Raw genomic sequence first — 113,185 nt, forward strand, 5'->3', positions numbered from 1 at the left:
CCCGGCAATCCAGCCTTCGCCGGACCGGGGAGGACGCGACGAAAGAAAGTCTGGATTGCCGGGTCAAGCCCGGCAATGACAGGAAGCGGAGCCGTACTCACAGCGCCTCCAGGAACGCCCGCGAGGCCGCATGATGCTCGTGGCGGAGCTTCGCGAGATCGACGCCAACCGGCGCGCCATCCTCGATCCGCCATTCGCCCTTGACCATGACGCGATCGGCCGCATGGGCGCCGCAGAGCACGAGGGCGGCGATCGGATCGCCGGCGCCTGAGAAGCGGAGTTCGTCCAGCGACCAGAAGGCGAGGTCGGCCTGCTTGCCGACCGCGATGGCGCCGATATCGTCACGGCCGAGACAGCGGGCGGAGCCTTCGGTCGCCCAGCGCAGGGCGTCGCGATGCGTGACCGTTTCGGCGTCGTAGCGGAGGCGCCCGATCATCAGCGCGTGGCGAACCGCTTCCATCAGGTTGGAATTGTCGTTCGAGGCAGAGCCGTCGACGCCGAGGCCGATGGGGCTGCCCGCCGCTTCCAGTTCCTTGGTGCGGCAGATGCCGGAGGATAGCACCATGTTGGAGGTCGGGCAGTGGCAGACGCCGACGCGGTGACGACCGAGCTTCTCGACCTCGGCATCGTCGAAATAGATGCCATGCGCCAGCCAGACGCGGTCATTGAGCCAACCGACCTCTTCGAGATAGTCCGCGGCGGTCATGCCATGTGTCTCGCGCGCAAAGGCGGCCTCGCGCGCCGTTTCGACGAGATGCGTGTGCAGGCGGCAGTCATGCTTCTCGGCGAGCACCGCCGTCTCGCGCATCAGCCGCTTGGTGACGTCGAAGGGCGCATTGGGGGCGAGGGCGACGCGCGTCATGGCGCCGTCCGAGGCATCGTGATAGCGGGCGATGACGCGTTCGCAATCGGCGAGGATGACGTCGTCATCCTGTACGGCGCCATCAGGCGCAATCGCCTGGCTGTCCTCGCCGCCGGTCAGGTCGAGTGCGCCGCGCGTCAGCGTCATGCGCATGCCGATCGCCGCCGCTTCCTCGGCCTCGATATCCATCGCGTGCTCAAGGCCGCGCGGGAAGAGGTAGTGATGGTCGGAGGCCGTCGTGCAGCCCGACATCATCAGTTCGGTCATCGAAAGCCGCGCCGCGAGGCGGAAATTCTCCGCGTTCACGTGCTTCGTCCAGACCGGATAGATCGAGGCGATCCAGGGCCAGAGCGACTTGTTGATTGCGAGCGGGTGCGCCCGCGTCATCGTCTGGAACATATGGTGATGCGTGTTGATGAGGCCGGGTGTCACGACATGGCGGCTGGCGTCGAACACGCGGTGCACCGGATGGATCGGCTCGGCGCCCTTCGGCACCAGCTCGGTGATCCGCCCATCCGCCACGACGACGCCACGCTCGGCGCCTTCTGCGAGCGTCGCGATCGGGTCCTTGATCCAGAGATGTTCGCTCATATCCGCCCCGCCGCCAGCCCGCATCCACGAGACAATGCGCCGCGCCTGCGGGCAAGGCCATATGTGCGCCAAGATCGCTGGCGATGTGCTGGCGGGGATCGCGAGTGCGTGCGGATGGGCGAGGAAGGCCCTCACCCCCCGAGGTCAGAAACCGCTCAGACGCTTTCGAGAAACGCCTTGGCGACGCGGCCATGCTCATAGCGCAGTTCGGCAAGGTCGACGCCGACAGGCGCGCCGCCCTCGATCTTCCAGCCGCCCTTGACCATGACGCGATCAGCCTTGTAGGCGCCGCAGAGCACGAGCGCGGCGAGCGGATCGCCGGCGCCGGAGAAGCGCAGTTCGTCGAGCGTGTAGAACGACATGTCGGCCTGCTTGCCGACGGCGATCGTGCCGATGTCCTTGCGGCCGAGACAGGCGGCGGAGCCGGATGTGCCCCAGCGGAAGGCATCGAGATGGGTGACGCTCTCGGCATTGTAGGTCAGGCGGCCAATCATCAGCGCGTGGCGCACAGCCTCGATGAGATTGGAATTGTCGTTCGAGGCCGAGCCGTCGACGCCAAGGCCGACAGGCGAGCCGGCCGCCTCCAGCTCCTTGGTCCGGCACTGGCCGGAAGCGAGCACCATGTTCGAGGTCGGGCAATGCGAGACGCCGACGCCAGCCTTGCCGAGGCGCGCGACTTCGTCGTCGTTGAAATGGATGCCGTGGGCCAGCCAGACCCGGTCATTCATCCAGCCGACTTCCTCGAGATAGTCGACGGGCCGATAGCCGAAATGCGCCATGCAGTAATCGATCTCGTCGCGTGTCTCGGCGAGATGGGTGTGCATGTGGCAGTTGCAGCGCTCGGCGAGCGCGGCGGTTTCGACCATCAGTCGCTTGGTGACGTTGAAAGGTGCGCAGGGCGCGAGCGCCACCTGCAGCATGGCGCCTTCCGAGGCGTCGTGATAGCGGCCGATGACCCGCTCGCAATCGGCGAGGATCGTGTCGGTGTCCTGCACGGCGCCGGAATTGGCATTGCCGCCTTCTTCCTCGGTCAGGTTCAGCGAGCCGCGCGTCAGCGTCATACGGATGCCGAGCTTGCCGGCCTCTTCGGCCTGGATGTCCATCGCCTCGTCGAGACCCGGCGGATAGAGATACTGATGGTCGGAGGCCGTCGTGCAGCCGGACATCATCAGTTCGGTCAGCGCCAGGCGCGTCGCGAGGCGGAAATTCTCCGGATTGACGTTCTTGGCCCAGATCGGGAAGAGCGCCTGCAGCCAGGGGAACAGTTCCTTGTTGATCGCGGCCGGGTGTGCGCGCGTCAGCGTCTGGAACATGTGGTGATGGGTGTTGATGAGGCCGGGCGTCACGACATGGCGCGCGGCGTCGAAAACCGTGTGCACAGGATGAACGGGTTCGGCGCCCTTGCCGACGAGCTCGGCGATCTTGCCGTCCTCGACGACCACGCCGCGCTCGGCACCATCAGCCAGCACCGCGATCGGATCCTTGATCCACACCCTGTCGCCCATCGTCCGGTCGCTCCCCGTCGCAAATCGTTCCGGCTGATACGATCATGCCGGCTGCTGCGACGCAACATGATGCGGATGTCAGGCCGCGAGAAGCGTCGGCTTGCCGTCATAGGCGGCATCGAGGCAGGGCGAGACGAACAGCCGGCCTTCCCATGCGCCGCGCGCCGTGCGGATCGCAACGATCGTCCAGAGGATCGCGAGCGCCACCACCAGGACACCGCCGACCACGGCGAACAGGCCGAAGCCGGTCGCCCGCGCGAGGGCCAGCGTCGCCAGCGCATAGACGGCGACGGGGAAGGTCAGCGCCCACCAGCCGAGATTGAACGGGAAGCCCTCGCGGACATATTGTGCCGTCTTCAAGATGGCGAGCACCAGCCACCAGACGCCATAGCCCCAGAGCACCACCGCGCCGAGAATACCGGCACCGAAGGCAACGTCGCCGACGGATGCGAGGCCCCTTGCGGCGAACAGCGTCGGCGCGTTGTTGCCGAGAAGGACGAGTGCGAGTGCGCCGGTTCCAAGCGGCCCGAGCGCCAGCCAGCAGGAGGCTGCCATGTCGCTGGGTGGCAGCCGATGCAGCACCAGGCGCAGCAGCAGAAGCACGAGGATCCCGAGCGCCGGCAGCACCGAATAGGCCCAGAGCGCGTAGCTGATGATCTCGACCGTGAAGCCCTCCGCGGGCGCGAGATGCGGCACCAGCAAGCCGCCGCTTGCGGCCGCGACCTCCGCGGCGACGATCGGCAGCAGCCAGACGGCCGTCATGCGGTCGAGGCTGTGCTGTTGCTGCGTGAACATCAGGAACGGGATCACCGTGCCACAGGCGAGCGCGAGGGCGATATCGATCCACCAGAGTGCCGCCGCGATATCGATCGCAGCCTGGCCCCAGAGCGGGATGCCGAAGGCGAGAAAGCCGTTGATGATCGTGGCGAGGCCCATGGGGATCGCGCCGAGGAACATCGACATCACCGGATGGCGGAAAATCCGCTTCGCCTCGTCGAAGTAGAGCAGCCAACGCGCTGCATACATGCCTGAAAAGAGGACGAAGAGCGCGATGTTGGCCAGCCAGAGCGCGCGGCCGATCTCGGCAAGGCCGGGAATATCAAGAGGGAACTGGTTGAGCGCCAGCGCGAGCCCGCCGGTGCCCATCGTCACGGCGAACCAGTTGGGCGTGAAATGGCGAACGCGCCAAAGTCCAGCATCGGCCCGAAGCGCGCCGGGCAAAGGTGTGGCATTCATGGCCGTGAAAAGGGAGCGCTCGATCATCGTCATACTCCACGCCGCAGTGTTCCGCGGTTTCGTCCTGGCCGGCAGGCTTGATGCGGCCGGTGACGGGCACGGTGATGCCATATGGATTTCGTGCAATCCATCGCGAAATTTCGTACTTATCATTCGCTAAAATCGAATGGAGGCCGGCATGACCTTCGAACAATTGCGGATCTTTCTCGCCGTCGCCGAGCGCGAACACCTGACACGCGCGGCCGAAGCGCTGCACCTGACGCCTTCGGCGGTCAGCGCATCGATCCGCGCGCTCGAAAGCTCCTATGGCGTCCAGTTGTTCGACCGTGTCGGCCGGCGGATCGAACTCAGCGATGCGGGGCGGCTGTTCCTGCCGGAGGCGCGGGCCGTCCTCGCCCGCGTCGGGGCGGCCGAGGCGTTGATCTCCGATCTCGGCGGGCTGAAGCGCGGAAGGCTGGCTCTGCAGGCCAGCCAGACCATCGCCAGTCACTTCCTGCCGCCGTTCATGGTCGCTTTTCGCGCGGCGCATCCCGGCGTCGAACTCAGCCTCGTGATCGGCAATACCGAGACGGTGGCGGAAGCCGTTATCGGCGGCGAGGCCGAGCTTGGCTTCGTCGAAGGGCGGATCGCCTCGCCGCTGCTGTCCATCCGCGAAGTCGCTGCAGACCGGCTGATCATCGTGGTGCCGCCCGGTCATCCCTGGAGCGACGGGGCGCCCGTGCCGATTTCAGCGCTCGGTGAGACGCGATGGGTGCTGCGCGAGAGCGGCTCCGGCACACGCTCGTCCTTCGCCGAGGCGCTTGCCGCCGCCGGCCTTGCCGTCGAGGATCTCGACGTAGCGCTGGAGCTTCCCTCCAATGAGGCCGTGCTCGCTGCCGTGGCGTCGGCGCCATCGGCCGCCGTCGTCTCCGAAGCGGTGGCGTCCGCCATGATTGCTGCGGGACGGCTTGTGAGAGTCGATTGCGCCTTGCCGCCACGGGCCTTTTCGATGCTGCGTCACAGAGAGCGGCATCAGACGACGGCGGCGCTGGCCTTCGCCACCCTCGTCATGGCGGGGATCAATCCGCCCGCGCCGCGACCGCCTCGATCTCGACCAGAAATTCCGGCCGCGTGAAGCCCGAGACGATATAGAGCGTCGAGGCGGGCGGCGGATGACTCACATAGCGGTCGCGGACGCTCATATAGCGGCGCATGTCCTCGCGCCGCGTGACGAAAGCCGAGAGACGGACGATATCGTTAAGGTCCATGCCGCCCTCCGCGAGAATGGCCCGGATCGCCTCGAAGCAGATTTCCGCCTGTTCCTCGATGGTCTCCGGCACGCTGTCGTCGGGACGCACGCCGAGTTGGCCGGAGGTGAAGATGAAGCGGCTGCCGGAGGGAACGGCAACGCCGTGATGATAGCGGCCGAAGGGTGGCCGAATCGAGGGCGGGGTCAGGGGTGTGTTCAACCAAGGCTCCTTTTGCGCTCGCGCCAGCTTGCGTCGCAACACCGAGGCCCGCAAGTCGACTTTCGCACAGCGATTGGGCAGAGCCGCCGAGGAGCGGCCCCCGACAGGCGATATGCCGCTATGCTGTGCAACAATCCTGCCTTAGGATCGCTGAAGGCACCATCGGGGAAGCGAAGGCTTCCGGCTGGTGCTCCGCGATGGCATGCCTCTTGCGAGGAATTTGGCATTGCGCCGGCCGTCCCCCATCGGACGCGCAGATCGTTTATCGGAGTGGTCGGTGAGTTTGTCGGCGCCGGTCGGACGCCGCGGGGAAGAGGGAAGGCTGAGAGCATGAGATCGTTCAAGAACGGCGTTGCAGGCGCATTGGCCGGGCTGGCGGCGCTCGTCGCGGCGGGCCAGGCGTTTGCACTCGACGAAGTCAGTTTCGGCACCAACTGGCTCGCCCAGGCCGAGCATGGCGGCTTCTATCAGGCTGTCGCCGACGGCACCTATGAGAAATACGGGCTCAAGGTGAAGATCCTGCAGGGTGGTCCGCAGGCTGCGAACCGGGCGCTGCTTCTCGCCGGCAAGGCCAATTTCTACATGGCCGGCAATCTGCTGGAGCCATTCTCCTCCGTCGAGCAGGGCGTGCCGCTGGTCGAGGTCGCGGCGATCTTCCAGAAGGAGCCGCAAGTCCTGATCGCGCATCCCGATATCGGGATCGATACGTTCGAGGACCTCGCCAAGCTGCCGACCATCTTCATGGGCAAGGACGGTTTCTCGTCCTATTTCCAGTGGATGAAGTCGGCTTTTCCGGGCTTCAAGGACGAGCAGTACAAGCCCTACACCTTCAATCCGGCGCCGTTCCTCGCCGACAAGAATTCGGCGCAGCAGGGCTACATCACCTCCGAGCCGTTCGAGATCGAACGCCAGGGCGGTTTCAAGCCGAAGCTGTTCCTCCTGGCGGACAGCGGGTTCGACACCTATTCGACCATGATCGAGACGACCCAGGATTATCTGGCCGCCAATCCTGACGTCGTGAAACGCTTCGTCGAGGCGTCGATCGTCGGCTGGTACAATTATCTCTACGGTAACAACAAGGCTGCCAACGACGCGATCAAGGCCGACAATCCCGAGATGACCGACGACCAGATCGCCTTTTCGATCAAGACGATGAAGGACTATGGCATCGTCGATTCCGGCGAGGCGATCGAGAACGGCATCGGCTGCATGACCGCCGATCACATCAAGTCGTTCTACGACAAGATGGTGAAGGCCGGCGTCGTGAAGGCGGATATCGACATCACCAAGTCCTACGACACCCAGTTCGTCTGCAAGGGCGTCGGCAAGGACCTCAAGAAATAAGCCGTTCCGCCCGGGCAGCCGGCTCGCTTACGCGCCGGCTGCCTTTCCCCGTTTCCAAGCGAAGATGCCCGTGTCCTCAGCAATCAGTATCGCGCCGCAGGCGGTGCCCGGCCGGCCGATCGTCCGGCTCGAACATGTCTCGAAGACGTTCTCGAATGGAACCGTCGCGCTGAAGGACATGTCGCTCTCGATCGGCGAGGGCGAGTTCGTCAGCCTGCTCGGCCCTTCGGGCTGCGGCAAGTCGACGGCGCTTCGGATCATCGCCGGGCTCGGCGAAGCGACCACGGGCCGTGTCGACTGGCCGACCATGGCGCATGACGCGGCCGGCAAGGTTGAGCGCGAGATCGGCTTCGTGTTCCAGGAGCCGACCCTGATGCCCTGGGCCACGGTGTTCAAGAATGTCTGGCTGCCGCTGCGCCTTGCCGGCATCTCGAAGCAGGCGGCGCGGGCGCGGGTCATGGAAGCGCTCGACATGGTCGGGCTCGCGAGCTTCGCCGACGCCTATCCGCGCGAGCTGTCCGGCGGCATGAAGATGCGCGTGTCGATCGCCCGCGCGCTGGTGACGCGGCCGCGCGTTCTGCTGATGGACGAGCCGTTCGCAGCGCTCGATGAGATCACGCGGCAGAAGCTGAATGACGATCTGCTGCGCCTTTGGGCACAGTTCGGCTGGACCGTGGTGTTCGTGACGCATTCGGTGTTCGAATCCGTCTATCTGTCGACGCGGATCGTGGTGATGGCGCCGCGGCCCGGCCGCGTCATCGACGAGATCGCCGTCGTGGCGCCATCGCCGCGTGACCTCGCCTTCCGCACATCGCCCGAATACAGCGAACTGACACGGCGAACCTCGCAATCCCTCCATTCGGCGCTCGGCGCCAATGATCATCTATGACCGAGCTGCAGCAAAGCGTGGTTGCCAGCGAGACCGGCGAGCCGCAGACGCAGGCCGAGAGCGGGCCTCCCCCTCATGAACGTATCCTGAGGGTCATCATTCCGCTCGTCATGCTCGGCGGGCTGATTGCGCTCTGGGCCTGGTACGTCAAGGCCTACAATGTGCCGCACTACATCCTGCCGGGACCCGATCTCGTCGCGCAGGCGATGGTCAGGGACTGGGGCGTGCTCGGGCCGGCGCTCCTGGTGACGCTGACCATCACCTTCGAGGCGCTTGCGATCGCGCTGGTCGGCGGCGTCCTGATCGCGATCCTGTTCGCCTCATCGCGCTGGGTCGAGATCGCGCTGTCGCCCTATATGGTCATCCTGCAGGTGACGCCGATCATCGCCATCGCGCCGTTGATCCTGATCTACACCTCGACGACGCAGCAGGCGCTGCTGATCTGCGCCTGGATCGTCGCCTTCTTCCCGGTGCTCTCCAACACGACGCAGGGCCTCAAGAGCACGGACCACAATCTGCTCAATCTCTACGAGCTCTATGGCGCCTCCCGCTGGCAGACGCTGTTTCTCCTGAAGCTTCCGGCGGCCCTGCCTTATTTCCTGACAGGGCTTCGCATCGCGGGCGGCCTCGCGCTGATCGCGGCCGTCGTCGCGGAGTTTGCCGCCGGTTCGGCCGGCGCTGGCTCGGGCCTCGCGTTCCGCCTGCTCGAATCGCAATACCGCCTCAACATCCCCCGCCTGTTCGCTGCCCTGATCCTTTTGTGCGCCACCGGCGTCGCGATCTTCGGGGCGACGAGCCTCCTCTCGCATCTGCTGCTGCGGCGCTGGCACGAAAGCGCCATCCGCAGGGAGAACTGACGTGACCTTCGGCTTTGCCAACCTGCCCGACGCCGGGCGCTATGTGCTCTCCAACGCCACCGTGCCAGCCGCAACCTTGGTCGGCGATGATGGCATCGACGCCGGCGAGGGGCTCTCGCGCGTCGATCTCGTCATCGAGGACGGGCGCATCGCCGCGATCGCCAGTGCAGGCAGCATTGACGGCCTGCCCTCCTTCGATCTCGATCACGGCCAGGTCTGGCCGGCATTCGTCGACATGCATACGCATCTCGACAAGGGCCATATCCTGCCGCGTAATTCCAATCCCGACGGGACATTCGCCGGCGCTCTCGCCGCGGTCGAGCTCGATCGAGACGCTTACTGGACGACGGCCGATGTTCGCGCCCGCATGGAATTCTCGCTGAAATCCGCCTACGCGCATGGAACCCGGCTCATCCGGACGCATATCGATTCCGTGCAGCCGCAGTTTCCGGCCTCCTGGCCGGCCTTCATGGACGCGCGCGAGGCCTGGGCGGGCCGTATCGACCTGCAAGGCGTTGCGCTGACGCCGATCGACAATTTCCTCAACGACACATTTGCGGCGCAGCTTTTCGACACGGTCACGGCCGCCGGCGGCATCATCGGCGGTGTTACCTTCATGATCCCGGCGCTCGAGACCGCGCTCGACCGGCTGTTCTTTCAAGCGTCCGAGCGCGGTCTCGACATCGACCTGCATGTCGACGAGACCGCCGATCCGAACGCACGCTCGCTCCGCGCCATTGCGGAAGCCGCGCTGAGGATCGGCTTCGAAGGCCAGGTGACCGTCGGTCATTGCTGCTCGCTGGCAAGGCAGGGGGAGAGCGAGGCGGACCGGACGATGGACCTCGTCGCGGAAGCCGGCCTTGCGATCGTCTCCCTGCCGATGTGCAACATGTATCTGCAGGATCGCAGTCCCGGCCGCACGCCGCGCTGGCGCGGCGTCACGCTCCTGCATGAGATGCGCGCGCGAGGCATCAAGGTGGCCGTGGCCTCCGACAACACGCGCGATCCCTTCTATGCCTATGGCGACCTCGACGCTGTCGAGGTTCTGCGCGAGGCTGTGCGCATCCTCCAGCTTGATCACCCGCTCTACGACGCACCCCATGTCGTCACGACGACGCCCGCCGATATCCTGCGGCGCCCCGATGTCGGACGCATCGCGGTCGGTGGCACTGCCGATCTCGTGCTCTTCCGCGCGCGGACCTGGACCGAATTCCTGTCGCGTCCACAGTCCGACCGCACCGTATTGCGCGCCGGCAAGGCGATCGACCGCACGCTGCCCGATTATCGTGAACTCGACGCTCTCTTTGGAGGCTGACCGTGGCCCGCACCTTCTCCTTCGACATCGAGGCGCTCAAGCGAGACCTTGACGGTATCGCGCTTGAGGACAATCCGGCGCTGGTGAAGCAGAAGAGCCGCGACTTCTTCTGGTACTCGCCGGTTTTAAAGGGTCAGCTCGACGATGTGACGGGCGATCTCGTCGCGACGCCGAATGACGAGGCCGAGGTGATCCGCATCCTCGCCGCCGCCTTCAAGCACGACGTGCCTGTCACGCCGCGCGGCGCCGGCACCGGCAATTACGGCCAGGCGATGCCGCTTTCGGGCGGCCTGATCCTCAATCTCGCGGCCATGAACAAGGTCAAGGCGATCCTGCCCGGCCGCGTCATCGCCGAGCCCGGCGTCATCATGGCGCAGCTCGATCGCGAGGCGCGCGCCCATTCCGGCCAGGAACTGCGACTGCATCCCTCGACGGCGAATACCGCGACCATCGGCGGCTTCATCGCCGGCGGCTCGGGCGGCGTCGGCTCGATCCGATGGGGCGGCCTCCGCGATCTCGGCAATGTCATTCGCCTGCGCGTCGTCACCATGGAGGCCGCGCCGCGCGTGCTCGAGCTCAGCGGCTGGGAACTGCACAAGGTGATGCACGCCTATGGCACCAACGGCATCATCACCGAAGTCGAGATGCCGCTGACCGCGGCCTATGACTGGGTCGACGTCCTGGTCGGCTTCGACGACTACATGGACAGCGTCCGCTATGCCGATCTGCTCGGCAATTCCGACGGGCTGCTGCTGAAAGAGATCGCCACGGTCGCGGCGCCCGTGCCCGAGACCTATTTCCTGCGCCACCAGAAGTTCATTCGGAAGGGCCAGTCTCTCGCGATCCTGATGGTGGCGCCGCAGTCGCTCGACGCCTTCCTGGCGCTCACCGAACGCGAGAAGGGCGAGGTGATCTTCCGCTCGGACACGGCCGACGACTTGAAGGGCATTCCGCCGAATTTCGAGCTCGCCTGGAACCACACGACGCTGCGGGCGCTCCGCGTCGATCCGGCGATTACGTATCTGCAGACGATGTATGCGCCGCCGGATCATATCGAGAAGATCGCGCGCATGACGGCGCTGCTCGGCGACGAGGTGCCGGGTCATCTCGAATTCGTCCGCTTCGACGGCAAGATCACGCCGATGGGTCTGCCGATGCTGCGCTATTCAACCGAGGCCCGGCTCGACGAGATCGTTCGCCTGCATGAGGCCAATGGCTGCCCGGTGTTCAATCCGCATCGCTACACGCTGGAGGAGGGCGGCATGAAGCAGACTGACGCGATCCAGCTGGCCTTCAAGCACGAGGCCGATCCGAAGGGCCTGCTCAATCCCGGCAAGATGATCGCCTTCGAGGATCCAAGCTTCGATTTCGCGGCGCAGAAGACCTATCTCTTCCCCGGCCTCAAGGCCGCGTCCTGACAGGAAGCAGTTCCAATGCGCGTCCTCGTCGTCTTCGCCCATCCGGTCGAGACCAGTTTTCAGGCGGCCTTGCATCGGACGGTCGTTGCCGCGTTGAAGAAGGCCGGCCACGAGGTCGATGATTGCGATCTCTATGCCGAGGGCTTCAATCCTGTCCTCTCGCGCGAGGAGCGGCTGCATTACCACGACATCCCGGCCAACCGGGTCAATGTCGAGCCCTATGTCCAGCGCCTGCTGGCGGCCGAGGCGCTGGTCTTCGTCCATCCCGTCTGGAATTTCGGCCTGCCGGCGATCCTCAAGGGCTTCTTCGATCGCGTCTTCCTGCCGGGGGTCTCATTCCGGATGGAAAACGGCAAGGTGAAGCCGAACCTTCATCACATCACCAAGCTGACGGCGGTCGTTACCTATGGCGGTGCGCGGTGGCGGGCGCTCGGCGTCGGCGATCCGCCACGGAAGATCGTCAAACGGGTGCTCCGCGCGCAGATCAAGCCGATGGCGCCGGTCGGCTATCTCGCCCATTACGACATGAACCGCTCGACCGATGCTACCCGATCGGCTTTCCTCGCCAAGGTCACGGCGGAGATGGAGCGGTTCTGATGCGTGCGCTGGTCGTCTACGCCCATCCGGTTCCGGAAAGTTTCGGCGCGGCACTGCGCGACACCGTCGTCGAAGCGCTGACGGCAGGCGGACATGAAGTCCGCCTCGTCGATCTCAACGCGATCGGCTTCAATCCGGTCATGAGCGCGGATGAGCGCCGGCACTATCACGATGCCGGCGTGAACGAGATTCCGGTCGCCGACCAGCTCGAGCATATCAAATGGTGCGAGATGCTGGTCTTCGTCTACCCGACCTGGTGGTACGGGGTGCCGGCGATCCTGAAGGGTTGGCTCGACCGCGTCTGGGTGCCGCATGTTGCCTTCCTCATGCCGACGGAGACAGAAGGCATCCGACCCAATATGCGGCATATCCGGTCGATCGTCGCGGTGACCAGCTGCGGGGCGACCTGGTGGCTCTCGAAATGGGTCGGCGAGCCGGGCAAGCGAACGCTGCTGCGCGGCATCCGCACGCTCTGCCACCCGCTCTGCCGCACCACCTATATGGCGCTCTACCGGATGGATACGGTCAGCGCCGAAAGTCGGGCACGCTATCTGGAAAAGGTCCGCCGCAGGATCGGCCGTCTCTGAGAGGCCGGCGGCCCCGCTTGTTGTTCGAAGCGGAGCCGCGCGTAAACATCATGGGCCGGGCGGCCGACGCCTCAGGCCTTCGGACCCATCAGGCGCTCGATCTCGGGACGGAACTCCTCGGCGATGTCGGGGCGGGACAGGGCGAAGGCGACATTGGCGGCCAGGAAGCCGACCTTGTTGCCGCAGTCATAGACCTCGCCGTCGAAGCGGCAGCCGTAGAAATACTGCTTCTCCATCAGCCTCAGCATGGCGTCGGTGAGCTGGATCTCGTTGCCGGCGCCCTTTTCCTGCTTCGACAGGAGGTCGAAGATCTGCGGCTGCAGGATATAGCGGCCGTTGATGTAGAGATTGGACGGCGCGACTTCCGGCTTCGGCTTCTCGACCATCGCATTGATGCGGAAAGCCGCGTTGGTCAGCTCCGCGCCGATGCCGACGACGCCGTACTGGTTCGTCTCTGCCGGATCGCATTCGCTGACCGCGAGCACATTGCCGCCGGTCTCGTTATAGGCCTCGACCATCTGGCGCAGGCAGCTCGGCTCGCCCTTCATCACCATGTCGGGCAGGAGGACGGCGAAAGGCTCGTTGCCCACCAGCTCGCGCGCGCACCACACGGCGTGGCCGAGGCCGAGCGGCACCTGCTGACGGGTAAAGCTGGTCGAGCCGGGCTTCGGCAGATCCTTGGCAAGCAGCGCTAGGGCCTCGCTTTTGCCTCTTCCGGACAGTGTCGCCTCAAGTTCATACTGAACGTCAAAATGGTCCTCGATCACCGCCTTGTTGCGGCCGGTGACGAAGATGAAATGCTCGATGCCGGCCTCGCGTGCCTCATCCACCGCATATTGGATGAGCGGGCGGTCGACGACGGTCAGCATTTCCTTCGGCATGGCCTTCGTGGCCGGCAGGAAACGCGTACCGAGGCCCGCCACGGGGAACACGGCCTTGCGAATGGGAGCGCTCATAAACACCTCTCGGTCGAAAATTGCTGGGGACAGTATCGCCCCAATCCTAAGAACAACGCTAACGAAAACCGGAGGATGCACGACAATCCAACCGGCGGCGCGGACCTTCCTTTACCCCCTATTAATGATGAACATTGCATGAGGATCATATGACGGTTCTGGTCACAGGCGGCGCTGGCTATATCGGCAGCCACATGGTGTGGCGGCTCGTCGATGCCGGCGAGCGCGTTGTCGTGCTCGATCGGCTTTCGACGGGCTTTGCCTGGGCGGTGGCGCCGGAGGCCAAGCTGGTCGTCGGCGATATCGGCGACGAAGCGTTGGTCGAGCAGCTCATTCTCGACAACGACATCGACGCCGTCATTCATTTCGCCGGGTCGATCGTGGTGCCTGAATCGGTCGCCGATCCGCTCGGCTACTATCTCAACAACACCGTCAAATCGCGCACCCTGATCGCAACCGCGATCAAATGCGGCATCAAGAACTTCATCTTTTCCTCGACCGCCGCCGTCTATGGCGATGCCGGCACGGAGCCGGTGGTCGAGAGTGCGGCGACTGCCCCGCTCTCGCCCTATGGCCGTTCCAAGCTGATGACGGAGTGGATGCTCGACGACGCGTCGCGCGCGCATGACTTCCGCTATGTCGCGCTGCGCTATTTCAACGTTGCCGGCGCCGATCCGAAGGGCCGCACCGGGCAATCGACCAAGGGCGCCACGCATCTCATCAAGGTCGCCTGCGAAACCGCGCTCGGCAAGCGGCCGAAGATCGAGATCCTCGGCACGGATTACGACACGCCCGATGGCACCTGTGTGCGCGACTATATCCATGTCAGCGACCTCGCCAACGCCCATGCCGATGCGCTCGCCTATCTCAGGAGCGGCGGTGCCAGTCTCATCGCCAATTGCGGCTACAGCCGGGGCTTTTCGGTGCGTGAGGTGATCGAATCCGTGCGCCGTGTCTCCGGCGTCGATTTCACCGTGGTCGAAGGGCCGCGCCGGGCCGGCGATGTGCCGGCGGTGGTCGCCAATGCGTCGGTGGCGCGCGCCACGCTTGGCTGGACGCCGCAGCATGACGATCTCGACACCTGCGTCAGCACTGCGCTGGCCTGGGAGGAGGCGCTTTCGCGCCGCAATAACGTGGACTAGTGCCGTTGCCTAAGCGGCGGCACCGACTGGGAGAAGACGATGCCGATCCGGACCGGACTGACGCCTGCCAATGCCCTCGCGCGCCTTGCCGGGATCGTCATGCTCGGCCTTGTGCTCATCGCTTTCGCGGTGCCCGCGGCCTTCGCGGATGCCGCGGGCCAGCGCTGGGTGGCGCAGTTCTGGCCGACGGCGCAGAAGGCCGGCATCTCGCGCGCCGTCTACATGAACGCGCTCGGCAATTTCACGCCCGACCCTGACGTTCTCGCCAAGGCTAGTAACCAGGCGGAGTTCGTGAAGCCGCTCTGGGACTATCTCGACGGCGCGGTTTCGCAGAAGCGGATGGAGAATGGCAAGGCCGCACTTCGCCAGTATGGCCGCCAGCTCGCCAGCATCGAGGCGACCTATGGTGTCGATCGGTCCGTCGTGGTCGCGATCTGGGGGATGGAGTCATCCTATGGCGCGGTGCTTCAGAACGAGAAGATCGTCAAGGGGACGATCCGCTCGCTAGCGACGCTCGCCTATCAGGGCGGTAGCCGCGCCAAATATGGCCGCACGCAGCTGATCGCGGCGTTGAAAATCCTGCAGCGCGGCGATATCGGCGCACGCGGCATGACCGGCTCCTGGGCAGGCGCCATGGGCCACACGCAGTTCATCCCGACTACCTATCAAGCCTATGCGGTGGATTTCGACGGCGACGGACGGCGGGATATCTGGAACTCCGAGGTCGACGCGCTTGCTTCGACGGCAAACTATCTCTCCAAGATGGGCTGGCGGAGGGGCGAGACCTGGGGTTACGAGGTCGTGCTGCCGCGCGGAATCGACTGGCGGCTGGCGGATGCCGGCAAGAGCGCGCCGCTTTCGGCCTGGCGCAAGATCGGTGTCCAGCGCGTCGCCGGCCGTTCGTTCCCGGCGAGCGACGAGGTGGCGCGGCTCTATGCCCCTGCCGGAGCGAACGGGCCAGCTTTCCTGCTGCTGCCGAATTTCCGCGTCATCAAGCGCTACAACAATGCCGACGCCTATGCGCTCGCGGTCGGCCATCTCGCTGATCGGCTGGTGGGCTCGGGCGAATTCGTCGCCGGATGGCCGCGCGGCGTGCGGCCGCTCACCAGCGATGAGCGCGTCGAGGTGCAGTCGCTGCTTGCCCGGCATGGCTTCTATGGCGGCGCGCTCGACGGCAAGTTCGGTGCCGGTACCCGCGAGGCGATCCGCTCCTACCAGCGCCGGGTCGGCCAGGTTCCGGACGGCTACGCCTCGACCGGCCTCTTGCAGCAATTGCGCGGCGGATAGGCCGCCAACGCAGAGCGGCGAGGGGAGGCGAGGCTTCGCAATTCAACCCGGCGCTGAAATGGTCTAGCATTGGCGAACATGGCGGGGGCGTCGCGGCGCCCTTCGCCATTCGGCCGCAATGGCGGCGGAAGGATGCCCGATGCGCCAGAGCCTCGTTCGTCTTGCCCTTCTCCTGCTCGTTGCCTTCGCCCTCCCGGCGGGCGATGCGTTTGCACAGACGCGCGGCGGCTTCTTCGAGCGGCTGTTCGGCGGCGATCGCGAGGTGGCGCCGCCGCCCGGCGCCATCCCGGGCCAGCCGAGATCAGGCCAGTCCGGGCGCGCAGCTCCGTCCCAGCAGCGCAAGAAGCAGGCGACGACCGCCGCGCCGGCTGAGCCCGTGTTTCCTGTTGCCGATATCGAGCCAAAGGATGCCGACGCGCGCAAGGTCCTGGTCATTGGAGACTTCGTGGCCGGCGGCCTTGCCTGGGGGCTCGACCAGGCCTTTGCCGACGATCCAAAGCTTGCCGTCCTCGATAACACTGATGGCTCGTCCGGCCTCGTGCGCGATGATCACTACGACTGGACGGCAAGCCTGCCCGACCTCCTCGCCGAAACGAGGCCGGATGCGATCGTCGTGATGATCGGCATCAATGACCGGCAGCCGATCCGCACGGGGGACGGCAATCTTGCCGTGCGGTCGGATGGCTGGGACGCTGCCTATGCGGCGCGGGTCGAGCGGTTCGTCACTGCGCTGAAAGCTGCCGGCAAGCCGGTGTTCTGGGTTGGCGAGCCTCCTTTGCGGTCCACCGATGGCTCGGCCGACATGGCTTTCATCAATACGGTGTTCAAGGAAAAGGCCGAGGCGGCGGGCATGCGCTTTGTCGATATCTGGGATGGCTTTGCCGATGAGGACGGGAAGTTTGTCTCGCGCGGCCCGGACATGGATGGCCAGGTGCGGCAACTGCGCTCCGGCGATGGCATCAATTTCACCAAATCCGGCCGCCGCAAGCTCGCCTTCTATGTCGAGCGGGAACTCGATTCGGCTGGCAGCGGCGCTGCAGCCGGGACCGCCGCGCTGCTCAACCCGAACGAGACGATCGAGATTGGCGCCGATGGCAAGCCGCGCACCGTCGGCCCCGTCGTCTCGCTCACTGATCCGCCGCCGGCTGCTGCCGATACGGCCCTTGCCGGGGCCGCTCCGGCGGTTGAACCGACCAATGCGGCCGACCCCGTCTACAAACTGACGGTCGAGGGGGTCGCAGCGCCGGCACCGCCGGGCCGCGCCGATGACTTTACTTGGAAGGCGCCGCGGCCGAGCACGGAGCCTGTCACCGGCAGCGTCGTCGACGGCGTCATCATCCTGCCGGTTGCGGCCGCTGGCGGCGGCGACGCCCCAGTCAAGTGACCGGGCTCTTTGCCTGCCATGGGGCGCAGCGGCGCGATCAGCGATATCACGGTTGCTGCAGCTGCTGCACAAGACGGGCGAGATTGGCGTCGTCGGGCGATACCGCCGAAAGGGTCCTGGCAAGCGGCGCTGCCAGCGCGGCGTCTCGTGCCTTGAGCGCATTATTGAGCGCGAAACGGAGCAATTCAGCGTCGTAAGGCAGCCGTGCCAGCGCCATGCCGATTTCGGCCTTGGCAGCGTCCGCCTGGCCGGTGGACTGCAGCGCGACGGCGTAGACATAGGCGTAGTGCGCGTCGCTCGGCTCCAGCCGCGTCGCGCGTTCCAGCTCGGCCACGGCTTCGGGATAGCGCTTCTGGCGGATGAGGCCGAGGCCGAGCGCGAAATGCGGCGCGGCACTGTCCGGCGACACCGTGATCGCTTCGCGGAGGACTCGCTCGGCATCCGCCTCCCGGCCCTCGGCGCGGTAGAGATCTGCAAGGTTGACCGAAAGCGGCGCGGCAGCCGGCTCAAGCTTGAGGCCGGCGAGAAGCTCCGTCTGCGCGGCATCCGGCTGCCCACGCCGCATCAGGAACGTCGCCAGATTGGCACGCCCGTCTGGCCGATCGGCGTTCAGCCGCTGCGTCATCTCATAGTCTTTGAAGGCGGCTTCGGCGCGCGCCCGATCGTCAGGTGAAAGCCCGTCGAGCGGCTGATCGGCGAGCAATGATGCAGCCTCGATGCGCACGGAGAGGCTGGGATCGGCAAGAAGAGGACTGCCGAGGCGCCAGCGCGCCTCAAGGGGCGCGTCACCAAGATTGCGGAGCGCGGCGGCCCGCACCAGAGGATCGGGATCGGCCAGTGCCGATAGTGTCGCGGCTGCCGTGGCCGACGAGGGGAAGTGCTGCAGTTCCGAAATGGCCGTCGCCCGAGCGATCGCGGGGACCACCGGCTGCCCCGCGAGTTCGATGAGAAGGGCGCGCGCCGCGGGATCGCCGGATCGGCTGCGATGGAAGGCTTCGGTCCAGGTCTGGTGGCCCTTGCGGTCCGGCCCATGCCAGCGCGTCACGGCGTCGACCGCCCATTGCGCCGTCTTGTCGGCATGGCAATCGTTACAGGCGTTCGGCGTCCCAAAGGCCACTGAGAGGTCGGGGCGCGGGATGCGGAACGAATGATCGTGGCGACGGTCGACGACCATATAGGTGCGCGCCGGCATATGGCAGGAAATGCAGTTCGGCGCTGTCGGGCCCGGCGCGTGGCCGGTGTGTTCGCGCGTCGCGAGTCTTTCCGGCATGTGGCACTGGCTGCAAATCGCCGACCCCTCGGCCTTCAGTTGGTCACTATGCGGATCGTGGCAGTCGTTGCAGGTGACGCCGCGGGCAAACATCAGGCTCTGCTTGAACGACTGGTCGTTGAAGACCTCGTCCTTCATCTGGCCGTCATCCTCGAAGAGGCCGGCGGCGAGCAGGGATTCCATATGGGTGTCGGAGAGCGGCCGGCCGGGATGCCAGTCTTCCGAGAGCGTGCCGCGGCGCGAATGGCATCGTGCGCAGGTCTCGACCACGTCGCCGGCTGGCCGGGAGACGCCATGCGCCGGGCTGCCCGTCTTCGGATCCGGCGTCCAGTCGGCGGGCGGGCGAACAGCTGCGACACTGGCAAAGCCCTGGTTCGGTGTGGTCTTGTCGGCGCCCGAACGCGCCCAGGCGACATGAGCCGCGCCGGCGCCATGGCAGCTCTCGCAGCCGACGCTGATTTCGGAATAGGTGGTGTGGAAGGTGTTCGCCGGCGCGTCATAACCCTTCTTCAGCGCGGTCGAATGGCATTCGGCGCACATGAAGTTCCAGTTCTGCTGCCCCCGCGTCCAGTGCAACGGGTCCGAGGCCGGCATCGGCTGGTTCTGGTAGAGGTGGAACCAGCGCTGACCGCCCTCGGCCTTTGGCCTCGTGTCCCAGGCGAAGGGCAGCGCCTGCAAGCGGCCATCCGGAAACGTGACGAGATATTGCTGCAGCGGATAGACGCCGAAGGTGTGGCTGACGGCGAAGTTCTGTGTCCTGCCATCCCGGCCGTCGGTCTCGACCATGAAGCGGTCGCCGTCGCGGTAGAAACGCGCCTTCGAACCGAGATGCTCGATGGTGAAATTGCCAAAATCGCCGGCGACCGTTGCCGGCGTCGCGACCATCATCGCCTTGGCGTGATCGGAGGTCTTCCAGGCGGCAAACTCCGCCTCGTGGCAGCCTGCGCAGGCCTTGGAGCCGACAAAGCCAGCCGGCGCAAAGGCTTGCAAGGCGCCGACTGTGCCGGCGTCGAGGACGTTGTCCGCCTGCTGCGCATGACCTGTCGCCGCGACGACGAGCAGGAACCCCGCCGCCAGCACCGCCGTCAGCGCGAGGCCGCGACTGGCGAGAAGAAAAGCGATGGCGCGGATCAAGCGGATGATCGCCGTTCCCCGATGGCGTGAACCGATCGGTGGAGTCTAGAGCTTTTCCAGGCGCGGTGTCATCCGTTTCCGCCGGGCGTCTCCCTCTCCCGCGATAGCGGGGGAGGGGTAATTGGCCGGGATCGCTCGTCCGCGGTTACCAGGCGAGGCTGGTCGCGCCCATCAGATCCTTGTCGATGGCATGGGCGGCCTGGCGGCCTTCGCGGATCGCCCAGACGACCAGCGACTGGCCGCGACGCATGTCACCGGCGACATAGACCTTGTCGACGGAGGTCGCGTAGCGCTCGGTATCGGCCTTCACATTGCCGCGGCGGTCGAGCTCGGGGCCGAGTTCGGCGACGAGGCCTTCTTTCTTCGGGCCGGCAAAGCCGATCGCGACGAAGACGAGATCGGCGCGGATGATGAACTCCGTGCCTTCGATCGGCCGGCGCTTCTCATCGACCCGGGCGCATTCGACGCCTGTGACCTTGCCGTTCTTGCCCACGACACGAAGCGTGGCACACGCGAATTCGCGCTCGGCGCCTTCGGCCTGCGAGGAGGAGGTGCGGAACTTGGTCGGCCAGTACGGCCAGACATTCAGCTTGTCCTCGCGCAGCGGCGGCATCGGGCGGATATCGAGCTGCGTCACGGCCAGCGCGCCCTGGCGGAAGGCCGTGCCGACGCAATCGGATGCCGTGTCGCCGCCGCCGATGACGACGATGCGCCGGCCGGTGGCGATGATCGGCTCTTCCGTGACCTCTTCGCGCCCGACCCGGCGGTTCTGCTGGACGAGGAAGGGCATCGCGTAGTGCACGCCCTCGAGCTCGACGCCCGGCAGCTTCGGATCGCGCGGATCCTCGGCGCCGGCGGTGAGCAGCACCGCGTCATGGCCGGCGATCAGTTCGTCGACTGGCAGCGTGCGGCCGATATCGACGCCATAATGGAAGGTCGCGCCCTCGGCCTCGATCTGCGCGACGCGCCGATCGATGAGGTGCTTCTCCATCTTGAAGTCCGGAATGCCGTAGCGGAGCAGGCCGCCGGCCTTCGGCTCGCGCTCATAGACATGGACGTCATGGCCGGCGCGGGCGAGCTGCTGCGCGGCCGCAAGGCCGGCCGGGCCCGAACCGACCACGGCGACCTTCTTGCCCGTCTTGACGGTGGGGACTTCCGGCTTGATCCAGCCGTTTTCCCAGCCCTTGTCGGCGATGGTCTGCTCGACCGACTTGATCGCAACCGGCACGTTCTCGAGGTTCAGCGTGCAGGCTTCCTCGCAGGGCGCGGGGCAGATGCGACCGGTGAACTCCGGGAAGTTGTTGGTCGAATGCAGGTTGCGCGAAGCTTCCTGCCAGTCGCTGGAATAGACGAGGTCATTCCAGTCCGGAATCTGGTTGTGCACCGGACAGCCCGTATCGCCGTGGCAATAAGGGATGCCGCAGTCCATGCAGCGCGCCGCCTGCTGCTTCACCTCGTGATCGGTGAGCCGCAGGGTGAATTCCCGGAAGTGCCGGATCCGGTCTGAAGCCGGCTGGTACTTCTGGTCCTGGCGGTCGATCTCGAGGAAGCCTGTAACCTTTCCCATGCCCGTCCCCTACTCGGCCGCCACGCCATAGCGGGCGCGTTCCATTTCGATGAGTGCGCGCCGATATTCGACCGGCATGACCTTCCTGAACTTCGGCCGATAGGCGGCCCAGTTGTCGAGGATCGTCCGGGCGCGCTCGGAGCCCGTATAGTGCAGATGCTGCGAGATCAGGCGGTGCAGCCGCTCGTCATCGAAGCGGTTCATGTTCGACGAGATATCGATCCTGCCCTTGTGCTCGATGTCGCCGCCATGATGGTGCAGCTTCTCGAGCAGGTCGTCCTCTTCCTGGACAGGCTGGATCTCGACCATCGACAGGTTGCAGCGCGCCGCGAAGCTGTCGTCCTCGTCGAGCACATAGGCGATGCCGCCGGACATGCCGGCCGCGAAGTTGCGCCCGGTCTGGCCGATGACGACCACGATACCGCCCGTCATGTATTCGCAGCCATGATCGCCGCAGCCCTCGACCACCGCGATGGCGCCCGAGTTGCGCACGGAGAAGCGCTCGCCGGCGACACCGCGGAAATAGGCTTCGCCCTCGGTAGCGCCGTAGAGCACCGTGTTGCCGACGATGATCGACTGTTCGGGCACGACGCGGCTTTCCGGCGCCGGACGCACGACCAGGCGGCCGCCCGAAAGGCCCTTGCCGACATAGTCGTTGCCTTCGCCGATGAGGTCGATCGAGACGCCGCGCGCCAGGAATGCGCCGAAGCTCTGGCCGGCGGTGCCGGTCAGCGTCACGGCGATCGTGTCGTCGGGCAGGCCATCGCCGCCATAACGCTTCGCCACCTCGCCGGAGAGCATCGCGCCCGCCGATCGATCGGTGTTCCTGATGACGGCGCTGATCTGCACCGGCGTGCCGTTTTCGAGCGCCGGCATCGCTTCCGCGATCAGGCGCCGGTCGAGAACCGCGTCGATCGGGTGCTTCTGCAACTCGGTGTGGCGGATCGCCTCGCGTGGCGCGTCGGGCTTGAAGAACAGCTTGGTGAAGTCGATGCCGTTGGCCTTCCAATGCTCGATGGCGCGCTTCTTCTCCAGCCGGTCGGACTGGCCGATCAACTCGTCGAAGCGGCTGATGCCCATGGCGGCCATCAACTGACGCACTTCCTCGGCGACGAAGAAGAAGAAGTTGATGACATCCTCCGGCGTGCCCTTGAAGCGCTTCCGGAGCACCGGATCCTGCGTCGCGATGCCGACCGGGCAGGTGTTCAGATGGCACTTGCGCATCATCACGCAGCCGGCCGCGATCAGCGGCGCGGTCGAGAAGGCGAATTCGTCGGCGCCGAGCAGCGCGCCGATGACGACGTCGCGGCCGGTGCGGAAGCCGCCATCGACCTGCAGCGCGACACGCGAGCGGAGCCCGTTGAGGACGAGCGTCTGCTGCGTCTCGGCAAGGCCGATTTCCCAGGGGCTGCCGGCATGCTTCAGCGAGGTCAGCGGCGATGCGCCGGTGCCGCCCTCGAAGCCCGAGACCGTGATGTGGTCGGCGCGCGCCTTGGCGACGCCGGCGGCAACAGTGCCGACGCCGACTTCCGAGACGAGCTTCACCGAGACGTCAGCCGCGGGATTGACGTTCTTCAGATCGAAGATGAGCTGAGCCAGATCCTCGATCGAATAGATGTCGTGATGCGGCGGCGGCGAGATCAGGCCAACGCCCGGCGTCGAGTGACGGACCTTGGCGATGGTCGCGTCGACCTTGTGGCCGGGCAGCTGTCCGCCTTCGCCGGGCTTCGCACCCTGCGCGACCTTGATCTGCATCATGTCGGAATTGACGAGATATTCCGTGGTGACGCCGAAGCGGCCCGAGGCGACCTGCTTGATCGCCGAGCGCATGGTGTCGCCGTTCGGCAGCGGCAGGAAACGCTCCGCCTCCTCGCCGCCTTCGCCGGTGTTCGACTTGCCGCCGATCCGGTTCATGGCGATCGCGAGCGTGGTGTGCGCCTCGCGTGAGATCGAGCCGAAGCTCATCGCTCCGGTGACGAAACGCTTGACGATCTCGGCGGCGGGCTCGACCGCGTCGAGCGGGACGGGCGCTGCGCCGACATCCTCGGCCAGCTTGATGTCGAACAGGCCGCGAATGGTGAGCAGCGCCTTCGACTGCTCGTTCATCTCGCGGGCATAGTCTTCGTAGCGCGACCACGAGCCGACACGGACCGCATGCTGCAGGTTCGCGACCGAATCGGGCGTCCAGGCATGCCGCTCGCCGCGCTTGCGGAAATTGTACTCGCCGCCGATGTCGAGCGCCGAGCGCAGCACAGCGACATTGCCGAACGCCTCGGCGTGGCGCCGCACTGTCTCGGCCGCGATCTCGGCAAGGCCGACGCCCTCGATGGTGGTGGCGGTGCCGAAGAAGTAGCGGTCGACGAAGTCCGACGAGAGCCCGATCGCGTCGAAGATCTGCGCGCCGCAATAGGACTGATAGGTCGAGATGCCCATCTTGGACATGACCTTCAGGATGCCCTTGTCGATCGACTTGACGTAGCGGTGGACGAGCTCCTCCGAATCGACTTCCTCGGGGAAGTCCTTCTTCATGTCGGTCAGCGTCTCGAAGGCGAGATAGGGGTTGATCGCCTCGGCGCCATAGCCGGCCAGCACGCAGAAATGATGCACCTCGCGCGCCTCGCCGGTCTCGACGACGAGGCCGACCGAGGTCCTGAGGCCCTTGCGGATCAGGTGATGATGCACGCCGGCTGTGGCGAGCAGTGCCGGAATCGGGATCCGCTCCGGGCCGACCATGCGGTCCGAGAGGATGATGATGTTGTAGCCGCCATGGACGGCCGCCTCGGCGCGCTCACAGAGCCGCTCCAGCGCGTCGACCATGCCGTCGGCGCCCTTGTCGGCCGCATAGGTGATGTCGAGCGTCTTCGACTGGAACGGGTTGTCGTCCAGCTCGCCGATGGCGCGGATCTTCTCGAGATCGCCGTTTTCGAGGATCGGCTGGCGCACTTCGAGCCGCTTGCGGCGGCCGGCGCCCTGCAGGTCGAAGAGGTTCGGCCGCGGCCCGATGAACGAGACGAGGCTCATGACGAGCTCTTCACGGATCGGGTCGATCGGCGGGTTGGTGACCTGCGCGAAGTTCTGCTTGAAATAGGTGTAGAGCAGCTTCGACTTGTCCGAGAGGACAGAGATCGGCGTATCCGTGCCCATCGAGCCGACCGCTTCCTGGCCGGTGGTCGCCATCGGCGCCATCAGAAGGCGAAGATCCTCGGTCGTGTAGCCGAAGGCCTGCTGGCGGTCGAGCAGGCTCACATCCGTGCGCGGGGCGCGCGGCGGCACAGGCGGCAGGTCTTCGAGCACGATCTGGGTGCGCGAGAGCCAGGCCTGATAGGGCAGCTTCGAGGCGAGCTGGTGCTTGATCTCCTCGTCGGAGACGATGCGGCCTTCCTCGAGATCGATCAGCAGCATCTTGCCGGGCTGCAGCCGCCACTTGGTGATGATCTTCTCTTCGGGAATCGGCAGAACGCCGGCTTCCGAGGAAAGGACGACGTCGCCGTCCTCGGTCACCAGATAGCGCGCGGGCCTGAGGCCGTTGCGGTCGAGCGTCGCGCCGATGCGGATGCCGTCGGTGAAGGCGACCGCGGCCGGCCCGTCCCACGGCTCCATCAGGGCGGCATGGTATTCGTAGAAGGCACGCCGCTCTTCGTCCATGAGCGGGTTGCCCGCCCAGGCCTCGGGGATGAGCATCATCGCGGCATGCGGCAGCGAATAGCCGCCCTGCACCAGGAATTCGAGCGCGTTGTCGAAGCAGGCGGTGTCCGACTGCCCCTCATAGGAGATCGGCCACAGCTTCGAGATGTCGTTGCCGTAGAGCTCGCTGTCGACCGAGGCCTGCCGCGCCGCCATCCAGTTGACGTTGCCGCGGACGGTGTTGATCTCGCCGTTATGCGCCACCATCCGGTAGGGATGGGCGAGGCGCCAGGACGGGAAGGTGTTGGTCGAGAAACGCTGATGCACGAGCGCGAGCGCGCTCTCGAAGCGTTCGTCGTGGAAGTCGAGATAGTAGTCGCCGAGCTGATAGGCGAGGAACATGCCCTTGTAGACAATGGTCCGCGCCGACAGCGACACGACGTAGAAATCGTTGTCGAGGCCGGAATAGGCCGAGTAGATGCGGTTGGAGATCACCTTGCGGATGATGAACAGCCGCCGCTCGAATTCGGCCTCGCTCTCGATCAGCTTGCCGCGGCCGATGAAGACCTGGCGGTGGAACGGCTCGGTCGCCGCGATGTCGGGCGCCTTGGACAGCGAGGAGTTGTCGACCGGCACGTCGCGCCAGCCGAGCAGGACCTGACCCTCCTCATGCACGACTTCCTCGACCAGCTTCGCCATTCCGGCGCGCACTTCGGGGTCCTGCGGCAGGAACAGGAAGCCGACGGCATAGGTGCCGGGCTCGCCAAGCGCGAAGCCGAGGCGTTCCGCTTCCTCGGAGAAGAAGCGATGCGGAATCTGCACGAGCATGCCCGCGCCGTCGCCCATCAGCGGATCTGCGCCGACGGCGCCGCGATGGGTGAGGTTCTGCACGATCTCGAGCCCGCTCCGGACGATGCGGTGCGACTTCTCGTTCTTCAGATTGGCGATGAAGCCGACGCCGCAGGCATCGTGCTCGTTGCGCGGGTCGTAAAGTCCCTGCTTTCCGGGCGCGCGCGGCATGCTCGGCGGAGCGATATCGGCGCGAGCGACCGTGCTTTTGGTCGCGCGGACCGACGCCGCTTCAGCCAGCCGCATTTCTGTCTCGCTCTTCGCCATCGGCATCTCGATGCCCTCGCTCGTTCTCGCGTGAATCGTCCGGTCGCGACGCGTGTCGCCGCATGCCGGCCTTCCCCCTCCGCCGGATGCTGCGCAGACGCGCCGGCCCCGGAATTCCTCTAGCAAGTTCCGTTCCCGGAAGCTTGCATGGCTGCGCGACGCATGCCACGCAGCGTCGTGTCGCAGTTTACAAATGGGACAGCAATCCTGTCCTATTAAAGCGCGCCAAAATGCCAGACTTCACTGCGCGGCGCAAGCGCTGGACAAGGCAATCCATTATGTTTGTTTCGGCGGCGCCGAGGCAATCGATCTTTCCGAACCAAGGTGGCAGGGTCGGCGCAGTTTTCTTGCGTGGCCGAGCCGGCTGATCGTGCGGCGGCTGCCCCATTAAGCACAGGATGAGCATGATCTTCGCAAGCGACAATTGGACTGGCGCCTCGCTTCAGGTGGCCGAAGCGCTGCTCGTGGCGGCCGGAGGACATGCGCCGGCCTATGGCGGCGATCCGCTCTCGGCGGAAGTCGGCGCCGCCATGTCGAGGCTTTTCGAGCGCGAGGTCGCCGTCTTCTTCGTCGGCACCGGCACGGCGGCCAATGCGCTGGCGCTCGCTCATGTGGCGCGGCCTGCAGGCGTCTTCTTCTGTCATCGCATGGCGCATATCGCGGCGGACGAAGCGGGCGCGCCCGAATTCCTGTCGGGCGGAAGCCGCCTGCATGGGATCGAGGGAGCGAAGGGCAAGCTGACGCCCGACGCGCTTGAGACCGCGATTCGGCTCTACCCGCCCGAGGCCGTCTTTCACGGCCAGCCGGCCGCCGTTTCGATCAGCCAGCTGACCGAAGCCGGCACGGCCTATACGGCATCGGAAGTCGCGGCCATTGCCGACGTCGCCAAGGCTGCGGGACTGCCGCTGCACATGGATGGAGCGCGGTTTGCCAATGCCGTGGTCGGGCTCGACGTTGCGCCGGCCGACATCACGTGGCGCGCCGGCGTCGACATGCTCTCCTTCGGCGGCTCGAAGAATGGCTGCTTCGCGGCGGAAGCGGTGGTCTTCTTCGATCCGGAGAAGGCGCGAGGTTTTGATTTCCAGCGCAAGCGCGCCGGACATGTCTTTTCGAAGAGCCGCTTCATCGCGGCGCAGTTCGCCGCCTATCTCGCCCGCGATCACTGGCTCGATCTCGCCCGGCATGCCAACGCGATGGCGCGGCAGCTGGCGGACGGCGTCGAGGCGGCGACGGATGCCCGCCTCGCTCTGTCCCCGGACGGCAACGAGGTGTTCGCCTTCCTGTCGCGCGCCGCCGACCAGCGGCTGAAGTCGGCGGGCGCTCTTTATTATCCTTGGACGGCGAGCGGGCTTGGCGTCGCCGAGCCTGGTGAAGACGACATACTTGTGCGGCTCGTGACCAGCTTTCGGACCACGCCCGGCGAGATCGACCAGTTCATCGGCCTCATCGACTGACGACCCACAAAAAAGCGCCCCGCCGCGTGGCGGGGCGCCCGTAGTCTCACTCGGTCAGACGTGGCCTTCAGGCGGCCTGCTGCTCGATCTGCTTGCCAGCCTCATTGGCGTTGGCAATAGCGATCTGCCGGGGCTTCATCGCCTCGGGAATCTCGCGGACGAGATCGACATGGAGCAAGCCGTTCTCAAGGCTCGCGCCGCGTACCTCGACATGGTCGGCCAGCTGGAATCGGCGCTCGAAGCTGCGGCCGGCAATGCCGCGATAGAGCACTTCAGCGTTCTGGCCTTCCTCGGCCTTCTTCTCGCCCTTGACGGTCAGCGCGTTCTGGCGCGACTCGATCGAGAGCTCCTTATCGCTGAAACCGGCGACAGCCATGGTGATGCGATAGGCGTTTTCGCCCGTCCGCTCGATATTGTAGGGCGGATAGCCGGGGACGCCATTCTCGACACCAGCGGTCTGGTCGAGCAGCGAGAAGAGACGGTCAAAGCCGACGGTGGAGCGATAGAGGGGGGTGAGATCAAACGTGCGCATAACAAGTCCTCCTGGGAGCGACATGGGTTTCGAACATCGCTTCGAAATCGGCCGTAGGGCCCGGTTTCTGGCGTCCTTCGGCGGGCCCTGATGGCGCCCGCAACATCGATATGGTGAGCCCTTGGCGGGCTTCAAGAGGGCTGATCCCCGACCTGAACGGCGGATGAACGACCGGTTCGGATCCGGTTCAGCGGCGCGGCGATAGGGTTCGATCATTCCGGCGGCGATCATCGTCCGCCAGCTTGGGAGACCCGGTCATGTTCAAGGCTCTTGTCGCGTCCAGTCTCGTTCTCGGCGCCCTGATCCTGCCCGCCGCTGCCGGCGGCCTCGACTACCGCACTGTCGGCGGAGAGGCCTACGGCTATCAGGAAGAAGGCCCGGGCGGCTGGCGCGGCGATGATGGCGGCCAGTTTTCGCCGCCGCCTCCACCCGGCAGGTTCGGAGCCCCGCCCGCCTATGCACCTCAGCCCGACTGGCGCATGCCGCCGTGGCAGCTCGTCCGGACCCTCCGCCATCGCGGTTATTACAATGTCGAGATCCTCCGCGAACGGCGCGACGTCACCATCGTCCGCGCGGCGGCTCGCGGACGGGATGTGATCCTCGTCGTCGATGCCCGTTCGGGCGACGTGCTGCGTCAGCGCAGCGCCGACGATTGGGGGCAGGGCCGTGGCTGGGGCCAGGACTGGCGCCGCTGGTAGATCTCCCGCCGGTCGCTATCCGCCCGCCCGCGACCGGAGGTGCGGGGCCGGCGGCATCCTGATCGATGCCGCCGGTCTCGGCCCGAACAGTCTTTGAGCGACGAGGCCAGGCTTGTCAGCCTAGCCATCCTGCGGCCGCCCCGTTATCGTGCGGCCGGGCAATCCCGCCCTAGCCGCTGCGCCCGCCGCGTTCCGGCCGGATGCGTTCGTATTGTCCTCTATTCGGCCGATGAGCTTCATTTCCCTGCCAGACAATCCGTTGCCGGAAGGTGTCCGCGAGGTGGTCCTGGCGACGCCGGATGGCGTGCGCCTCCGTGCCGCATGCTGGCGGCCGGCTGGCGCGGTAAAGGGCACGGTGTCGCTGCTGCATGGGCGGGCCGAGACGATCGAGAAATATTTCGAGGTCATCGGCGAACTGCTCGAGCGAGGCTTTGCGGTCGCGACGATGGATTGGCGCGGCCAGGGGGGATCCGATCGACCGCTGCGCGACCCACGCAAGGGCCATGTCGAGGATTTCGCCGATTACGACCGTGACCTCGAGACCTTCCTGCGCGATCTCGTGCTCCCGGATTGCCCCGCGCCGCATTTCGCGCTCGCCCATTCGACGGGCGGGCTGATTCTTCTCCGCCACGCCCGGCGCTCGGGTCTCACCTTTTCGCGCATCGTGCTGACTTCGCCGCTGCTCGAACTCGGCGCGATGAACCCGCCACACTGGTTCGTCCGCTCGGCATCCGCGACGCTCACCTCGCTTGGCCTCGGCGATTTCTATCCGCCTGGCTCCGGCCTCGTCAGGCTCGAGGAGCGTAGCTTCTATACCAATCCGCTCACCGGTGATGCACGGCGCTTTGCGCGCATGCGGGCGATCGCGGCCGGCCGGCCGGAACTCTGCATCGGTCCTCCGACCATCGGCTGGCTCAACGCTGCCTGCCACGCCATGCGCGAGGCGGCCGACCCGGCCTTTGCGGCGGTCATCGCGGTGCCGACCCTCATCGTCACGGCCGGCGCCGACAAGGTGGTGCGGCCGCTGGCGGCGGAGCGGTTCGTGCGCAATATGCGCCTCGGTCGCGAGATCGTCCTCCCCGGCGCCCGCCACGAGATCCTGATGGAGCGCGATGCGATCCGCGCAGCCTTCTGGGCCGCGTTTGATGCATTCATTCCAGGGACCGACGGCTGATCTTTCCGTATTGCTCCTCTTTATGGTATACTCGGCTATCGTTGCGGGCAGCTCCTCCTTGGAAGCGTTCGTCACGTCGATGGTCGCGAATGGCCTTCGGGTCTAGTGCGGGTTCAAACAGTCCCGTTGGTGTCAATTCAAGCTGAAGATTCAGCGGATTGTCGGTGCCGGGCAGTAATGCGATGCGATTTCGCGGCGATTTGGCCGCTATTGTTGCAATACAGCATTGCGTTTGCGTCGCGGTAGATTAGTCTGCAAAGGGGGAATGGTGACAGCCAGTCGCGTGGGGCGGCCGGCTGCCAACAATGGAGCGATCAATGATTCGTCTCATGGCGAGTACGATTCTTGCCGTCGGCCTTGTGTCGGCGGCCTCGGCGGCAACGCTCTCTGGCGTCTCGGGGCCCGTCCTCGTCGACAGCGGCAAGGGCTTTGTCAAGGTTTCGGCCGCTGCCGAAGTTGCACCCGGCGCTCGGGTGATGATTTCGAAGGGCGGCCAGGCCGTTCTGGCTTACGCTGACGGCTGCTCGAAGGCGCTTGGCCAGAACACCGTCACCACTGTGGTGGCGTCTGGTGCCTGCAACGCACCGGCGCAGGTTGCCGGCCAGGCTCCTGCGGCCTCGTTCATCGTTCCCGCGGTCGTCATCGGCGGCACGGCAACGGCGATCACCATCGCGGCCTTCGCGACGCAGGACAGCGCAACCGGCGACAACGGCGGTCCGCCTTCGACGGTGCCGCCGCCGATCAGCCGCTAACGGTTGATTACATCAAGGATCTCCGCGTGTAAGCGGGGATCCCCCGCCGCGACCACGCGGCCCCCGGCCGAGGCTGGCCCGCCTTCCCAGTTGGTGACGCGGCCGCCGGCGCCTTCGATCACCGGTATCAGCGCCACGATGTCGTAGGCGTGCAATCCGGTTTCGATCACGGCATCCATGAAGCCGGCCGCCACCATGCAATAGGCATAGCAATCATAGCCGTAGCGCACGAGGCGCACTTGGTCCTCGACGCGGAGATAAGCCTCGCGCTCGGCGTCCTTGAACAGGGCCGGCGTCGTCGTCGACAGGACAGCGCTCGCAATCCCGTCGCAGCCGCGCGTCTTCAAGACGCGCGGGCCGCCGGGCCCGGTATAGCGGGCCGTCTTGCCGTCACCGGAAAAGCGCTCCCCGGTAAAAGGCTGCGCCATCATGCCCAGCGCCGGCCTTCCGGCCGACATGAGGCCGATCAACGTTCCCCAGACCGGCAGACCTGAGATGAAGGCGCGGGTGCCGTCGATCGGATCGAGCACCCAGACGTTTTCCGCGTCGAGATTTTCATCTCCATATTCCTCGCCCATGATGCCATGGGCGGGATAGGTCTCATTGATCAGACGCCGCAATGCGGCTTCCGCGGCCCGGTCTCCGGCCGTCACGGGATCGAACCCCGATGCGGCCTTGTTGTCGACCTGACCCGATGCGCGGAAATGCGGCATGATCGCTTCGGTGGCAGTATCGGCGAGACGATCGAGGAAAGGAAGCAGTGCGGCATCGGTCATCAAGGGGTTCTCCAGCGGCCGTCCCGACGATCTCCGCCTTGCAGGCAACACGCGGGACGGATCATCAAAGCATTGATTGGCTTCATCTTTATGACCGGATGGGCTGCCGGTTCCATGGGGTAGAGCGTGTTTCGACCGTCCCTGCAAGAAAGTTGAAAATGCCTCTTGATCTTTTTGCAGTGCACGGGCAAATTATTGCAATGCGGTAGTTCGATTGGCGTCGAACTTCCGCTGCCCTCCTTGGGCGTTTCCTCCCTAGACTTGGGCCGCATCGCCTCGCGAGCGGCCCTTTTTCTTGCCGTTTTTCCTGCTCGAGTTTGGCGCCCGGAATGGAGCGCCGCAGCGTCGCGTTATTCCGCTGCAAGTCCGACCGGCCAAAGTCCTCCGTCCGGCAGTTCCGACAATTGCCGCACGAAGGCGACGATGTCGGCGGCAACGCGGATGAACTCACCCGTCGGCTGGAAATTGCGCTCGTTCATGTAGAGCCCGCGATTGATCTCGACCTGCAAGGCATGCAGCCCTTCGGCGGGACGGCCATAATGCTCGGTGATATAGCCGCCGGCATAGGGCTTGTTCCGCGCGACCGTATAGCCGAGCCCCGTCAGGATGCTCGCCGCCGTTTCGGCGATCTCCGGCGCGCAGCTGGCGCCATAACGGTCGCCGAGCACGAAATCGGCCCGGATGCGGCCGGGCGCCGTCCGCACCGAGGACGGCATCGAATGGCAGTCGACGAGAACGGCGAAGCCGAAGCGCTGCCGCGTCGTCTGGAGCAGGGCATCGAGCGCCGCATGATAGGGCTTGTAGACCCCCTCGATTCTGTCGAGCGCCTCGGCCACCTGCAGGGGCTGCGCATAGATCTCGACATTCTCCGAGACGACGCGGGCGATCGTGCCGAGCCCGCCGGCGACGCGCATGGAGCGGATATTGGCATAGGGCGGCAGTTCGCCGTCGAACATGCCCGGATCGAGCTCGTAGGGCTCGCGGTTGACGTCCAGCCAGGCGCGCGGGAAATGCGCCCGCATCAGCGGCGCTCCGAGCGGCACCACCGACAGGAAGAGTTCATCGACATAGGTATCCTCCGACCGGCGGATGGCCCGTTCGTCAAGACGCGAGGCGGCGAGGAAATCGGCCGGATAGGCGCGGCCGCTATGCGGGGAATTGAACACAAACGGAAGCCGCTGGTCGGCGGGTGCGACGACCTCGAACGGGGGCTGGGCGGCATCGGAAGGGATCGGACTGCTCCGGACAAGGGGCTGTGGGTCGGGCTGCCGGCCATGTTGCCAATATGGTACGGTGAAGTCCACAACCGAACCCGCCCAGCGGCTTCGTGCCGCCATTCATTCGATCTTTACCGCATCGGAGCCAAAGATTCGCACGTGGCGCCAACTGCCCGACCGCCGACCGACCGGATCGCCCGCCTGCCATGGATTTCCGATGAACCGCATCCTTCTCGCCGAAGACGACAATGACATGCGCCGCTTCCTGGCCAAGGCGCTGCAAAACGCGGGCTACGACGTGGTGTCGTTCGACAATGGCCGCAGCGCCTATGAGCGGATCCGCGAGGAACCCTTCACGCTGCTGCTGACCGATATCGTGATGCCGGAAATGGACGGCATCGAGCTGGCGCGCCGCGCCACCGAACTCGATCCCGACCTGAAGGTCATGTTCATCACGGGCTTTGCCGCCGTTGCGCTCAATCCCGATTCGAACGCGCCGCGCGACGCCAAGGTGCTGTCGAAGCCGTTCCACCTGCGCGAACTCGTGACCGAAGTCGAGCGCCTGCTCGCCGCCTGACGCCGAGCTTGTCAACAGGCCCCCAAAAGGCACGCACAGACGGGCTTGAACGCGGCGAACCGATCCTCTATACCCTCGCCACGCAGCCGGTCCCGCCGGCACGGAACAGGATGGGCGTGTAGCTCAGCGGGAGAGCACTACGTTGACATCGTAGGGGTCACAGGTTCAATCCCTGTCACGCCCACCATCCTTCCAAAGCACAACTACATGACAGCGTCGTGGCCGCCGCAGCTTCTGGCTGCAGAGCGCCTGATGCCGAGTGGCGTTTGCCGGCTGAAGGATGTCGCGGGAGAGTGGGCCTCCAAATGATCGAGCCGGATGCGGATCCCGGGTCTCGCGCGTCGGAAGTCTGAGGCTTCTGACGGCTAGGTGGCGGCGCGACGTTGCTGATAGGCCGAGCGGGCGGCGTCCATGCGGGTCGAATTCGCGACAACCCACTCGGCCAGCGCCTGCACGGGCATCAGGAACTCCCGCCCCAGTTCGGTCAGCGCATACTCGACCTGCGGCGGATTGACCGGCGTAACAGTGCGGGAAACGAAGCCGTTTTCTTCCAGCTCGCGCAGCGTCGATGCCAGCACCTTCTGGCTGATCTCGCCGACCTCACGCCTTAAGGCGTTGAAGCGGCAGGGCCCTTGCCCGAGCACGCGAACCACCAGAAGCGTCCACTTGTCGCTGATCCGCGCCAGCATCCTGCTGATGTGTTCGCAGTGGGCGGTATCCTGATGGTCATCTGGTTTCGAAAAGGTGCCTGCTTGTCCGATCATAATAACCCTTTGTAATCTGGTTACTGCGTGACACCAGCTTATAAGAGGATAGCATGAATTCCAGGCCCCGGATTGCCGTGATCGTCGGCTCTACCCGCCCCACGAGGTTTGCCGACATACCGGCTCGATGGATCCTGAAGCAAGCCGAGGCGCGCGGCGACATGGATGTGGAACTGGTCGATCTGCGCGATCACCCGCTGCCCTTCTTTGACGAGATCGCCTCCAATCTCTGGATGCCCAGCCAGAATCCCGAGGCGATCCGTTGGCAGGAAACGATCGCTCGTTTCGATGGCTTCATCTTCGTGACCGCAGAATACAATCACTCGATCACGGGCGTCCTGAAGAATGCGCTCGACCAGGCCTACAAGGAGTGGGTGCGCAAGCCGTTCACGGCGATCGGCTATGGTGGCACCGGCGCAGTGCGCGCGATCGAGCATCTCCGCATGATCGCCATCGAACTGCAGATGGTCTCGACCCATGCCGCAGTCCATATCGGCGGCGGCGACTTCATGGCGGTGCATCCCGCCTTCGGCAACAAGCCGATCGAAGAGATCGAGGCCAATCTGCTTCCCTCGACCAAGACTGCGCTCGACGAGCTGGTTTGGTGGGCCAAGGCCACCATGGCGGCGAAGGCAGCGGGCGGCTGACGCCGCGAACAATCCGTCCTTAGCAACGAAAAAGCTCGCTGACGGGGCGCCGCCAGCGAGCATTCATGTCATGGAATTCCGGCGGAACAGGCTTCCCCGCGGCGCTCCGGCGACGGGTTCAGCCGACATGTCTGGCGAGGAAATCGCGCATCGCGGCGCCGATCTCGACCGCATGGGTTTCGAGCGCGAAGTGCCCGCTGTCGACGAAGCGGATCTCCGCCTTCGGAACGTCGCGCTTGAAGGCCTCGGCGCCCGGCGGAATGAAGAACGGATCGTTCTTGCCCCATATTGCCAGAACCGGCGGCTGATGTTCGCGGAGATAGGCCTGGATGGTGTCGTAAAGTGCGACATTGGTCTGGTAATCGAGCAGCAGGTCGAGCTGGATTTCGTCATTGCCGGGACGCGCCAGATAGAAATCGTCGAGATTGCGCCCGTCCGGCGAGACCTGGTTCGGATCGTCGACGCCGTGCGTATATTGGAACAGCGTCGTCTCAGGTGTCAGGAGGCCGCGCAGCGCGTCGCGGTTCGCTTGGCTGGGGTCCTTCCAATAGGCCATCACAGGCGCGAAGGCGTCCGACACTCCTTCGAGATAGGTGTTGCCGTTCTGGCTCACGATCGCGGTGATCCGCTCAGGATGCTTGACCGCCAGGCGGAGGCCGACAGGCGCGCCATAGTCGAAGATGTAGATGGCGAACCTGTCGAGACCCAGCACCTCGGTAAAGCGGTCGATGACGTTGGTGATATTCTCGAAGTTATAGCCGAACTGGTCGCGGGCCGGTTGCTCGGTCATGCCGAAGCCGGGCAGGTCCGGGGCGATGACATGATAGCGCTCGGCGAGTTCCGGGATCAGGTCGCGGAACATGTGGCTCGCGGTCGGGAAGCCGTGCAGCAGCAGAACGGTCGGGCGGCTCGCATCGCCAGCCTCGCGGTAGAACAGCTTGAGGCCATCGACATCGACGGTGGAAAAACGAAGGGACATGGTCGGCTTCCTTGGTTCAGGGCATGAGAAGAGGAAAGATTTGCCGATGCGATGTCGCGTCGGCGTCTGGTGGCTCGGCTGGTCCGAAATCAGGCGGTCCTCATTCGGTCGTTCGCTCAGCGGGCGATCCCCCCGCGTCGGACTTTGAATACAGCCTTCCAATTTTTGCCATCAGACGCTAAATTCGAGACCCTTCCTTCCGTAGAACGAGAGGGTCGATGGACAGGTTCGAAGCCATGCGCACGCTGGTCGCTGCGGTGGATGGCGGAAGCCTCTCCGCGGCTTCAAGATCGCTGAACGTTCCGCTGCCCACGGTCAGCCGCCGCGTTTCCGATCTTGAAAACCTGCTCGGTTCGCAACTGGTGGTTCGAACCAGCCGCAAGCTCCTGCTGACCGAGGCCGGCGCGGCCTATGTCGCCTCGGCACGGCGGGTGCTCGAGGAACTGGCGGAAGCGGAGCGGGCGGCTTCGGGCGAGTATCGGGCGCCTCGCGGCGAGTTGCTCGTGACAGCGCCGATCGCCTTCGGTGCGCTCAACGTCGCTCCGATCGTTCACGCCTTTCTCGCCGCCTATCCCGACGTGACGGTCAGGCTGGTCCTGTCGGATAGCGTCATCGACCTCGTTGAAAGCCATGTCGATGTCGCGATCAGGATCGGCCGCCTGCCCGACAGCGCCCTGGTGGCGCGCTGGGTGGGCGAGATCGGCTGGGTGGTCTGCGCGAGCCCGGACTATCTTGAACGACGCGGCGCGCCGAAAACGCCAGCGGCGCTGGCCGATCACGACTGCATCGCGTTCGAAGGGCTGTATCGATACCGGGAATGGCCCTTCATCAAGGGGTCCGTGACACAACAGGTGACGATCACTCCACGCTTCTCGATCAACACCGCCGAAGGCGTGGTCGGCGGCGCGGTCGCGGGTGTCGGGATCGCGCGGGTGCTGTCCTATCAGGCGGCGGCCAGCATCAGGGCAGGCGCCTTGATGCCGCTTCTGGCGGATCACGCGCCGCCGCCGATGCCGGTGCATCTGGTCCATGCCGCGCACCAGCAGCAGCCGCTGAAACTGCGGGCCTTTCTCGATTTCGTCGCGCCGCGGCTGCAGCAACGCCTGCAAGCCATCGCGCATGACGTTGCCAGCGCCGGGCACGTCTCCCCGCCCGCGAGGCCCGCCTAGATATCGATCCTCAGGCGATAGCGGTCGCCGCGATACGTCATCTGGGCATATTCGACCGGCATGCGATCGGTGCTCTCTGACAGCCTGGAAACGACAAGCGCCGCGGTGCCCTCGTCGACGCCGAGGCTCTTGGCCGTCTGGAGGTCGAGCGCGCGTGCCTCGATCACTTCGTGCCCGGACAGGATGCGGACGCCGCAGACAGATTCGAGCCACTGATACAGCGATCCGGCATCGAGCTCGCGGACCGTGGGCGGCTTGTGTCCGGCAAGGACGCGCGGCGCGATCCACGAAATGGATACCGCGATGGGCTTGGCATCGGCCAGCAGCAGGCGGTGGATGCGAAAGCCCTGCTTGGCCATCGGCGCGCGCAGGATGTGGCGCACCTCGAGCGGGATCGCGGCAAGGCCGGCGCTCAGTGTCTGGTAGGTGGGCGCATGTCCGCGGCGGCGCATGTCCTCCGAGAAACTGGCCATCACATTGGCGGGCAACTCGACCACCGGCTCGACGACGACCGACCCGACACCAGAGCGGCGAACGATCAGGCCTTCCCGCTCCAGCGTGTCGAGCGAGCCCCGCGCCGTCGTGCGGCTGACGCCGAAGACACGGTTCAGCTCCGCCTCGGACGGCAGCAGATCACCCGGCTTGAAATGGCCGGCGATGATGGCGCTGCGCAGCCGCTCGGCGATCTGATGCCACAGCGGCGCGCCCCCCGAAGTCAGAGACGAATCATTCCAAGCCATGCCCACCCTGTATCAATGTCATGACAGATTTTCCATGACCTCGTGCTTCGAAGCGGGCAGGGGAATGCCCGTTGCCGATGCAGGCTGCCCTTATATCGGGCATGGGGGCGGTGTCGCATTAAATTCGTGCATCGGATGAATGTGGCCGGTTGACCAAATGTCATTACGTTCGTACGTTTTGTCATTCTTCGGTCCAACTGGAAGCCGCTCGTGGCCGCGTCAACTCTCCTCTTCGTCGGCGACGTGAGCCTCGATCTGACGATGGCCGTTTCGCACGTGCCGCAGCCGGACGAGAAGGTCCATGCCGATCGCACGGTCGAAGGGCCGGGCGGCGTGGTCGCCAATGCAGCCGCGGCAGCTGCTGCCAGTGGTGCGGCAGTGCGGCTCTCTGTCCGGCTCGGCAATGACACCGCGTCCGAGGTGCTGCTTGCCGGCCTTCGGGCGGCTGGCCTCGCGGTCGAGGTCGAGCATGGCGACAGTTCGGTCTACCGCGTGGTCGTGCTGATCGAGCCGCATGGTGAAAAGCGGCTGATGCTGGACCCCAACCCGACCCTGTTTCCGACCCTCGACGCCATCGAGCGGCTGTCGCTGGACGGCGTCAGCCATGTGCACACTGCGCTGTACGGGCCGGCCGCGCCGCGGCTGGTCGAGCGCTGCCGCGAAGCGGACGTGCCGTGGTCGCTCGACCTCGAGCCTGCAACGTTCAAGGACGGCTTCGACACGATCGCCCCTCTGGTCGCGGGCGCGAGCGTCGTTTTCGTCAATGAGCGCTCCGCCCGCGCGATCGGCGACGGCTTCGAGCGGATCCTGCTGCGGACGGGCGCGAAAAGCGTTGTCCACACGATGGGTGCCGAGGGCGCGCGCTACGGCTCCGAGGTGGACACGTTCACCGTCGCGCCACCATCAGGCCTCGCCGTCATTGACACCACCGGCGCTGGCGATTGCCTCGCCGGATGGTTCGTGGCCGGGGTGGCTGCCGGCCTGCCGCCGCAGGAGAACCTTCGCCGTGCCGTCGTCGCTGCCAGCCTCTCCTGTGGCCGGCTCGGCGGGCAGATGTCCTTTCCCGACCGCGCTGCGGTCCTGTCCCTTTTACAGATCGTCGAAAGCGCCGCATGACCGCTCCCCAGGTTCTCCCGCAAAAGCCCGATGCGCTGAAGGCGCTGTTTCCGGTGTCGAAGCCGGTCATTGGCGTCGTTCACCTGAAACCTCTGCCCGGTGCGCCGCGCTATGACGGCCAGCCCGTGCGCGAGGTCTATGAAGCTGCCGCGGCGGACGCCCGGACGCTGGCCGCCGGCGGCATCGACGGCATCATCGTCGAGAACGCCAGCGACATGCCGTTCTCGCGCCCCGATCAGATCGGTCACGAAACCGTCGCCGGACTGACGGCAGCGTGCCTCGCGGTGCGCGCGGTCGTCGACACGCCGATCGGCATTACCTGCGTTGCCAATGGCGCGCTCGCGGCGCTGGCGGTGGCCAAGGCCGTCGGCGCGCGCTGGGTGCGCGTCAACCAGTGGGTCAACGCCTATGTCGCCAACGAAGGCTTCCTGAATGGCCCGGCGCCGGAGGCGATGCGCTACCGGTCCCACATTCACGCCCGCGACGTCGCCATCTTCGCCGATGTGCATGTGAAGTTCGGCGCCCACGCAATCACCTCCGACCGTTCGATCGCCGAACAGGCGACGGACGCCGAATGGTTCGATGCCGATGTGCTGATTGCCACGGGCACGCGCACGGGATCACCGACCGAGCCGCGCGAAGTCGACGAGGTACGGTCCGGCACGAACCTGCCGGTGATCGTCGGTTCCGGCCTGTCGCCCGAGCAGGTGCCGGCGCTGTTCCTGTCGGCTGACGGCGCGATCATCGGCCAGTGGCTGAAGGTCGACGGCAAGTGGTGGAATCCGGTCGATCCGCGCCGCGTCGAACGCCTGATGGAAGCGGTGGCGAAGGTCCGCACTTGATGGGAGCGCCGATCGCCATGGCCGAACCCTTCCTCGTCGCCAAGGGCATCACGAAGCGCTTCGGCGCGCTGACGGCCCTTGCCGGTGTCGATCTGGAAATCCGCAGCGGCGAGGTGCTCGCCCTGCTCGGCGACAATGGCGCCGGCAAGTCGACCTTCATCAAGGTTCTCGCCGGCGCGCATGCGCCGAGCGATGGCGAGCTTCTTGTCGAGGGCCGCCCCGTGCATTTCGCCTCGCCGAAGGACGCCGCCGCCTCCGGCATAGCGACCATCTTCCAGGAACTGGCGCTGTCTGAGAACCTGTCGATCGCGGAGAACGTGTTTCTCGGCCGCGAGCTGAAGCGCTCGGTGCTCGGCGTGCCGTTCCTGCGCCGCGCCGAGATGAAGAAGCGCGTCGAAGACCTCCTGGTCGAGCTCGACGCCCATATTTCCGACCCCACAGCGGCCGTGGGCAGCCTGTCAGGCGGCCAGCGCCAGGCCGTCGCCATCTGCCGGGCGCTGAACCTGAACGCGAGGATGGTGATCATGGATGAGCCGACCGCAGCGCTTGCGGTCGCCGAAACCCGCAAGGTGCTCGAACTCACCCGCCGCCTCGCGGCCCGGGGCTGCGCGGTCGTGCTGATCAGCCACAACATTGCCGACGTGTTCGAGGTTGCCGATCGCATGGTCGTGTTCCGGCGAGGCCGAAAGGTCGGCGAGCGGCTGCGCAGCGAGACGACGCCCGAAGAAATCGTCGCGTTCATCACGGGGGCCCATGCGGATGTCCGGGCGCTCGAAAAAACCAAATAACGACATCCAGCAATAACGACATCCAGAAAGAGGGAAATCGAATGAAAGACCTGATCAGAACGTTCGCCACCGCCGCGGCAATCGCCGCAATGGGCGTTGGCGCCGCCTTCGCGCAGGACAAGCCGAAGGTGGCTTTCGTGCCGCAGATCGTCGGCATCCCCTATTTCAACGCCATGGAAGCCGGCGGCAAGAAGGCCGCGGCGGACCTCGGCGTCGATTTCATCTATTCCGGGCCCGTCGATGGCAATCCGGTCGACCAGCTCCAGATCGTTCAGAACCTGATCGATCAGGGCGTCAACGCGCTCGCCGTCAGCGTCCTCGACGCTTCGGCCATCGCGCCGGTCGTGGAAGCCGCCAAGGCCAAGGGCACGAAGCTCTTCACGAGCGATAGCGACGCCCCCGACAGCGGCCGTCTCGTCTATGTCGCGCAGGCGACCGACGAAGGCCTCGGAAACGCGATCATCGACGAGCTGGTCAAGCGGGTTGGCGAGGATGCCAAGGTCGGTATCGTCTCCGGCGAGGCAACCGCTTCGAACCTCAATGCCTGGATCGGCTTCATGCAGAAGCGGGCAGCCGCGAAATATCCGAAGCTGAAGCTGCTCGATCCGCAATATGCCGGCAGCACCGCGCAGCGCGCAGCGCAGGTCAGCTCCGACCTGATGGCTGCCAATCCGGACCTGAAGGGCATCATCGCCGTCGCTTCGAGCACCTGCCCGGGCGTGGCGCAGGCGATCGAGACCGCCGGCAAGATCGGCCAGATCACCGCCACCGGCTATTGCAGCCCGAACACCGCGCGCGCTTACCTCAAGAGCGGTGCGTTCGGCTTCACCGTGCTGTGGGATCCGGCCCAGCTCGGCTACCTGACCGTCTGGGCTGGCAAGCAGCTGATCGACGGCAAGCCGTTCGAGGCGAGCAACACCATTCCCGGCATGACCAGCCCGGCCACCTATGACGCCACGACCGGCATCCTGCTGCTCGGGCCGCCGGCGATCTTCACGGCCGAGAACGTCGACAAGTACGACTTCTGAGCGGATACGGCGCCCGATCATGATCAAAGTCCTGCCTCGTGGCGCCGTGCCCGAAAACCGCGAACTGCTCCTGCTCGGGGCCTGTGTCCTGGCGATCGTGCTGTTCGCGGTCTCCTCCCCCTTCTTCGCGACCGCGGATAACGCGGTCACGATCCTCCGCAACAGCGTCGAGCTGCTGCTGATCAGCCTCGGCATGTCGCTGCTGCTCGCCATGGGCGGTGTCGACGTGTCGATCGGCACGGTGATGGGCCTCGCTGCCTTCGTCATCGGAAGGCTCCTCATCGCGACAGTCGATCCGGTGCTGGCCGCCATTGCCGGCATTCTGGCCGGTGCGGCGCTCGGCATGGTGACCGGCGCGGTCGTCGTGTTTGGCCGCATCCCGGCCATCGTCGCCACGCTCGGCCTGTTGGGTGTCTACAAGGCGGCCATCTATCTGGCGCTCGGCGGCGCCTGGCTCTCGGGCCTGCCGCCGACATTGACCGCGATGCTGCAGGTCCGGCTCGTCGGCGTGCCGATCGCGGTCATCGTCATCGCGCTCTCCTATGGCGCGATCTGGCTGGCGATGCGGCGCACCCCGTTCGGGCTGCATCTGCTCGCCGTCGGCAATTCCGAGGAAAAGGCGCGCCTGCAGGGCGTCAATACCAAGCTCATCCAGTTTTCCACCTTCGTCATCAGCGGCACCCTGGCTGGCGTGGCGGCGGTGTTCTACATCGGCACCTACCGCAATGTGGAAATGACCATCGGCAGCACGCTGGCGCTCGACGCGATCGCCGCCGTCGTGCTCGGCGGCACCAGCATCCTTGGCGGCAAGTGCAGCCTCCTCGGCACCGTTCTCGGCGTGCTGCTGCTGCGCATCCTGCAGAACGGCCTGCTACTCATCGGCGTGCCATCGCTGTGGCAGACGGTGGTGACCGGCGCCCTGCTGATCGGAGTGCTCAGCATCGAGGGCCTTTCGGGCCGGCTCCAGCTCAAATTTGCGGGCGCCACGCAATGATCGCGCTCGGCAAAATGCGCGGCCAGAACCTTATCCTGGCGATCCTCGCGGCACTCTGGGTGGCGACAATCATCGGATTGTCGGTGCTGAGCCCGGCGATGTTCAACGCCGGCACGGTGACCAACATCCTGCAATTCTCCACCATCCTGTCGCTGGTGGCGCTTGGCCAGACGTTGGTGATCCTGTCCGGCGGGGCCGGCATCGACCTGTCGATCGGCGGGACCGTCTCGCTGTCGGCGATGCTGGCCATGCTCGCGTTCAAGGCGGGAATGCCGATCGTCCTGGTGCCGCCGGCCTGCATCCTGATCGGACTCGCGCTTGGCGCGATCAACGGCCTGCTCGTCACCAAGCTCCGCATCCTGCCGCTCATCGCCACGCTCGGCACGCTGTTCATCTATTCCGGCACGGCACTCGCAGTGACCGGGGGCGCGGCTATGTCCGGCGTGCCGGCCTGGATGCTGGCCTGGGGCCGCGGCTCGATCTCGTCGCTGCCGCTGCCCTTCATCACCATCGCGCTGCCCGCCTTCGGCATCGCCGGCATCGTGCTCCTTTGGACCGCGTGGGGTCGCTGGATCTACGCGATGGGCTTCAACGAGCGCTCGGCGCGGCTGGTCGGCATCCCGGTCGATCGCGTCCGCCTGCTGATCTACATGATCAGCGGCGGGCTGGGCGGGCTCGGCGGCCTCATTTCCCTGGCGTGGCTTGGAAGCGGTCGTCCCAATATCGGGCAGAACCTCGAGCTGGAATCCCTGACGGCGGCGATGCTCGGCGGCGTCGCCATTGTCGGCGGACGCGGCGGCGTCGGCGGCGTGCTCGCCGCGGTGCTGCTGCTGGTGACGCTCAAGACAGGCTTGCTGCGCCTCAACGTCAACACCGTCTGGCAGGTGGGCGTCGTCGGCGTCCTGCTGATCGCCGTGCTGATTGCCGACCGCCTGACGACACATCGGAGATGAGAATGGACAGCCTCGAGCAGAACATCGCCAAGCGGGTCGAGGAGCGCGCCGACCGTATCGTCGAGACGCTGAGCGATCTCGTCAGCTTCCCGTCGATTGTCCTTTCGGACCCGACCAAGGCAGGCCCCGGCGAGCGCGACTGCCAGCTCTATCTCCAGAAACGCATCGAGGCGCTCGGCTTCACCACCGATCTTTGGGAGCCGGACGGCCCGGCGCTTTATGAAAAATACAAAGGCCGCCCCGGCGCCAACAAGGGTCGCACCTTTGTCGGCCGTCCCAATCTTGGTGGCGTGCTGCGCGGCAATGGCGGCGGCCGCTCGATCATGCTGAACGGCCATATCGATGTGGTGCCGCCCGGCGCGGCCGAGCATTGGAAGACCGATCCGTTCACGCCGGTGCTTCAGGACGGCAAGCTCTATGGGCGCGGTTCGGTCGACATGAAGGGCGGCGTCACCTGCATGCTGATGGCGGTCGAGGTCCTGAAGGAACTCGGTGTATCGCTGTCCGGCGACGTGGTGTTCACGACGGTGGTCGATGAAGAGATCGGCGGCATGGGCTCGCTCGCCATGGTCGATCGCGGCTTCAAGGCCGATGCCGGCATCATGACCGAGCCGACGGCGAACCGGATCGCGCCGCTCTGCCATGGCGTCGTCTGGGGCCGGATCATCGTCGACGGCATCGGCGGTCATGCCGAACTGACGCCGCAGGCCTGGTACGCGGCGGGGCCCGTCGATGCTATCCAGCTCTGCCGCCAGATGCTCGACGGCATCGACATTCTCAACCGGCGCTGGATGACCGATCCGAAGAAGATGCATCCGCTGATGGATATGCCGAACCAGATCATGGTGACGCAGATGCAGGCCGGCGAGCATCCGGCCTCGACCGCAGGCCGGGCCGAGATCGTCATCGACGCGCAATACCTGCCGAGCGAGAAGGACGAGTTCGGGCTCGGCGGCCACGTCAAGCGCGAGATCGAGGAGCATATCGCCTTCGTCTGTCAGGCCGATCCCTATCTCCGCGCCCATCCGGCTCGCATCGAATGGATCCTCGACGCCGACTGCGCCGAAGTGCCGGCCGAGCACCCGTTCGTGCAGACGATGCAGGGCGCCTGCGCGGCCACTGGGCTGTCGCCGGTACTGGCGGGCTTCGGTCCTCATTCAGATATCGGGCTGCCGGGCGGACTTGGGCAGACGCCGACGATCAATTTCGGGCCGGGCGATCCGACCCAGGCCCATCAGGCGAACGAGCATCTCGCGGTCAGCGATCTGGTCGAGTGCACCAAGGCCATCGCCATCGCCGTCGCGCGCTGGTGCGCCTAGCGCCTGAGGCATTCCAGTCGCCGAAGCCGCTTGCTTCGGCGATTAAGCGCTTAACCGGGTTCAACTCTTGGGCGATACGCACGAGAATTGAACAGATGCTGCTCTATTCTTCATCATAGACTTCGCGAAGCGCAAGAATCTCTCGAAAATCCTGACAACGCGCTTGTCTTTGGTCGCGACGATGTTAGCGTGAGGCTCTTGTAAACCGGTTACGTAGGACTGGCTGTTTATGAGCACCAAGGTCGCCCGATTATCCGATGTCGCCCGCACCGCTGAGGTGTCGGTTGCTACGGTGTCGCGCTTCCTCAACAACCGCCTGCAGCTTCCGGCAGAAACCGCGGCGCGGATCCGGCGGGCGGTCGCCGAGCACGAGTACACGCCCAACCCGCATGCGCGGAACCTGTCGCTCGGCCGCTCCGAGACGCTGGCGCTCGTCGTGCCGGATATCGCGAACCCGTATTTCGCCAGGCTCGCCGCGGCGGTCGAGCGCGAGGCGGCCCAGCAGGGTTACGCGTTGACGCTGTGCGCGTCGCTGAACACATTGCAGCGCGAGCGCGAGTATATCGCCAGGCTCAGCGGCAGCGCCGTCGATGGCATCATCTTCGTCAGCAACCATGCCGACGACGGCAGCCTGCGCGATCCGATCAATGCGAGCAGTCGCGGCGTCGTTATCCTCGACGAGGACGTGGCTGGCGTCATCGGCCCTCGGGTCTTCAGCGATAATGAGCAGGGCGGCTATCTCGCCGGCCGCCATCTGATCGAGATGGGGCATCGCTCGATCTCGTTCTTCGGCGGGCCGCAGGCGATGCGCAGCACGGAGGCCCGTCTGGCCGGTATTCGCCGGGCAATTGCCGAGTCTGGCCAGGATGTCGCCATTCGCGATGCTTTCTTCGGTGCCTATTCGCCCGAGCATGGCCGCGCCTGTGCCGCGCGATTCCTGTCCTCGGGCAGCGAGGCGACCGCCGTGCTCGTGTCCAGCGACGAGATCATGATCGGCGCGCTGGAAATCTTTCGGCGCGACGGAATTCGCGTGCCCGACCGCCTTTCCGTGATCGGCTTCGACGATATCGCGCCCTTCGTCCTGTTCGATCCGCCACTGACGTCGATCCGGCAGCCGGTGGAGATGATGGGGCGGCGCGCCGTCGACCTCCTGATCCGCGGCCTCAAGGGCGAGGATATCGACAGCGTCATCGAGTACCTGCCCGTCGAACTGATCCTGCGGGGATCGGTGGCCCATCCGGCGGGCAGAAAAGCAGCTGCCACCAAGCGCAGATCACCTAACAGAGGGGAATAACATCATGAAGTCGAAACTCAGAGCTCTCGCGGCCTCGACGATCCTCGTCGCCCTGACGGCAACCGGCGCCAGTGCCGCCGGCAAGACCTTCGCGCTCATCCAGTATAACCAGCAGGTGTCGTTTTTCACCGACATCACCCGTGGCGCCCAGGAAGCGGCCAAGGCTGCGGGCGATGAACTGCTGGTGTTCGACGCCAACAATTCGGCGCAGGCGCAGGACAGCGCCTTCGATACCTATATCCAGCAGAAGGTCGACGGCATCATCATCGTTTCGGTCGACCAGAACGGCGTCATGCCCGCCGTCCGCTCTGCCTCCGAGGCCGGCATTCCGGTCGTGGCGGTGGACGGCGTGCTTCCGGAAGGTCCTCAGAAGACGCAGATCTCGGTCGACAGCTACACCGCCGGCAAGATGATCGGCGAGTTCTATGTCGACTACGTCAAGAAGAACATGGGCGGCAAGGCGACGCTCGGCAGTGTCGGCGCCCTGAACTCGGACCTCCAGAACCTGCGCCAGAAGGGCTTCGACGAGGTCGTGAACGCAGCCGGCGTCGCCACCAGCGTCGGTGTCGTCGACGGCCGCAACATCCAGGATCAGGCGCTGGCCGCCGCCGAGAACCTCCTGACGGGCAATCCTGATCTGCAGACCCTCTACGCGACCGGTGAGCCTGCCTTGGTGGGCGCGGTCGCCGCTGCCGAAAGCCAGGGCCGCACCGACAAGATCAAGCTGTTCGGCTGGGACCTGAGCGCCCAGGCGATCGCGGCGATCGACCAGGGTTTCCTCGTCGGCGTGGTGCAGCAGGATCCCTTCCTCGAAGGCAAGAAGGCCGTCGAGGCGCTGGTGACGCTTGCCGGCGGCGGCACCGTGGAGAAGGAAATCAAGGTGCCCGTGACGATCGTCACGAAGGAGAATGTCGACGCCTTCCGCGCGCAGTTCAAATGAGCGCGCTCAACGTCACGGAGGCGGCTTCGGCCGCCTCCGGTACCCCTCCGGTCCGACCTCGGATGCGCGTCCGCGGCATCCGCAAGAGCTTCGGTTCGATCGAGGCGCTGCGCGGCGTCGATCTCGATCTGTGGCCGGGTGAATGCCTCGGCCTCGTCGGCGACAATGCCGCCGGCAAGTCGACCTTCACCAAGATCCTCGCCGGAACCTATCTGCCGGATGCCGGGACGATCGAGCTCGACGGCAAGGCGATCAGCTATTCCGGCCCGGCCGAGGCGCGCGGCTACGGCGTCGAGATGGTCTATCAGGACCTCAGCCTCTGCGACACGATCGATGTCGCCGGCAATCTCTATCTCGGCCGCGAGATCAGGAAGGGTCCGTTCCTCGACAAGCAGGCGATGCAGCGTGGCGCGCAGGAGATGCTGCGCAAGCTCGAGATCCGAATTCCGAACACCGCAATGAAAGTCGCGCAGCTCTCGGGCGGTCAGCGCCAGTCCATCGCCATTGCGCGCTCGGCATCGTTCGATCCGAATATCCTCATTCTCGACGAGCCGACATCGGCGCTCGCCGTGGCCGAGGTCGAGGCCGTGCTGGCCCTGATCGGCCGGCTGAAGGCCAAGGGCGTCGCCGTCGTTCTGATCACGCACCGGCTGCAGGACCTCTTCCGCGTCTGCGACCGCATCGCCGTCATGTACGAGGGCACCAAGGTCGCGGAGCGCGCGATCGCCGAGACCAATCTCGAAGACATCGTCCGCCTGATCGTTGGAGAGGGGCACCGCTGATGACGCTCTATACCGAACGCCAGCGGGGCTCGCATCTGCGGGACTTCTTCGAGAACCACGCGCATGTGCTGTCGATCGCGGTCTTCCTGATCGCCTGCTGCGCACTCTTCACCTCGATCAACGACGTGTTCCTGTCGCCCGGCAATTTGCTCAATCTGCTGCGCCAGGCCGCGCCGACGCTGATCGTCGCCGTGGCGATGACCTTCGTGATCACCACCGGCGGCATCGATCTTTCGGTCGGCTCGATCATTGCCCTCGTCAACGCGTCCGCAGCGCTACTACTGCGCGCCGGCTGGGACTGGCCGGTGGTCTCCGTGCTGATGCTGGGGCTCGGCGCGGTGATTGGCCTCTTCCAGGGCTATTTCGTCGCCTATCAGCGCATACCGGCCTTCATCGTCACCCTGGCCGGGCTCTCGGCCATCCGCGGCATCGCGCTGGTGCTGACCGGCGGCTTCTCGATCCTCATTCCGCCGGGCGTGTTTCTTAGCATCGGGCGCGGCACGCTGTTCGGCATCCCTTCGCCTGCGCTGATGGGGCTGGCGGTGGCGCTGCTCGGCTTCATCGTGCTGAACTTCACGGTCTATGGCCGCCATGTCTGCGCCGTCGGCGCCAATGCCGAGGCGGCGCGCCGCGTCGGCATTCCAGCGCGTCGCGTCGTCGCGTCGGTCTATGTCTGGAGCGGTGTCGCCGCGGCGCTGGCCGCGCTCGTGGTGGCGGCGCGGTTGGGCTCCGGCTCGTCCAACGCGGCCGTTGGCACCGAGCTTGACGTGATCGCGGCGGTGGTGCTCGGCGGCACGTCGCTGATGGGCGGCCGCGGGACGATCGTCGGCACCGTCATGGGCGCGCTGACCATCTCGGTCATCAGCAACGGCCTGATCCTCTCGAAGATCGACGCCTTCTACACGCAGATTGTGACCGGCGCGATCATCCTGATCGCCATCTGGGTGAACACCCGCATCTTCGACCAGGTCGGCAGCGTCCGGCGCAAGAGCTGAGGGTTCTTCGCAATGAGCGAGCTTTCTGTCGCGCATATCGGGTCCGGTCAGGTCATGACCGTGACCGGGCCCATTTCCGCGGATGCGCTTGGCGTCACACTGATGCATGAGCACATCCTCAATGACTGCTCATGCTGGTGGCATGCGCCGAAGACGCCGGAGCGGGAGCATCTGGCAACCCGTTTCGTCTGCATCGAGATTCTGAGCGAGCTACGACAGGACCCGTTCGTCAACAAGGACAATATCCGGCTCGACGACGAGCCGCTGGCGATCGTCGAACTCAAGGATTTCGCGAGCCAAGGCGGGCGCACGGTTGTCGAGCCGACCTGTCAGGGCATCGGCCGCGACCCGCTGGCGCTCAGGCGTATCTCCGAGGCGTCCGGTCTCAATGTCGTCATGGGCGCGGGCTTCTACCTCGCCGGGTCGCATCCGGCGAAGGTCGCGGCCATGTCTGTCGACGAGATCGCAGACGAGATCGTGCGCGAGGCGACGGTCGGTGCTGAGGGAACCGACGTCAAAATCGGCATCATCGGCGAGATCGGCGTGTCGGCGGCCTTCACTGCCGACGAGGAGAAATCGCTGCGCGGCGCCGCCCGCGCCCAGACACGGACCGGGTTGCCGTTGATGGTGCATCTGCCGGGCTGGCTGCGGTTTGGCCACAAGGTGCTGGACATCGTTGCGGCCGAGGGCGGCGACTTGAGGCACACGGTGCTCTGCCACATGAACCCGTCGCATGACGACATCGGCTATCAGAGCGAGATCGCGGCGCGCGGCGCCTTCGTCGAATACGACATGATCGGCATGGACTATTTCTATGCCGACCAGCAGGTGCAGTGCCCGAGCGACGATCAGGCGAGCGAGGCGATAGTCAAGCTGATCGCGCGCGGCTATGGCGACCGCGTGCTGCTGTCGCATGACGTGTTCATCAAGATGATGCTGACCCGTTACGGCGGCAACGGCTATGGCTACATCCTGCGCCATTTCGTGCCGCGATTGCGCCGCCATGGTGTCTCGGAAGACGCCATCCGCACGCTGCTGGTGGACAATCCCCGCAGCGTCTTCTCATCGCGGTAATGGCTTGATGCTGTCATGACCGCTGATCGTCGCCTCGGAGGGCTCTCCACTGTCGTTGCGGGACTGTCGCGCGTGGCGATGAGGAGTGACGGTCGATCCGCCCTAGGCCGGCGCAACCGTCTTGAGGATGGCTTCGATCTCACTTCGGGACGGGAAGGACGACAGCGTACCCGCGCGCTGCACCGTGATCGCCGCCGCGCGTCCGGCTGCCTCGAGGGCGTCGATGGCGTCGAGCCGGTGCGCGAACAGCGCCGCCGCCAGAACACCCATGAACGTATCGCCTGCGCCCGTCGTGTCGACGACTTCGACCGCGTTGGCGGATACGTGATGCAGGCCGCTGGCGTCGCACAGCAGGGCCCCGCGACCGCCAAGCGTGACGATGACCGAGCCGACGCCGGCGTTGCGCAACGCCTGCGCCGAGGTCTCGGCCGACGTCTCCTGGCTGAGCGACCGAGCCTCGCCCTCATTGACGACAAGCATGTCGACCATCGGCAGCAACTGGGCATGGCCGGCATGCAGAGGCGACGGATTGAACAGACTGCTGATGCCGGCGCGGTGCGCAGCGGCGAAGCCTGCCCGGGTGGCGTCGAGCGACAGGTTGCCCTGCATCAGCATCTGGTCGCCGGGGCGCAGGCTCGCCACCAGCGCTTCGGCTGTCGTGGCTTTGATGGAGCGGCTCGCATCAACGGTGCTGACGATGGCGTTCTCGCCGGCAGGATCGATGAAGATCATCGAACGGTCCGTCGCGGTGGCGACCGTCAGGAGATCATCGACATCAAGCCCTTCAGCAGACAGCGCATCAGCCACCCAGCGGCCGTCGGCATCATCGCCGATGGCAGCCACGAAGCGGACATCGGCACCGGCACGCGCCGCAACGATCGCCTGGTTGGCGCCCTTGCCTCCGAGGTCGCGCTGCGGAGCGCCGGCGATGATCGTCTGGCCCGGCGCCGGCCAGACCTCGACCTTCATGGCCTCGTCGACCGTTGCGTTGCCCAACACCAAAAGCATGAGATGACACCTCGAAGAGAATGCAATGTCCAAGATATCTAGCAAAGAAAAAAATGTCATCAACAAGATTTTTGGACGCACACAAGTTATAATTGGTGTTGTGCATTGTCCGCCTATGCCTGGATCTCCGCGATACAAGCGTGATGATTTCAAGTATAGTATAGATGCCGCTGTTACCGACGCGATGAATTACATCGATGGCGGTGTCGATGGCTTGATCATCGAGAATCACGGCGATATCCCGTTCGTGAAACCGGGCGATATTGGCTATGAAGTGGCTGCCGGTCTTGCTGTCATCACAGACCGAATCCGGCAGCGCACGGATGTCCCGCTCGGCATCAACGTCCTTGCCAATGCGGCGCGCCCGGCTCTGGCGATCGCCAAGACGGCCGGTGCCGCCTTCGTCCGCGTCAATCAGTGGGCCAATGCCTATGTCGCCAATGAGGGCTTCGTCGAGGGGGAAGCTGCGTCGGCGCTTCGTTATCGCGCCGCGATCGCTGCCGAGGATGTGGCGATCTTCGCCGACGCTCATGTGAAGCACGGCTCGCACGCGATCGTTGCCGACCGGTCGGTGACGGAACTGGTGCGCGATGTCGCGTTCTTCGACGCCGACGCCGTGATCTGCACCGGTCAGCGGACCGGCGACGCCGCAGCGCTCGACGAGATCCAGACGATGCGCGATGCGACAAGCCTGCCGCTTCTGGTCGGCAGCGGCGTCACGCCCGACAATGTCGGCACGATGCTGCCGCTGCTGGATGGCCTGATCATCGCCAGCGCATTGAAGGTCGATGGCGTCTGGTGGAATCCGGTCGAGCGAGACCGCGTCGAAGCCTTCATGAACAAGGTCCACGCCATCCGGCCGGCCGCCTGAGGAATTGTCCGTGACCCCAGTGAATCCCCCGCTTTCAGACCGCATCCGCAGCGCAGGCCAGGTTGCCTGGGACGCCATGCAGGCGCACCCGTTCGTCGCCGCGATCGAGGCCGACAGCCTCTCCGACGAGGAGTTCCGCGCCTATCTGATCTACGAATGCGACTTCGTCGAAACGGCGATGCTGATCTTCGGTCACATGCTGGTGAAGGCTCCGGGCCTTGAGGAGCGGCGCTGGCTGGCCGGCGTGCTTCAGGCCTTGGCCGTCGAGCAGATCGGCTATTTCGAGGCGACCTTCGACCAGTTGGGCATCACGGCCGGAGAGCGCGCCAAGGCGATGCCGCCCTCGGTTCTCACCTTCCGCAATGGCATGCTGAAGATCGCGGCCGAAGGCAATTATCTCGATGGTGTCGCCATCATGCTGGCGGCCGAATGGATGTACGCGACCTGGTGCAGCCGCGCTGCAAAATGCAAGATTTCCAACCTCGTGCTGAGGCGCTGGGTCGATCTCCATGCGGAGCCCGAATTCCTGGCGCAGGCCGACTGGCTGCGCCGGCAGATCGACGCCGCCGACCCGGCGCTGGAGCCGCAGCTAGCGGCGAGCTTTCGCCATGCGCTGAAGCTTGAAATCGACTTCCACACCGCCCCGCTGGAAAGGACCGCGTGATGCAGGACGACTATGATCTGGTGATCCGCGGCGGCACCGTCGTCACCGCGACGCAAACCTTCCGCGCCGATGTGGCGATCCGCGGTGAGACCATCGCGGCCGTCGGCGACGGCCTGCGCGCGCCAAAGGAAATCGATGCCGGCGGCCTGCTGGTCATGCCGGGCGGCGTCGACACCCATTGCCATCTCGATCAGGTCGAACCGGGGATGGGATATGGCGCCGAGAGCTTCTTCAGCGGCAGCCAGTCGGCGCTGCGCGGCGGCACGACCTCGGCAATCTCTTTCGTCGCCCAGTTCAAGGGCGAGCCGATCCGGGAGGTGCTGGCGGAAACGCTCCGGCGCGGGCGCCGCTCGATCATCGATTACAGCTTCCACCAGATCATCACCGACCCCAGCGACGAGGTGATCGCGGAGATTCCGGCCATCGTGGCCTCGGGCATTCGCAGCCTCAAGGTGTTCCTGACCTATGACGCCGCGCGGCTCGACGACCGGCAATATCTGAAGGTTCTGGCCGCCGCACGGCGCGAAGGCGCGATGACGGTCGTGCATTGCGAAAACTACGACGCCATCGGCTGGCTGACCGAACAGCTGCTCGCGGCGGGGCTGACGGCGTCGAAATACCATGCCTGGTCGCGGCCGAAGGTGGTGGAACGCGAGGCGACCTATCGCGCCATTGCGCTGGCCGAACTCGTCGACACGCCGATCCAGGTCTTCCACGTCTCCTGCGCTGAGGTCGCCGAGGAGATCGCGCGGGCCAAGCTGCGCGGGTTGAAGGTCTGGGGCGAGACCTGCCCGCAATATTTTGCGATCAGCGCCGCCGACATGGCGCGCGAGAATTTCGAGGGCGCGAAATACATGTGCAGCCCTGCGCCGCGCGATGTAGAGGATCGCGAGGGCCTGTGGGAGATGATGCGGCGCGGCGTGCTCGATGTCGTCTCTTCGGATCATAGCGCCTTCAACTTCACCGGCACCTTCGCCAAGGACATGAACGGCCGCGACGCGTCGTTCCGCGACATTCCAAACGGCGTTCCGGGCGTCGGCACGCGGATGCCGCTCCTGTTCTCGGAAGGCGTGGTGAACGGCAACATCGACCTGCCGACCTTCGTGGCCCTGACCGCGACCAATCCGGCGCGGCTCTTCGGCCTCGAAGGCCGGAAAGGCGCGATCGTGCCCGGCGCCGACGCCGACATCGTTCTGTGGGATCCGGCGAAGACCAGGACCATCAGGAATGCCGACCTCCACCACGCGGTTGACTACACCCCTTATGAGGGCCGCGAGGTGACAGGCTGGCCGGTCGTCACTCTGCGGCGCGGCGAAGTGGTGATGCGTGACGACGAGGTGATAGGCGCGGAAGGCAGCGGTGCGTTCCTGGCCCGCGGCCCCTACGCCATCGCCACTCCGACCGGGCATCTCGCCAACGGCTTCGACGCCTCCACCGCGACCCTCGCAAGGACCTGATCCATGAACGACATCACCCGCGTCCCGATCGACGAGATGCCGACGAAATCGAAGAACGCCATCTATCATTTTCCGGGTGGCGGCGGTCTCCTGTGGTGCGTCGCGACCTCCGAGGACCTGACGCTCGACCTGCCGCAGCAGGCGGAAAATGCGCTCGGCGTCATCGACCGCTATCTCAAGTCTTATGGCCTTGATCGCAGCCGCATCGTGCGCGCCGAGGTGATCGTGACCGATCATGGCCGCAAGCCGGAATTCGACGCCGTCTGGGCGAAGTGGATGCCGGAGGGCAAGGGCCCGGTGCGCTCCTTCGTGCAGTCGGTCATGCCGCATGGCGACCAGGTCGAAATCATCATGACGGTCGCGCTGCCGGCCGATTTCAAGGGTTGAGCCGATGCATCCCTCATCGATGAAAGTGAAGCCCGGCCGCATCGCGCCCGGCGCGTTCGGGCATACGCGCGGCACGGTGAAGCGCAATTATGCCGTGATGCCGCCGGAAGGCATCATGGACAGCTATCTCCCGCGCTGGGAACGCACGGTAGTGCGCTTCCAGGCCGCGCCGCAACTTGGCGCGCGCTTCGCCCAGGCCGTGCTCGAAATCGCTGAAGGCGGCGGCACGCGGGAGGCTTTCTCTGACGAGCTGGAGCGCCTGATCTATGTGCTGCAGGGCTCCGTCGAACTGACGGTCGAGGGGGCTGCGAGCCGGCTCGATCTGGAAGGCTATGCGTTCCTGCCGCCCAATACCCGCTTCTCCGTCCGCAATATCGGCACCGGCGAGGCGCGGGTGCTCGGCATCAAGAAGCCCTATGAGTCGATCGGGCTGCCACCGCCGGACCTCATCATCTCCAAGCGCAGCGATCTCGAGAAGATCAACCACAACGGCACCGAGGGGCGCACTTGGGAGCATCTGCTGCCCTATGGCGACATGCGCTTCGACATGGAGCTGAACATCCTGTCCTTCGCGCCGGGCACGCATTTCCCTGACGTCGAGACCCACATCATGGAGCATGGGCTCTACATGCTGGAGGGGCAGGGCATGTATCTTCTCGACCAGGACTGGCACGAGGTCTGGAAGGACGACTTCATCTGGATGGGGCCGTTCTGCCCGCAGTTGTTCTATCCGACCGGCTGGGAAACCTCGGCCTACCTCCTCTACAAGGATGTGAACCGGGATGTCAGTTTCGGATAGATCCGAAGCGCAGCGGGCGTGGCGGCGGCTGGAAGCTCTGGCGGCCTGCACGGACGAGCCGGGGCGGATCACCAGGCTCGCCTTCTCGCCGGCCTTGAAACGGGCGAACGCGCTCGTCCTCGGCTGGATGCGGGAGATCGGCATGACGGCGTCGATCGACCCGGCGGGCAATGTCGTCGGCCGCTATGAAGGCCTCTCCGTCGACGCGCCGACGATCATGCTGGGCTCGCATCTCGACACCGTTCGCGATGGCGGCCGCTATGACGGCCCGCTCGGCGTCATCGCAGGGCTTGCGGTCGTCGAACGATTGGCCTCGGCGTCGCGCCGGTTGCCGGCTGCGATCGAGATCGTGGGTTTTGCCGACGAGGAGGGGACCCGGTTTGGTGGCTCCGTCCTCGGCAGCATGGCGATGGCGGGCATCGTCCCGCCAGACTGGCCCGCCCGCGTCGATATCGACGGCGTTTCGGCTGGAAAGGCCGTGATCGCCTTCGGTCTCGATCCAGCGCGCATCTCCGAGGCTTCGCGCCGCCAGAAGGCACCTCTTGCCTATGTCGAACTGCATATCGAGCAGGGTCCCATCCTTGAAGGTCGCGATGCTGCGCTAGGCTGTGTTACCGGGATCGCGGGTGCGCTGCGGGCGAAGGTCACGGTCTCGGGCAAGGCCGGCCATGCCGGCACTGTTCCGATGGATATGCGGGCGGATTCGCTCGTGGCTGCGAGCGAGTGCATTCTCGCGGTCGAAAGGGTCGCCAAGCAGTTTCAATGCATTGCGACGGTCGGGCAGATCCGTTGCCATCCCAACGCCACCAATGTCATCGCTGGCAGCGTCACCTTCTCGCTGGATATCCGATCGCTCGAAGACGGCAGCAAGAGCGCGGCAGTTGCGGATATCGTTCGGGCGTTTGCGGCGATCGCGGAAAACCGGCGGCTCCGTGTCGAGACCGAGGTCACGTCCAATACAGACGCGACGCTCTGTGACGCGCGCCTCACCGGCATCATCCGCGACGTGTTGGCTGAAATCGGACCCACCGTTGTCGAACTGCCCAGCGGCGCCGGCCATGACGGTCTCAACATGGCGCATATCGCCCCGATCGCGATGATCTTCGTCCGCTGCAAGGACGGCCTCAGTCACCACCCCGATGAGTCGATCACGATTGATGACCTGGCGATCGGGATCGATGCCCTCTCGGCAACCTGCACGATGGCCGCGGCCGGATAGCCGAACTCAGATCGCCATGCCGTCGGCGTCGAAGACATGCAGGCGCGCCGGATCGACATAAGCCGTTACAGCCGTGCCGAGTGCGATCTTCTGCTGGCCGTCCACGGCGATGGTCATTGGCTGGCCGTCCGTAGTCGTCGCATAGACCATGGTCTGGCCGCCGAGTTGCTCGACGAGATCGACCGTGACGTCGGCAAAGGGAATGCCGGAGCCTGCCGCGATCGTCAGATGTTCTGGCCGCGCGCCAACCGAGACGGCAGCACCGGCGACACCTGCGCGCAGCGGCCGGGGCAGGGCGATCGCCTGCCCGGCGGCAATGAGCTTCGCGCCAGCGCCATCCGCCGCCTCGACCCGTCCGTCCAGGATGTTCATCTTCGGCGAGCCGATGAAGCCGGCGACGAAGAGGTTGCGCGGCGTATTGTAGAGATCGAGCGGTGCGCCAACCTGCTCGATATTGCCGGCCCGGAGCACGACGATCTTGTCGGCCATGGTCATCGCCTCGACCTGATCATGCGTCACATAGATCATGGTGTTGCCGAGATCCTTGTGCAGCTTGGCGATCTCGACGCGCATCTGGACGCGCAGCTCGGCATCGAGATTCGAGAGCGGTTCATCGAACAGGAAGATGCGCGGCTCGCGCACGATGGCGCGACCGATGGCGACGCGCTGGCGCTGGCCGCCTGATAGCTGCTTCGGCTTTCGCTTCAGCAAGGGCTCGATGCGCAGGATCTCGGCCGCCCGGGCGACGCGGGTGGCGATCTCGGCCTTGGGCAGCCGCGCCGTCTCGAGCCCGAAGGCGAGGTTCTGATAGACGCTCATATGCGGGTAGAGCGCATAGGACTGGAACACCATTGCGATGCCGCGCTTGGCGGCGGGAACGGCGTTCATGCGCTGGTCGTCGATCAGGAGATCGCCGCCGGTGATCGGCTCGAGGCCGGCGATCATGCGCAGAAGAGTCGACTTGCCGCATCCTGAAGGCCCGACGAAGACGGCGAACTCGCCCGGCTCGATGGTCAAGTCGATGCCGTGGATGACCTCGACTTCGCCATATCGCTTCTGAACCTCTCGCAGCATGACGCGCGTGGCCATGGTCACCTCCTATGCGCCCGCTGGCAGCCAGCTCTCATATTTCGGATGATCCGGACCGATCGGCCATGTGACTTCGGTTTGCGTCTCGGACGAGTGATAGAACGCTGTCACGATCTCCAGCGCGCGGCGCGAATCGGCTGTTGTCACCGGCAGCGGTCCGCCTGAGACGAGCGCGGCATGGAACAGCGCCATCTGGGTCTCGAAGCGCTGCGGCACATGCCGCCAGTCCTTCAGTAGAGCATCGATCGCAGCCTTCGCCTTGTCGTTGCGCGGCAGAATGGTCCAGGGCTTGTTGCCGGGCGAATAGGCCTCGTGATCGCTTTCGAAGGTGACGTTCTCGAACATGAGGCGGAGGCGCGAAATCTCGTCGGCTGCGCCGAGCGTCGCCGTCAGCGAGGCGAGCGCCCCGCTTTCGAGCGCGACACTCGCCGAGACGCAGTCCTCGACCTCGATCGGATTGACGCGGGTCGCGACGCGGCCGAACAGGCTCTTCATCGGTCCCATCAGATAGGTCAGCATGTCATGCTGATGGATGGCGTGCGTCATCAGCACGCCGCCGAGTTCGGTTCGCCATTTGCCGCGCCAGGGCACGGCATAATAGTCGGCCTCGCGCCGCCACAACGTCTCGACCGTCGCGACATACGGCTTGCCGGCGATGCCGGCATCGATGATCGCCTTGGCCTGCTGCACGCCATCGCCGAAGCGGTACTGGAACACCGGCATCAGCCGGCCACGCGCTTGCTTCTCTGCAGCGATGACGGCGTCCACCTCGGCCAGCGAGCCGACCAGCGGCTTCTCGCAGACGACATGCTTGCCGGCGGCGAGCGCTGCCATGACCATGGGATAATGCACCATCGGCGGCGTGCAGATATCGATGATGTCGAGATCGTCCATGGCAAGCAGATCATCGAAATCGGCCGTTCGCCGCTCGATGCCGAACTCATCGGCGAGGCCGTTCATGCGGCCGGGATCGAGATCGCAGATCGCGAGCAGCTTGAACTTGTCCTTATTCGTAAGATAGCCCTCGACGATATGAGAGCGGCCGATGCCGCCGCCGACGACGGCAACCGTCTTGATCTCGCTCATTGCTGCCACTCCGTGCCGCGCTCGGCGATTGCCTGGGCTTCAAGGGCGAGTTCCATTGCCTTGAAGCAGTGTTCCTGGCCCATCGCCGTCTCGGTCCGGTCGCGGATGTCAGCGAGAAGCTGAGGGCCGTAAGGGAGTTCGACGCCGCTGCAATCGATCGCCTGAACGCCCTTGCCGTTGACGAGGAAAAGATGGTCGGTGCCCGGCCGCCCGGCGATATCGATATATTTGCGAAGCTCGATATAGCCCTCGGTGCCGAGGATCGTCAGCCGTCCGTCGCCCCAGGTCGGCAGGCCGGAGGGGGTGAACCAGTCCACGCGGACATAGCCGGTGGTCCGCGCGGTCTTGAGGTGCATGTCGCCGAAATCCTGCAGGCCTGGCCGGCCGGAATTGGCGCGGTTGGCGACGCTGGCCGACACCACTTCGGCGTCGAGCGTGCCTGAGAAGAACAGGAACTGCTCGCACTGATGCGAGCCGATGTCGCAGAGAATGCCGCCATAGCGCTGGCGCTCGAAGAACCATTCCGGGCGCTGGTTGTTGCGGATGGCGTGCGGGCCGAGGCCGACGGTGTTGATGACCTCGCCGATCGCGCCGGCCGCGACCAGTTCGCCGGCCTTGACGGTGGAGCGGGTTTCGAAATGCTCGGAATAGCAGATCGAGAAGATGCGGCCGGTTTCGCGCTGCGCAGCCCTGACGGCGGCAAGCTGGTCGAGGCTGATCACGCCCGGCTTGTCGCTCATGACATCCTTGCCATGCCGCATTGCCTTGATCGCGATGCCGGCGCGCTCGTCGAGGATCGCGGCGGTGACGATGAGGGCGATGCTATCGTCCTCATAGATCTCCGCGGCGCTGGCGGCCCGTCGCGCGCCGCCATAGCGCTCGGCGAAGGGGGTCGCGAGAGCGTCCTCCGGCGCATGGAAGGCGACGAATTCGGCTCCGGCGCGCAGCAGGAGGTCGACCTGGCCGTAGATGTGGCTGTGGTTGAGGCCGATGACGGAAAATCGAATGCTCATCGCGGAAAAGTCTCTTGCTGGCGGCGTTGGGGGAGGGGCCTTGGCGGCTAACGCTTCATGCCGGTGGTTGCGATGCCTTCGATCAGAAGGCGCTGGAAGATGAGGAAGAACAGGAAGACCGGAACCAGCGTCAGCGTCGACATCGCGAACAGCCCACCCCAATCGCTTTCGGCGCTCGAGTCGACGAAGGTTCGAAGTGCCAGCTGGACGGTGTAGGTGCGGATGTCGGAGAGATAGATCAGCGGGCCGAAGAAATCGTCCCAGGTCCAGATGAAGGTGAAGATCGCCGCCGTGGCGAGCACGGGCATCGACAGCGGCAACAGGATCTTCCAGTAGATGCGCCAGGGGCTGCAGCCGTCCATCATCGCGGCCTCATCCAGTTCCTTCGGCAGGTTGCGAAAGAACTGCACCATCAGGAAAATGAAGAAGCTGTCGGCGGCGAGGAATTTCGGCACGACCAGTGGCAGGAAGGTGTTCACCCAGCCGAGCTGGTGAAACAGCACATATTGCGGGATCAGCGTCACCTGATAGGGCAGCATCAGCGTGCCGAGCATCATCGCGAACCAGAACCGCCGGCCTCGGAATTCGAGCCGCGCAAAGGCGAAGGCGGCGAGCGAGCAGGTGGCGAGATTGCCGATGATCGCCAGGACGGCAATGATCAGCGAATTCAGGAAGAAGGTGTCGAAGCCGATGCGAAGGCCGGTCCAGCCGCGAAAATAGGATGCAAGGCTCCAGGAGCTAGGCCAGAGGCTCGTCGCCGTAAAGATCTCGTTCTCTGGCCGGAACGAAGCCGAGAGCATCCATAGAAGCGGGTACAGCATCAGGATCGAGGCGAGGATCAGCAGCCCATGCGCCAGAAGCGATAGCGCGCCCTTGCGCAGCCGGCTCGTCTCGCCGGCCTCGCCCGTCACGACGGTCAGGCGCTGGGTGTCAGTTGTCATAATGCACCCAGTATTTCGACGTCAGGAACGAGAAACTGGTGAACACCGCGACGATGACGAGCAGGATCCAGGCAAGCGCCGAAGCATAGCCCATGCGAAAGAAGCCGAACGCTTCCTGATAGAGATAGAGCGTATAGAACAGTGTCGAGTTGATCGGATTGCCGGTGCCGCCCGAGATGATGAAGGCCGGCGTGAAGCTCTTGAAACCCTCGATGGTCTGGATGATCGCATTGAAGAAGATCACCGGCGTCAGGAGCGGCAGCGTGATCTTGCGGAACATGCGCCATTTGCCGGCGCCGTCGAGGCTGGCCGCCTCATACATGTCGAGCGGAATCTGCCTGAGGCCGGCGAGAAAGATGATCATCGGCGAGCCGAACTGCCAGACGGCGAGGGCGATCAGCGTCCAGAGCGAATAGCGCGGGTTGGAAATCCAGCTCGGGCCGACAATGCCGAAATTCAGCAGGAACTGGTTGACGAGACCATTGCCGGCAAAGAGCTGGCGCCAGAGCACGGCGATAGCGACCGAGGCACCGAGCAGCGACGGCAAATAGAAGATGGCGCGATAGATCGGCAGCCCGCGCATGCCGCGATTGAGCAGCAGCGCGACGACGAGCGCGAAGGCGAGTTTCAGCGGCACAGAGACGATGACGAAGGTCAGCGTCACCCGCATCGATTGGATGAACTTGGCGTCGGCAGTGAAGATGCGCACGAAATTCGCGCCGCCGTTCCAGTGCGGCGCGGTCAGCAGATCGAAATCCGTGAAGCTCAGATAGAGCGAGATCAGGATGGGCCCGAGGGTCAGGCCGAAGAAGCCGATGAACCAGGGCAGAAGGAAGAGATAGCCGGGGCCATGCTTGCTGCGCGCTGCGGCGAAGCGGGAGGGAGAGGCTGCGGCGATGGCGGGCGAACCGCCGCGCGCGGCCTCCGGGGACGGCGCCGAGGCCAAGGCCTCAGCCCTTCTTGGCGCGAGCCAATGTGGCGCTGGCCTGATCGAAAAAGGCCGGGCCGGCGTCCTCGGGCGACGTCTGGCCGAAGGCCACTTCCTGGCTGGTGGTGCGAAGCTGCGTCGAGACTTCGCCGGCATTGGCAGGCGGCGCCGGCGGCAGGGCCCCGAGCAGGTCACCGAGATTGGAGACGAATTCGAGCGCGATCTTGCTCTGCGCATCCAGCGTCGGCGCCACCACCTCGCGCGTCGAGGCTTTGCACGGGATGCCGCGCTCGACGCCCAGCGCCTTGGCCGCTTCCGGGTCCGAGATGAAGAAGTTGATGAACTTGGCGCTCAGTTCCTTGTTGGCGGAGGTGCCGCCGATCGAGAAGAACATCGAGGGCTTGCGATAGTGACCGCCGCCACTGCCCGGCTTGATGCGCGGGAAATTGGTCATGGTCAGCGGATCCTTGTTGACGGCCTGGAAGGCGATCAACTGGTTCGAATTGGCGAAGGTGGTCGTCGCCTTGCCGAGCGTGATCATCGTGTTCTCGATCGCGTCGGTCGCGTCGAGCGCCTGGTCCTCGGCCGAGACGATGACGTCCGCGGCCCGGAGATCGGCCCAGAGCTTGAACCAGTCCGTCATATCCTGGCCGTCGAAGGCGGCCTTGCCATCCGCGGTGTAGAGCGCCTTGCCGCGCTGGCGCAGCCAGTTTTCGAGCGCCGGCTCGACGCCGCTGCCGTCCTGGAACAGCTTCATGCCGGAGCGCTTGTTGGCCGCGTTGAACTTCGCCGCGAGCGCCGGGAGGTCCTCATAGCTCAGATCACGGCCGGGCGACTCGATGCCGGCTTCCTTGAAGGCGGCCTCATTCACCATCAGCGCGACGGAATTGGCGCCGAGGCTGATGCCGTAGAGCTTGCCGTCGACCTTGCCGCCGTCGAGCTGGTCCTTATCGAAATCATCCAGTTGCAGCGCGCCGCCGACGAATTCGTCGAGCGGGGCGATACCGTTCCGGATCGCGTATTCGACGATGTAGCGATAGTCCATCTGGATGATGTCGGGCGCGTTGCCGCCGGCGGTCTGCGTGCCGAGCTTGGCCCAGTAATCCTGGAAGGCCATGAACTCGCCATCAATGGTCACGCCCGGATTGGCCTTCGAGAACAGGTCCGTCGCGGCGAAGGTCCGGTCGGCGCGCGCCTTGCCGCCCCAGAAGAGCAGGCGAAGCTTGGTGTCGGCGGCGAAGGCCGGGCTGATTGCGCCGGCAGCGAGCGCCGCGGCGCTCCCAAGCAGGAACTGGCGCCGGTGAAGCGTCGTCATAGTGCAGTCCTCCCGTTCTGGTTGCGACGAAGGCTGAGGTCGCTGCGCTCTTGGCGGCGCTAAATAACCAATTGGTTACAATCTTGGGTCAATCGCCGGATGGTGTCAAGCCGGCCTGCGGCTTGGTCAGCGCGTGCAGAGATAGTCGAGCACCATGCGCACGGCATGGGCTTCGCGTTCCTGGATCAGGGCGAACTGGCCTAAGTCGCGTTCGAAAATGACCGACAAAGTCTTCATGTTGGAGACATAAAAATAGCCAAGGCTCGCAACCGAAATATAGAGCTGCATCGGGTCGACATCCTTGCGGAAGACGCCGCTCGCGATGCCGCGCTGGACGATAGCCCTGATCTCGGCGACGAGCGGGGAATGCAGCGCCGGGATGTCCTTGATCTGCTTCAGGAAGCGAGCGTTCTGCAGATTCTCGACCGCCAACAGCCGCGGAAACCACGGATTGGCCAGGAAATGGCGAAAAGTGAACCGCACCAGCCGGTCCATCGCGTCGACAGGAGCGAATTCGCTCAGCGACAATTCCTGTTCGCCACGCCGGATTTCCTGATAGGCGTCGAGCAGGACAGCGCTGTAGAGCGCTTCCTTGTTGCCATAGTAGTGGTACAGCATCCGCTTGTTGGCCTTGGCACGCTCGGCGATCGCATCGACCCGCGCCCCGTTGAAACCCTGCTCGCAGAACTCATCCCGCGCCGCTTTCAGGATGGCCGCCTTGGTGCGTTCCGCATCGCGCGGCCGGATTGAGCCAACCCCGGCGCTTCGTACGGCCGTCGGTTCGGCGGGGACGATCTCTCCGTCGTTATCCATCGCATTTGCTCATTTTCGGCGGCCTGCCGCGCATTTTTTCAAAGCGGCAGACGGCGGCTTGACTCGTGATTCTAGCCATGTCTACCTGTGTAACCAAACAGTTACAAGGAGGCTGTCTGGTGGCTGACAGGCGAATCGGCGTCATCATGCATGGCGCAACTGGACGCATGGGCTACAATCAGCACCTCGTCCGTTCGATCCTCGCCCTGCGCGATCAAGGCGGGATTGTACTCGGGAACGGCGACCGTCTCGTGCCAGAGCCGATCCTGGTCGGGCGCGACGGCGACAAACTGAGGCGGCTTGCCGAGAAGCATGCGATCGACCGCTGGTCGACGGACATCAATGCCGTGCTTGCCGACCCTTCCGCTGCGATCTTCTTCGATGCCGGGACGACGCGGATGCGCGCTGGCCTGCTCGGCCGGGCGATCGATGCCGGCAAGCATGTCTATTGCGAGAAGCCGGTCGCCGAAGACTTGCACATCGCCGTCGCGCTCGCTCGAAAAGCCCGGTCGGCCGGGATCAAGCACGGTGTCGTTCAGGACAAGCTTTTCCTACCGGGCCTGCTGAAGCTCGCGATGCTCCGGGATTCAGGCTTTTTCGGCCGCATCCTCTCGGTGCGGGGCGAGTTCGGATATTGGGTCTTCGAGGGCGACTGGCAGGTTGCGCAGCGTCCCTCCTGGAACTACCGCCGGGCCGATGGCGGCGGCATCATCCTCGATATGCTCTGCCACTGGCGGTATGTGCTCGATAATCTGTTCGGTGCCGTCAAATCCGTGTCCTGCCTCGGCGCGACGCATATTCCGCAGCGCTTCGACGAGCGGGGTGAGCCCTATGCCGCCGATGCCGACGACGCTGCCTATGCGACCTTCGAACTCGAAGGCGGCGTGATCGCGCAGATCAATTCCTCATGGGCGGTGCGGGTCAAGCGCGACGACCTCGTCACCTTCCAGGTCGATGGCACGCACGGTTCCGCCGTCGCGGGGCTTCATCGCTGTTTCACGCAGCACCGCGTCAACACGCCGAAGCCGGTGTGGAATCCCGACGAGCCGCAGACGCTCGACTTCCAGGCCGGCTGGGACGAAGTGCCCGATAACACGAAGGTGGAAAACGGCTTCAAGGCGCAGTGGGCGATGTTTCTCCGCCATGTCGCCGAGGACGGACCCTGGCCCTATGGGCTGGAGGAGGGGGCCAAAGGCGTCCAGCTTGCCACGTTGGGGCTGAAATCATGGCGCGAGCGGCGCTGGCTCGACGTTCCCTCGCTCGAGATTTGAACAGAGCGGCCGCTGGCAATAGGCATTTGATGGCAGGCGAACTGGCAATCAATCTGGCGACGACGCGTGGCAGTTGGGGCTTTGCCGAGGCTGCGGACGGCTGCCTGCAGCGCGGAATCTCGGCCATTGCACCTTGGCGAGACCAGATCGAGGCCATCGGGCTTGCCGAGGCGGCGCGGCTCGTCCAGTCGGAGGGCCTGCGTGTCACCGGCCTTTGCCGCGGCGGCATGTTTCCAGCTAAAACGGCGACGGGCCGTCAGGCGGCGATCGATGACAACAAGCGCGCCGTCGACGAGGCCGCGGCGCTTGGCGCCGCGTGCCTCGTCCTGGTTGTCGGCGGCTTGCCGGGCTCCAGCCGCGATCTTTCGGCGGCGCGGGCCATGGTCGAGGACGGTCTCGCCGCGATGCTGCCTCATGCGCGCAGCGTCGGCATGCCGCTGGCGATCGAGCCGCTGCATCCGATGTATGCTGCCGACCGCGCCTGCGTGAACACGCTCGACCAGGCGCTCGATCTGTGTGACCTCTTCGGAGAAGGGGTCGGCGTCGCGATCGACGTTTATCATGTCTGGTGGGATCCGAAGCTGCCGGCGGCGATCGCCCGCGCCGGACGCATGAACTGTATCCTTGCGCATCACATCTGCGACTGGCTGGTGCCGACGCGGGACATGCTGCTCGACCGTGGCATGATGGGCGATGGCGTGATTGATCTCGCCGACATCAGGCGGATGATCGAGGCGGCCGGCTATCATGGCCCCGAGGAAGTCGAGATTTTCTCGCGCGACAACTGGTGGCGTCAGCCGGGCGATACGGTGCTGGCGACCTGTGTCGAGCGCCATGCCAATCTACAGAACCAGGAATGACCATGAACGGGCAGGAACGCCGGCGCTATGCGCTGATCGGCACGGGCAATCGCGGCACGACGATGTGGGGCCGTGACCTGCTCGCCGGCTGGCGCCAGGAGGTCGACCTCGTGGCGATCTGCGACACCAATCCGCTTCGAGCAGAGCGGGCGCGGAGCATGATCAAGTCGAACGCGCCGATCTATACCTCGATCGAGGAAACGCTCGCTGCGGCGCGGCCTGAGCTTGCGATCGTCTGCACGCGCGATTCCAACCATGACGACATCATCGTGGCGGCCCTCGAGGCCGGTGCCGACGTCATCACGGAGAAACCGATGACGACCAGCATGGACAAGATCCGCCGCATCCGCGACGCAGAGCGACGCACCGGCAAGCGGATCGACGTGTCGTTCAATTATCGTTATGCGCCAACGGCGGCAAAGCTGAAGTCGCTGCTCGCTTCGGGCGCGATCGGCACGCTGACCTCCGTTGATTTTCACTGGTATCTGAACAACCAGCATGGCGCGGACTACTTCCGCCGCTGGCATGCCTATATCCAGAACTCCGGTAGCCTGTTCGTCCACAAGGCGACGCATCATTTCGATCTTCTGAACTGGTATATCGGCGCCGATCCGGAAGAGGTCGCGGCCTTCGGCGAACTGCGCCAATACGGCCGCAACGGTCCGTTTCGCGGGCCGCGCTGTCGCGATTGCAGCCATGCCGACGCGTGCGACTATTATTTCGACATGAGCGCAGACGAATTTCTCGATGAGCTCTATGAGGATCCATCAGAGATCGATGGGTATGTCCGCGATGGCTGCGTCTATCGCGAGGACATCGATATCTTTGATACAATGTCGGCGACAATCCGCTATCAGAATGCGGTCACGGTCTCTTATTCCCTGAATGCCTTTATGCCGATCGAAGGCCATGCCATCGCCTTCAACGGTACGCGTGGCCGCATCGAACTGCGTCAGTTCGAGAAACAGCCCTGGCAGACGCCGGAGCATGACGAGATCCTGCTGGTCCGCTCCTTTGGCGGAGGCGTCGAACGGATCAAGGTCCCGCATGCGGGCGGAGGCCACTTCGGCGGCGATGATCTGATGCGCTCGATGATCTTCCGCGATGGGGCCGATCCGCTCGGTCAGCGCGCCGATAGCCGCGCCGGCGCGATGTCGGTCATGACCGGGCTTGCGGCGCTCGAGAGCGCTACCACGGGTCGCATGGTCCAACTATCGGAGCTTGGGCCGATCGACGGGCCTTAGGCCATCGGCCGCTTCGGATCGCAGGAGGAGGAAACTATGACGGAAGTGAAGCTGTTTGCGGCGCCGGGCGAGGGTGCTCTGGTCCCGCTCGGGACGAGCACCCGGCGCGTGCTGGTCGATCTGCCTGAACTGATGCTGGTCGAATTCAGTTTCGAAGCCGGTGGCATCGGCGCGCTGCATGCCCATCCGCATGTGCAGAGCAGCTACGTCGCCGAGGGGCGGTTTGAGGTCACGATCGGTGATGTCACGAAGGAGATCGCTGCAGGTGGCGCCTTCATCGTGCCGTCCGGCGTCACGCATGGCGTCAAGGCGCTCGCGGCGGGCCGGCTCGTCGACAGCTTCACGCCACGTCGCGATGATTTTCTCTGAAGAAGGCCACACCGCCGAGGCGGAGCAGGACGGAGAACGACGCTCTGTTATTTCAGCGCCGAAAATGAAAAACGCCCGCCGGGGAGGAGATCGGCGGGCGTTCTCATAAAGGGCGGCGAAGCGAGGGAGGAGGTTCGCTGGCCGCCAGATCGCGAGGACGAGGGAGGAGGTTCGTCCTGGCGAATCTCTTGAATTAGTAGCCGACCGCGCGACGGGCGACCTGATTGATATCGGCGCGATCGATACCGAGATCTGCGAGTTCGCGCTTGGTCAGCCGCGACAGCTCGCTGTAGGTCTCGCGATACTTACGCCAGTTCTTGAAGCCGTTGACGAGGTTCATCTCGGCGTCCTTCTGGATCGGGGTGGTGTCGTCCGGCTCTTGTTCCGCACGACCGTTCTTGATTGAGAATTTAGTCCCCCTGATCGAAATTGAGCAGCGCTAAAAAATGCATGGCAGGCCTGCGCATGATGCATTGCAACAGTCATTCGTGTTGCAATGCTGCAGCGCGAAATCGGTGACTATCGGTCGTCTCCGCTTCAGTATCCGAGCGCGATGCCGTCCTTGCGATGATCCGTGGCGCCGAGCAGCGCGCCGTTCTCGTCATCGATCGCGATCGCCTGGCAGCCGCCAATCGGCGTGTCGCTGACATCGACCGCGTGGCCATATCCGGCAAGGGCTTTCGCCACAGCCGGATCGAAGGTGCTTTCGAGGCTGAGGACGCCATCGAAGGCGAAGCTGCGCGGCGCATCGGATGCGGCCTGCAGCGCCTTGCCGCGATCGACCACTTCCGAGACGAAATGCGCGTGGCCGGCCGCCTGATATTGGCCGCCCATCACGCCGAACGACATCACGAGGCGGTCGTCCCGTGTCAGCATGCCGGGAATGATGGTGTGCATCGGCCGCTTGCGGGGGCCGATCGCGTTCGGATGGCCTTCGGTCAGGCGGAAGCTGGCGCCCCTGTTCTGCAGCACGACGCCGGAGCGCGGAGCATAGTGCCCGCTGCCGAAGGCCCAGAAGATCGAGTTGATCAGCGAAATCGCGTTTCGGTCGCGGTCGACGACAGTGAGATAGACCGTGTCCTTGTGGGGTGTCTCGTCGGTAGGCGGCTGGGAGGCGGTGGCGCGGCGGGGGTCGATCGCGGCACGGATCGGCGCGATGCTCGCCTCCGAGAGCAGCGCCTCGACATCGACAGGCGTCACATCGGGATCGCCGATCGTGGCGTCGCGCAGCCGATAGGCGGCCTTTGTCGCCTCGGCGAGGAGGTGCACACGACCCGCTTCGTCGACCGCTGCCTCGGATAGATCGAACCCTTCGAGAATGCGAAGGATCAACAGTGCCGTGATGCCCTGGCCGTTCGGCGGGCATTCATGCAGCCGGTAGCCGCGATAGGCAGCGCTGATCGGCGCGAGATAGTTGGAGGTCTGCGCGGCGAAATCCTCGCGCGTCAGGAGACCCCCGCGCGCCGTGAGAAGGTCCACGATTTCCTCGGCGATCGCGCCTTCATAGAAGGCGGCGCGGCCCTTTTCACCGATCGCCCGCAGCGAAGCGCCGAGGGCCGGATGCTCCATGCGCTCGCCGGCGCGGGGCGCGCGGCCATCGATCAGGAAGCGTTGCATCGCGGCTTCGTCATGGGCAAGGCGGCCGACATTGGCGGCCCAGTCATGCGCGACGCGGGGCGTTACGCGGTAGCCCTTTTCGGCGGCGGCGATGGCGGCCTCAAGAACGGTCGCGAGTGGCATCGAGCCGTAATCTTCGGAAAGACGGCACCATGCGTCGACGGCACCCGGCACAGTGACCGCATGGACGGAGCGATCGCCGATCTCGGTGATACCTTGCGCCTTGAACCAGCTGGGTTCAGCGGCCTTCGCGGCCCGACCGGATCCGTTGAGGGCGATCGGCAGACCGCCTTTCGCCGAATAGAGCGCGAAACAATCGCCGCCAATGCCGGTCATCAGCGGATCGACGACGCATTGGACCGCGACGGCGGCCAGCGCCGCATCGACCGCATTGCCGCCTCTGCGCAAGATTTCGATCGCTGCCAGCGTCGCGGCCGGATGTGAGGTCGCTACCATGCCGTCGGCGCCGATCGCCGTCGAGGCGCCGGTCTTCACAAAGTTGCGTTCCGTCTTCATGGCTCTGCCCTCGTCCGTCTGCCGTCAGTGATAGAAGAGCGGCGCGAGCCGCGCGCGCTGCACGAAACCTGGATCATGCAGCGGAACCAGTTCGCCGCCGGTCTCGCGCGCGATGGCGTTGAGGCGGCGAATGCTGCCGAGCGCAGCCGGATCGTCCATGCTGGAGCCGAGCACCTCGCGATCGAAATTCTCGAGGAGATCGGCGACGTCGCCGACTAGAATCTTTACACCGTCCTGCGGCAGCCGAACGACCGCAGATTGATGGCCGGGCTGATGGCCGCGCGTCAGCACGAGGTCGAGGCCAGGCATCAGCGTCATATCGCCGTCGACGATGTTCCAGCGAATGGCCGGATCAGCGTATTCCGCGTAATTCATGCGGCGCGTGTCAGCCATCGCCGCAGCATGTTCCAGCTTCTGGATCGTCACGCGGGCGTTCGGGAAGGCGCGCAGATGGCCGGTATGATCGCCATGGGCGTGGCTGAGCACGATCTCGATGACATCGGCCGGGTCGACCCCGAGCCCGGCAAGCTGCGTCAGCACCTCATGCTCCGGCAACACGACGGGCGGGCTCGGGAAGGTGGCGTTGACATAGCGCGCGGCGGCTTTGACCGGATCGGCCAGCCCGGCGCTATCCAGGCCAGTATCGAACATCACATAGCCGTGCGCCGTCTCCATGAGATAGCAGCAGATCGGCACCGCGAGGATAACATTCGGCTGCTCGCCGCGAATGCAACCCGATTTGCGGATGATCTCATAGCCGGCGAGAAGGATGTAGAGCTTGCGGACGTCCGTCTGGGGCCCGGTCATGCCGCCGCGCCTCCAAAGATCTCCTTCAGCAGCGCGATGAAGCGCGGGCCGTTGGCGCCGAACGCGACATGGGTGTTTGCCGGTGCGTCGCCACGCTTGTTGACGTCGAAGACGGTGCGGCCGACCGTGTGGATCCCCGCCGTCTCGACGGCGACGTGGATGTGACGGGTTTCGATGATCTCCGGCTCGACGAGATAGGCGACGCAGACCGCGTCATGCACCGGCGCCGATCCCAAAGTCTTCATCGGCTGGGTGGAATCATAGCCCTTGATGCGCTGGCTGATGAAACGGGAGGCCGCAATGCCGGCATTGGTGCCGAGCGCTTCAAGCGCGCCGCAATCGCTGCCCGAGACGAGCGCCTGGAACGTCGCGTCGAGCGGCACCAGCACGCGGCGGGCGAATGGCGCCTCGAAGACAATGGCCGCGGCTTCGGGATCGGCCCAGATGTTGAATTCGGCTGATGGCGTGACATTGCCCGTATAGTGGGCGCCACCCATGATCACCAGCTCGGGTACGTTCCGGGCAAAGTTCGGATCGGCGGTGATCGCCGCCGCGATATTGGTGAGCGGGCCGACCGGGACGAGCACAATCTCCTCGGTGGCGGCGCGGAAGGTCTCGATCAGGAATTCGACGGCGTTCTTGTCGCCCTTGCGGCTGGTTGGATCCGGCACCGGCAGCGTGTTCACATGCATGCCGCCGTCCTTCTTGATCGCGCGCGGGACCGGAAAGTCCGCGCGGAGGATCGGCTTCGGGCAGCCTTCATAGACCGGGACGTCGCCACGGCCGATGAAATCGAGCGTGCGCAACGAGTTGTCGGTGCAATAGCCGATCTCGACATTGCCGTTCACTGTCGTGACGGCGAGGAGGTCGAGCTCCGGATGCAGCGCGGCCAACATGATGGCGACGGCATCGTCCGTGCCGGTATCGACGTCGAGGATCAGCTTGCGCGGCAAGGTGCGGCTCCTGTGACTTGCTTGGTTTGTTGGTGAACGGTCAGTCCGGCATGCGCTCGGCGGCGCCGATGGCTGCGAGCCCGGCGCGGGCGATGGCGATGTCCTCGTCATCAGGCGCCGAGCCGATGCCGATGCCACCGACGCAGATGCCGTCGATGACGATCGGCAGGCCGCCGGCCATATTGGTGAGCTGCCCATCCGAGGCAAGGGCGAGGCTCATCGCCAGCTCGCCGTCGATCTCGGTGGTCGGGCGGCGGTGAGATGCGGCGCTCTTCGCCTTGTTGGTGGCGGTGGTGAGCGAAAGGAACTTGGCCCCATCCATCCGGATGGCTGAGAGGAGGACGCCGCTCTCGTCGACGATGACGATGTTGACCTGCCAGCCGATCGCTTCTGCCTTGGCAACGGCGGCCTGGAGGGCCGACAGCGCGGCGGCGTGGGTGAGCTTGAGGCTCGGTCTGGTGGCGGCCATGGTCGTTTCTGTCCCTGCGGATTTCAATTGAGCCCGGGCCAGGATCGCGTCGCGAATCCGGCCCGGGTCATCATGTCGTCAGGCGGCGCCTGATCCAACGGATTTCGGCTCAGAGGAATTCCGGATCGAAGACGTCCTTGTAGGGAACGTCTTCCTTGAGCACGCCCGAGATGGTGATGATGCTCTTGGTCTTTTCCCATGCTTCTTCAGGCATCGAGCCGTCCTGCTGCCACATGTCGTTGTTGCGGGCGCGGGTCAGGATCGCGTCGAGGTCGTCCTTCGGCAGCGTCGGGAATTCCTCAGCGGCGATGGCGCGCATCTCGGCTTCGTTGGTGAAGACAAGATCGAGCGACTTCTTGGTTGCTGCGACGACGGCCTTGGCGAGTTCGGGATCGGCCTTGATCGTGGCCTCGGGCAGGTTGACCGTAGTCCAGGCGAAGAGGCCGAGCTCCTTCGGCATCGATGCGAAGGGCTCCTGCCAGATGCCGGCCTTCACGCCCTGCGCGATGAACGGCTCGTAGACCATGGCGAGATCCGCCTCGCCATTCTTCATCGCCGCGACGCGGCCGGCATCGGTCGCGATCTCGAGCATGACGAAATCGGCGCGCGGATCGAGGCCGTCGCGCTTGGCGAGATAGAGCAGGATCGAATTGTCGGTCGAACCGCGCGTGCCGACGGCGATCTTCTTGCCCTTGATATTCTCGGCGAAGCTCTTGGCCGGGTCGATCGTCACGCCGGTGCGGGCGCTGACGAAGGAGTTGGCGCGGTTCGAGAGAGCGATGATGGCGCGGATCGGCTTGCCGCCCTTCACATTGGCGAAGGCGATATGCTCGGGGCCGCCGATATAGGCGTCGGCATTACCAGACTGCACGGCCGCCATTGCCTTGCCGCCGCCTTCCGAGGTGACGATCTGGACGTCGAGGCCGGCTTCTTTGAAGTAGCCCTTGCGGATGCCGACATAGAAGGGCAGCGAGTCGGCAGAATGGCCGGGCTCGGTGACGATGAATTTGCGCAGATCGGCACGGGCGGAAAGGCTGCCCCCGATCATGCTGGCGGCGCCGAGGCCGGCGGCCCCTGCGAGGATCTGGCGGCGATTAAGCTGAACCATGTTGCTGTTCCCTGTCTCTGGAGTGGTTGTTTCTGTGTAGTGGTAGATAGAGCTAGATCGTCTTGACGTTTTGTCCCCTCGTGAACTTGTGCTCAAGCCAATTGACGGCGCCGTAGAGCACGATCGCCAGAAGAGCCAGAATAATGATGCCGACCCAGATCAGCGCCATATCGTAGGTGGAGCCGGCATACATGATGATCTTGCCGAGGCCGTACTGGGACGAGATGAATTCACCTGCGATGGCGCCGGCGAGAGCAAGGCCAATATTGATATGCAGCGATGACGTGATCCACGGCATGGCCGAGGGCACCACGATCTTCAGGAAGACATCGCGCCGCCTTCCGCCGAGCGAGAGCGTCAGCTTGACGAGGTCGTCATCGACGGCGCGCACCCCGGCATAGGCAGCAAGCGCCGTGATCACCGCGGTGAAGGCAACGGCGAGCGCGATCTTCGAGGATATGCCGATACCAAAGATCAGGATGATCAAGGGCCCGAGCGCGATCTTCGGCACGGCGTTGAAGACGACGATATAGGGCTGCACCACCGCGGCGGCATTGATCGACCACCACAGGCTGAGGCCGATGACGGCGCCGATCGCCGAGCCGAGCAGAAAGCCGATGATCGTTGCCTTGAAGGTGAACCAGGTATCCTGGAACAGCGTCCCTTCGCCAATCACGATGATAAAGGCGTGGTAGATGCGGGAGGGCGAGGACCAGAAGAACGGATCGATGAGGCCGAGCCGTGTCGCAAGCTCCCAGCCGCCGATGAGCGCGATGAAGATCGCGACCTGCAAGGTCCAGATCGAACTGCGTTTCCAGGATTTCTCGTGGGCGATGATGACGCCCTTGCGGCGAAGCGGGCGCTTCAGATGGGCGGCCGGCGAACTTGTCGTCGCTACGGCTGGCGGAAGGTCGCTCAAGACGTTGTCGGTCATCGGATGAGCCTTTCGGTCATGGGCCATGCTCACGCGGCTTCGCTGTCGGCGGGCTGACCACCCGAAAAGAGCAGGTCGAGACAGCGTTCCTTGGCGCGGATGAATTCAGGGGCGGTGACGACGTTGCGGCCGCGCGGACGCGGGAGCGGCACGTCGAAGCGATCGGCAATGCGACCGGGCCTTGGCGAAAGCACGCAGATCTCGTCCGAGAGGAAGATCGCCTCGTCGACGTCATGCGTGACGAAAAGGACGGTGCGGCCGAAATCCTTCCACAAGGTCAACAGCCATTCCTGCATGCGGAAACGCGTCTGCGCGTCGAGCGCGGCGAAGGGCTCGTCGAGGAGGATGACGTCGTTGTTGCAGAGGAGCGTCCGCAGCAGCGCGGCGCGCTGGCGCATGCCGCCGGAGAGGCTGGCCGGATAATGCGTCTTGAAGCGTCCGAGGCCGTAGCGATCCATCAGAGGCTCGGCGACAGCGCGCGCCTCGCGGCGATCGACGCCCTGGATTTCGAGGCCGAAGATCACATTGTCGAGGATCGTCCGCCATGGAAGCAGCAGATCCTTCTGCAGCATGTAGGAAACGAGCCCGGCACGGCCGGTGATGTCCTCGCCATCAAGAATGACGCGGCCGGCGCTTGGCTGCAGCAGCCCGGCCATGATGTTGAAGAGCGTTGACTTCCCGCAGCCGGACTGGCCGATCAGGCTGACAAAGGAGCCGGGCGCGACGTCGAGCGTGATGCCCTCGATTGCCTTCACGGGTGGCGCGCCCCCGGTGCGGAACTCGTGCGTCAATCCGTCGAGCCGCAGTTTGGGACGAAGCGCCGATGGTTCGGCATTCGGCGGTGCCGGTTCGGCCAGGGTCGATCGGGGCATGCGCGTGTCTCCTTCAAACGGATCGGTTGTGGGAGAGGGCAAGCGTCGCCAGCCGCTGGGCCGCGGTCGATATCCGGCCAGACGGCGCATAGGCCGCGTTCCGGATTTCTGGCGTCGATAATGAAAATGACAGCATGGCGTCACCCTCGATCCCATCTGGGTCCGGCCATGTGGCCTTCCCCATCCTGTGAGATCTCCCGGGTTTTTATCCCGCCGTGCATCGGTGCGGATTTCTCCCGCCCCGACTGCAGCTCTCGGTCCTGCGCACCACGACGTGCCGGATCCCTAGCCGCTAAGCTCGCAAAGTCTGACGCAAACCGCGTGCCAACTGTGAGTCGCTGGTATTTTGCCGATCATGGCAGGGCGGGCAGCCGGCGCGCGGCCTCAGTCTGTCCAGACTGATGCGAACGGTTGCGCCTGCGCCCAAATGTTCGAACAATGGGTCATTGTCGCATATCGGCGCTCAAGCGCCACGAAAGTGACCGCAAAGGCAGCGATCAGCCGAAATCGTGGACGTTATCGCTGTCCTGAGGATGCGCGTCGGTCTCGATGCCTAAAGCAACGGCATCGAGACCCTGGAGATGACTGGGCGGACCTTCGAGGAAGGCCAGGGTCTGGCCTCTCCCGTCGCCTGTCAGATCACTTCGAGGAAATCGCGATGCGCCAGGGGCGGGAAGGGCGCATGCGGCAGCGTCTGGTACCAGAAGGCGACCGAGGCGATGTCGTCCTGCAGCGGCAGATAGCGACGATCCTTCTTTTCGGTGCGCCAGCCGATCGCCTGGATGGTGATCCGCAGATCCTCGTTGAAGCGGATCGGATCGGCGATATGCCAGCGATACATGCCGAAGCGTTGCTGCGAGCGGTAGACGCCGTCGGGGCGCAATACCTGCGGCAGGCCGGCATAGGCGGTTGTGTATTCGCGATAGGCACTGACCATGGTCGGGTCGATGACGCCGCCATCAAAATTATACGCGCCGCAGAAATAGTCTTCGGTTCCGGTGCCGCAGATGGTCGGGTAATCGCGATCGCCATCCATGAAGAACTTGATTTCGCCCTCGCCCCACCAACCGGCATTGTTGGTGCCCCAGGCCATGTAGGTGCCGACATATTGCCCGCGGCCTTTCACGCCATCGAGGATGGTGTAGTCCTCCATGAAGGGGAGCGGGTTGGTGCGGCGAAACTGCGCGTGGAAATAGGCGACATCGTCGGGCACCTCAGTGAGCGTATAATTCACCTGGTAGTAGACGATGGCGTAGTCCTCGGGATCGCGGTTCTCCAGCGTGATCCGGCAATGGCGGCGGAAGGGCATTTCCCAATAGCAGTTGAAAGCGCGGCCGGGATTGACGCAGACGGCGAGGGACGACACCTGCGCATACTGGTTCCAGCCCGAGCAGAAGAAGTCGCCGAGCGGCGCCTCCACCGAGGGGTTTTCCTGTCCGTCCCAATAGATGCGGAGGATCAGGTCGCGCCAGCGCACATTGGCCGGCGTGATCCAGATCTGCTGAATCGCGCCGGATCCCTCGATCTCGGCGATGGTCCTCACTTCGCCGGCTTCCATGCGGATCGAGGGCGAAACCTTCCAGCCGCGGCCCGAACCGTCGGCGCCGAGGCCGCGCGCGCAGCTGGCGCCGGTGCCCTCCGTCGCCATGCCGCCTTTGCCCTTGGCGCCGTTGAAATTCTCCGGGCTGATCGAGCGCGTCACCGCCTGCGATAGCCGTGCGAGATTGCCCATATGCATGCCGAGACCGGAGAAGCCTGCCATCTTTGAAGTTCCATCTGTTCTGGTTGGGAGCGAGCGGCGCGCGGGCCCTATTTCAGGCCGCTGGTCTTGATCGATTCCATGATCTGGCGCTGGAAGATGACGAAGATCACCAGCATCGGCGCGGCGACGATGGTCGAGGCGGCCATGATGTAGTTCCAGGACGCCGAGTACTGGCTCTTGAAGTTCGCGATGCCGACCTGGACGACCCAGAGGCTGCTGTCAGACGCGACGGTGAGCGGCCACAGGAACGAGTTCCAGTTGGCGAGGAAGAACAGGATCGCCAGCGAGGCGACGATCGGCCGGCTGAGCGGGAGGATGACGCTCCAGTAGATGCGCCAATAGCCGGCGCCATCGATCAGCGCCGCCTCTTCGAGTTCGCGCGGTAGCGACAGGTAGTATTGGCGCAGCAGGAAGATGCCGAACGCGTTGAAGATCGCCGGCACGATCAGCCCGGCATAGGTGTTCAGCATGCCCATCCAGCGCACGAGAATGAACAGCGGCACGATGATGACGGGCAGCGAGACCAAGAAGGTCGAGAAGATCGCCAAAAAGATCGTCTCGCGGCCAGGGAAGCGCAGCCGCGCCAGCGCATAGCCGGCCATGGTGTGGAACCAGAGCGCCAGCACCGTCACCACCACCGAGACGAAGAAGGTGTTGGCGAGGTAGCGCAGGAACGGCACCTCCGTCAGGACATAGATGACATTGCCGAAGGTCGGCGCCTTCGGAACGAGGTTGGGGCTGAAGACTTCGGTCTGACCCTTGAACGCGATCGAAACCATGTAGACGAGGGGAAAGATGGTCATCAGCGCGAGGACCAGCGTCACTGCCATCCAGACGCCACGGACGATCGTCGCCTGGCGGGGTGCGAAAAAGACGGAGCTATTCATAATCGAAGCGTCCGCCGCGCGTCAGGAAGAACAACAGGCCCGTCAGCAGCATCAAGACGATGACGAGGATCGAGGACATGGCGGCAGCGTAGCCGAATGCGCTGTACTGGAACGCCTGCTGGTAGATGTAAGTGATCATCACGGAGGTCGCGTTGGCCGGTCCGCCGCGCGTCATCACATAGATGAGGTCAAACGCCTGCGAGCCGGCGACGGCGGCGACGAGCGAGACCAGCAGCACGAAGAAGCTGGTCGGGCGCAGCAGCGGCATGGTGATGTGCCAGAATTGCTGGCGCGGCGCGGCACCATCGATGGTCGCGGCCTCGTAATATTGCCGCGGGATGTCCTGGAGACCGCCCAGGAAGATCATCATGTAGAAGCCCATCAGGAACCACACCGTGACGAACACGGTGGTGATGAGCGCGAGGCTCGGGTTGCCGAGCAGTGAAACGCCGCTGATCCCGAAGAATGAAAAGATGCGGGCGAAGAGGCCGATCTTGTCGGCGGAGAGGAACTGCCAGATCACGGCGATGACGACGAGGCTGACCATCTGCGGCGCGAAGAACATCGAGCGCATCACGGCATTGAAGCGGTTCGTCCGCTGGACGAGCAGAGCGAGGCCGAGGCCGGCGACATAGAGCGAGGGGACGAGCAGGACGACATAGATCGCTGTTACCCGGAGGCAGTGCCAGAAGAGTGGATCGGCGGCCATGCGCCGGTAGTTGGCAAGGCCGACAAAGGCGAAGCTGCCGAAGCCGTTGACGTCGAACACGCCGATGATCAGCGCGAACAGCATCGGTAGGCCGACGAACAGGATGAGGCCCACCGTATCGGGCAGGATGAAGAGATAGGCGGCGATCCACTCGCGCGTCCGGGCGTCGCTCATTCTGCGGCGCGGGCGGGTCCGCGCGGCGGCAACCGTCATGCTGCTGGTATCGACGGACATGGCTCTTCCAGCTCGTGAGAAAAGGGGCCTCGCCGGCCGGAGGGAAACCGGCGAGGCAGGCGCTGTCCCGGGACGGGCCCCAGGGCTGCGCTGCTGTCAGAGCATCGGTGCGCCCTTGTAGGTGGCAAGGAAGGCGTCGAGCTGCTGCGAGGCGGCTGCTGCGGTCGCCTGGGGATCGGCGCCGCCGAGCTGCGTCTGCTGGATGGCGTCGGAGATGATCTTGTAGACTTCCGGCGGCAGACGCGGCTCGCCGCGCGTTCCCGGCAGGATGTCGCGGCTGAAGATGCCGAGATTGCCCTTCTGGAACGCTTCGCCGCCAAGTTTCAGGGCGCTGGTGCGGGTCGGCATGTCGGACTTCGCGACCGTGCACCAGTCGACCTCGCGCTGGATGGAATCCTTCTCCATCGAGGCGAGCGCCCAGGCGACGAACTTGCCCGACTGCTCAGTGTTCGCGCCCTTGGCGTTGGCGACGAAAGCCCAGCCGCCGCCGACAGTGACGTATTTGCCGCCAGCCGGGACCGGCAGCTTGAAGATGCCGTAGGGAACGTCCTTGGCGTTGTTGTCCATCGCCGAGATGCCCCAGATGCCGACATTCTGCATGGCGCAATAGCCGGAGCCGAGATTGGCCGCGATGTCGCCGCCGCCGCCGCCGAGCAGCTGCCGCGGTGCGGCGCCCGAATTGATCGCGTCCTGCCAGAGCTTCAGAGCCTGCACGACGCCCGGCGAATTGAAGGCGCTCTTGCCGCTCGCGTCCTGGAATTCACCACCGCCCTGCCACATGAACGGATACCAGGTGAAGTTCTGGTAATAGCCGGGATTGGTTTCGAACAGCACGCCATAGCGATCGCCGGTCGTCAGCTTCTTGGCGACCTCGAGCAGTTCGTCCCAGGTCTTCGGGATGTCGCTTTCGCCGAGCTTGGCGTCTTCGAAGGCTTTCTTCGAATAGTAGAAGGCCATCGGCTCCAGTTCCATCGGAACGCCGTAGATCTTGCCGTCCACCTTGCGCGATGCGATGACGCCTTCGGGGAAGTCAGCCTGTGCCTCCGCCGTGATGAAGGGCGTCAGGTCGAGCAACACGCCGCCATTGTAATAGCGCAGGAAATCGCCGGGCGAGATGACGAAGATGTCGGGACCCTGGCCCGAGGCGAAGGCCGTCGAGAGCTTGGAGCCGCTCATATATTCCGAGTTCGGCACATAGACGAGTTCGACCTTGGTCTCGTTCTGGGCATTCCAGCTGTCGACCATGGTCGTGAACCAGTCGACCTGCGGCTTCACCTCGCCGCCAGGGGCGTAGAACTGCCAGAATTTGAGCGTCTCGGCCGCGTAGGCGCGCGAGACATAGGGCGCCGAAAGCACGGCGCTTCCAGCGATCGCCGCGCTGCCGGCGAGCAGGGAGCGACGGGTCGGCATCAGCAGGGACGAGCGGGGCGAGCCCGCGGAACGGTCGAACTTGGTCAAGGCGTCTTCCTCCGTTAGGCTGCCGCTTCTTTGCCGGTCATGCCAATCCTGAAACCTTTCAGAGAAAATCCAGCTGACAAACCCGTCGAAATCGCACGAGGCATTGTGCTCGTGGAATTTCAGTGACTTGCTGTGCTAAAGTTGCTCCGAAACGTTTCAGAGACGCTAGCATGGCTCTTTTCGCCTGACAAGGATCGCCCGACAATTGACGACACTGCGCGATGTCGCCCGCCACGCCGGGGTATCGATCGGCTCGGTTTCCACGGTCATCAACAACACGGCCCCCGTCAGTCCCACCTTGCGGGCCAAGGTGCTGCTGGCGATCGAGGAGCTTGGCTATGTGCCTGATGCCGTGGCCCGCAGCCTCAAGATGGGACGCACCCGCACCATCGGGTTGATCCTGCCCGACATCACCAATCCGCATTTTGCCGCGATCGCCAGCGCGATCGAGATCGCCTGCGACGCCGCCGGCTATTCGCTGCTGCTGTGCAATACGATGGACAATCCGACCAAGGAACTGCGTGATCTTCGCCTGATGCGGACGCAGCGCGTCGATGGCGTCATTCTCGTGCCGGGGGCGGGCGACGCGGACTATGTCGGCGAACTGAAGCGCGCGGTATCCGTTCCTGTCGTGCTGATCGACCGGACGCTGCCTGGCTTCGATTTCGATGCGGTCGTGCTCGACAATCGCGCGGCGAGCCATGGCCTTGTCGATTATTTCGTTCGCAGCGGCCATCGGCGGATCGGCATCGTGATCGGGCCGCCGGCAATCTCCATCGCCGAGGAGCGTTTAGGCGGCTATCTGCAGGGGCTGGCCGATCACGGGATCGATGTCGAGCCGGCCTATATCGCCCGTGGCAGCTTCCAGCCCGAGCCCGATTATCACGCAACAGCGAGGCTCCTCGCGCTGAGGCAGCGCCCCACCGCCATCCTGTCGACGAGCAATCACACGACGATCGGCGTGATGAAGGCGCTGCTCGACAAGGGTTTCCGCTGTCCGAACGATATCTCCGTCGCCGGCATCGACGACTTCGTCTGGGCGACGGCGTTCTCGCCGAAGATGACCGTGATGGCGCAGCCGATCACCGATATGGGGCGCCTTGCGGCGCAGCGGCTGTTCGGCCGCATCAGCGGAACGATCGATGGACCGGCAGAGGTACTGGTGTCAGCGCCCGCGCTACTGGTGCGCGAGTCGACGCGGCCGCTGGTCGATTGAGTGTGACGCCTGCCTTTGCAAAGCGCTGCGGCAGCCATAAAAGCGGTTGGCAAGAGCCCAAAGGGGCGGTGAGGGGACGGGAATGGTAGCGATCATCGAGGCGGCGGCGCCGCGGCACGGGCGGGCTGAGCGTGTCGCGACCCGGATCGCCTTCTTCATAGCCGGCTTCGGCATGGCGGCCTGGGCGCCGCTGGTGCCCTTCGCCAAGGCGCGGGTCGGCATCGACGATGGCGTGCTCGGGCTGCTGCTGCTCTGTCTCGGGGCGGGCTCCATGGTGACGATGCCGCTTGCCGGCGCCTTTGCGGCGCGGTTCGGATGTCGCACGGTCTTCACGGCCTCGACGATCATGCTCGCGGCTGCGCTGCCGCTTCTCGCCAGCGTGACCAGCCTGCCGGTGCTGGTCGCGGCACTTCTCGTGTTCGGGGCTGGCGTCGGTGCCATGGATGTCTCGATGAACATCCAGGCGATCATCGTCGAGCGCGATCACGGCCGGGCGATCATGTCGGGTTTTCACGGCCTGTTCAGTCTTGGCGGCATCACGGGCGCTGCCGGCGTCACGGCACTGTTCGCCTTCGGTGCCAGCCCGCTCGCCGCCGCCGTGGCGGTAGCATTCATCGTCGTGGCCTGCCTCGCGGTCGCCTTCCGCAACATGCTGCCTTACGGCAGCCGCAGCGACGGCCCGGCCTTCGCCATCCCGCGCGGCGTGGTGCTGTTCATCGGCATTCTCTGCTTCATCACCTTCCTGACCGAAGGCGCGATGCTCGACTGGAGCGCGGTTTTCCTGACCTCGGTGCGCGACGTCGCGGCCGACCGCGCCGGGCTGGGCTATGCGGCGTTTGCCGTCACCATGACGATCGGCCGACTGTCCGGAGACCGCATCGTGTCACGGTTCGGCGGCACGACGATCATCGTATTCGGCGGTCTTTGCGCGGCAGCGGGCCTGCTGATCGCGACCTTTGTGCCCTTTCCGGCCGCGGCGCTGGTCGGCTTCGCGCTGGTCGGTGTCGGCTGTTCCAACATCGTGCCGATCCTGTTCACCAGCGTCGGACGCCAGACGACGATGCCCGAGGCGGTCGCGGTTCCGGCGATCACGACACTCGGCTATGCCGGAATCCTGGTCGGCCCGGCGGCGATCGGCTTCATCGCGCATGCGGCCAGCCTGCCGGTTGCCTTCGCGGTCGTCGCCGTGCTTCTCCTCGGCGTTGCCGCGAGCGGCCGGCGGCTCAAGGTGTGACGGGCAGCGTCGCCGCTGCCCGTCCTGTCATGCGATTCCGGCGCGATCAGAAGCGCTGCGGACCCTTCGGCTTGTTGCCGACGATCTCGTCGATCTTGGCCATCACGTCCGGCGTAACCTTGTCGCGGCTCTCGAGCGAGGCGAGGTTGTCGTCGAGCTGCGAGAGCTTCGAGGCGCCGAGAATGACAGTCGAGACATGCGGATTGGCGAGGCACCACAGCAGCGACAAATGGGTCAGCGGGATGCCGAGTTCGCGTGCGAGGGCCGACAGCTTGTCGACGGTCGCCAGCTTCTTGCGCCCGTCTTCGCTTTCCCAGACTTCCTTCAGCCATTCATAGCCGGGCAGGTTCAGGCGGCTGTCATCCGGGATGCCGTTGGCATATTTGCCGGTGAGCACGCCCGAGGCGAGCGGCGACCAGATCGTGGTGCCGAGACCGGTCAGGCTGTAGAGCGGCAGGTAGTCGCCCTCGACCTTCTGGCGCTCGAAGATGTTGTATTGCGGCTGCTCCATGGTCGGCGGGGTCAGGCCGAGCTCGCGGGCGACGCCGTAAGCCTCGGTGATCTGCTGAGCCGACCATTCCGAAGTGCCCCAATAGAGCACCTTGCCTTGCGCGACGAGGTCGTGCATGGCGCGCACCGTCTCCTCGATCGGGGTGTCGATGTCGGGGCGATGGCAGAAATAGAGATCGAGATATTCGACCTGGAGGCGCTTCAGCGCTGCATGGCAGGCATCAGTCACATGCTTGCGCGACAGGCCGCGCTGGGTCGGCTTCGAGCCGCCCCAGAAGACCTTGGAGGATACGACGAAGCTGTCGCGGCTCCAGCCGAGGCGGGCCAGCGCCTCGCCCATCAGCGCTTCGGACACGCCGGCCTCATAGCCTTCCGCATTGTCGAAGAAGTTGATGCCGGCGTCATAGGCGCGGGTCATCATCTTCATCGCGTCGTTCTGGTCGACCTGTTTGCCGAACGTCACCCAAGAGCCGAGCGATAGCTCGCTGACTTGCAGGCCGGATTTGCCCAACCGACGATATTGCATTGTGCTGTTCCTTGTCTCGGGAAGGAGTTCCGTGCGGCGCTTCGCCGGCGGGCACTCCGAAGTGGTGTTCTGAGCCTTGTGTCGCCTTTCGGCTGATCGGTGCCGATGCTGGGCGCCGTGGGAGGATGGCGCCGCATTCGCGTGTGCGGAACGGGTTTGCCCGTCGTCGAAAATGCGCTCACATTGGCAATCGTCCCCGATCTGAGTCATCGGCGACGCCCAATTAAAACGATTCAGAGCTCACGATGCAACCCCGCCGCTGCCGCCGATGATCGCCCTCGGCATCTTCTCCGTGTTCGCCGTGCTCGCCTGCCACTGGCTCGGCATCTACCTGATCCGCCTGTCGTTCGAAGGGACGCTCGAACGGCTCGGCCCACGTGGCCGCTGGGGTGGCGAAGTGGCCTTTGCACTCGCCATCTTCGGCCTCGTGGTGCTCAATTTCGCCGACGTGCTGATCTGCGCCGCGCTGGTCCGGGCGCAGGACGGGAGCCTTGGCTATGGCGACGCCTTCCAGTTCGCGATCGCCAATTTCACCACCGTCGGGCTCGACAAGCCGGTAGATGCGACCATTCCCGCTCTGGCCGGTCCGCTGATCGCCATGTGCGGCATCGTCAGCTTCGGCTGGAGCACCAGCTTTCTCGTCGCCTGCTCGCATGCCGCTCGCCTCCATCAGGGCGGCCGTGCCCTTCCACCCGGCTGAGCCGACCGCCGATCACGAGATGGTGAGGCTGTAACGAAAATCCGCCGACCTGCGTAAGGGGGATAGAGGCCGACGACGATGTCGGCCCATCCGGAATACACGCGGAGGGTGGAGATGCGGAACGGAGGACGATGGGGCTCGAAGCGCGGCGTGTTGCTGCAAGGCCTGGCGGCCGCCTTGGTGATGGCCGGCTTCGCCCAGACAGCCGCGGCAGCCTCGCGCAGCGGCGTCACGGTCGTCGAACTCTTCACGAGCCAGGGCTGTTCGTCCTGCCCGCCTGCCAACGCCAACGCGGCCGCGCTGGCCGATCGGCCGGATGTGCTCGTCCTTTCCTTTGGCGTCACCTACTGGGACTATCTCGGCTGGAAGGACAGTTTCGCCGCGCCGGAATTCACGGCGCGCCAGCGGACCTATGAGCCTGCGCTCGGCCATGACGGCCCCTTTACGCCACAGATCGTCGTCGACGGTGCGCGCGACACGGTCGGCAATGACCGATCCGCCATCGAGGCGCTGATTGCCCACGGCCCGGCGGCCAAAGGGCCGGCAATCACGCTCGAAGATGGCCGGGTAACCATCGGCGCCGGGAAGGCGGCCGAACCCGCCGATGTCTGGCTCGTCCGCTACGATCCCCGCGTCATCGATGTCGCAGTTCGCCGTGGCGAGAATGGCGGCCGGACGCTGCCGCATCGCAACGTCGTTCATGAACTCGTCGAGATCGGTGCCTGGACCGGGGCCGAGTCGGGGATCGCGCTGCCGAAGCCGGCGCCGGGCCTCAGGACTGCCGTTCTCGTGCAGGGCAGGGGCGGCGGACCGATCGTGGCTGCCGCCACCGACTGACAAGGGCGATCCCGCCCCTTCGAGACCACTGGGCACGGCCGAGCGCCGGCCCGCAACCATGGTTCGCGCGCTGTCGGAGGGCGGCGCGGCGGACAGAGCGCGGCAAGCCGGGCATCCGGATCCGCTCCGCCCTCCATTTTTAAAGAGGAAGATCGACCATGAAGACCGCCATCAGGACCTTCGCAATGCCGCTGTTCGCCGCTGTGCTCGCCACCTGCGCATTCATGGCCACGGCTCAGGCCGAAGACGCCACGAAGCCCGATGCCATGGCCACCGATTCGATGAAGCCGGACTGCCCCGAGGGCAAGACCTGCGACGACGCCATGAAGCCCGACGCCATGAAGCCGGATGCGATGAAGCCGGATGCGATGGCACCGGATGCGATGAAGCCGGACGCCATGAAGCCGGACGCAATGGCTCCGGATGCCATGAAGCCGGATGCAATGGCTCCCGATGCAATGGCGCCGTCCAAGTAGGATCGCGACCAGCCGATGATCCGCCGGGCCGCGCATTCGTATCAAGCGGATACGCGGCCCGGTATCTCACCAGTTTGCGCCGGGAGGCCTGCCATGAGTGCCACGGACAGTTTTCTATCGATGACGCCTCAGCCAGCACGGCGCGTGCTGGTCAAGCGTCATTCGCTCGCCGTCCGCCTGACGCACTGGATCAATGTGCTCTGTCTCAGCTTCCTGCTGATGAGCGGGCTGCAGATATTCAACGCACATCCCGAACTCTATTGGGGTCAGTTCGGCGCCGATGCCGATCACTCATTCCTGGCGCTCGAGGCCGTTGACGACAATGGTGCGCTGAAGGGTGTGACGCGGATCGGCAGCGTCGAAATTCCGACGACCGGCGTGCTCGGCGCCTCCGTCATCAATGGCGAATTGCGGCCGCGTGGCTTCCCGACCTGGATCACGATTCCGAGCTATCGTGATCTCGCCGCCGGCCGACGCTGGCACTTCTTCTTCGCCTGGCTGTTCGTGATCAACGGGCTCGTCTATCTCCTCTACGGCTTCTTCGCGGGCCACTTTCGCCGCGATCTGGCGCCGAGGGCGGGCGAACTGACGCCGCGCCATCTCGCGCATGAGATTGTCGCGCATGCCCGTTTGCGCTTTCCCAAGGGCGACGCCGCGCGGCGCTACAACGTGCTTCAGAAGCTCACTTATCTCGCGGTTGCCCTCATCCTGCTGCCGCTGATGGTGGCGACCGGGCTGACGATGTCGCCGGGCATTGATGCGGCCGTTCCCTGGCTGGTCGATATCTTCGGCGGGCGGCAGTCGGCCCGCAGCATCCATTTCATCGCCGCGTCGCTGCTCGTCCTTTTCGTGATCGTGCATCTGGCGATGGTGCTGCTCTCGGGCGTCTTCAACAATCTTCGCTCGATGATCACCGGTCGCTACGCGATCGAGACCGAATTGCCGCCCGAGGGCGAGGAGCGCCGCTCATGACCATCCGGATCAATCGCCGCCGTTTCCTGATCGGCGCCGGCGTCACAGCAAGCGCCGCGGCGCTCTCAGGCTGTTCCTGGCTGACCGAGAACGACAGCGTCCAGCGCGTGCTGGCCATGGCGGAACGGTTGACCATGGGCTCGCAGCGCTTCCTGCTTTCTGATCAGGCGCTCGCCCGGGAGTTCACGGAGGCCGACCTCTCGCCGGTTTTCAAATCGAATGGAACCCATCGTCCGGACAGCGAAGCCTATGCGGCGCTTGCCGAAAACAACTTCGCCGATTGGCGCCTCGTCGTCGACGGGCTCGTCGAGCAGCCACTGAGCCTCTCGCTTGCCGATCTGAAAAAGCTGCCGTCGCAGACGCAGATCACGCGCCACGACTGCGTCGAAGGGTGGAGCGCGATCGGCAAATGGACCGGCGTGCCGGTCAGTCTGCTGATGATGACGGCTGGATTGAAGCCGGATGCACGTTATCTCGTGTTTCACTGTGCCGACGAATACGAGAAGACGCTGGACGGCAGCGGGCAGTATTATGAAAGCATCGATCTCGTCGACGCTTTTCATCCGCAAACGATCCTCGCCTACGGGATGAACGGCGAGGATCTCGCGGTCCCGCATGGCGCGCCGCTTCGTCTGCGTGTCGAACGCCAACTCGGCTATAAACAGGCCAAATATCTCATGCGCATCGAGGTGGTCGACAGCTTCGCCCGCTTCTATCGCGGCAAGGGCGGGTTCTGGGAAGATCGCGGCTATGAATGGTATGCGGGCATCTGACCGCCGGCCATCACTCCTGTTTCTCTGCATGGAAGGAGAATTCACATGGCAAGAATGACTTCACCGGCACGATCCGGCCGGATTCTGCGCTCTGCATCGTGGCTCACCGGCGCGCTCGCTGCGGCGACGTTCGTCGCTTGGGGCATTGGTGGTCCCGCATCCGCCGCGGAAGGCGCGTTCGTCATCCCTGCGCCGAAGGTCGACCAAGCCTCGACGGGGAAGACGGAAACCGCGGTGATCGCCGGCGGCTGCTTCTGGGGTGTCCAGGGCGTCTTCCAGCATGTGAAGGGCGTAACCAACGCGGTCTCCGGCTATTCCGGCGGCGGCGCCTCCACAGCGCATTATAACGTCGTCGGCACTGGCGAGACCGGTCATGCCGAGTCGGTCGCCGTAACCTTCAATCCGAAGGAAATCAGCTACGGCCAGATCCTGCAGATCTATTTCTCGGTTGCGCATGATCCGACCGAGTTGAACCGCCAGGGTCCGGACACCGGAACGCAGTATCGGTCGGCGATCTTCTTTGAAGGCGCGGATCAGAAGAAGGTGGCTGAGGCTTATGTGGCGCAGCTTGGTGCAGCCGGCGCCTATCCGGATAAGATCGTTACCGAGATCTCGCCGCTCAAGGGCTTCTATCCGGCCGAGGCCTATCATCAGGACTTCCTGACCCTGAACCCTGATTATCCCTATATCGTCTACAACGATCTGCCGAAAATCGAAAACCTGAAGCGCCTCTTTCCGGCGCTCTATCGCGACAAGCCGGTGCTGGTTTCTGCAGCGAACGGCTGATGCGAACGTCACCTCTCCCTGTCAGGGCGAGGTGACGCCCGCCGAGCGGGATCAGGCGGCAGCGCCCGGCACGAACACCATCGCAACGCCGTTCATGCAGTAGCGCAGGCCCGTCGGCTTCGGCCCGTCATTGAAGACATGGCCGAGATGGCCGCCACAGCGGCTGCAATGAACCTCGGTGCGCGTCATGCCGAACGACGAGTCGACGGTCGTGCCGACGGCATGATCCAGCGGCTGCCAGAAGCTCGGCCAACCGGTGCCGCTCTCGAACTTCGTCTTCGAGGAGAACAGCGGCAGCGCGCATCCGGCGCAGGCGAATGTGCCGGCGCGATGTTCCTCGAGCAGCGGGCTCGATCCGGGCGTCTCCGTACCTTCCTGGCGAAGGACCGAATATTGATCGCCGGTCAGCTTCTTCTTCCACTCTGCGTCGGAATAGCTGACGGCAAAGGTGCCCGTCGCGGCCGTCGCGGGCGCCGTATAGCGTCCCTTCGCAAGCATGCCGGCGCCGAGCGCCAAGGCGCCAGCGCCGAGCAGAAATCGGCGATTCATCATGGTGGGTCTCCCAAAGCTGCCAAGACCCGAAGGCGGGCCTCTTGGGAGATACGGCGCGCGCCACCTGATCGTGACACCGCGCCGTCCCGATCACCGACAGTTGAACGGCGGATGCTACTGCACCGCCGAGAATGCGGTCGGCTGCAGGAACTGGCTGGAGACATTGGCGACGATCTGCCCGTCCTTCTCGCTCTCGCTCCGTCCCTTGATCCAGTCGGGATCGGCCATGAAGGCGGACCATTTCGCCTGGCGCTCCGCGAGCGATTCCCACGCGATCAGATAAGTCAGCGCATTGTTGGATTCACCGATCATCGTCGTCCAGAAGCCGGCTTGGCGGATGCCGTGCTTGTCCCAGAGACCGAGCGTGACGTTCTGGAAGCGGTTGAGTAGGTTCGGCAGGCGGCCGGGCAGGCAAGTGTAGATCCTGAGTTCGTAGATCACGTCGATGCATCCGTCTCTGGTTGCGCGGTTGAACGCGGGAAGGGGAGCATGGAGTGGCCAGTCGCGTCGGACAAGCCCCGAAGGTCAGCCGAAGCGGGCGAGCGTGAAGATGTCGAGCGCGGGCGCGCGCGGATGGCCGAGAACCATTTCGGCGGTCATGCGTCCGACCAGCGGTCCCAGCGTGTAGCCATTCGCAGTGGCGGCGATGTAGAGGCCCGGCGCGCCGGGAATTTCGCCCATCAATGGCGCACCGTCGATATTGACGTTCATGGCGGCCCAGCTCCGCAGCAGGTTGAGGCCGGCCAGCGCCGGGACCGTGCGTGCCGCGACCCAGAGATTGCCTTCGATGCTCTCGCGCAGCACCCGGGCAAAGCCGGTCGATGAGTCGGTGCCGGCTGTCCAGGCGCCGCCGATGATCAGATTGCCGTTGGCCGCCTGCTTCATGGTGAGGTGCCGGTCGGCATGGGCGACGAGCTGGCCGAGGATCGGCCGCGTCGGCTCCGTCACCAGCATCTGCAGGGGCGCGCCGCGGATCGGCAGTGCGACGCCGGCAAGAGCACCCACATGGCGCGACCAGCCGCCGGCGGCGATCACCACGCGACGCGCACTGATCGTCGCCGCGCCGGTCGTCACCGTGAAGCGCGCGCCATCGCGGCTGATGGATTTCACCGCATGACCATGGCTGAAGCGGGCGCCGCAACGCTTTGCTTCCGCGACAAGCGCCGGCGTTGCCTTCAGCGGGTTGATCTTGCCTTCAAGCGGGCAATGCGAGGCGACGACCATGCGCTCCGAGATCTGCGGGGCGATCCGGGCGAGATCGGCGCGGCCGATCACCTCGACATCGATGCCGACGCTGCGCTCGGCTTCAACTTTGCGGCGCAGGAAATCCGTCTGGTGATGGTTCTCGGCAACCATCAGACCGCCAGTCGTGGTGATCTCGAAATCCGCGCCTAGTTCGGCCTCGAGCGCTTTCCACAGCAGCACGGCGTCGCGCTGCAGCGGCAGTGTCTGCAGCGCCGGATTGCCGCCGGCCATCGCCTTCTGGCCGAAATCCCATGACAGGAGTTGCACATGCAGGCTGCCGGCATTGCCGCCGGAGGCCTGGCTGTTGGCGGGGCCGGCGTCGATGACGACCGTGTCCATGCCGCCGCGCGCCGCATAGAGCGCCGTGGAGACGCCGATGATCCCGGCGCCGATAACCAGAAGGTCGCAGGTTGCGGCGAGCGGATCGGCGACGAGCGCGACTGGTGGATGTGGCCGCGTTTCGACTTCGCGGTGCCCGCCCCATTCCGGCTTCTCGCTGCCGAGCATGATCGCCGGCACCGGCTTCTCCGGCGCCTGGGGCGCGAAGAGATCGGCTGGCTTGGCCGCGGAAAGGTCACCATCCCGCAACAGGCGGAGCGCCTCGCCGGCGCAATAGCGCCCCTGGCAGCGGCCCATGCCGAGCCGGGTCTGTCGCTTGAGACTGCCGAGGTCGCGGATGCCGCTGGCGCGGACAGTGGCTATCTGCCCGGCCGTCACGTTCTCGCAGCGACAGATGATCGTATCCGGCAGGTTCGCCGCCGCCGATGCTGGCGCGGCGAAAGCGGTCCATAGATGGCGCTGGAATCGCAGCGCCCGAGCCTTTGCCTGACGCGCCTCTGCACGCTCGGCATCGGGCACGCCACGGCCGAGCGCGGCGAGCATCGCTGCGCCGGCAATCTCGCCTTCGGCTGCCGCGACCTTTCTCCCGCCGCCTTCGCCGCCATCGCCGGCGATCCAGACCGGCAAGGAGCCCGAGCGCCCTTCGGCATCGCGAACCGCTTTCGGGAAGCCGTGGCTTGGATCGACAATCACCGGGCCGCCCAGCATACGAACAAGCGTCGTCGACGGCACGAAGCCATAACCGAGTGCGACTGTATCGACCCCGAAGCGAAGCTCCGCGCCACTGCCAGACACCGCGACCGCGCGCGCCGCTTCGGCTTTGCCGTCGCCTTGGACGGCGGCGAGTCTGTAGCCTTCATGAAGCGGGATTCCTGTGCGGGCGAGTTCGGCCCGCATCCGCAAGCCCTGCAGCGTCAGCGCGGGATCGGCCGCCAGCATTCCAGCGAAGGTGGAGACGCTGCGGAAATGGCTCGGCCGGCCGCTTTCGAGCACGGCGACAACATGACCCCCGCCGCGCGCGATCTCCAGCGCCGCCTGCCAGTTGAGCGGTCCGTTGCCGGCGATCAGGATGCGCGCGCCCGGGACGATGCGATAACTGCGCGCCAGCGTCTGCAGCGCGCCCGTCGTCATCACGCCGGGAAGTGTCCAGCCGGGGAGAGGCGTCGGCCGCTCATAGGCGCCGGTGGCGATAAGCACGGTCCTCGCTGTGATCAGCCCGGCGCCAGCCGCGCCGATCGTTGCGAGGCTGACCTTCCCGCTCTCGATCCCCGCCTGCCAAACCGCCTGGCCCGGCCGGACTTCGGCACCTAGCGCCATGACTTCTTCGATGAGGCGGCGTCCTTCGGCGAATTGTGCATCCTCGCCGCCAGACAAGAAGCGCTGCGAGGCGGCCAGCGGCTTGAAATACTGGCCGCCCGGCTGGTCGCGCTCGTCGAGAATGATCGGTCTGACGCCGCCTTGTGCCAATACACGTGCGGCTGCGAGGCCGGCGGGACCGGCGCCGATGATGACGGCGTCGTGCGATTCCGGTCTGGGATCGCCCGAAGGCGGATCGCCGAGCGGCGCGAGTGCCGCCTTTTGCGGATCATTCCGCCGGACGGTCATGCCCGGCTCGGCCTTCACCATGCAGGCGCGTTGCCCGCCGCGCCCATCGATCTCGACGAGACATTCCTGACACGCGCCCATGCCGCAGAAGATGCCGCGCCGTGTATCCGGCCCCGCCTGCCGAAGACCGAGATGGCCCGCCGCGGCGAGGCTGGCCGCGAGGCTCTCGCCGGCGCGGGCGGCAATCGTTTCGCCCTCGAAGCTGAAGGCGATCGCCGCGCCGGACGGTTCGACACCGCCCCCATGAAGGCGCAGCCGCTCGCCGAAAGGCATGATCAGGCGGCCCTCGCCAGCCTGACGCCGGCGGCGCGCAGAGCGGCCTCGACCATCGGCCATTCAGCGTCCGGCAGCGGCAGCCTTGGCGCGCGCGGCCCGCCTACATCGCGTCCCATGAGAGACAGCGCCGCCTTGGTGGCCGTGACATAGCGATGACCACCGACAAGGCGGATCACGGGCAGCGCCTGCGCATAAAGGCTGCGCGCGCCGTCGAAATCGCGATGGTCGGCCCAGCGCGTAAAGATCCCGGCGAGCTCGCGCGGCATCAGGTTGGAGCCGACCGCGACCCATCCCTCCGCCCCGGCGAGGAAGGATTCGAAGCCCATGATGCCGCCGAATACTGTCATCCGGTCGCCGCAGAATTCGAGGATGTCGCGGATGCGCGTGACATCCATGGTCGATTCCTTGATGTAGCCCACCGTATCGATCCGGCTCAGCCGCTCGACGATGCGCGGCGTCAGGTCGACATTCGCCGTCGCCGGATTGTTGTAGATCATGATCGGAATCGAAAGCGCTTCGCCGATGCGGCGATAGTGCTCGAAGAGTTCGTCCTCGGTGGGTGTCGAATAAAAGGGCGGGATGATCATGACGCCGTCCGCCCCAAGCGCCTCTGCCTCGCGCGAATAGCGGATGACGTCCTCGGTGCGCTCGGCACCGGTGCCGATCAGGACCGGAACGCGGCCGGCTGCAGTGTCGATGACGGACTTCGCGACGTCATGGCGTTCCTCATCCGTCATGGAGAGGAATTCACCCGTCGAGCCAAGCGGCACAAGCCCATGGATGCCTTCCGCGATCTGCCAATCGACCATGTCCGCCGTGGCCGTGAGGTCGACGGCGCCGCTCTTGTCGAACGGCGTGATCATGACGGTGAAGGTTCCGCGAAATGTCTTGGTCACGGGGACTTTCCTGTGTCGTCCAGGCCAACGGGCCAGGCTAAGGATTCGAAGGAGAGGAGGGCGCAAAAGCCGAGCGCATCGGGCGCGATGTCGCCGCGCCCGGCACGGAGCAGGCCGCAATCGGGATGGGCACCGGCATTCATGCCGCGTTCTCCGGCGCTTCGCCTTGGGACGCCGTGCCGCACCAGCGCGTCATGATGGTCGCGGCGACCGTCACAGTGCGGAGATGATCCTCGATATCGACCCATTCATCATGGCCGCCGGCATGCGTGAGGTTGCCACAGAGCGGTCCGAGGCCTATCGCGGGAATGCCCTTCTGCACCAGCGGATTGCGGATGTCGCTCGACGTGTGCATCGGATTGACCCGGGCCGCGATGCCCGTGATGTCGGCGATCGCGCGAGCCGCGATCTCGTAGAGCGGATGATCGTCGGCAACGTCGCTGCCGCTGACGCCCGAGAGCCAGCGCAGCGTCGGCGGGTGCTGTGAAAGGAAGGCATCATCGGCGGCGGCCGCCGCAAGCGCGACCTCGACTTCCGCCTGCACAGCCTTCATGCTTTCGGTCGGCGGGAAGGAGATTGAACCGGAAAGGCGCAATCCCGCCGGCACGCGCTGGCGCATGCCATCGTCGCCAGCCGAGATCGACGCGATCAGGATGTTGGTCGAGCGCCCGACGGCGGCTTCGAGCCTTGGATGATGGATGCGCGCGCCCCGTCTTGCATCCAGCCGCCGCAGCGCATCGATCAGCAACATCGCCTTGTCGAGCGGATGCACGGCCTGGTGGGCGAAGGCGGTATGGCTCGGCTCCTGTGTCGCAGGCGGCACACCGGCCACCTCGATCTCGAATTCGAGCACGCCCGAAGCGAACGCCTTAATTTCGGCAAGCCCGGCCCCGGATTCCGCAGGATGAAGATAGAGCGCGCCCTCCGCCGAAGGGCCGCGCTCAAGCACCGCCGCAATGCCGCGCGCATGACGTTTGCTGGGCGTGATCGCGACTGCGAGGGCGCCCGCGAGCGAAAGCCCGGCCTTGCGGAGGGCGGCAAGCGCCGCGACCACCGCGGCGACCCCCGCTAGATCGTCGGCGATGCCCCAACCATGCATCCGACCTTCCGCAACACTCGCCGCGAATGGGTCGTGCTGCCAGTTTGTGGCGTCCGTGAAGCGCTCGCTGTCGGGATGGGCGAAGACCAGCAGGCTGCGACCCGTGCCGTCACCGGCGAAGCGGGCAACGACGGCGCGCCGCTTGCCTGCATCCATCGCCGGACCGGTCGCGAATTCGTCGATCAGCGGCACATCGGCCGGTTCATAGCTGATGCTCTCGATCAGACCGCCAAGGGCAGCAAGCGCGTCGGCAACCCGGTCGAGTACGGCCGCTTCGCCTTGCTTCTGCAGCGCGACCAGTTCGGCCAGGAGCGCCACGGCCTCGTCCCTGCCGGCTTCAACGGCAGCGGCAAGGGCCTCGGCGGCAGAAATATCTGGGGATAGGGTCATGCGGTTCGGGTGGTCGGGAAAGCGATTTCGAAGGCTGGGGCAAGCTGAGTCGGAACTGAACACCGTCAGTATACAACATCAATGCAACGAGAATTCCAAGTCGATTGAAGGCAATGGGGCGCCTGCCTTTGCCGCCTCGATATCCGCTGGGCGCCATTGTCGGTCACGTCGCAGCCCATTGATGTATCGGCCTTTCCAAGCGAATGCGTCGCGAGCGCCAAAAAATTCGCCGGCAAGAAGGCTCGCACCAACGGCCAGAATCGTGCCCGGGGCTCTACCATTCGTTGTCCGCCAAAATCACTTGCGTCGCCGCCGCTTTTGACGTGTTCTTCCTTTGTGTACCGATCGCATGCAGAGCTGCCGGATAGTCTGGCGTGAACGAGGCTCGAAGCGTGCGGTCAGGACCTTTCAGGGGCAGGTTCCGTCGTCGCGACATGGACTGTGTCACGTTTCAGCCCGAGATTGCGGAATGCGCAACGGGGATGGCCGTGTCATGATCGGCGCGGGCCATCAAGGCGACATCGACAAAGCTGGTTGAACAGCGCGATATCAAAGGGAACAGTGATGATGGATGCAAGACGGGTTTCGAGGCTGCTGTCGGTCGGCATGGCGGCGGCGCTCGCTTCGAGCGCGCTGATGCCTATTGCCCAGGCGATGGCTCAGGACGCCGGGACGCTGGTCGTCGACACGGCTTTTCAGCTGAAGACCGCCGATCCGGCGCGCGAGTTCGAGCCGACGGCGAACCTGATCCTGCATCCGGTCTATGAGACGCTGGTCACCTTCAAGGGCAGCGACCTGACCAAGGTAGAGCCCTCGCTGTCCGAGGCGCCGGTCGTCTCGGCAGACGCCAAGACCTTCACCTTCCAGTTGAACCCTGCCGCGAAATTCAGCGATGGCTCGCCTGTGACGGTCGATGACGTCATCTTCTCGCTCAACCGCGTCAAGAACGTGAAGGGCAGCCCATCCTTCCTGCTCGACGGCGTCACCGTATCCAAGGGCTCCAAGGAAGGCGAAGTCGTTCTGACGACGGAGCAGCCCGATCCGGGCCTGCCCTACAAGCTCGCCAATCCGGCCGTCGGCATCGTCAATGCGAAGGTTGTCACGGCCAATCAGGGCTCGGCCGCGGCTGATGCCGACAAGACCGATCGTGCCGACGCGTTCTTTGCGACCACCTCGGTCGGCTCGGGGCCCTATGTGCTCGAGAAGTTCGACATGGCGGCCGAGGTCGTGCTGAAGCGCAACGACGCCTATTGGGGCGAGAAGCCGAAATACGAGCAGATCGTCATCCGCAACGTCGAGACCAGCGCGCAGCAGATGAACGTCATGCGCGATGACAGCCAGATTGCGCTCGATCTGCGCCCCGACCAGCTCGATGCCATCAAGGATGCTGCCTACACGATTTCGGTCCCCAGCGCCGACGTCGTGTTCATGTTCACGAACTCGAATGCGGATATCTCGCCGGTCGCGGCCAATTCGGATTTCCAGACCGCGGTTCGGCTCGCCATCGACTATGACGGCATCGTCAACATAGCGGGCGAGGGTGCGGTTCGGCCGGGCTCGATCATCCCCACCATGTTCGCAGGCTCGCTGCCGACTTCGGAAGGCCCGACGCGCGATGTCGAGGCGGCCAAGGCCGCGCTCGCGAAGAGCGGCATCAAGGATCCCACCATCGAGCTGACTTACGTCTCGGACATCACCAAGAACGGCGTCTCATTCGCCGATGTCGCGGCCAAGATGCAGTCCGATTTGAAGGATGTCGGCATCACGGCCACCTTGAAGCCGTCGCCGGTTTCGACCTTTCTCGATGACTACCGTGCAGGCACGCTGCCCTTCACCATCGTGTGGTGGGGTCCGGACTTCCCCGATCCGAGCGACTATCTTCTCTTCGGGCCTGGCGAAAAGGTCGGCTTGCGCGCCGGCTGGAAGGCGGGCTCTTCGCCCGCAATCACCGAGATCGCCAAGAAGGCCGCCGTCGAGATCGACCAGACGACGCGCACCAAGCTCTATGACGAATGGCAGAAGAAGCTGAACGCCGAGGGTCCGTTCACCGGCCTGTTCCAGCCGGCCTTCTCCATGGCGAGTTCCAAGACGCTCGAACCGGTCGAATATAACGCGATGTGGACGATCGACCTGACGGCGATCTCGCCCGCCAAGCAGTAAGCGCCCAGGTTCGGCAATGTCATATCTTCGGACGTCCTGGTATGCGTTGCCGAACCTCCTTCGTTTCGTGCTGCGCCGGCTCTTCGTCGGCGTGTTGCTGTGCCTCGGTGTCACCCTCATTTCGTTCATCCTGACGCAGGTGGTGCCGGGCGATCCGGTTTCGGCCAATCTTGGCGACCGCGCCGCGAGCGATCCTGTCATCGTTGCTGTCTTTCGCGAGCGTTACGGCCTCGACAAGCCTTTGCCCGAACAATACGCGCTCTATCTGCAGCGTCTCGTGCAGGGCGACCTCGGCGAGTCGCAGCAGACGCATCGCCCCGTCACCACCGATCTCGGCCAGTATCTGCCGGCGACGATCGAGCTCGCCTCGGCAGCGATGATCCTGGCGCTGGTCTTCGGCATTGCGCTCGGCGTCATCGCGGCGATCAAGCGCGATGGCTGGCCGGACCAGCTCATCCGCATCATCTCGCTGGCGGGCGTCTCGGTGCCAACCTTCTGGCTGGCGCTGGTGACGCTCTATGTCTTCTTCTTCAAGCTCGGCATCGCGCCGGGCGTCGGCCGGCTCAATCCAGGCGGCAAGGCGCCACCGGCGATCACCAACATGTTCACGATCGACTCGCTGCTGACAGGGCAGTGGGCGACGTTCAGCACCGCCATCAGCCATATCGTGCTGCCAGCGCTGGTGCTCGCGATCTATACGGTCGGCTCGATCACGCGCTTCACTCGCGCTGCCATGCTGGAGTCGCTCAATCAGGACTATGTTCGCTCGGCCCGCGCCAAGGGGCTGCCTGAGCGCACGGTGATCCTGCGCCATGCAATGCGGCCGGCGCTGGCGGCGATCGTCACGGTGGCCGGCATGGCCTTCGGCCGCATGCTCTCGGGCACCGTGTTGGTCGAATCCGTGTTTTCCTGGCCCGGTATCGGCCAATATGCCTACAAAAGCGCACTGGCGCTCGACCTTCGCGCCATCATGGGCGTCAGCCTCGTGGTCGCGGTCATCTACATCGTCGTCAACATGGCCGTGGATCTCATCTACGCGCTCATCGACCCGCGGATACGCCTCGGATGAGCGAAAGCAGTCTCTCCGCACCCGAACTGGTCGTGCTGCCGCGTCGCCGCTTCCTGCGTCGCTCGGCCTGGACGCAGCCGCTCGGTCTGGTTGGCCTCGCGCTGCTCGTTGCCATCGTGCTGATGGCGGTGCTCGCGCCCTGGCTCTCCGCGCATGGACCGATCGAGCAGGGCGCCCGCCGCTTCATGGCGCCGAGCGCCGAACATTGGTTCGGCACCGACCAGCTCGGCCGCGATGTCTTCGCCCGCGTCATCTATGGCGCGCGGGTGTCGCTGCCCTATGCGCTGCAGCTTGTCATCATGGCGAGCGTGATCGGCACGATCGCCGGTGCAATCGCCGGCTATTTCGGCGGCTGGATCGATGGCGTCATCATGCGCGCCGCCGATCTCGTGATGGCATTCCCGGATATCATCCTTGCGATGGCGGTGGTCGCGGCGCTCGGGCCCGGCCTCTTCAATGCCGTGCTTGCCGTCGTGGTGGTGAGCTGGCCGATTTATGCCCGCGTCGTCCGCTCGATGCTGCTGACGATCCGCGACGAGCCCTATGTCCAGTCGAGCCGGCTGCTCGGCGTCTCCTCGGCGCGGGCGCTCTGGGTCGATGTGCGGCCGAACGTGGTGGGCCCGCTGATCGTGCTGGCGGCGCTTGAATTCGGCCATGCCGTTCTGATCCTCGCCGGCCTTTCCTTCCTCGGCCTCGGCGCGCAGCCGCCAGCGCCCGAATGGGGGTCGATGGTCTCGGACGGCTCCAAATATTTCGACAAATGGTGGCTGAGCGTCTTTCCCGGCCTCGCTATCCTGCTGGTGGTGCTTGCTGCGAATTTCGTCGGCGACACGTTGCGCGACGCGCTCGATCCGCGCACCGCCAAGGCGTTCCGCTGATCATGGCAAGCGTTTCGACCAAGCCGCCGCTGCTGTCGATCGAGGGTCTGACGATCTCGCTGCCGACCGCGGAGGGGCAGCGCGCCGAGGCGGTGCGCGGCGTCGATCTGGCCATCGGGCGCGGCGAGATCGTTGGTCTCGCCGGGGAGAGTGGCAGCGGCAAGACTTTGACGGCGCTGTCCGTGCTCGGCCTGCTGCCGGGCGGGGCGCGGCCGGTTGGGCGCATTCTTTTCGAGGAGCGCGATCTTCTGGCGAGCGGACGGGCGGCGCGTTCCGTCCGCGGCGCCGAGGTCGCGATGGTTTTTCAGGACCCAATGACGGCGCTGCATCCGATGCTGTCGATCGGCCGGCAGATGACGGAACATGTCCGCTTTCACCTTCGCCTCAGCCAGCATGCGGCCGATACCGTCGCCGTCGAAATGCTCGATCGCGTGCGCATCCCGAACCCGCGCGAGGCGATGACGCGCTATCCGCACCAGTTCTCGGGCGGCATGCGCCAGCGCATCGCCATCGCCTCGGCCCTTGCCGCCGGGCCGAAGCTGCTCATCGCCGATGAGCCGACGACCGCGCTCGACGTCACCGTGCAGGCCGGCATTCTCCGTCTCATCGAAGGATTGCGGCGTGAGCTCCAGCTGTCCGTGCTGTTGATCACGCATGATCTCGGCGTCATGTCAGCGCTCGCCGACCGGGTCTATGTCATGTATGCCGGCCGCGTGGTGGAACGCGGGGCGCGCGCCGATGTGCTGGCGCAGCCGCGGCACCCCTATACGCGCGGGCTGCTCGATGCCTTGCCGCATGGCAGCCCCTCGGATCACCCGTTGCGCGCGCTGCCGGGCTCTCCGCCCGCAATCGGGCGCTTTCCGGCCGGCTGCGCCTTTCATCCGCGCTGCCGCTTCGCCGAGGACATCTGCCGGGCCGATGTGCCGGACCTGATGCCGGTCGCACCCGGCCGCGCGATTGCCTGCCCCATCGATCCGCTCGCGGCGGTGCCGGCATGAGCCTCTTGTCGATCCGAGACCTCGTCGTGCGCTATCGCGGCCATTCGGGCGCGACGGTAACGGCCGTCGCCGGCTGTGATCTCGATGTCGAGGAAGGGCAGATCGTGGCGCTGGTCGGCGAGTCCGGCTGCGGCAAGTCTTCGCTCGGCAAGGCAGCGGTCGGCCTGATCCGCCCGGCCGCGGGCAGCGTCACCTTCGATGGCGAGCCTGTCGAGCCACTTGGCCAGCGCGCGCGTCCTGCCGCGCAGCGGCGGCTGCAGATGGTGTTTCAGGATCCGTTTTCCTCGCTCAATCCGCGACGACGTATTGCGGATCTCATCGGCGACGGGCTGCGCGTCTCCGAATTGCATGGCGGCCGGCAGCTTTCGGTTGGCGAGTGCCTTGAGCGCGTCGGCCTCTCCGCCGGCATCGCCGATCGCTTTCCGCATCAGTTCAGCGGTGGCCAGCGACAGCGCATCGCTATCGCCCGCGCGCTCGCCGCCCAGCCACGCTGCATCGTTGCCGACGAGCCGATTTCCGCGCTCGATGCCTCCGCGCAGGCTTCGATCGCCAATCTGCTCGTTTCACTGGTCGATGATCTGAAAGTCGGGCTGCTCTTCATTTCGCATGACCTCTCGATCGTCCGACGCATCGCCGACATCACGACGGTCATGTATCTCGGCCGCGTCGTCGAGACGGCGCCGAGTGAACCGCTCTGGCGGGCGCCGCTGCATCCCTATTCGGCCGGCCTCATCGGCGCGATCACGGAGCCGGACGGCCGAGGCCGCATGCCGGCCGACCTTCCAGGCGACGTTCCCGATCCTGCCGCGCCGCCGCCCGGCTGCCGCTTCCATCCACGCTGCCCCATCGCCATCGATCGCTGCTCGGTCGAGGTTCCGGAGCGTCGCCTGCTCGGTCCGGGCAGGACAGCCGCCTGTCATCTTGCGGAGCCGGTCGCAGCCTTCGTCTGATGCGCCGCGCTTCGCCGCCAAACTGGAGTTCATGATGTCCCGATATCAGCAACGCATGCAGCGCTTTCAGTCCCTGATCGCCGGCGCGGCCGACCTTGTATTCTTCCACATCGGAACCGATCTCGATTATCTGACCGGCATCCATCGCGATATTCCCAATTACGGCCGCGTGCTGCATCCGGGCGCCTGGCTTGAGGGCGCCTGGCTCTCGGCCGAGCGGGCACCAATCCTGACACTGCCGCGGATGACGGCCGAGCTCGGCGGCAAGGGCGGTATTTCCGGCTTCGAGATCCGCGTGCTCGGCGACTGGGATGATCCGGCCGTCATGGCCAAGGGCATCATCGACGAGATGAAGCTGCCGGCCTCGCCGCGTATCGCGGTCAGCGAGAATGCCGAGGCGGAATCGCTGATCCAGATTCAGAAGCTTATTCCGGATGCCCGCTTTGTCTCGGCGACGGCACTGCTGCGCAAGCTCCGTGTCATCAAGGATGCCGAGGAAATCGAAACAATGCGCGCCGCCGGCAAGATCACGGAGGCGGCGCTCACCGATGCTATCGCGACCTTCAAACTCGGCATGACCGAGCTCGATGTCGTTGCCGAGCTCGACTACCAGATGAAGCGGCACGGCTCGCTGGGTCCGTCCTTCACGACGTCGCTCTACAACACCGGTACCAACCACCCGATGCTGCTGGGCCAGCCGCTGAAGACCTGGCCCCGCAAGCTGAATCCGCCTGTCTCCGTGCTGCTCGACTTCGGCGCCGTGCATGACGGCATGTGCTACGACTATGGGCGCACGGTTTCCTTCGGCACGCCCAGCGCCGAGCAGATCAAAGTGCATCGCCTGATCATGGATTCGCAGGCGGCCGGCATCGCGGCTCTGAAGGCGGGGCAGGCGACCTGCGCCGAGGTCGACAAGGCCGCGCGCGATGTGATCGCTGCGGCCGGCTATGACAAGGCGTTCCGTCACCGTCTCGGCCACGCCATCGGCTCCGACGTGCATGAGCCGCCCTTCCTGACCAAGGGCAGCGACACCGTCGTTCAGGAGGGCATGATCTTCACCGTCGAGCCGAGCATCCTGCAGGATGGCAGCTTCAGCGCCCGCGTCGAAGACTGTATCGTGGTCCGGCCCGGCGGCGGCGAGCCGCTGACGCGCGGCTTCCAGGATCTGATCGTCGTCGAGTGAGACTAATGCGGCTTGCCGGCGGGGCGGTCGGTCTCGTCGGCGGCTGCGGCCTCCGCCGTGCGGCGGCGGTGAATGGCAGCGCCGAGCGCGGCGACCCAGGTCCGCGCCGGCTTGAAATCGGGGTCCGCGACGCCGTTCTCGATCTCGGCGATCAGCGTGTCCAGCTTCAAGGTGATGACGTCGAGCGTCTCGCGGTCATAACGGTCGGTTGACGGGTCCGCCTCGACCTCGCGGCGGATGATCGCGAGCGCGTCGCGCCAGGCGACCGGGTCGGCGAAGGTGACATCCTGCTGGAGCGCGTGATGCAGCGCGCCGAGAAGCTCGAGAACGTCCATTGGTGGGGTCTCCTGCGATCGGTTGACTGACCTTATCGGCCGGGTGGCGGCATGCTTCAACCCCGAAGCGCCGAGATCGGGCAGCGTGGCATCCTGCGCCTTCCGCGCTCCGGTGTTTCATACTAGCTTGGCGACCCGCCGTCCGGGGCGGATCAAGGGCGGCTGGAGGCCAGCGTGGACGTTCCGAGCTACGACATCTTCGTCATCGGCGGCGGCATCAATGGCTGCGGCATTGCGCGCGACGCTGTCGGCCGGGGCTATAGCGTCTGCCTCGCCGAGATGAACGACCTTGCGAGCGGCACGTCCTCGGCCTCGACAAAGCTGATCCATGGCGGCTTGCGCTATCTCGAATATTACGAGTTTCGTCTGGTACGCGAGGCGCTGATGGAGCGCGAGGTGCTGTGGGCGCTGGCGCCGCACATCATTCACCCTATGCGTTTCGTGCTGCCCTATGCCAAGGGCCTGCGGCCGGCCTGGCTGATCCGCCTCGGCCTTTTCCTCTATGATCATATCGGCGGCCGGAAACTGCTGCCGGCCACGCGAACGCTCGACATGCGCCGCGATCCGGCCGGGAAGCCGTTGAAGCCCGGCTTCACCACGGCCTTCGAATATTCCGATGGCTGGGTCAACGATGCGCGCCTCGTCGTGCTCAATGCGAGAGATGCCGCCGATCGCGGCGCCGCCGTCCATGTGCGCACAAAGGTCGTCTCGGCGCGGCGCGACGGCGACCAATGGCTGGTGACGATGGAGAACCGGCGGAGCGGCGCGCAGCAGACCGTGCGCGCGCGCCTCATCGTCAATGCGGCCGGACCGTGGGTCGATCACGTCCTGACCGACGCACTCGGTCGCAACGATGCGCATCATGTCCGCCTCGTGCAGGGCAGCCATATCGTCGTGAAGAAGAAGTTCGACGATCCGCGGGCCTATTTCTTCCAGAACCGCGACGGCCGCATCATCTTTGCTATTCCCTATGAGGATGAATTCACGCTGATCGGCACCACCGACCAGGACTATCCCGGCGATCCGCACAACGTGGTGATCAGCGAAGGCGAGATCGATTATCTCTGCGCTGCCGCCAGCGAATATTTCGTCGAGCCGGTCACGCCCGCCGATATCGTCTGGACCTATTCAGGCGTTCGCCCGCTCTTCGACGATGGCGCCTCGAAGGCCCAGGCCGCGACGCGTGACTATGTGCTGAAGGATGAGCCGGTTCCGGGCGCACCGGCGATCAACGTCTTCGGCGGCAAGATCACCACGTATCGCCGCCTTGCCGAATCCATGCTGGAGAAGATCGAGCATCATCTCGGCAAGAAGGGCGAACCGTGGACAGCATCAAAACCGCTGCCGGGCGGGGAGTTCCCCGCGACCGGCTTCGAGCCGGAACTGGCGCGCCTCTCGGCAGCCTTTCCGTTCCTGAGGCCGTCGCATGCCCGGCGGTTGCTCCGGCTCTACGGCACGCGTGCCTTCATCATGCTGGGCGACGCGAAGAGCGAGGCCGGTCTGGGGCGTCGCTTCGGGGCGGATCTCTTCGAGGCAGAGACCCGCTATCTCGTGGCTCACGAATGGGCGGCGAGCGCCGAGGACATTCTCTGGCGCCGCACCAAGCTCGGCCTTCGCTTCAGCAAGGACGAGACCTTCGCGCTGGACGCCTGGCTGGCAGAATCTTCAGTCGGGGCGGTCGCGGAATAAGACTCCGCGGGGCCTACCGTTTCTTCCAGAGAAACGCGCCGCCCTCGATGCCGGCCTCGTTGTCGGCAAGGCTGACATTCTTCGTCACGTCCAGCTCGACATGCTTGGCATTGCCGCCACCGATATAGAGACGGTCATAATGGAGCAGGGTGTAGATCAGGCCGATCGCCTTCTCGACGCGCTTGTTCCAGTGCTTCTTGCCCTTATCCTCGAAAGCGGCATTGCCGAGATATTCGTCATAGGTCTTGTCGCCGTGGATCGGATGGTGAGCCAATTCCATATGCGGCATCAACTCGCCATCGCGGAACAGCGCCGTGCCGGCGCCGGTGCCGAGCGTCAGCACGAATTCGAGGCCCTGGCCCGAGACGATCGCCATGCCCTGCATCTCGGCGTCGTTGATGATGCGGACCGGATGTCCGCCGAGACGCTTGGATAGGCCGTCGGCGAGGTTGAAGCCCGCCCAGTCCTCGGTGCCGAGATTGGGGGCTGTCAGGATACAGCCATTGCGAACGACGCCCGGAAAACCGACCGCGATGCGGTCATAGGGCGGGAAATCCACCACAAGGCCGGCGATGGCGTCGAGAAACACCTTGGGCGGACAGGGATGAGGCGTTTCCACCCGCGCGCGCTCGTTGATGAGCGCGCCCTTGTCGTCGATCACGGCCGCCTTCAGTCCGGTGCCGCCGACATCGATCGCGAGAATGCCCGTCACGTTCTTCTCCATGGCTGATATCAGCGGCTGCCGCGATGCGCATCGTGGCGCGCCCGCTCAACCGTGACCTCGAAGTCGACATTCTCCCAGCGGTTGGAATCCGGCCAGAAGAAGGTGAAGTGGATGGTGCGGCCGGCCGCAATGCGCGCCGTATCGATGTCGAGCATCTGGATGCCGAAGGCGTTGCGGGCAGTCGGCGTATCCTCCGTCGTCGCCCAATTATCCTTCGACCAATGCACGATGGCCGGGGCTTCGACCTCGATCCTGAGGGCGCGGCCGTGCGAGACGGTGCGGATTTTCTGCGTGAAGCGCCAGATGCGGACCTCGGCCCTTGTGTTGTCATGCTGGTAGCGTTTGACGGTCTGTGGCGGCATGTCGAACACCGCGCCGTCGCGCAGCGAACGCAGCAGCTTGATATGCTCGGAATGCGCCCAGACCAGCGGCATCGCGCTCCCCGAAGGGTGCCCGTGATAGAGCTCGCGCTCGGGGATATCGGTGCTGTCCCAGACCTGTTCAGGCAGCATCCCTCCCGAGCTTGCGGATTGCTCCAGCGTGTCGAGCAGTTGCTCGGCGACGGCCATGCGACCGGCGGCGATCTCGTAATGCGCCCGCTCGCCGGTCAAGAGCGGCCAGGGGCGTCCGATGCCCGTGCCATCGAAGGGACGGCCGTCCTCGTGCTCGCCATAGCCGTCGCCATTGTAGCGATACCAGATCGGTCCCTGCGGCAGCTCGGCCTTCAGCGTCGCATCGATCGCCGTCACCGTGTTGACGATACGCGGATCGTCCGCGGCGCGCAGGCCGAAGCGCACCAGCGCCAGCGCGTCGGGACTGATCAGCATCGTGGCATGCTTGGTCATGTCGGCCGGCGGCCGGTTCTTGATCGGCACGAAGCCGTCGAGCGGCGAGGCGCCGTCGGCCGAGTCCGCCGTGGCGATGCGGACATAATAGCCTTCGATGCCGAGTTGCTTGCTGAGCTCGGTGCCGGTTGCGTAGGTCCAGTATTCGACGTCGTCGTTCCAGCTGTCCGCCGTCTGGCGCAGGTAATGCGCGGCCTCGGTCCGTCCGCCGATCTCGAGCAGGTCGGCAGCGGCGAGGAGACCGGCAATCTCGACTGCGAGGGTGAAGGGCGAATAGCCTGCGTCCTCTTCCCAGCGGTCCTGTCCGGTCACCGGACCGTTGCAGATGATGAAATGCGCCGCTTTCTCGATCATCGGCAGGATGCGGGCGATCTCGATGCTGTCGAGATGGCCGCGCCGGTGCAGCATGTCGGCGAGAATGAGCGGAAAGGCGCATTCGTCCATCTGGACGCCGCCCCAATAGGGCGAGCCGTCGAGCCAGACATTCTGCGACCAATGGCCGTCGGCCTCCTGAATGGCCGTCAGATAGGCCAGCACGGCTTTGGCTTCGTCCACCGCTCCGGCGGCGAGGAAGCCACCGGCAGTCTCGACGAGATCGCGCGGCCACACGAGATGATAGCCGCCGAGATCCTCGTCACCCTTGGAGAAGCCCCAGGGAATGGAAAGGCTGGCGATCGTGGCGCCCGGAAATGAAGCCGGCTGATGCGTCGAAAGCACGGCGGCGCTGATGCGATAGCTGTTCAGGTTGCTGGCGCCTGCCGGCCGGTCGAGCGGCAGCAGGCGCTTCTGATAGGCGCGCCAGCCGGCCGAATAGGCGCGGCGGGCGACGTCAAAGCCAGCCTGCAGGCTCGATTGGGCCTTGTAGGCGGCTTCTTCCCAGCGTGAGCCAAAGGCGATGGCGATCAGTGCCTCGCCGCCACCCGAAAGATCGATCTCGGCGGAAAGCGCGACGTTGCCATCGACGGCCTGCTGCCAGCGCTCGTCGAGTTCGCCCGTCTTGTTCAACTGCTGCCAGCCATCCGAAGATCCGACATAGCCGGCCGAGCGCGCCAGAAACGGCACCGAGCAGGCGACGGCGAGGGCTCCGGCCTTGGCGCCTGTCGCAAACAGCATCGGCGTGCCCTTATAGTCGCCGACCCAACCCGTGTTGTTCTTGCCACCATTGATGAGATGGGGCGCGATCAGTCCGAAGACGCGGTAATCGCTCGCCGCCCCCTGCAGTGCCTCGAAAGTCAGGCGCTGCAGCAACGTCTCGCGCTTCGGATCGGTCAGGATTTCCTTCTCGATGCGCCAGCGTCCATCGCGTGCCGTGTTGGTCAACCGGAAGGCGGGAACGCCTTCCTCGATCATGGCGATCCCATGATCGGCCTCGCGCTTCTCCTCCGCGAAGTAGCCGTCGGGACCGGTGACAACGAAGCCGAAATCGCGGGTACAGGCAGCATCGACGCGCGGCCAGTAGATCTCGTTGAGGATGCCATGGCTGACCGTGAACCAGATCCGACTTGCCGCGGTTCCTGCCGTTCCCACGCCGCTTTTGGCGCTCGACGTCCAGCGCGGCGGCAGTCCCGGCTTGCCTGGCGGCACGGTGTCGGATGGCTCCATGGTCTTCTCCCACTTATTTGGGCGTGCAGCTAAGGTGCGGTTCCGTCGTAAATCCACGCGCTCGATGGGCTATAACTCCCGCCGATAGCTTGACGCGACCTTCCGTTCTCCGCTGATTCGCTCCGGTCTTAACACTTCCTCAGAGCTAGCCGTAGCAAGCAATGACTGACGTCAGGTGAATCGATTTCGAGAAAGGGACAGCCGATGACCGCGTTTCCCGGCAAGCCGGTGATGCCGAAGGATGCGACGCCCGCACCGCCTTCCACCATGATCATCTTCGGCGGGTCCGGCGACCTGACCAAGCGGCTGGTGATGCCTTCACTCTATAATCTCGCCCGCGACGGTGCGCTCGATCCTGCATTCAGCGTGATCGGCGTGGATATCGTCGATCACAGCGAGGAGGATTATCGCAGCTTCCTGACGGATACGGCCAAGGAACTGGCGAAAGCCGCCGGCGCCGCGGTCGACAAGGACGCCTGGGCCTGGCTGATGAAGCGCACGGGCTATGTCGTCGGCAACTTCGATGATCCCGCGACCTACCAGACGATCCACGAACGGATCGCCGCCAATGAGCCGGCCTCGCATGGCGCCGTCTTCTATTTCGCGGTCGCCCCCCGCTTCTTCGGGCCGATCGCCGATCACCTCGACAAGGCCGGTCTGCTGGCGGAGGACGAGACCGAGTTCCGGCGCATCGTCGTCGAGAAGCCGTTCGGCATGGACCTCGCCTCGGCCAAGGCGCTGAATGCGCAGCTTTTGCGCGCCGCCGACGAGAGCCAGATCTTCCGCATCGACCATTTCCTCGGCAAGGAGACGGTGCAGAACGTGATGGCGATGCGGTTCGGCAACGGCATCTTCGAGCCGATCTGGAACCGCAACTTCATCGACCACATCCAGATTACGGCCGCCGAAACCGTGACGGTCGAGCGGCGCGGTCGCTTCTATGACGCCACGGGCGCGATGCGCGACATGGTGCCGAACCACATGTTCCAGTTGCTCGCCATGATCGCGATGGAGCCGCCGAATTCCTTCGATGCTGATGCGATCCGTACCGAGAAGGCGAAGGTGATCCAGGCGATCAAGAAGCCGAGCCCGAACGAGGCAGCAGCCTATGCCGTGCGCGCGCAATATGCCGCGGGAGAGATCGGCGGCGTTGCGGTCAAGGATTATCGCGAGGAAGCGGACGTCTCCCCGACAAGCCGGACCGAGACCTATGTCGCGCTGAAGCTCGAGGTCGAGAACTGGCGCTGGTCGGGCGTGCCGTTCTATATCCGCACCGGCAAGGCGATGTCGGTCCGCAAGACCGAGATCGTGGTTCAGTTCAAAAGCCCGCCGCATACGCTGTTCCAGGATACACCCACCAACAGCCTGCAGCCAAATGCGCTGGTCGTCCGGGTGCAGCCAGACGAGGGCATCTCGCTGCGTCTTGCGGCGAAGATTCCGGGGCGCGCGGTGCGCCTTGCCGAAGTCGACATGGACTTCCGCTATGCGGACTATTTCAAGCGCGACCCTTCGACCGGCTATGAGACGCTGATCTATGACTGCCTGGTCGGCGACGCGACTTTGTTCCAGCGCGCCGACAATATCGAGGCCGGCTGGGCTGCTGTCGAACCCATCCTCGAGGCATGGGCCAATTCGCCCGGCGAGATCTATCACTATCCGGCCGGCTCGGCCGGGCCTGCAGCCGCCGATGCCCTGATCGAACGGGACGGCTTCTCCTGGTTCTCCCTCGACGAGAAGGCTCCCAAATGACCGGACGCGACCTGCCGAAGAGGATTTCGCTCCTCGTCTCCGACGTCGACGGCACGATCGTGACACCGAGCCCCAACAAGCATGTCGCGCCGGCCACGATCCAGGCCGTGGCGCGGCTGCGGGCCGCCGGGATCGCCTTTTCGATCGTCTCCAGCCGCCCGCCGCGCGGGATGCTGTCGGTGGCCGGACCGCTCGGCGTCGACCGGTTCGCCGGGTTCAACGGCTCGTCGATCGTCGCGGCCGACCTGACGCCGATCGAACAGCATTTCGTGCCTGAGGCGGCTGCCCGCCTCGCGGTCGATGAGTTGCGCAAGGCCGGGGTCGACGTCTGGGTGTTTGCCGATGGCGAATGGTACGTGACCGACATCAACGGGCCCTATGTGGCGCATGAGGTCCACACCGTCGGCTTCGAGCCGACCGAAGTCGCGGATTTCGGCGATCACATCGCGCGGGCCGGCAAGATCGTCGGTTCGTCCAAGGATCCCGAACTGCTCATGCGCTGCGAAGAGGAGTTGCAACAGTTGCTTGGCGACAGCGCGTCAGCCAAGCGGTCGCAGACCTATTATCTCGACGTGACGCATCCGAGCGCCGACAAGGGCTATGCCGTCAAGGCGCTCGCCAGCCATTTCGGCGTGCCTCTCGACGAAGTGGCCGTCGTTGGCGACATGGTCAACGACCTGCCGATGTTCGCGGTCGGCGCGCTCGCGATCGCGATGGGCAATGCCAGCGATGACGTCAAGGCGCAGGCCGATTACGTCACCACCTCGAATGCCGAGGACGGGGTCGCGCATGCAGTCGAAGCGGTGATCCTGCCGCGCGCGCCTTGAGCGAAAGCGATTTTCCGCCGGCCGCCGACTGAACCAGGGCAGCCGGTCGATCCCGCCATCGCGCTGCGAGGAACCGTTGCCGTCATCCATCCGTTGGAGCAAGGTTCTGTACTCCTCGGAGAATGATGATGCGGATTGCCCAGGTCGCGCCGCTGCTCGAAGCCGTGCCGCCGCGCCTCTATGGCGGCACGGAGCGTGTCGTTTCATGGCTGACCGAGGCGCTTGTCGCGGAGGGGCATGATGTCACGCTGTTTGCGACCGGGGACTCGCAGACCAGCGCTCGACATTTCGTGACGCGGGCCGAAGCCAGTCGCGGGGCCGGACGCGACCATGCGGCGCTGGCGGATGTCTTCGCGCATGTGCGCAGCCAGATCGACGACTTTGATATCGTCCATTTCCACACCGAATTCGCACATTTCGGGGCTTTTCCGGGCGCCGAAAATAAATGTCTGACGACGCTGCATCTGCGGCTCGACAGCGACGAAGCCGCCGCCGCGGTGGCCGCTCATCCGCAAATGCCGCTGGTGTCGATTTCTGACAATCAGCGCCTGCCGCTTCCGGGCGCACGGTTCGTCGCGACTGTCCCCCATGGCATGCCGGAGGACATGATCACGGAAGGCGACGGGTCCGGCGGCTATCTCCTGTTTCTTGGCCGCATCTCTCCCGACAAGCGGCCCGACCGCGCCATCGCGGTCGCCTCTGCGCTCGGACTGCCGCTCAAGATTGCCGCAAAAGTCGATGCTGTCGACGAACGCTATTTCAGGGAAGAGATCGAGCCGCTGCTGGCGACCGAGGGTGTTGACTATCTCGGCGAGCGCGACGACAGCGGCAAGGCGGAATTGCTGGGCAAGGCGCAAGCCTTGTTGTTTCCCATCGATTGGCCAGAACCGTTCGGCCTCGTGATGATCGAGGCCATGGCGGCTGGCACGCCCGTGGTCGCCTGGCGGGCCGGTTCCGTGCCCGAGGTGGTCGAACCCGAAGTCACCGGGCGGATCGTCGAGAGCATCGATGAGGCGGTGGAGGCGGTGCGAACGATCGGCGCGCTGTCACGCCCGCGTATCCGGAAGGAATTCGAACGGCGCTTCACAGCCTATCGCATGGCGCAGGACTATGTGAACGTCTACCGGACGCTGCTCGGCAGCTGAGCCTCGTTCGGTCGGGGCGGGCCGTCTGTCAGCCGGCGTCCCGAGGCAGCCATGAGAACGCCTCGGCAAGGTTCGCCGCCGCGACCGGCTTCGTGCAATGTCCAATGGCGGCGTAGCGAAGCGGGATCTCTGAGGCTTCAAGTCCGGTCGCGAAAACGAAGGGAACGCCGCGTTCGAGCAACATGTCGGCGACCGGAAAAGCGAGTTCACCAAAGAGGTTCACGTCCACGATTGCCGCATCGAGACGTTCAGCCTCGGTAATGATGCGGATGGCCCCGTCCACAGTGCCGACCGGCCCCAGAACGATGGCTGCGGCGCGTGAGAAATTCTCCGCCAGATCAAATGCGATCAGGTCGTCGTCCTCGACAATGAGAATATGCAGGCCCGAGAGCAGTTGAGGCGAGATGTTCATGGCCGTGAATGGCCGTCCGGTTCAGATCTAGCGGCTTGTAGGATAAGCGGACCGATGGCCCGCTCGATCAATGCGTGCCGCCCTTGCGGCCAGCGTCCGATGCACGATCGCGCTCCTTGGCGAGGCCGGCCGACTTTGCCGCCGTCCCTGAAGCCTTTGCGCCGCCATGCGAGGCGGATCCGCCCTTGCGGCCGGCAGCGGCGGCGAGTTCACGGTTCATCGAGAAGCTGCGCTTTTCATGGGGGACGCTCTCGCCGCCCTTTCGCCCCGCATCGGCCGCGAGACGCCGATCCTGCGAGAAGCTGCGCTTCTCGTTTGGAACGCTCTCGCCGCCCTTGCGCGCGATGTCGCGCTGTTTGTCCCCGTCCATCGAGGCGAAGCCGCGGCCAGATGTGTTCGAGTGCTCAGCCATGGCGATGCTCCTTGGGTGGATTGGATTTGCCGCTCGCGCCGCAGTAGCGCCGCGCGACTGCATACCAATCCCGGCCTGCTCAGCTTCGTTCCCGAAATTTCGTTCCCAAATCATGCGTTTCTTCGGAATGGCTCAGGTCTAGCTTCCCGGATCTGAGGATAGAAATTCGTCGCGTCGGAGGTCTGCGGGGCTCTGACGGATCGTTCGTGCAACCCAGAGTCCGCGAAGCGCGTTTCGTCAGTCCGCAAACGAGGGCGCGATGAAACGACAGGGCAGGATCAGGATCGGCGTTTCCGGCTGGACCTATGCGCCTTGGCGTGGCCATTTCTATCCGGAGGGCCTCGCCCACAAGAACGAACTTGCCTTTGCGGCCGATGCGTTTCCGAGCATCGAAATCAACGGCACGTTCTATCGGCTGCAACGGCCGGAAACATTCCAGCGTTGGGCAGAAGAGACGCCGGACGATTTCGTCTTTTCGGTGAAAGGTCCGCGCTACATCACCCATATGCGGCGCTTGCGCGAGCCCGAGGCGCCGCTCGCCAACTTCTTCGCGTCGGGGGTGCTCCAACTTGGTGGCAAGCTGGGGCCGGTTCTGTGGCAGTTTCCGGCGAGTTTTGACTTCGATGCCGAGCGTCTCGACGCCTTTCTCGCGCAGCTGCCGCATGATGCCGAAGCCGCGCTGGCGATCGCGAAGAAGCACGATGCGCGCCTCTCCGGGATAGAGCTGCCGCACCATGTCGAGCCTCATCGGATCCGTCATGCGGTCGAGATCCGGCATGACAGCTTTCGGAATGCCGAATTCATCGCCCTCTTGCGGCATCGCAAGGTGGCGCTCGTCTGCGCCGATACGGTCGAATGGCCGCGCCTGATGGATCTCACCGCCGACTTTGCCTATCTCCGCCTGCATGGTTCGGAGGAGCTTTATCGCAGCGGATATACCGACGACGCCCTCGATCGCTGGGCGCGGCTTGTCCGCGCCTTTGCCTACGGAAAGAAGGCTGACGATGCCGACCTTGCGGGGCCGCCCGATCCGCATCCGGCGCCGCGTGACGTCTATGCGTATTTCGACAATACCGACAAGCGCCATGCCCCTGATGATGCGCGGACATTGATAAGGAAGCTCGGGCTCGCAACCGATGGCGAGGGGCCCGGGGTGGACGCCGAGCCGGGGCAAGCAAGGAGACGCCAGCCATGACTGAATCGCTCTTTCCTGATCCGCCGGCCCGCGGGCCCAGGCCGGCCGATGCCGCCGAGCGGCTTGCCACTGCTGCTGAGGAGGCGCGGCACTGTCGACGCTGCCCGCTCTATCGGGACGCGACGCAGGTGGTGTTCGGAGAGGGGAGTATCGGCGCTTCGATGATGCTGGTCGGCGAGCAACCTGGCGATCAGGAGGATATTGCGGGGCGTCCTTTCGTCGGCCCAGCCGGAAAATTGCTCGATCGGGCGCTCGCCGATGCCGGCATCGATCGGTCGACGGTCTATGTCAGCAATGCGGTCAAGCACTTCAAATATGAAATGCGCGGCAAGCACCGCCTGCATAAATCGCCCAATCGCGGCGAGGTCGAAGCGTGCCGCTGGTGGCTTGCGCAGGAACTCGATCTCGTCCGGCCGCATTTCGTGGTGGCGCTCGGTGCGACGGCCGCCCAGGCCCTGATGCGGCGCACCGTCGTGCTGTCGCGCGAAGGCGGCCGGGCGCTCGTCTGGGCCGATGGCAGCCATGGCCTTGCCACGATCCACCCCTCGGCCGTCCTGCGCCAGCGCGACGAGCCCTCACGCGCCCAAGCCTATGACGGCCTCGTGCGCGGTCTCATCGAGGCGGCGCGCCTCGCTGCCGGTTAAGGCACGGGCGCAGCCTTTCGCGCCGGTGAGCATTGGGTGGCTGCAACGAGAGGAGACAGCGATGAACGAGTCACTCGCGGACAAGAGCAGCCGAGAGGCCAACCAGACGACCGACGACGAACTCGGCCAGCTCGGCCCCTTCCAGCCAATGGACACCGCGCCGCGCGATGGCACGCTCGTCATTGGCCGCGAGGAAGACGGAGCCTGCCATCTGATGCGCTGGCGCAGCAAGGCACGGATGCTGGAGGAAGATGGTGCCGAGGACCAAGGAACCGCTCCCTATTGGGCGCGGTGGCGAACCGATACGGGGCTGCACCCGGTCGAATGGGCCCCGACAAGCCTGACGCCTGAAGAGACCCTCGACCGGGCTTGACCCGTTACGCTTCGGCGGCGTTCACCGCCATCAGCCGTGCCAGCGCGCTCTCGCCCCGACTGCGCTGGCGCCCGGCGCGGGTGCGCCGCAGAATGGATGGGAGCACGCCGTCCTCGAACGCCTTCACGACCATGGCATGGACATAGCTTTTACGGACGACCGCGGGGGTG

108 protein-coding genes, 1 tRNA gene and 1 riboswitch (1 of these 110 cut by a window edge) are annotated in these 113,185 nt (G+C 65.1%); of the genes, 62 read left to right on the forward strand and 47 right to left on the reverse strand.

The window, feature by feature from the left end:
• Positions 1-97 precede the first annotated feature (97 nt).
• The 3 genes from LB518_RS20880 to LB518_RS20890 all read right to left on the reverse strand — a co-directional run bounded on the left by LB518_RS20880 (position 98) and on the right by LB518_RS20890 (position 4,221).
• Positions 98-1,453, reverse strand: a complete 1,356-nt coding sequence (locus LB518_RS20880; protein WP_224579754.1) for an 8-oxoguanine deaminase — start codon at positions 1,451-1,453, stop codon at positions 98-100.
• 155 nt (positions 1,454-1,608) lie between these two features.
• Complete coding sequence (locus LB518_RS20885; RefSeq protein ID WP_224579755.1) at positions 1,609-2,958, reverse strand: 8-oxoguanine deaminase; 1,350 nt, start codon at positions 2,956-2,958, stop codon at positions 1,609-1,611.
• Between the two features lie 78 nt (positions 2,959-3,036).
• Entirely contained in the window at positions 3,037-4,221 is a 1,185-nt protein-coding gene (locus tag LB518_RS20890; protein WP_353619975.1) for a TDT family transporter, read from the reverse strand.
• Positions 4,222-4,372: 151 nt separating this feature from the next.
• Between LB518_RS20890 and LB518_RS20895 the strand changes: the two genes are divergently transcribed.
• Positions 4,373-5,308 carry a LysR family transcriptional regulator gene (locus LB518_RS20895; RefSeq protein ID WP_224579756.1) on the forward strand — a complete coding sequence of 312 codons (936 nt, stop codon included), beginning with the start codon at positions 4,373-4,375 and terminating at the stop codon, positions 5,306-5,308.
• Here LB518_RS20895 and LB518_RS20900 read toward each other — a convergent pair.
• Complete coding sequence (locus LB518_RS20900) at positions 5,253-5,642, reverse strand: RidA family protein (RefSeq protein WP_224579757.1); 390 nt, start codon at positions 5,640-5,642, stop codon at positions 5,253-5,255. The genes LB518_RS20895 and LB518_RS20900 overlap by 56 nt on opposite strands.
• Before the next feature lie 330 nt (positions 5,643-5,972).
• Between LB518_RS20900 and LB518_RS20905 the strand changes: the two genes are divergently transcribed.
• The 7 genes from LB518_RS20905 to LB518_RS20935 all read left to right on the forward strand — a co-directional run bounded on the left by LB518_RS20905 (position 5,973) and on the right by LB518_RS20935 (position 12,649).
• Positions 5,973-6,986, forward strand: coding sequence for an ABC transporter substrate-binding protein (locus LB518_RS20905; RefSeq protein ID WP_224579758.1), 1,014 nt, complete (start codon positions 5,973-5,975; stop codon positions 6,984-6,986).
• 64 nt (positions 6,987-7,050) lie between these two features.
• Positions 7,051-7,875 (forward strand): ABC transporter ATP-binding protein, encoded by an 825-nt coding sequence (locus tag LB518_RS20910; RefSeq protein WP_224579759.1) that lies wholly within the window; start codon positions 7,051-7,053, stop codon positions 7,873-7,875.
• Positions 7,872-8,732, forward strand: a complete 861-nt coding sequence (locus LB518_RS20915; RefSeq protein WP_224579760.1) for an ABC transporter permease — start codon at positions 7,872-7,874, stop codon at positions 8,730-8,732. Before LB518_RS20910 ends, LB518_RS20915 begins: the two co-directional genes overlap by 4 nt.
• 1 nt (position 8,733) lies before the next feature.
• Positions 8,734-10,047, forward strand: a complete 1,314-nt coding sequence (locus tag LB518_RS20920) for a cytosine deaminase (RefSeq protein WP_224579761.1) — start codon at positions 8,734-8,736, stop codon at positions 10,045-10,047.
• 2 nt (positions 10,048-10,049) lie between these two features.
• Entirely contained in the window at positions 10,050-11,465 is a 1,416-nt protein-coding gene (locus LB518_RS20925) for an FAD-binding oxidoreductase (RefSeq protein WP_224579762.1), read from the forward strand.
• A 15-nt stretch (positions 11,466-11,480) separates the two neighbouring features.
• Complete coding sequence (locus LB518_RS20930; RefSeq protein ID WP_224579763.1) at positions 11,481-12,062, forward strand: NAD(P)H-dependent oxidoreductase; 582 nt, start codon at positions 11,481-11,483, stop codon at positions 12,060-12,062.
• Positions 12,062-12,649 (forward strand): NAD(P)H-dependent oxidoreductase, encoded by a 588-nt coding sequence (locus LB518_RS20935; RefSeq protein ID WP_224579764.1) that lies wholly within the window; start codon positions 12,062-12,064, stop codon positions 12,647-12,649. Before LB518_RS20930 ends, LB518_RS20935 begins: the two co-directional genes overlap by 1 nt.
• A 71-nt stretch (positions 12,650-12,720) precedes the next feature.
• Here LB518_RS20935 and galU read toward each other — a convergent pair whose 3' ends face one another.
• Positions 12,721-13,605: a UTP--glucose-1-phosphate uridylyltransferase GalU gene (gene galU / locus LB518_RS20940; protein ID WP_224579765.1), complete on the reverse strand. Its 885-nt coding sequence runs from the start codon at positions 13,603-13,605 to the stop codon at positions 12,721-12,723.
• Positions 13,606-13,754: 149 nt separating this feature from the next.
• Between galU and galE the strand changes: the two genes are divergently transcribed.
• From galE to LB518_RS20955, 3 genes are all read left to right on the forward strand, one after another.
• A complete protein-coding gene (gene galE / locus LB518_RS20945) occupies positions 13,755-14,747 on the forward strand; it encodes a UDP-glucose 4-epimerase GalE (RefSeq protein ID WP_224579766.1) in 993 nt (330 codons plus the stop codon).
• A gap of 39 nt (positions 14,748-14,786) precedes the next feature.
• The gene (locus LB518_RS20950) at positions 14,787-16,034 is read left to right on the forward strand and encodes a lytic murein transglycosylase (RefSeq protein WP_224579767.1); all 1,248 of its coding nucleotides are present in this window, start codon (positions 14,787-14,789) and stop codon (positions 16,032-16,034) included.
• Between the two features lie 139 nt (positions 16,035-16,173).
• Positions 16,174-17,418: an SGNH/GDSL hydrolase family protein gene (locus LB518_RS20955; RefSeq protein WP_224579768.1), complete on the forward strand. Its 1,245-nt coding sequence runs from the start codon at positions 16,174-16,176 to the stop codon at positions 17,416-17,418.
• 46 nt (positions 17,419-17,464) lie between these two features.
• Here the strand turns inward: LB518_RS20955 and LB518_RS20960 are convergent, their stop codons facing one another.
• The 3 genes from LB518_RS20960 to gltB form a co-directional block, all read right to left on the reverse strand.
• Entirely contained in the window at positions 17,465-19,822 is a 2,358-nt protein-coding gene (locus LB518_RS20960; RefSeq protein WP_224579769.1) for a tetratricopeptide repeat protein, read from the reverse strand.
• 145 nt (positions 19,823-19,967) lie between these two features.
• The gene (locus LB518_RS20965) at positions 19,968-21,389 is read right to left on the reverse strand and encodes a glutamate synthase subunit beta (RefSeq protein WP_224579770.1); all 1,422 of its coding nucleotides are present in this window, start codon (positions 21,387-21,389) and stop codon (positions 19,968-19,970) included.
• Positions 21,390-21,398: 9 nt separating this feature from the next.
• Positions 21,399-26,135 carry a glutamate synthase large subunit gene (gltB, locus tag LB518_RS20970; protein ID WP_502845861.1) on the reverse strand — a complete coding sequence of 1,579 codons (4,737 nt, stop codon included), beginning with the start codon at positions 26,133-26,135 and terminating at the stop codon, positions 21,399-21,401.
• Positions 26,136-26,533: 398 nt separating this feature from the next.
• Here gltB and LB518_RS20975 point away from each other — a divergent pair, with 398 nt between their 5' ends.
• Positions 26,534-27,583 (forward strand): threonine aldolase family protein, encoded by a 1,050-nt coding sequence (locus LB518_RS20975; protein ID WP_224579772.1) that lies wholly within the window; start codon positions 26,534-26,536, stop codon positions 27,581-27,583.
• A 67-nt stretch (positions 27,584-27,650) separates the two neighbouring features.
• Here LB518_RS20975 and LB518_RS20980 read toward each other — a convergent pair whose 3' ends face one another.
• Positions 27,651-28,115: an Hsp20 family protein gene (locus LB518_RS20980; protein ID WP_224579773.1), complete on the reverse strand. Its 465-nt coding sequence runs from the start codon at positions 28,113-28,115 to the stop codon at positions 27,651-27,653.
• Between the two features lie 257 nt (positions 28,116-28,372).
• Here LB518_RS20980 and LB518_RS20985 point away from each other — a divergent pair, with 257 nt between their 5' ends.
• The 3 genes from LB518_RS20985 (at position 28,373) to LB518_RS20995 (ending at position 30,739) form a co-directional block, all read left to right on the forward strand.
• Positions 28,373-28,813, forward strand: a complete 441-nt coding sequence (locus tag LB518_RS20985; protein WP_224579774.1) for a hypothetical protein — start codon at positions 28,373-28,375, stop codon at positions 28,811-28,813.
• A gap of 211 nt (positions 28,814-29,024) precedes the next feature.
• Positions 29,025-29,987 (forward strand): alpha/beta fold hydrolase, encoded by a 963-nt coding sequence (locus tag LB518_RS20990; protein ID WP_224579775.1) that lies wholly within the window; start codon positions 29,025-29,027, stop codon positions 29,985-29,987.
• Positions 29,988-30,316: 329 nt separating this feature from the next.
• Complete coding sequence (locus tag LB518_RS20995; RefSeq protein ID WP_224579776.1) at positions 30,317-30,739, forward strand: hypothetical protein; 423 nt, start codon at positions 30,317-30,319, stop codon at positions 30,737-30,739.
• On the opposite strand, the gene hisN is transcribed toward LB518_RS20995, so the two are convergent.
• Both hisN and LB518_RS21005 read right to left on the reverse strand, forming a co-directional pair.
• Positions 30,736-31,515 (reverse strand): histidinol-phosphatase, encoded by a 780-nt coding sequence (gene hisN / locus LB518_RS21000; RefSeq protein ID WP_224579777.1) that lies wholly within the window; start codon positions 31,513-31,515, stop codon positions 30,736-30,738. The genes LB518_RS20995 and hisN overlap by 4 nt on opposite strands.
• Positions 31,516-31,865: 350 nt before the next feature.
• Positions 31,866-32,681, reverse strand: coding sequence for an N-formylglutamate amidohydrolase (locus tag LB518_RS21005; RefSeq protein ID WP_353619976.1), 816 nt, complete (start codon positions 32,679-32,681; stop codon positions 31,866-31,868).
• Between the two features lie 268 nt (positions 32,682-32,949).
• On the opposite strand from LB518_RS21005, the gene cpdR reads away from it, so the two are divergent.
• A complete protein-coding gene (cpdR, locus tag LB518_RS21010; RefSeq protein WP_073056609.1) occupies positions 32,950-33,309 on the forward strand; it encodes a cell cycle two-component system response regulator CpdR in 360 nt (119 codons plus the stop codon).
• 112 nt (positions 33,310-33,421) lie between these two features.
• A tRNA-Val gene (locus LB518_RS21015) sits at positions 33,422-33,496 on the forward strand.
• 178 nt (positions 33,497-33,674) lie between these two features.
• Here LB518_RS21015 and LB518_RS21020 read toward each other — a convergent pair.
• Positions 33,675-34,073, reverse strand: a complete 399-nt coding sequence (locus tag LB518_RS21020; RefSeq protein WP_502845862.1) for a winged helix-turn-helix transcriptional regulator — start codon at positions 34,071-34,073, stop codon at positions 33,675-33,677.
• 53 nt (positions 34,074-34,126) lie between these two features.
• On the opposite strand from LB518_RS21020, the gene LB518_RS21025 reads away from it, so the two are divergent.
• Entirely contained in the window at positions 34,127-34,720 is a 594-nt protein-coding gene (locus tag LB518_RS21025; RefSeq protein ID WP_224579778.1) for an NADPH-dependent FMN reductase, read from the forward strand.
• Positions 34,721-34,838: 118 nt separating this feature from the next.
• Here LB518_RS21025 and LB518_RS21030 read toward each other — a convergent pair whose 3' ends face one another.
• On the reverse strand, positions 34,839-35,699 hold the full coding sequence (locus tag LB518_RS21030; RefSeq protein ID WP_224579779.1) for an alpha/beta fold hydrolase: 861 nt from the start codon (positions 35,697-35,699) through the stop codon (positions 34,839-34,841).
• A gap of 218 nt (positions 35,700-35,917) precedes the next feature.
• On the opposite strand from LB518_RS21030, the gene LB518_RS21035 reads away from it, so the two are divergent.
• A complete protein-coding gene (locus LB518_RS21035) occupies positions 35,918-36,868 on the forward strand; it encodes a LysR family transcriptional regulator (RefSeq protein ID WP_224579780.1) in 951 nt (316 codons plus the stop codon).
• Here the strand turns inward: LB518_RS21035 and LB518_RS21040 are convergent.
• Entirely contained in the window at positions 36,865-37,608 is a 744-nt protein-coding gene (locus tag LB518_RS21040; protein WP_224579781.1) for a GntR family transcriptional regulator, read from the reverse strand. The genes LB518_RS21035 and LB518_RS21040 overlap by 4 nt on opposite strands.
• A 210-nt stretch (positions 37,609-37,818) precedes the next feature.
• Here LB518_RS21040 and LB518_RS21045 point away from each other — a divergent pair, with 210 nt between their 5' ends.
• The 12 genes from LB518_RS21045 to LB518_RS21100 all read left to right on the forward strand — a co-directional run bounded on the left by LB518_RS21045 (position 37,819) and on the right by LB518_RS21100 (position 49,733).
• The gene (locus LB518_RS21045; RefSeq protein ID WP_224579782.1) at positions 37,819-38,724 is read left to right on the forward strand and encodes a carbohydrate kinase family protein; all 906 of its coding nucleotides are present in this window, start codon (positions 37,819-37,821) and stop codon (positions 38,722-38,724) included.
• A complete protein-coding gene (locus tag LB518_RS21050) occupies positions 38,721-39,566 on the forward strand; it encodes a BtpA/SgcQ family protein (protein WP_224579783.1) in 846 nt (281 codons plus the stop codon). The genes LB518_RS21045 and LB518_RS21050 overlap by 4 nt, the downstream gene beginning before the upstream one ends.
• 17 nt (positions 39,567-39,583) lie before the next feature.
• Positions 39,584-40,354, forward strand: a complete 771-nt coding sequence (locus LB518_RS21055; RefSeq protein ID WP_224579784.1) for an ATP-binding cassette domain-containing protein — start codon at positions 39,584-39,586, stop codon at positions 40,352-40,354.
• Between the two features lie 41 nt (positions 40,355-40,395).
• Positions 40,396-41,382, forward strand: coding sequence for an autoinducer 2 ABC transporter substrate-binding protein (locus LB518_RS21060; protein WP_224579785.1), 987 nt, complete (start codon positions 40,396-40,398; stop codon positions 41,380-41,382).
• A gap of 19 nt (positions 41,383-41,401) precedes the next feature.
• A complete protein-coding gene (locus LB518_RS21065) occupies positions 41,402-42,376 on the forward strand; it encodes an ABC transporter permease (RefSeq protein ID WP_224579786.1) in 975 nt (324 codons plus the stop codon).
• Positions 42,373-43,329 (forward strand): ABC transporter permease, encoded by a 957-nt coding sequence (locus LB518_RS21070; RefSeq protein ID WP_224579787.1) that lies wholly within the window; start codon positions 42,373-42,375, stop codon positions 43,327-43,329. Before LB518_RS21065 ends, LB518_RS21070 begins: the two co-directional genes overlap by 4 nt.
• A 2-nt stretch (positions 43,330-43,331) precedes the next feature.
• A complete protein-coding gene (locus LB518_RS21075) occupies positions 43,332-44,648 on the forward strand; it encodes a M20 family metallopeptidase (RefSeq protein WP_224579788.1) in 1,317 nt (438 codons plus the stop codon).
• A gap of 229 nt (positions 44,649-44,877) precedes the next feature.
• Positions 44,878-45,942, forward strand: a complete 1,065-nt coding sequence (locus LB518_RS21080) for a LacI family DNA-binding transcriptional regulator (RefSeq protein WP_224579789.1) — start codon at positions 44,878-44,880, stop codon at positions 45,940-45,942.
• A gap of 4 nt (positions 45,943-45,946) precedes the next feature.
• Entirely contained in the window at positions 45,947-46,882 is a 936-nt protein-coding gene (locus LB518_RS21085; RefSeq protein WP_224579790.1) for a substrate-binding domain-containing protein, read from the forward strand.
• Complete coding sequence (locus tag LB518_RS21090; RefSeq protein WP_224579791.1) at positions 46,879-47,664, forward strand: ATP-binding cassette domain-containing protein; 786 nt, start codon at positions 46,879-46,881, stop codon at positions 47,662-47,664. The genes LB518_RS21085 and LB518_RS21090 overlap by 4 nt, the downstream gene beginning before the upstream one ends.
• Entirely contained in the window at positions 47,664-48,659 is a 996-nt protein-coding gene (locus LB518_RS21095; protein ID WP_224579792.1) for an ABC transporter permease, read from the forward strand. Before LB518_RS21090 ends, LB518_RS21095 begins: the two co-directional genes overlap by 1 nt.
• Positions 48,660-48,671: 12 nt before the next feature.
• Positions 48,672-49,733 carry a phosphotriesterase family protein gene (locus LB518_RS21100; RefSeq protein WP_224579793.1) on the forward strand — a complete coding sequence of 354 codons (1,062 nt, stop codon included), beginning with the start codon at positions 48,672-48,674 and terminating at the stop codon, positions 49,731-49,733.
• A 102-nt stretch (positions 49,734-49,835) separates the two neighbouring features.
• On the opposite strand, the gene LB518_RS21105 is transcribed toward LB518_RS21100, so the two are convergent.
• The gene (locus LB518_RS21105) at positions 49,836-50,879 is read right to left on the reverse strand and encodes a ribokinase (RefSeq protein ID WP_224579794.1); all 1,044 of its coding nucleotides are present in this window, start codon (positions 50,877-50,879) and stop codon (positions 49,836-49,838) included.
• Here LB518_RS21105 and LB518_RS21110 point away from each other — a divergent pair.
• From LB518_RS21110 to LB518_RS21135, 6 genes are read left to right on the forward strand one after another with little or no spacing between them, the layout of a single operon-like run.
• A complete protein-coding gene (locus LB518_RS21110; RefSeq protein ID WP_224579795.1) occupies positions 50,767-51,612 on the forward strand; it encodes a BtpA/SgcQ family protein in 846 nt (281 codons plus the stop codon). The two genes, LB518_RS21105 and LB518_RS21110, sit on opposite strands and share 113 nt — an antisense overlap.
• A 10-nt stretch (positions 51,613-51,622) precedes the next feature.
• On the forward strand, positions 51,623-52,276 hold the full coding sequence (locus LB518_RS21115; RefSeq protein ID WP_224579796.1) for a TenA family protein: 654 nt from the start codon (positions 51,623-51,625) through the stop codon (positions 52,274-52,276).
• Positions 52,276-53,733 (forward strand): dihydropyrimidinase, encoded by a 1,458-nt coding sequence (gene hydA / locus LB518_RS21120; protein WP_224579797.1) that lies wholly within the window; start codon positions 52,276-52,278, stop codon positions 53,731-53,733. Before LB518_RS21115 ends, hydA begins: the two co-directional genes overlap by 1 nt.
• 3 nt (positions 53,734-53,736) lie before the next feature.
• The gene (locus tag LB518_RS21125; protein ID WP_224579798.1) at positions 53,737-54,120 is read left to right on the forward strand and encodes a Rid family hydrolase; all 384 of its coding nucleotides are present in this window, start codon (positions 53,737-53,739) and stop codon (positions 54,118-54,120) included.
• Between the two features lie 19 nt (positions 54,121-54,139).
• Positions 54,140-54,919: a (S)-ureidoglycine aminohydrolase gene (allE, locus tag LB518_RS21130; protein ID WP_224579799.1), complete on the forward strand. Its 780-nt coding sequence runs from the start codon at positions 54,140-54,142 to the stop codon at positions 54,917-54,919.
• Complete coding sequence (locus tag LB518_RS21135) at positions 54,903-56,138, forward strand: allantoate amidohydrolase (RefSeq protein ID WP_224579800.1); 1,236 nt, start codon at positions 54,903-54,905, stop codon at positions 56,136-56,138. The genes allE and LB518_RS21135 overlap by 17 nt, the downstream gene beginning before the upstream one ends.
• A gap of 6 nt (positions 56,139-56,144) precedes the next feature.
• Here the strand turns inward: LB518_RS21135 and LB518_RS21140 are convergent, their stop codons facing one another.
• From LB518_RS21140 to LB518_RS21170, 7 genes are all read right to left on the reverse strand, one after another.
• On the reverse strand, positions 56,145-57,227 hold the full coding sequence (locus LB518_RS21140) for an ABC transporter ATP-binding protein (protein ID WP_224579801.1): 1,083 nt from the start codon (positions 57,225-57,227) through the stop codon (positions 56,145-56,147).
• Positions 57,228-57,236: 9 nt separating this feature from the next.
• Positions 57,237-58,313, reverse strand: a complete 1,077-nt coding sequence (locus tag LB518_RS21145; protein ID WP_224579802.1) for a Gfo/Idh/MocA family protein — start codon at positions 58,311-58,313, stop codon at positions 57,237-57,239.
• Positions 58,310-59,326 (reverse strand): Gfo/Idh/MocA family protein, encoded by a 1,017-nt coding sequence (locus LB518_RS21150; protein ID WP_224579803.1) that lies wholly within the window; start codon positions 59,324-59,326, stop codon positions 58,310-58,312. Before LB518_RS21150 ends, LB518_RS21145 begins: the two co-directional genes overlap by 4 nt.
• Before the next feature lie 47 nt (positions 59,327-59,373).
• Positions 59,374-60,147: a carbohydrate ABC transporter permease gene (locus LB518_RS21155; protein ID WP_224579864.1), complete on the reverse strand. Its 774-nt coding sequence runs from the start codon at positions 60,145-60,147 to the stop codon at positions 59,374-59,376.
• Between the two features lie 109 nt (positions 60,148-60,256).
• On the reverse strand, positions 60,257-61,165 hold the full coding sequence (locus tag LB518_RS21160) for a carbohydrate ABC transporter permease (protein ID WP_224579865.1): 909 nt from the start codon (positions 61,163-61,165) through the stop codon (positions 60,257-60,259).
• A gap of 52 nt (positions 61,166-61,217) precedes the next feature.
• Entirely contained in the window at positions 61,218-62,510 is a 1,293-nt protein-coding gene (locus LB518_RS21165; protein WP_224579804.1) for an ABC transporter substrate-binding protein, read from the reverse strand.
• Positions 62,511-62,636: 126 nt separating this feature from the next.
• Positions 62,637-63,323, reverse strand: a complete 687-nt coding sequence (locus LB518_RS21170; protein ID WP_224579805.1) for a TetR/AcrR family transcriptional regulator — start codon at positions 63,321-63,323, stop codon at positions 62,637-62,639.
• Positions 63,324-63,400: 77 nt separating this feature from the next.
• Here LB518_RS21170 and LB518_RS21175 point away from each other — a divergent pair, with 77 nt between their 5' ends.
• Genes LB518_RS21175 through LB518_RS21190 form a run of 4 tightly spaced genes read left to right on the forward strand, consistent with a single transcriptional unit; the run spans position 63,401 to position 67,067 of the window.
• On the forward strand, positions 63,401-64,594 hold the full coding sequence (locus LB518_RS21175; RefSeq protein ID WP_224579806.1) for a Gfo/Idh/MocA family protein: 1,194 nt from the start codon (positions 63,401-63,403) through the stop codon (positions 64,592-64,594).
• 29 nt (positions 64,595-64,623) lie between these two features.
• Positions 64,624-65,454: a sugar phosphate isomerase/epimerase family protein gene (locus LB518_RS21180; RefSeq protein WP_224579807.1), complete on the forward strand. Its 831-nt coding sequence runs from the start codon at positions 64,624-64,626 to the stop codon at positions 65,452-65,454.
• Positions 65,455-65,456: 2 nt separating this feature from the next.
• Positions 65,457-66,698, forward strand: coding sequence for a Gfo/Idh/MocA family oxidoreductase (locus tag LB518_RS21185; RefSeq protein ID WP_224579808.1), 1,242 nt, complete (start codon positions 65,457-65,459; stop codon positions 66,696-66,698).
• Between the two features lie 36 nt (positions 66,699-66,734).
• Entirely contained in the window at positions 66,735-67,067 is a 333-nt protein-coding gene (locus LB518_RS21190) for a cupin domain-containing protein (RefSeq protein WP_224579809.1), read from the forward strand.
• Between the two features lie 193 nt (positions 67,068-67,260).
• Here the strand turns inward: LB518_RS21190 and LB518_RS21195 are convergent, their stop codons facing one another.
• The 12 genes from LB518_RS21195 to LB518_RS21250 form a co-directional block, all read right to left on the reverse strand.
• Positions 67,261-67,407, reverse strand: a complete 147-nt coding sequence (locus tag LB518_RS21195) for a DUF1127 domain-containing protein (protein ID WP_224579810.1) — start codon at positions 67,405-67,407, stop codon at positions 67,261-67,263.
• Positions 67,408-67,604: 197 nt separating this feature from the next.
• Positions 67,605-69,200: a gamma-glutamyltransferase gene (gene ggt / locus LB518_RS21200; RefSeq protein ID WP_224579811.1), complete on the reverse strand. Its 1,596-nt coding sequence runs from the start codon at positions 69,198-69,200 to the stop codon at positions 67,605-67,607.
• A gap of 24 nt (positions 69,201-69,224) precedes the next feature.
• Positions 69,225-70,007 (reverse strand): N-acyl homoserine lactonase family protein, encoded by a 783-nt coding sequence (locus LB518_RS21205; RefSeq protein ID WP_224579812.1) that lies wholly within the window; start codon positions 70,005-70,007, stop codon positions 69,225-69,227.
• Positions 70,004-70,960: a nucleoside hydrolase gene (locus LB518_RS21210; RefSeq protein ID WP_224579813.1), complete on the reverse strand. Its 957-nt coding sequence runs from the start codon at positions 70,958-70,960 to the stop codon at positions 70,004-70,006. The genes LB518_RS21205 and LB518_RS21210 overlap by 4 nt, the downstream gene beginning before the upstream one ends.
• 40 nt (positions 70,961-71,000) lie before the next feature.
• The gene (locus LB518_RS21215) at positions 71,001-71,429 is read right to left on the reverse strand and encodes a GlcG/HbpS family heme-binding protein (RefSeq protein ID WP_224579814.1); all 429 of its coding nucleotides are present in this window, start codon (positions 71,427-71,429) and stop codon (positions 71,001-71,003) included.
• Positions 71,430-71,538: 109 nt separating this feature from the next.
• On the reverse strand, positions 71,539-72,537 hold the full coding sequence (locus tag LB518_RS21220) for an ABC transporter substrate-binding protein (protein WP_224579815.1): 999 nt from the start codon (positions 72,535-72,537) through the stop codon (positions 71,539-71,541).
• Between the two features lie 52 nt (positions 72,538-72,589).
• Positions 72,590-73,471, reverse strand: a complete 882-nt coding sequence (locus LB518_RS21225) for an ABC transporter permease (protein WP_224579816.1) — start codon at positions 73,469-73,471, stop codon at positions 72,590-72,592.
• 29 nt (positions 73,472-73,500) lie between these two features.
• Positions 73,501-74,343 (reverse strand): ABC transporter ATP-binding protein, encoded by an 843-nt coding sequence (locus LB518_RS21230; RefSeq protein WP_224579817.1) that lies wholly within the window; start codon positions 74,341-74,343, stop codon positions 73,501-73,503.
• 192 nt (positions 74,344-74,535) lie between these two features.
• Positions 74,536-74,643, reverse strand: a riboswitch (guanidine-I (ykkC/yxkD leader).
• Between the two features lie 334 nt (positions 74,644-74,977).
• Positions 74,978-76,105 (reverse strand): glycoside hydrolase family 172 protein, encoded by a 1,128-nt coding sequence (locus LB518_RS21235; RefSeq protein ID WP_224579818.1) that lies wholly within the window; start codon positions 76,103-76,105, stop codon positions 74,978-74,980.
• Positions 76,106-76,152: 47 nt separating this feature from the next.
• Positions 76,153-76,992: a carbohydrate ABC transporter permease gene (locus LB518_RS21240; protein WP_224579819.1), complete on the reverse strand. Its 840-nt coding sequence runs from the start codon at positions 76,990-76,992 to the stop codon at positions 76,153-76,155.
• The gene (locus LB518_RS21245) at positions 76,985-77,935 is read right to left on the reverse strand and encodes a carbohydrate ABC transporter permease (RefSeq protein ID WP_224579820.1); all 951 of its coding nucleotides are present in this window, start codon (positions 77,933-77,935) and stop codon (positions 76,985-76,987) included. Before LB518_RS21245 ends, LB518_RS21240 begins: the two co-directional genes overlap by 8 nt.
• A 96-nt stretch (positions 77,936-78,031) precedes the next feature.
• Complete coding sequence (locus tag LB518_RS21250) at positions 78,032-79,345, reverse strand: ABC transporter substrate-binding protein (RefSeq protein WP_353619977.1); 1,314 nt, start codon at positions 79,343-79,345, stop codon at positions 78,032-78,034.
• 253 nt (positions 79,346-79,598) lie between these two features.
• Between LB518_RS21250 and LB518_RS21255 the strand changes: the two genes are divergently transcribed.
• Positions 79,599-80,609 (forward strand): LacI family DNA-binding transcriptional regulator, encoded by a 1,011-nt coding sequence (locus LB518_RS21255; RefSeq protein ID WP_224579822.1) that lies wholly within the window; start codon positions 79,599-79,601, stop codon positions 80,607-80,609.
• A gap of 82 nt (positions 80,610-80,691) precedes the next feature.
• Positions 80,692-81,843, forward strand: a complete 1,152-nt coding sequence (locus LB518_RS21260; protein ID WP_224579823.1) for an MFS transporter — start codon at positions 80,692-80,694, stop codon at positions 81,841-81,843.
• A gap of 46 nt (positions 81,844-81,889) precedes the next feature.
• On the opposite strand, the gene LB518_RS21265 is transcribed toward LB518_RS21260, so the two are convergent.
• Positions 81,890-82,879, reverse strand: a complete 990-nt coding sequence (locus LB518_RS21265; protein WP_224579824.1) for a potassium channel beta subunit family protein — start codon at positions 82,877-82,879, stop codon at positions 81,890-81,892.
• Positions 82,880-83,147: 268 nt separating this feature from the next.
• Here LB518_RS21265 and LB518_RS21270 point away from each other — a divergent pair, with 268 nt between their 5' ends.
• From LB518_RS21270 to msrA, 6 genes are all read left to right on the forward strand, one after another.
• The gene (locus LB518_RS21270) at positions 83,148-83,579 is read left to right on the forward strand and encodes a hypothetical protein (RefSeq protein WP_224579825.1); all 432 of its coding nucleotides are present in this window, start codon (positions 83,148-83,150) and stop codon (positions 83,577-83,579) included.
• A 114-nt stretch (positions 83,580-83,693) separates the two neighbouring features.
• The gene (locus tag LB518_RS21275) at positions 83,694-84,416 is read left to right on the forward strand and encodes a DUF1223 domain-containing protein (protein ID WP_224579826.1); all 723 of its coding nucleotides are present in this window, start codon (positions 83,694-83,696) and stop codon (positions 84,414-84,416) included.
• Positions 84,417-84,574: 158 nt separating this feature from the next.
• Entirely contained in the window at positions 84,575-84,892 is a 318-nt protein-coding gene (locus LB518_RS21280; protein WP_502845863.1) for a pentapeptide MXKDX repeat protein, read from the forward strand.
• A 93-nt stretch (positions 84,893-84,985) separates the two neighbouring features.
• Positions 84,986-85,864: a cytochrome b/b6 domain-containing protein gene (locus LB518_RS21285; RefSeq protein WP_224579827.1), complete on the forward strand. Its 879-nt coding sequence runs from the start codon at positions 84,986-84,988 to the stop codon at positions 85,862-85,864.
• Entirely contained in the window at positions 85,861-86,637 is a 777-nt protein-coding gene (locus LB518_RS21290) for a molybdopterin-dependent oxidoreductase (protein WP_224579828.1), read from the forward strand. The genes LB518_RS21285 and LB518_RS21290 overlap by 4 nt, the downstream gene beginning before the upstream one ends.
• Positions 86,638-86,691: 54 nt before the next feature.
• Positions 86,692-87,423: a peptide-methionine (S)-S-oxide reductase MsrA gene (msrA, locus tag LB518_RS21295; RefSeq protein WP_224579867.1), complete on the forward strand. Its 732-nt coding sequence runs from the start codon at positions 86,692-86,694 to the stop codon at positions 87,421-87,423.
• 51 nt (positions 87,424-87,474) lie between these two features.
• Here msrA and msrB read toward each other — a convergent pair whose 3' ends face one another.
• The 6 genes from msrB to LB518_RS21325 all read right to left on the reverse strand — a co-directional run bounded on the left by msrB (position 87,475) and on the right by LB518_RS21325 (position 93,825).
• Positions 87,475-87,975: a peptide-methionine (R)-S-oxide reductase MsrB gene (gene msrB / locus LB518_RS21300; RefSeq protein ID WP_224579829.1), complete on the reverse strand. Its 501-nt coding sequence runs from the start codon at positions 87,973-87,975 to the stop codon at positions 87,475-87,477.
• Between the two features lie 114 nt (positions 87,976-88,089).
• Positions 88,090-88,416, reverse strand: coding sequence for an NIPSNAP family protein (locus tag LB518_RS21305; RefSeq protein ID WP_224579830.1), 327 nt, complete (start codon positions 88,414-88,416; stop codon positions 88,090-88,092).
• Positions 88,417-88,500: 84 nt separating this feature from the next.
• Positions 88,501-91,500 carry an FAD-dependent oxidoreductase gene (locus LB518_RS21310; protein WP_224579831.1) on the reverse strand — a complete coding sequence of 1,000 codons (3,000 nt, stop codon included), beginning with the start codon at positions 91,498-91,500 and terminating at the stop codon, positions 88,501-88,503.
• The gene (locus tag LB518_RS21315; protein WP_224579832.1) at positions 91,440-92,336 is read right to left on the reverse strand and encodes a dihydrodipicolinate synthase family protein; all 897 of its coding nucleotides are present in this window, start codon (positions 92,334-92,336) and stop codon (positions 91,440-91,442) included. The genes LB518_RS21310 and LB518_RS21315 overlap by 61 nt, the downstream gene beginning before the upstream one ends.
• Positions 92,333-92,479 carry a hypothetical protein gene (locus tag LB518_RS21320; protein ID WP_224579833.1) on the reverse strand — a complete coding sequence of 49 codons (147 nt, stop codon included), beginning with the start codon at positions 92,477-92,479 and terminating at the stop codon, positions 92,333-92,335. Before LB518_RS21320 ends, LB518_RS21315 begins: the two co-directional genes overlap by 4 nt.
• On the reverse strand, positions 92,476-93,825 hold the full coding sequence (locus LB518_RS21325) for a M20/M25/M40 family metallo-hydrolase (RefSeq protein WP_224579834.1): 1,350 nt from the start codon (positions 93,823-93,825) through the stop codon (positions 92,476-92,478). Before LB518_RS21325 ends, LB518_RS21320 begins: the two co-directional genes overlap by 4 nt.
• A gap of 564 nt (positions 93,826-94,389) precedes the next feature.
• Between LB518_RS21325 and LB518_RS21330 the strand changes: the two genes are divergently transcribed.
• Genes LB518_RS21330 through LB518_RS21355 form a run of 6 tightly spaced genes read left to right on the forward strand, consistent with a single transcriptional unit; the run spans position 94,390 to position 101,063 of the window.
• A complete protein-coding gene (locus LB518_RS21330; RefSeq protein WP_224579835.1) occupies positions 94,390-95,985 on the forward strand; it encodes an ABC transporter substrate-binding protein in 1,596 nt (531 codons plus the stop codon).
• A 16-nt stretch (positions 95,986-96,001) separates the two neighbouring features.
• A complete protein-coding gene (locus LB518_RS21335; protein WP_224579836.1) occupies positions 96,002-97,054 on the forward strand; it encodes an ABC transporter permease in 1,053 nt (350 codons plus the stop codon).
• Positions 97,051-97,932 (forward strand): ABC transporter permease, encoded by an 882-nt coding sequence (locus tag LB518_RS21340; RefSeq protein ID WP_224579837.1) that lies wholly within the window; start codon positions 97,051-97,053, stop codon positions 97,930-97,932. Before LB518_RS21335 ends, LB518_RS21340 begins: the two co-directional genes overlap by 4 nt.
• 2 nt (positions 97,933-97,934) lie before the next feature.
• Positions 97,935-98,930, forward strand: a complete 996-nt coding sequence (locus LB518_RS21345; protein WP_224579838.1) for an ABC transporter ATP-binding protein — start codon at positions 97,935-97,937, stop codon at positions 98,928-98,930.
• Positions 98,927-99,880 carry an oligopeptide/dipeptide ABC transporter ATP-binding protein gene (locus LB518_RS21350; RefSeq protein ID WP_224579839.1) on the forward strand — a complete coding sequence of 318 codons (954 nt, stop codon included), beginning with the start codon at positions 98,927-98,929 and terminating at the stop codon, positions 99,878-99,880. Before LB518_RS21345 ends, LB518_RS21350 begins: the two co-directional genes overlap by 4 nt.
• Positions 99,881-99,914: 34 nt before the next feature.
• Entirely contained in the window at positions 99,915-101,063 is a 1,149-nt protein-coding gene (locus LB518_RS21355) for a M24 family metallopeptidase (RefSeq protein WP_224579840.1), read from the forward strand.
• A 2-nt stretch (positions 101,064-101,065) separates the two neighbouring features.
• Here LB518_RS21355 and LB518_RS21360 read toward each other — a convergent pair whose 3' ends face one another.
• Positions 101,066-101,398, reverse strand: a complete 333-nt coding sequence (locus LB518_RS21360) for a hypothetical protein (RefSeq protein ID WP_224579841.1) — start codon at positions 101,396-101,398, stop codon at positions 101,066-101,068.
• Positions 101,399-101,572: 174 nt separating this feature from the next.
• Here LB518_RS21360 and glpD point away from each other — a divergent pair, with 174 nt between their 5' ends.
• Positions 101,573-103,087 carry a glycerol-3-phosphate dehydrogenase gene (gene glpD / locus LB518_RS21365; protein ID WP_224579842.1) on the forward strand — a complete coding sequence of 505 codons (1,515 nt, stop codon included), beginning with the start codon at positions 101,573-101,575 and terminating at the stop codon, positions 103,085-103,087.
• A 13-nt stretch (positions 103,088-103,100) separates the two neighbouring features.
• Here glpD and LB518_RS21370 read toward each other — a convergent pair whose 3' ends face one another.
• The gene (locus tag LB518_RS21370) at positions 103,101-103,799 is read right to left on the reverse strand and encodes an ROK family protein (protein ID WP_224579843.1); all 699 of its coding nucleotides are present in this window, start codon (positions 103,797-103,799) and stop codon (positions 103,101-103,103) included.
• Positions 103,800-103,819: 20 nt separating this feature from the next.
• Positions 103,820-106,258, reverse strand: a complete 2,439-nt coding sequence (locus LB518_RS21375) for a glucan 1,4-alpha-glucosidase (RefSeq protein ID WP_224579844.1) — start codon at positions 106,256-106,258, stop codon at positions 103,820-103,822.
• 204 nt (positions 106,259-106,462) lie between these two features.
• Here LB518_RS21375 and zwf point away from each other — a divergent pair, with 204 nt between their 5' ends.
• From zwf to LB518_RS21390, 3 genes are all read left to right on the forward strand, one after another.
• Entirely contained in the window at positions 106,463-108,007 is a 1,545-nt protein-coding gene (zwf, locus tag LB518_RS21380; protein ID WP_224579845.1) for a glucose-6-phosphate dehydrogenase, read from the forward strand.
• Positions 108,004-108,834 (forward strand): HAD family hydrolase, encoded by an 831-nt coding sequence (locus LB518_RS21385; RefSeq protein ID WP_224579846.1) that lies wholly within the window; start codon positions 108,004-108,006, stop codon positions 108,832-108,834. The genes zwf and LB518_RS21385 overlap by 4 nt, the downstream gene beginning before the upstream one ends.
• A 128-nt stretch (positions 108,835-108,962) precedes the next feature.
• The gene (locus LB518_RS21390; protein ID WP_224579847.1) at positions 108,963-109,979 is read left to right on the forward strand and encodes a glycosyltransferase family 4 protein; all 1,017 of its coding nucleotides are present in this window, start codon (positions 108,963-108,965) and stop codon (positions 109,977-109,979) included.
• Between the two features lie 28 nt (positions 109,980-110,007).
• Here LB518_RS21390 and LB518_RS21395 read toward each other — a convergent pair whose 3' ends face one another.
• Together LB518_RS21395 and LB518_RS21400 are read right to left on the reverse strand one after the other, a co-directional pair.
• Entirely contained in the window at positions 110,008-110,391 is a 384-nt protein-coding gene (locus tag LB518_RS21395; RefSeq protein WP_224579848.1) for a response regulator, read from the reverse strand.
• Positions 110,392-110,458: 67 nt separating this feature from the next.
• Positions 110,459-110,803 carry a con-10 family general stress protein gene (locus LB518_RS21400; protein ID WP_502845864.1) on the reverse strand — a complete coding sequence of 115 codons (345 nt, stop codon included), beginning with the start codon at positions 110,801-110,803 and terminating at the stop codon, positions 110,459-110,461.
• A 259-nt stretch (positions 110,804-111,062) separates the two neighbouring features.
• Here LB518_RS21400 and LB518_RS21405 point away from each other — a divergent pair, with 259 nt between their 5' ends.
• From LB518_RS21405 to LB518_RS21415, 3 genes are all read left to right on the forward strand, one after another.
• Positions 111,063-111,998 (forward strand): DUF72 domain-containing protein, encoded by a 936-nt coding sequence (locus LB518_RS21405; protein ID WP_224579849.1) that lies wholly within the window; start codon positions 111,063-111,065, stop codon positions 111,996-111,998.
• Positions 111,995-112,642 (forward strand): UdgX family uracil-DNA binding protein, encoded by a 648-nt coding sequence (locus tag LB518_RS21410; RefSeq protein ID WP_224579850.1) that lies wholly within the window; start codon positions 111,995-111,997, stop codon positions 112,640-112,642. Before LB518_RS21405 ends, LB518_RS21410 begins: the two co-directional genes overlap by 4 nt.
• Positions 112,643-112,703: 61 nt before the next feature.
• Positions 112,704-113,015: a hypothetical protein gene (locus LB518_RS21415; protein ID WP_224579851.1), complete on the forward strand. Its 312-nt coding sequence runs from the start codon at positions 112,704-112,706 to the stop codon at positions 113,013-113,015.
• A gap of 4 nt (positions 113,016-113,019) precedes the next feature.
• Here LB518_RS21415 and LB518_RS21420 read toward each other — a convergent pair whose 3' ends face one another.
• Positions 113,020-113,185: the 3' portion of a DNA topoisomerase IB gene (locus LB518_RS21420; RefSeq protein WP_224579852.1), read on the reverse strand. It continues 851 nt past the right edge of the window; 166 of the gene's 1,017 nt are visible here — the last part of the coding sequence; the start codon falls outside the window, past its right edge — the gene reads right to left on this strand; its stop codon occupies positions 113,020-113,022.

The sequence above is a fragment of the Mesorhizobium sp. BR1-1-16 genome (genome assembly GCF_020165495.1).
Lineage (GTDB): Bacteria > Pseudomonadota > Alphaproteobacteria > Rhizobiales > Kaistiaceae > Kaistia.

Bases quoted from the DNA above. Each gene is read 5' to 3' on its own strand.
- LB518_RS21330 (WP_224579835.1), top strand. From the start codon at position 94,390: ATGATGGATGCAAGACGGGTTTCGAGGCTGCTGTCGGTCGGCATGGCG.
- LB518_RS20895 (WP_224579756.1), top strand. From the start codon at position 4,373: ATGACCTTCGAACAATTGCGGATCTTTCTCGCCGTCGCCGAGCGCGAA.
- LB518_RS21060 (WP_224579785.1), top strand. From the start codon at position 40,396: ATGAAAGACCTGATCAGAACGTTCGCCACCGCCGCGGCAATCGCCGCA.
- LB518_RS21290 (WP_224579828.1), top strand. From the start codon at position 85,861: ATGACCATCCGGATCAATCGCCGCCGTTTCCTGATCGGCGCCGGCGTC.
- LB518_RS21395 (WP_224579848.1), bottom strand. From the start codon at position 110,391: ATGAACATCTCGCCTCAACTGCTCTCGGGCCTGCATATTCTCATTGTC.
- LB518_RS21280 (WP_502845863.1), top strand. From the start codon at position 84,575: ATGAAGACCGCCATCAGGACCTTCGCAATGCCGCTGTTCGCCGCTGTG.
- LB518_RS21135 (WP_224579800.1), top strand. From the start codon at position 54,903: ATGTCAGTTTCGGATAGATCCGAAGCGCAGCGGGCGTGGCGGCGGCTG.
- LB518_RS21325 (WP_224579834.1), bottom strand. From the start codon at position 93,825: ATGACCCTATCCCCAGATATTTCTGCCGCCGAGGCCCTTGCCGCTGCC.
- LB518_RS21180 (WP_224579807.1), top strand. From the start codon at position 64,624: ATGGCAGGCGAACTGGCAATCAATCTGGCGACGACGCGTGGCAGTTGG.
- LB518_RS20880 (WP_224579754.1), bottom strand. From the start codon at position 1,453: ATGAGCGAACATCTCTGGATCAAGGACCCGATCGCGACGCTCGCAGAA.
- LB518_RS21085 (WP_224579790.1), top strand. From the start codon at position 45,947: ATGAAGTCGAAACTCAGAGCTCTCGCGGCCTCGACGATCCTCGTCGCC.
- LB518_RS20910 (WP_224579759.1), top strand. From the start codon at position 7,051: ATGCCCGTGTCCTCAGCAATCAGTATCGCGCCGCAGGCGGTGCCCGGC.
- LB518_RS21030 (WP_224579779.1), bottom strand. From the start codon at position 35,699: ATGTCCCTTCGTTTTTCCACCGTCGATGTCGATGGCCTCAAGCTGTTC.
- LB518_RS21195 (WP_224579810.1), bottom strand. From the start codon at position 67,407: ATGAACCTCGTCAACGGCTTCAAGAACTGGCGTAAGTATCGCGAGACC.
- LB518_RS21110 (WP_224579795.1), top strand. From the start codon at position 50,767: ATGTCCAAGATATCTAGCAAAGAAAAAAATGTCATCAACAAGATTTTT.
- LB518_RS20955 (WP_224579768.1), top strand. From the start codon at position 16,174: ATGCGCCAGAGCCTCGTTCGTCTTGCCCTTCTCCTGCTCGTTGCCTTC.
- msrA (WP_224579867.1), top strand. From the start codon at position 86,692: ATGACTTCACCGGCACGATCCGGCCGGATTCTGCGCTCTGCATCGTGG.
- LB518_RS21065 (WP_224579786.1), top strand. From the start codon at position 41,402: ATGATCAAAGTCCTGCCTCGTGGCGCCGTGCCCGAAAACCGCGAACTG.
- LB518_RS20890 (WP_353619975.1), bottom strand. From the start codon at position 4,221: ATGATCGAGCGCTCCCTTTTCACGGCCATGAATGCCACACCTTTGCCC.
- LB518_RS21055 (WP_224579784.1), top strand. From the start codon at position 39,584: ATGGCCGAACCCTTCCTCGTCGCCAAGGGCATCACGAAGCGCTTCGGC.
- LB518_RS21040 (WP_224579781.1), bottom strand. From the start codon at position 37,608: ATGGCTTGGAATGATTCGTCTCTGACTTCGGGGGGCGCGCCGCTGTGG.
- LB518_RS21145 (WP_224579802.1), bottom strand. From the start codon at position 58,313: ATGAGCGAGATCAAGACGGTTGCCGTCGTCGGCGGCGGCATCGGCCGC.
- LB518_RS21265 (WP_224579824.1), bottom strand. From the start codon at position 82,879: ATGCAATATCGTCGGTTGGGCAAATCCGGCCTGCAAGTCAGCGAGCTA.
- LB518_RS21360 (WP_224579841.1), bottom strand. From the start codon at position 101,398: ATGGACGTTCTCGAGCTTCTCGGCGCGCTGCATCACGCGCTCCAGCAG.
- LB518_RS21350 (WP_224579839.1), top strand. From the start codon at position 98,927: ATGAGCCTCTTGTCGATCCGAGACCTCGTCGTGCGCTATCGCGGCCAT.
- LB518_RS21240 (WP_224579819.1), bottom strand. From the start codon at position 76,992: ATGAATAGCTCCGTCTTTTTCGCACCCCGCCAGGCGACGATCGTCCGT.
- LB518_RS21335 (WP_224579836.1), top strand. From the start codon at position 96,002: ATGTCATATCTTCGGACGTCCTGGTATGCGTTGCCGAACCTCCTTCGT.
- LB518_RS21215 (WP_224579814.1), bottom strand. From the start codon at position 71,429: ATGGCCGCCACCAGACCGAGCCTCAAGCTCACCCACGCCGCCGCGCTG.
- LB518_RS21185 (WP_224579808.1), top strand. From the start codon at position 65,457: ATGAACGGGCAGGAACGCCGGCGCTATGCGCTGATCGGCACGGGCAAT.
- LB518_RS20885 (WP_224579755.1), bottom strand. From the start codon at position 2,958: ATGGGCGACAGGGTGTGGATCAAGGATCCGATCGCGGTGCTGGCTGAT.
- LB518_RS21190 (WP_224579809.1), top strand. From the start codon at position 66,735: ATGACGGAAGTGAAGCTGTTTGCGGCGCCGGGCGAGGGTGCTCTGGTC.
- LB518_RS21070 (WP_224579787.1), top strand. From the start codon at position 42,373: ATGATCGCGCTCGGCAAAATGCGCGGCCAGAACCTTATCCTGGCGATC.
- allE (WP_224579799.1), top strand. From the start codon at position 54,140: ATGAAAGTGAAGCCCGGCCGCATCGCGCCCGGCGCGTTCGGGCATACG.
- LB518_RS21230 (WP_224579817.1), bottom strand. From the start codon at position 74,343: ATGCCCCGATCGACCCTGGCCGAACCGGCACCGCCGAATGCCGAACCA.
- LB518_RS21075 (WP_224579788.1), top strand. From the start codon at position 43,332: ATGGACAGCCTCGAGCAGAACATCGCCAAGCGGGTCGAGGAGCGCGCC.
- LB518_RS21020 (WP_502845862.1), bottom strand. From the start codon at position 34,073: ATGATCGGACAAGCAGGCACCTTTTCGAAACCAGATGACCATCAGGAT.
- LB518_RS21385 (WP_224579846.1), top strand. From the start codon at position 108,004: ATGACCGGACGCGACCTGCCGAAGAGGATTTCGCTCCTCGTCTCCGAC.
- zwf (WP_224579845.1), top strand. From the start codon at position 106,463: ATGACCGCGTTTCCCGGCAAGCCGGTGATGCCGAAGGATGCGACGCCC.
- LB518_RS21220 (WP_224579815.1), bottom strand. From the start codon at position 72,537: ATGGTTCAGCTTAATCGCCGCCAGATCCTCGCAGGGGCCGCCGGCCTC.
- LB518_RS20930 (WP_224579763.1), top strand. From the start codon at position 11,481: ATGCGCGTCCTCGTCGTCTTCGCCCATCCGGTCGAGACCAGTTTTCAG.
- LB518_RS21035 (WP_224579780.1), top strand. From the start codon at position 35,918: ATGGACAGGTTCGAAGCCATGCGCACGCTGGTCGCTGCGGTGGATGGC.
- LB518_RS21080 (WP_224579789.1), top strand. From the start codon at position 44,878: ATGAGCACCAAGGTCGCCCGATTATCCGATGTCGCCCGCACCGCTGAG.
- LB518_RS20915 (WP_224579760.1), top strand. From the start codon at position 7,872: ATGACCGAGCTGCAGCAAAGCGTGGTTGCCAGCGAGACCGGCGAGCCG.
- galE (WP_224579766.1), top strand. From the start codon at position 13,755: ATGACGGTTCTGGTCACAGGCGGCGCTGGCTATATCGGCAGCCACATG.
- LB518_RS21140 (WP_224579801.1), bottom strand. From the start codon at position 57,227: ATGGCCACGCGCGTCATGCTGCGAGAGGTTCAGAAGCGATATGGCGAA.
- LB518_RS20980 (WP_224579773.1), bottom strand. From the start codon at position 28,115: ATGCGCACGTTTGATCTCACCCCCCTCTATCGCTCCACCGTCGGCTTT.
- LB518_RS21260 (WP_224579823.1), top strand. From the start codon at position 80,692: ATGGTAGCGATCATCGAGGCGGCGGCGCCGCGGCACGGGCGGGCTGAG.
- LB518_RS21415 (WP_224579851.1), top strand. From the start codon at position 112,704: ATGAACGAGTCACTCGCGGACAAGAGCAGCCGAGAGGCCAACCAGACG.
- LB518_RS21355 (WP_224579840.1), top strand. From the start codon at position 99,915: ATGTCCCGATATCAGCAACGCATGCAGCGCTTTCAGTCCCTGATCGCC.
- LB518_RS21205 (WP_224579812.1), bottom strand. From the start codon at position 70,007: ATGACCGGGCCCCAGACGGACGTCCGCAAGCTCTACATCCTTCTCGCC.
- LB518_RS21250 (WP_353619977.1), bottom strand. From the start codon at position 79,345: ATGCCGACCCGTCGCTCCCTGCTCGCCGGCAGCGCGGCGATCGCTGGA.
- galU (WP_224579765.1), bottom strand. From the start codon at position 13,605: ATGAGCGCTCCCATTCGCAAGGCCGTGTTCCCCGTGGCGGGCCTCGGT.
- LB518_RS21245 (WP_224579820.1), bottom strand. From the start codon at position 77,935: ATGTCCGTCGATACCAGCAGCATGACGGTTGCCGCCGCGCGGACCCGC.
- cpdR (WP_073056609.1), top strand. From the start codon at position 32,950: ATGAACCGCATCCTTCTCGCCGAAGACGACAATGACATGCGCCGCTTC.
- LB518_RS21375 (WP_224579844.1), bottom strand. From the start codon at position 106,258: ATGGAGCCATCCGACACCGTGCCGCCAGGCAAGCCGGGACTGCCGCCG.
- LB518_RS20965 (WP_224579770.1), bottom strand. From the start codon at position 21,389: ATGGGAAAGGTTACAGGCTTCCTCGAGATCGACCGCCAGGACCAGAAG.
- gltB (WP_502845861.1), bottom strand. From the start codon at position 26,135: ATGCCGATGGCGAAGAGCGAGACAGAAATGCGGCTGGCTGAAGCGGCG.
- LB518_RS21095 (WP_224579792.1), top strand. From the start codon at position 47,664: ATGACGCTCTATACCGAACGCCAGCGGGGCTCGCATCTGCGGGACTTC.
- LB518_RS21165 (WP_224579804.1), bottom strand. From the start codon at position 62,510: ATGACGACGCTTCACCGGCGCCAGTTCCTGCTTGGGAGCGCCGCGGCG.
- LB518_RS21125 (WP_224579798.1), top strand. From the start codon at position 53,737: ATGAACGACATCACCCGCGTCCCGATCGACGAGATGCCGACGAAATCG.
- LB518_RS21320 (WP_224579833.1), bottom strand. From the start codon at position 92,479: ATGAATGCCGGTGCCCATCCCGATTGCGGCCTGCTCCGTGCCGGGCGC.
- LB518_RS21235 (WP_224579818.1), bottom strand. From the start codon at position 76,105: ATGGCAGGCTTCTCCGGTCTCGGCATGCATATGGGCAATCTCGCACGG.
- LB518_RS21275 (WP_224579826.1), top strand. From the start codon at position 83,694: ATGCGGAACGGAGGACGATGGGGCTCGAAGCGCGGCGTGTTGCTGCAA.
- LB518_RS20995 (WP_224579776.1), top strand. From the start codon at position 30,317: ATGGCGAGTACGATTCTTGCCGTCGGCCTTGTGTCGGCGGCCTCGGCG.
- LB518_RS21400 (WP_502845864.1), bottom strand. From the start codon at position 110,803: ATGGCTGAGCACTCGAACACATCTGGCCGCGGCTTCGCCTCGATGGAC.
- LB518_RS21345 (WP_224579838.1), top strand. From the start codon at position 97,935: ATGGCAAGCGTTTCGACCAAGCCGCCGCTGCTGTCGATCGAGGGTCTG.
- LB518_RS21175 (WP_224579806.1), top strand. From the start codon at position 63,401: ATGTCTACCTGTGTAACCAAACAGTTACAAGGAGGCTGTCTGGTGGCT.
- LB518_RS20905 (WP_224579758.1), top strand. From the start codon at position 5,973: ATGAGATCGTTCAAGAACGGCGTTGCAGGCGCATTGGCCGGGCTGGCG.
- LB518_RS21090 (WP_224579791.1), top strand. From the start codon at position 46,879: ATGAGCGCGCTCAACGTCACGGAGGCGGCTTCGGCCGCCTCCGGTACC.
- hydA (WP_224579797.1), top strand. From the start codon at position 52,276: ATGCAGGACGACTATGATCTGGTGATCCGCGGCGGCACCGTCGTCACC.
- LB518_RS21100 (WP_224579793.1), top strand. From the start codon at position 48,672: ATGAGCGAGCTTTCTGTCGCGCATATCGGGTCCGGTCAGGTCATGACC.
- LB518_RS21025 (WP_224579778.1), top strand. From the start codon at position 34,127: ATGAATTCCAGGCCCCGGATTGCCGTGATCGTCGGCTCTACCCGCCCC.
- LB518_RS21390 (WP_224579847.1), top strand. From the start codon at position 108,963: ATGCGGATTGCCCAGGTCGCGCCGCTGCTCGAAGCCGTGCCGCCGCGC.
- msrB (WP_224579829.1), bottom strand. From the start codon at position 87,975: ATGATGAATCGCCGATTTCTGCTCGGCGCTGGCGCCTTGGCGCTCGGC.
- LB518_RS21150 (WP_224579803.1), bottom strand. From the start codon at position 59,326: ATGAGCATTCGATTTTCCGTCATCGGCCTCAACCACAGCCACATCTAC.
- LB518_RS21410 (WP_224579850.1), top strand. From the start codon at position 111,995: ATGACTGAATCGCTCTTTCCTGATCCGCCGGCCCGCGGGCCCAGGCCG.
- LB518_RS20950 (WP_224579767.1), top strand. From the start codon at position 14,787: ATGCCGATCCGGACCGGACTGACGCCTGCCAATGCCCTCGCGCGCCTT.
- LB518_RS21050 (WP_224579783.1), top strand. From the start codon at position 38,721: ATGACCGCTCCCCAGGTTCTCCCGCAAAAGCCCGATGCGCTGAAGGCG.
- LB518_RS21270 (WP_224579825.1), top strand. From the start codon at position 83,148: ATGATCGCCCTCGGCATCTTCTCCGTGTTCGCCGTGCTCGCCTGCCAC.
- LB518_RS21340 (WP_224579837.1), top strand. From the start codon at position 97,051: ATGAGCGAAAGCAGTCTCTCCGCACCCGAACTGGTCGTGCTGCCGCGT.
- LB518_RS20975 (WP_224579772.1), top strand. From the start codon at position 26,534: ATGATCTTCGCAAGCGACAATTGGACTGGCGCCTCGCTTCAGGTGGCC.
- LB518_RS20935 (WP_224579764.1), top strand. From the start codon at position 12,062: ATGCGTGCGCTGGTCGTCTACGCCCATCCGGTTCCGGAAAGTTTCGGC.
- LB518_RS21225 (WP_224579816.1), bottom strand. From the start codon at position 73,471: ATGACCGACAACGTCTTGAGCGACCTTCCGCCAGCCGTAGCGACGACA.
- LB518_RS21170 (WP_224579805.1), bottom strand. From the start codon at position 63,323: ATGGATAACGACGGAGAGATCGTCCCCGCCGAACCGACGGCCGTACGA.
- LB518_RS20985 (WP_224579774.1), top strand. From the start codon at position 28,373: ATGTTCAAGGCTCTTGTCGCGTCCAGTCTCGTTCTCGGCGCCCTGATC.
- hisN (WP_224579777.1), bottom strand. From the start codon at position 31,515: ATGACCGATGCCGCACTGCTTCCTTTCCTCGATCGTCTCGCCGATACT.
- ggt (WP_224579811.1), bottom strand. From the start codon at position 69,200: ATGAAGACGGAACGCAACTTTGTGAAGACCGGCGCCTCGACGGCGATC.
- LB518_RS21285 (WP_224579827.1), top strand. From the start codon at position 84,986: ATGAGTGCCACGGACAGTTTTCTATCGATGACGCCTCAGCCAGCACGG.
- LB518_RS21405 (WP_224579849.1), top strand. From the start codon at position 111,063: ATGAAACGACAGGGCAGGATCAGGATCGGCGTTTCCGGCTGGACCTAT.
- LB518_RS21155 (WP_224579864.1), bottom strand. From the start codon at position 60,147: ATGCTGTACCCGCTTCTATGGATGCTCTCGGCTTCGTTCCGGCCAGAG.
- LB518_RS21310 (WP_224579831.1), bottom strand. From the start codon at position 91,500: ATGGCCGATGGTCGAGGCCGCTCTGCGCGCCGCCGGCGTCAGGCTGGC.